Source organism: Pseudomonas sp. D(2018) (assembly GCF_005502555.1).
Taxonomy (GTDB): domain Bacteria; phylum Pseudomonadota; class Gammaproteobacteria; order Pseudomonadales; family Pseudomonadaceae; genus Metapseudomonas; species Metapseudomonas resinovorans.
Genome location: NZ_SCOK01000012.1, coordinates 1 through 111,605, shown reverse-complemented (window position 1 = coordinate 111,605; position 111,605 = coordinate 1). Strand labels below are relative to the sequence as shown.

Here is a 111,605-nt window from a genome sequence, read left to right as displayed (position 1 = left end):
AGATTGCGCTCGCGGGCGAGAAAATCGCCCGTTTCGCAGATCGGACCGACCAGGTCGTAGGTGCGCTCGATGCCGGCATGGGGCTGCACCGGTACCACGTCCATCCAGGCCTCGTAGAGCGCCGGGCGGATCAGGTCGTTCATGGCCGCGTCGATCACGGCGAAATCCTTGTGTTCAGTGTGCTTGAGGTATTCGACCTGGGTCAGCAGCACGCCGGCGTTGGCGACGATGGAGCGACCGGGTTCGAACAGCAGTTCCAGGTTGCGGCCCTGCAGGCGCTGGCGCACGGCCTGGATGTAGTCGCCGGGCTGCGGCGGCTGCTCATCGCGGTAGCGCACGCCGAGGCCGCCGCCGAGGTCCAGGTGACGAATGTTGATGCCACGCGCGCTGAGGCGGTCGATCAGTGTCAGCAGGCGGTCGAGGGCGTCGAGGAAGGGTTCCAGGCTGGTGAGCTGGGAGCCGATATGGCAGTCGACGCCGATCACATCGAGGTTCGGCAGGCTGGCGGCCTGGGTATAGACGGCTTCGGCTTCTTCGATGGAAATGCCGAACTTGTTTTCCTTCAGGCCCGTGGCGATGTACGGGTGGGTGCCGGCGTCCACGTCGGGGTTGACCCGCAGCGATACCGGAGCCTTCACCTCCATGGTGGCGGCCACGTTCTGCAGGCGTTCCAGCTCGTTGCGCGACTCGACGTTGAAGCAGTACACGCCGGCCTCCAGGGCGCGGCGCATGTCGTCACGGCTCTTGCCTACGCCGGAGAAGACAATGCGTCCAGGTGCGCCGCCGGCGGCCAGAACACGCTCCAACTCACCGCTGGAAACGATGTCGAAGCCCGCGCCGAGGCGCGCCAGCAGGTTCAACACGCCGAGGTTGGAGTTGGCCTTGACTGCATAGCACACCATGCCCGGCGTCCCGGCCAGCGCATCGGCATAGGCCATATAGCCGGCTTCGATGGCGGCGCGGGAATAGACATAGGTGGGCGTGCCGAAGCGAGCGGCGATGTCGGACAGCGCTACGCCTTCCGCGAACAGCTCGCCGTCGCGGTACGTGAAAGCGTCCATGACTGCTCCCCCGATCAGCGGATGTACACGTCTTTCTGGTGTTCTTTCGCTGCTTTTTCGTCGTCAGGCATGTAGAGCGGGCCTTTCTGGCCGCAGCCAGCCAGCAGGCAGGCAGCAGCGAGCAGGGCGACGAAGGGGGCGTGGAGTCGCTTCATGACGGAATCCTTGCAGAAAACGTGAATTGTTCCGGAGTATACCGACCCCCCGACGCCTTGCCTATTCGCCGGAAAACCCGTCCGGCGTGGCCTGCGGGCCTGTGCAGGGCTAGCATTGGCGGCTGGAAAAAGGAGATCCCATGGATAACGCCGCATCCCTTGCCGGCTCTGTCTCGGTTGCCTATTTACAGGGCCTGATGGCGCGGCTCGAGCCGCTCGGCGTGGCCCCTGTCGACCTGCTTGGCCATGTCCAGCTGACGCCCGCGATCCTCGCCCAACGTGACCAGCGCATTGCCGCCAGCGCCTACCTCGAGCTGCTCGGACATGCGGCACGGCTGTCCGGCGATCCGCACCTTGGGCTGCATCTGGGCGAGGCTGTGCGCCCCGGCCACTACGGTGTACTGGGCTTCCTGCTGATGAGTTGCGCCACGCTGGCCGACGCCCTGCACCGCCAGGCGCGCTACGCCGCCCTGGTGGGCAACCTGGGGCGGGTCGAGCTGGCCGACGAGCCACCCCGTGAGGGCCTGGAGCCCCAGGTGGCGCACAGTTGGGAGTCCATCCTGCCGCAGCAGCGTGCGCTGCTGGCCGAAGAGACCCTTGCCGGCTGGGTGACCTTCGGGCGCTGGATCACCGGACTGGATATCCCACCCACCGAGGTGCGCTTCCAGCATCAGGCGCCGGTGGACATCTCGGAGCACCAGCGGATCTTCCGCTGCCCGATACGCTTCGGTCAGACGGACAATGCCCTGGTCTTTCCCAAGCGCCTGCTGGCCACGCCGCTTGGCCAGGCCGACGCCGAGGTGCGCCGACTATTCGATGGCTATGCCGAGCGCCTTCTCGGTGAACTGCGCCAGGGCCATAGCGTGCTGGACCGCGCCCGCGAGATGCTGGCCGCCCAGCTGTCTGCCGCCGGGCCGGATCTGGAACGCCTGGCTGACGCGCTGACGCTGAGTCCGCGTACCCTGCAGCGCCGCCTGCGCGAGGCCGGGTTATCCTTTAGCCAACTGGTGGACGAGACGCGCCAGCAGCTGGTGCTGCACTATCTGCGCGATCCGACGCTGGAGCTGGCCGACATTGCCTTTCTGGTCGGTTTCAGTGAACCCGGCTCCCTGGGGCGCGCCTTCCGCCGCTGGACCGGGCAGAGTCTCGGCGAGTACCGTCGCCCTTCATCCCCTATGCCCTGAGGTAATCCCTGATGAGTTTGAGCGAAGCCCAATTCCACGACCTGGTCGATGAAGCCCAGGAGCGCGTGGAAGACGCATTCGATGACAGCGACCTGGACCTGGACCTGGAAAACAGCGCGGGTGTGCTCACCGTGCGCTTCGAGAACGGCAGCCAGGTGATCCTCAGCCGCCAGGAGCCTCTACGCCAACTCTGGGTGGCAGCACGTTCGGGGGGCTTCCACTTTGACTACGACCAGGCCAGCGGTCGCTGGATCTGCGACAGCAGCGACGAACCGCTGGGCGAGCTGCTCAGCCGCGTAACCCGCGAACAGGCGGGTGAAGACCTTGAGTTCGACGAACTCTGACCGCGCGCCCCTGGCTCGCCATCCGTCGCCGTGCATCCGACGCTGCTGTCTGGACGATACGGACGTCTGTGTAGGCTGCGGCCGAACCCTTGCGGAAATCTGCGAGTGGAACCAGGCCGGCGACCCGCGTCGCCGCGAAATCTGTGCCGCCGCCGAACTGAGACGGCGACCGATGCGCGGCTGACCGGCCGGTCTTGCCAATCGCGGGTGCCCTGACGTACTGTCGGGCTTCCGGGCAAGTCGTCCGGTTAGACAGAATCTGAAACCCCGCCTTCGGGCGGGGTTTCGCTTTTTTCGCTACCTGCATAAGGAGTCGCGCGTTCGCCATGAACACCCACCCGCCCATCACCATTACCCGTCTCGACCTGCAACGCCTGGAGCGCCTGCTCGACAGCCTGGAGGAGTTCGGCCCCGCCGCCGAGGCGCTGGAGCGCGAGTTGGCTCGCGCTCAGGTGGTTGGCCATGAGGAAGTTCCGCCGGGCGTCGTCACCATGAACTCCCGCGTGCATTGCCGCGAGGAAAGCAGTGGCAAGGACTATCACCTGACGCTGGTCTACCCGGAAGACGTGGGTGGCGAAGGCAAGGTCTCCATCCTCGCCCCGGTGGGCAGTGCGCTGCTCGGCTTGTCCGTCGGTCAGCACATCGATTGGCCGGTGCCCGGCGGCAAGACCCTCAAGCTGACCTTGCTGGAAGTCGAGTACCAGCCCGAAGCGGCCGGCGAGTACAGCCGCTGATCCTTCCAGCCGTAGGGGCGATTTCAATCGCCAGGCGGACCGACGGTTCGCTTCTTTTGATTCGATTGGGGCGGCTTTGCCGCCCTTGGCGAATGAATTCGCCCTTAGAGAGAAGGGGCCGCGATTCAACCGTCGCGCAGCGCCCGGTTCAACCGTTCTTCCAACTCCACCTTGTAGCGCAGGTAGTGGACGGTCTGCGCCTGACCCTTGCCAGGCACCCGCGACAGGTCGAGGTCGGTGATGTAGCACGGGTAGCGCTCAGGCGTACGGCGCTGGGCGAGGATGTGTCGGGCTACGGCGGCGAAAAGGCCGGTGCCGTACTCCAGTTCTGAGAATTCGCGGTGGTTGCAGTACAGGGTCACATGCACCAGGCCCTGTTCAGCCGGCTCGACGATGGCCTGCACGTCGTAGAAGGGGTGGCTGACCGCCGCTGAGGGCACCGGGCGTCGTTCCAGGTGGCGGCCTTGGCGAACCACTTCGTAATAAAGGATTTCCGGCACCAGCGCAGCGTGCGGACTGTCCAGTGGCAACAAGGCATTGCGTCGGTAGAGCAGCGACTGCAGGAAGCGGTGCAGTGGCGTCAGCAGGCTCTGCTCGTCACGGAAGGGCAGGCGTTGGCGCCAGAGAGCGTTGTGCTCGTCCAGCAGGCTGATCTCGGCACTGTCGCCCTCCCGGCGGTAGAACACCTGGATGCATTCCGGTCGGCCGATGGGCAGGATCACCGCGAGATCCTGATCTTCCAGGGCGTGGCGATCCAGTTGCAGAGGGCTGAAGCCCGGAAGGTCGCGCCCCAGGTGCTCCACCAGCCCCGGCAGGTCGACCAGGCTGGCGTGACTCACCTGGCCTGGCTCCAGTTGCAGTACGTGGAAGCGCTGCTGGATTTGCAGCAGGAAGCGCGGCACTCCGGCTGCGCCGAGCAACGCCTGGGCGTCGTCGAACAGTTCTTGTACCCGCTGGCCGATGGCCTGGGCCCGGTTGCGGCAGAAACAGCGTACCCGCAGGCCGGGGCGTGCGCTGCTGCTGGGCAGACTGTTGAGGTAGTCGCGCAGGCAAGCGAGCAGGGCGTCTGGACCCTCGAAGCGGTTGACCAGCATCTCGTTCCAGCTGTTCAAGGTCACTTGATCGATGGTCAACACCAGGTTTTCGCGCGCCCCGGAATAGCCCAGGGCATCAGTGCGCTCGGTGGTCAGGTGGAGGTTCTTCTGGCTGTGCTGTTTCAGGGGGTCGACGCCGATATTCACCAGCAACAGCACCTCGGTCGGCGCGCCGGCCCGTAACAAGGCGCTGTCGTCCACCTGTCCCAGAGGCTGGGGGAACGCCTGCTGCAGACTGGTCAGCAGGTTGGACAGTTCGTACTCGGTCAGATCGCTGCTCCCCGGGTGCAGGGAAACGCGGGTACTGGTGTCGATCACACCGTTGCGATGACACCAGGCGAGGAGCGGCATCAGTTCGCGGCTGCGTTTCAGCGGCGCGAAGTCCTGCCATTCCAGGGCATTCAGGCTGCCGGAAAATAGCGCCCACTGGGTTTCGCCCTCGGCATCCGGGCTGGTGCACTGCACCAGGGTGAGGGTGTCTTCGGCGATGTCCGGGGCGATCCCGGGGTTGATGAATTCCACCTTGCCCGCCTTGCGCTCGAAGGCAGCGTAGAGTCGCCGACCGAGTACCCCCAGGTCGCGACTGCTGAGCGTGCCACTGGCCTGTTCGCTGCGGGCGAACTGGGAGAGGAAGCGGTAGCTGTAGGTCAGCTCATTGACCAGGGCGCGGCGCTCGGCCAGCACCTGGCGTACTTTCCACTGGCTGCGGCTGTCGAGCATCGCCAACTGGCGTTGCTGCCAGTGCCATTCGGCGGTCAGGCGCTCCAGCAGCAGGCGCTGCCAGCTCTTGTTGCGGTTGCGTGGTGGCCGGCTGAGTTTTTTGTTCACCTTCAGGTAAAGGCAGCGGCGGATCAGCTCGAGGCGCTCGGTTTCGTTGCGCCCGCGCAGGTACTCCTCCAGGCGGCGGTAGACCACCATGTAGGGGTCCAGCTCGTCCAGGTCCAGGCGGTTGGCATAGACCGCTTCCTTGAAACGCAGGGACAGGCAGGCCACCTGCGGATGCTCGCTGGCGTAGACCTCGGTGAGCAGCAACTTGAGCACCGACTTGTAGGGTGATTCGATGCCCTTGAACAGCTGCCACATGCTGGCGCCGATGAACTCGCCGGGCGGAATGTGCGCCAGGTGCCCAAGGTCGAGAACTTCTTCGGCGCGGATGAAACGCTTGGACAGCAGGGTCTCGGTGTACTCGGTGTAGCGAGCCTCTTCGTACACCGGCACCAGCCACCAGAGCGGGGTGCGCCCGGCGAGCCAGATGGCGGTGCGATAGAACTCGTCGAGCAGCAAGTAGTGCTGGGTGGTGCCGCAGTCGTCGGAGGTCAGTCGTGCCTCGCGATCGCCCTGGGTGAAGCGGGCCGGGTCGATGAGAAAGAAGTGGGCTTCGGCACCCTGGCTGGCCGCCCATTCCTCCAGGGCGCTGCACTTGCGTTGCAGTTCGGCGGTGGCGGCGGCATCCATGTCCGGCGCGTGGCAGACCCAGATGTCCATGTCGCTCTGTTCGGCCTGGGCGATGGTCCCCAGGCTGCCCATCAGGAACAGGCCGTGGATCGGCGTTGGCTGCGGGGCGCGGCGCGGCTTGTAGGCGAAGGAGCGGGTGAGCCGCTGGACTTCGGCCAGCAGGTCGTCATCGGGCTCGTAGGCGGCGACCCCGGCCGGCGTGGTGCCGGAGACGTAGCCGGGCAGCAGCGGGTGGTTGACGTGGAACAGCAGTGGCAACAGCTTCAGGACCAGTTGCTGGCGCGTGGACAGCGCCTGCATGGCGCGATCCAGGCGGCCATTGTTGACCTTGAGGAAGCGGGCGCGCAGTTGCGCGAGGACCTTGCGGTCGATGCCGTCGTCGATGTCCGGGCGGATTTCCTGGGTGCGCGTCATGCTCTGCTCATGTCCCGATGCTGGCAGCCTGCCGTCAGCCTTCACTGCCGGCAGGCGTCCGCATTGTATCGCCCGTTATGTTGCCGACTTGAGCGGCAGCGGCTTCAGGCGGGCTGGGGCTGGAGAATGGTGCGCAGGGACTGGACGTGTTCGGCAGCATCCAGGCCGAGGCTGGTCAGGTAGCCGCCGTCGGGCTGGGTGATCAGGCCCTTCTGGTGCAATCGCATCACTGCGGCCTGGGCCTTGGGGTTGGCATTGTTGTGGACTTTCAGGCCTTCCTGGGTGTTATCCAGGTTGAACAGGGCCAGCAGTTCGAATTCGGCAATGAGTTCGGGGGTGAAGACCATGATCGCTCCTAGTTCTTGTTGTACCGCGGAGGCCGGCAATGGCCGGCCGGAATCTGGAGTCTATGGAGTGTAGAGAGGTCAGGCCTGATCTTCAGGCAGGTCCGGCAGTGCCCGCAAGGCCTTTTCGTACCATTCGGTGTCGAAGGCGCGGTCGGCCGCGAGCATGGCATCGATCTCGTGGGCCAGGACCAGCGCCATCAACTGGAGAATCTCCTCGCGCTCGTAGCCCACCAGGCTGAGCTTGTTGAAGGTGGCGCGGGCGGCGGGCGGTTCGCCGGCCTCGATCTGGTTCTCGATGGCCTGGGTCAGCGTGGCTTCGGCGAAGGCTTCTTCGCCGTCATCAATGTCGTCGGTCATTGCGATTTCCTGTCATCGAGACAACCGGGCGGCGCATGGGGCGCCACCCGGCAAGAGGGTCAGCGGGCGGCGAGCAGGGCTTTGCCGCGCACAACGGCGGCGCGTACCTGGTTCGGTGCAGTGCCGCCGATGTGGTCACGGGCGTTGACCGAGCCTTCCAGGGTCAGCACGGCGAAGACGTCGTCGCCGATCTGGTCGCTGAACCTGCGCAGCTCTTCGAGGCTCATCTCGGCCAGGTCCTTGCCGCTGTCCACGCCGTACTTCACCGCGTGGCCGACGATTTCGTGGCAGTCGCGGAAGGGCAGGCCCTTGCGCACCAGGTAGTCGGCGAGGTCTGTGGCGGTGGAGAAGCCGCGGCGGGCCGCTTCACGCATGATCTCGCGCTTGGGCTTGATCGCCGGAACCATGTCGGCGAAGGCGCGCAGGCTGTCGCGCAGCGTGTCGGCGGCATCGAACAGCGGTTCCTTGTCTTCCTGGTTGTCCTTGTTGTAGGCCAGCGGCTGGCCTTTCATCAGGGTCAGCAGGCCGGTGAGGGCGCCGAATACCCGGCCGGATTTACCACGCACCAGCTCCGGCACGTCGGGGTTCTTCTTCTGCGGCATGATCGAGGAGCCGGTGCAGAAGCGGTCGGGCAGGTCGATGAACTGGAACTGGGCGCTGGTCCAGAGCACCAGCTCTTCGGAGAAGCGCGACAGGTGCATCATCGCCAGGGACGCCGCGGCGCAGAATTCGATGGCGAAGTCGCGGTCGGACACGCCGTCCAGGGAGTTGCCGCCAACGGCGTCGAAGCCGAGCAACTGGCAGGTGATTTCGCGCTGGATCGGGTAGGTGGTACCGGCCAGGGCGGCGGAACCGAGCGGCATGCGGTTGACCCGCTTGCGGCAGTCCACCAGGCGCTCATGGTCGCGGCTGAGCATCTCGAACCAGGCCAGCAGGTGGTGGCCGAAGGTCACCGGCTGGGCGGTCTGCAGATGGGTGAAGCCCGGCATGATGGTGTCGGCTTCCGCTTCGGCCAGACCGAGCAGGCCCTGCTGCAGGCGGGTGATTTCGCCGAGGATGATGTCGATCTCGTCGCGCAGCCACAGGCGGATGTCGGTGGCGACCTGGTCGTTGCGCGAACGGCCGGTGTGCAACTTCTTGCCGGTGATGCCGATGCGGTCGGTCAGGCGCGCTTCGATGTTCATGTGCACGTCTTCCAGGTCCACGCGCCAGTCGAAGCTGCCGGCTTCGATTTCGCCCTGGATCTGCTTCAGGCCGTCGATGATGGTGTCGCGCTCTGTCTCGCTGAGTACGCCGACCTGTGCCAGCATGGTGGCATGGGCGATGGAACCCATGATGTCGTGGCGGTACAGGCGCTTGTCGAAGTCTACGGACGCGGTGAAACGGGCGACGAAGGCGTCGACGGGCTCGCTGAAGCGGCCACCCCAGGACTGGTTGGTCTTGTCGGTGCTCATGGGTTCACTCGGTGAGGATGGTGAAAGAAAGCCGATGGGCCGGAAAATACCGTCGATAATAACAGTGTTGCCGAAAAAACCGGCGCGGCCTGTCCGGTCGGGGACTGGGCAGTTTGCCGGAGCCTTTCACGGACGTGCCGTGGATTTGATGGTTCAGTACAGGCTTTTGCCCGGCGACCCCGATTTGTCGCCTGCCGGGCCATTGGGGATATGTCCGGGATGCCGAAGCGCCTGAAAAAGAAAGCGCGTTCCAGAACCGCCAACGACGATTTCTTTCTGCCGGAGCTGTGCCTGCCCGAAGCATTGCTCGGGCTGGTACTGCTGGCGGAACTTCTGGTGCTGGTGCTGGTGCTGGCCGAGCCCATGCTGCCCAGCTTCAACTGGGTGCGCCTGGCCCTGACCTCGCTCTTCGTGCAATGGATCGTCCTGCTCTCCGCGGCGCTGCTGTGCCAGCTGCGGCCGCTGCTGGCGCGTTTGCGCGCGGCGCTGGCCGGTGGCCTCTGTTGCGCCTTGGTGGTGGGCCTGACCCTGGCCGGCACCGCGGTGGCCGACTACTTCGATCTCGGCGGGCCGCTGCCGCGCGATGGCGAGGTCAACCTCTACCTGCGTCACGGGCTGATCAGCCTGATCATGTCGGCGTTGCTGCTGCGCTATTTCTACCTTCAGAGCCAGTGGCGCAAGCAGCAACAGGCGGAACTCAAGGCGCGTATCGAGTCCCTGCAGGCCCGCATCCGGCCGCACTTCCTGTTCAACAGCCTGAACAGCATCGCCAGCCTGGTGGTGATCGACCCGGACAAGGCCGAGCAGGCTGTGCTCGACCTCTCCGACATATTCCGTGCCAGTCTGGCCAAGCCCGGCACCCTGGTTGATTGGGGCGAGGAGCTGGAGTTGGCGAAACGATATCTCTCGATCGAGCAATATCGTCTCGGAGAACGGCTACAGTTGGATTGGCAGGTGAATGAAGTACCGGACGATCTACCCATCCCTCAGTTGACGCTGCAGCCCTTGCTGGAGAACGCCCTGATTCATGGCATCCAGCCGCGCATCGAAGGGGGGCTGGTACGGATCGAAGCGGATTATCGCGACGGTATGTTCCGCCTCTGCGTGAGCAACCCTTACGAAGAGGTCCAGGGGCAGTTGCCATCGCGTGGTACCCAGCAGGCTCTGCGCAATATCGACGCCCGCCTGACGGCACTTTTCGGGCCGCGGGCAAGTCTCAGCGTGGAGCGCCGTGACGGCCGCCACTTCACCTGTCTACGCTATCCTTGTGCGAGACTCACGCAGGAAGCCCGTGCGATATGAATGTCCTGATCGTCGACGATGAACCCCTTGCCCGCGAGCGCCTCAGCCGTCTGGTCGGCGACCTCGAGGGGTACCGTGTACTGGAGCCTGCCGCCAGCAATGGCGAGGAGGCACTTACCTTGATCGACAGCCTCAAGCCGGATGTCGTTCTGCTCGACATTCGCATGCCCGGCCTGGACGGGTTGCAAGTGGCCGCCAGGCTCTGTGAGAAGGAGGCACCGCCAGCGGTGATCTTCTGCACGGCACATGACGAGTTCGCCCTGGAGGCTTTCCAGGTCAGCGCCGTGGGCTACCTGGTCAAACCCGTGCGCTCCGAGTCGCTGGCCGAGGCGTTGAAAAAGGCCGAGCGACCAAACCGTGTGCAACTCGCTGCGCTGACCCGTCCTGCTGCGGTCAGCGGGAGCGGTCCCCGAAGTCACATTAGCGCCCGTACCCGGAAAGGAATCGAATTGATCCCGCTGGATCAGGTGATCTTCTTCATCGCCGACCACAAGTACGTGACCCTCCGTCACGAACACGGTGAAGTGCTGCTCGACGAGCCATTGAAGGCGCTGGAGGACGAATTCGGTGATCGCTTCGTGCGCATTCACCGCAACGCCCTGGTGGCGCGCGAGCGCATCGAGCGCTTGCAGCGCACCCCTCTGGGGCATTTCCAGCTCTATCTCAAGGGGATGAACGGGGAGGCCCTGACCGTCAGCCGCCGCCATGTCGCCGGTGTGCGGAAACTGATGAACAACCTCTGACCGGTTGCCGTCGAACAGATTGACGGCCGTCCGGCGTTCGCCCGCTGCGTTTCTTCGACAACCCGTGTCGCTGCGCGACAACCGCCCGCGCCCAGGCTGTTCGCGGGCCTGTTATGATTCCGGGTATCACCGTTTCCGGAAGTGAAAATGTCTCGCGAGATCCGCATTGCCACCCGCAAGAGTGCCTTGGCCCTGTGGCAGGCCGAATACGTCAAAGCCCGTCTCGAGGAGGCGCACCCTGGCCTCAAGGTCAGTCTGGTGCCCATGGTCAGCAAGGGTGACAAGCTGCTCGACGCGCCGTTGGCGAAAATCGGTGGCAAGGGCCTGTTCGTGAAGGAACTGGAAACCGCCCTGCTGGAGAACGAGGCCGACATCGCCGTGCACTCCATGAAGGACGTCCCCATGGATTTCCCCGAAGGTCTCGGCCTCTATTGCATCTGCGAGCGTGAAGATCCGCGCGACGCCTTCGTCTCCAACCGCTTCGACAGCCTCGACGTCCTGCCTACCGGCAGTGTGGTCGGCACCTCCAGCTTGCGTCGCCAGGCTCAACTGCTGGCCCGCCGGCCGGACCTGAAGATCCAGTTCCTGCGCGGCAACGTGAACACCCGCCTGGCCAAGCTGGATGCCGGCGAGTACGACGCCATCATCCTCGCTGCTGCCGGCCTGATCCGTCTCGGCTTCGAGGATCGCATCCGTTCCTCGATCAGTGTCGAAGACAGCCTGCCAGCCGGCGGCCAAGGTGCCGTTGGCATCGAGTGCCGGACCGCCGACAGCGAGATCCATGCGCTGCTGGCGCCGCTGCACCACCAGGACACCGCCCTGCGTGTCACCGCCGAGCGCGCCCTGAACAAACGCCTGAACGGCGGCTGCCAGGTGCCTATTGCCTGCTACGCCGTACTTGAAGGCGACCAGCTCTGGCTACGCGGACTGGTCGGCCAGCCCGATGGCGGCCAGCTGCTGCGCGCCGAAGCCCGCGCTGGTGCCGCCGATGCCGAGGCCCTGGGTGTGAAGGTCGCCGATGAACTGCTGGAACTGGGCGCCGAGGCTATCCTCAAGGCCGTCTACGGCGAGGCCGGTCACCCGTGACGGGCTGGCGGTTGCTGCTGACGCGCCCCCTTGAGGAGTGCGAAGCCCTGGCCGCGACTCTGGCGGAGCAGCAGGTCTTCAGCAGCAGCCTGCCGCTGCTGGCCATCGAACCTCTCGCGGAAACGCCCGAACAGCGCAGCGTCATCCTCGAACTCGACCGTTATTGCGCCGTGGTGGTGGTCAGCAAGCCTGCGGCACGTCTCGGCCTCGAGCGGCTCGACCGCTATTGGCCGCAACCGCCGGCGGACCAACACTGGTTCAGCGTCGGCGCAGCCACCGGCGCCTTGCTCCAGGACTACGGCCTGCCTACGGCCTGGCCGGAGGCAGGTGACGACAGCGAGGCCTTGCTGACGCTGCCGCAACTGGCCGAAGCGCTGTCCGTGCACGACCCCAGGGTGCTGATCATGCGCGGCGAAGGTGGCCGAGAATTCCTTGCCGAGCGCTTGCGCGGCCAAGGCGTCGCGGTCGACTATCTGGAACTCTACCGGCGCTGCCTGCCGGATTACCCGGCCGGCACCCTGGCGTCTCGTGTCGAGTCGGAACGCCTGAACGGCCTGGTGGTCAGCAGTGGCCAGGGGCTGGAGAACCTCCAGCGTCTGGCCGGGGACGCCTGGCCAGAGCTGGCCCGCCTGACCTTGTTCGTACCCAGCCCGCGGGTGGCTGAACAGGCTGCCGAGGCGGGCGCGAAGAATGTTGTGGACTGCCGTGGCGCCAGTGCCGAGGCCTTGTTGGCCGCGCTCAGGCAGTATCCGGCGCCGGCCCACTGATGCGAAGGATGGATACGTGAGCGAAGCAGAAGCCCCGAAACAAGAGCAACACACCGCAGCCGCCGAACCCGTCACCCCCAGCAGTGCTGCGCCTGCCCCTCGAGGCAATGGCCTGGCCCTGTTCGCCCTGCTGGTTGGCGCCGCCGGCATCGCCACAGGCGGCTGGGGCATCTGGCAGGTTCGAAATCTGGAAGCCCGCGACCAACAGCAGCTCAGCATGGTCGAAGACGCGCGTGGCCAGACCCGCGCCCTGGCCGAGCGCGATCAGCAACTCACCCAGCGCCTGGAAGAGCTGCCCAGCGCCGCCGAGCTGGATGAGCGTCGCCGCCTGCTGGTGGACCTGCAGGGCGACCAGCAGCAACTGCGCCAGCGCCTGGAAACCATCCTTGGCGCCAGCCGCAAGGACTGGCGCCTGGCCGAGGCCGAGCACCTGCTGCGCCTGGCCAGCCTGCGCCTGTCTGCATTGCAGGACATCTACAGCGCCACCGCACTGGTGCAGGCGGCCGACGACATCCTTCGCGAGCAGGATGACCCCGGAGCCTATGCTGCCCGCGAGCAGCTGGCGAAAAGCCTGGTCGCCCTGCGCAGTACCGCGCAGCCGGACCGCACCGGCCTGTTCCTGCAACTGGGTGCCCTGCGTGAACAGGCAGCCCAGCTCAATCCGCTGGTACCTGCTTTCGAGGACAAGGGTGGTGTGCTGCTGGACATGGCCGCCGAGGGCGATGGCCGCAGCCGCTGGTCCGAGTGGCTGGAAAAGCTCTCTCACTACTTCCGCATCCAGCTGAATGCCAGCCAGGACATCAAGCCGCTGCTCGCAGGTCAGAGTCTGTCGCAGGTCCGGCTTGCCCTGTCGCTGGCTCTGGAACAGGCGCAATGGGGCGCGCTGCACGGCCAGACCCAGGTCTACCAGCAGTCGTTGCGCCAAGCCCGTGAAGTGCTCAGCGGCCACTTCAACGAAGAGAACCCGGACAGTCGCGCCCTGCTGGCCCGACTCGACGAACTCGCAGGCAAGCCTGTGGAAGTGCAGGCGCCTGATCTCGCGCCGGCGCTGAGTGCGTTGCAGTCCTATCTGCAGCGTGTTCCTGGCGCTACTTCCGCCGAAACCGAGGAGCCGGGTGCTGCCGAGCCGGCCAAGGAGGCCGGCCAATGAAGCGCCTGTTCAAGGTCCTGCTGATCCTCCTGGTGATTGGTGCTGCCGCTACGCTCATTGGCATGGCGGTGGCCCAGCACAAAGGCTACGTGCTGGTGGCCTACAAGGGCTTCCGCTACGAATCCACCCTCTGGGCCACCCTGGCGCTGCTGGCGGTGCTCTGGTTGCTGTTCGCTGGCCTGCGATACCTGCTGCGGCTGGTGGCAGTGTCTGGTGGTGTGGTCAATCCCTGGTCGCGCCGCAATGCTCGGCGCCGGGCGCGTCTGGCTTCCGAGCAGGGCCTGCTGGATCTCGCCGAAGGCCGTTGGGCGCGCGCACTACGTCATCTCAAGCGTGCCGCCGAAGGCGATTCGCAGCCGCTGATCTATTACCTGGGCGCCGCTCGCGCCGCGCAGAAGATCGGCCAGACCGAAGAAGCCGAGCAACTGCTGGAGCGTGCCCTGGAGCGCCAGCCCCAGGCCGAGCTGGCCATCGCCCTGGCCCATGCCGAGTTGCAGCTGGACCGTGGTGACTCCGTTGCCGCACTGGAAACCCTCAAGGCCGTTTACGAGCGTCATCCGCGTCATCACCAGGTGCTGCGCCAACTGCTGCATCTGCATGAGGTGCGCGGCGACTGGTCCTCCCTTGTTGGCCTGCTGCCGACCTTGCGCAAAGAGAAGGCGCTGCCGGAAAGCCAACTGGCAGAGCTCGAGCTGCGTGCCTGGAGCGCGCGCCTGCACCAGGCTGGCGAGGAGGGGCAGAACGAAGGCGAAACCGCCCTGCAGCCCCTCACCCGGGCCTGGCAGCAGCTGACGTCCTCCCAACGCAATGAACCCCGCCTGGTGCTTGCCTTCGCCGAGCAACTGCGTCGGCTGGGAGCGGAGGAAGAGGCCGAGGAATCCGTGCGCAGCGCCATCAAGCGCGGCTACGATGATGCCCTGGTGCGACTTTACGGCCTGCTGAGAGGTCGCGATCCGGCCCGTCAGTTGCAGACGGCTGAAGGCTGGTTGAAGGAGCACCCGAGTGACGGGACCTTGCTCCTCTCCCTGGGCCGGCTGTGCTTGCGCAACCGCCTTTGGGGCAAGGCCAGGGAGTACTTCGAGAGCAGCCTGAGTTTCCGTCGTGATCCGGAAACCTGCGCGGAGCTGGCTCGCCTGCTGGCGCAGATGGGCGAGGTGGAGCGCAGCAACCAGCTCTTCCAGGAAGGGCTCGGCCTGCTCGACCAGCGCCTGCCGGCCTTGCCCTTGCCGGCCGAAAAGACCGCCTGATGCGAAAGGGCCCGGGAACCCCCCGGGCCTTTTTCATCGCGCCTCGCTCGGTTCAATTCCCCACATAGTCGATGCGATAGATCGCCCCGGCGTGGTCGTCGCTAACCAGCAGGGCGCCGTCCGGGGTAACCAGCACGTCCGCCGGGCGGCCCCAGACTTCCCCATCCTCCAGCCAACCCTCGGCGAACACGCTCTGGCGTTTCAGGCTGCCGTCGGGGTTAAGCTCAACCCGCTTGATCCGGTAGCCAATTTTCTCGCTGCGGTTCCAGGAGCCGTGTTCGGCGATGAACAGATTGTTGCGGTACTCCGCCGGGAACTGGCTGCCGGTGTAAAAGCGCAGGCCGAGTGGCGCCACATGAGGACCGAGCTTGGCCACGGGGGAGACGAATTTGCTGCAGGGGCGCTGGGAGAATTCCGGGTCAGGCACCTCGCCGGCATGGCAGAAGGGAAAACCGAAATGCTGGCCAGCCTTTTCCAGGCGGTTCAGCTCGCAGTCCGGCACATCGTCACCCATCAGGTCGCGGCCGTTGTCGCTGAACCAGAGCTCACCGGTCTGCGGATGCCAGTCGAAGCCCACTGTGTTGCGCACGCCGCGCGCCACCAGCTCCATGTCACTGCCATCGGCGTTCATGCGGTGGATGGCGGCGTAGAGGTCCGGATTCTCGTTGCAGACATTGCACGGTGCGCCCACCGGCACGTAAAGCTTGCCGTCAGGGCCGAAGGCGATGAACTTCCAGCCGTGGTGGGTTTCTCGCGGCAGGTCCGCGTAGACCACCTCCGGCTTGGGTGGTGCGTCCAGTCGCGACTCTATGTCGCGCAGACGCAGGATTCGGCTGACCGCCGAGACGTAAAGGTCGCCCTCCTTGTAGGCTACGCCGACCGGCAGCTGTAGGCCGCTGGCGACGGTGCGAACCTTGCCGCTGGAGGGCTCCAGTGCGTAGACCTTGCCCGCCGCATTGCTGCCGACGAATAAAGTCCCGCGTTCGCCCCAGACCATCTCCCGGGCATTGGCAACCTGATCGCTCAACAGCGTGATGCGAAAGCCTTCGGGCAGCCTGATGCGATCCAGAGGCAGGGCAGCAATCGCCAGCCCAGGCAGCAGCAGAAAGGTAAGCATCAGAAGCCGACACATGGCAGAGTTCTCCGGATAGACGACCTCCACCAGCCTAGACGGTCGCCTTGAAAGCCCAAGGTGCTTTCCACTACCGTATCGCCCTTTCCGATAACCCAACGGAGCCGCCATGTCCCTGGCAAGCCCGCGTTCGCTTTTCCTGCTCGCCTTCCTTGGCTGTGTCGCCGTCATGGGCGGTGCGCTTTATCTCGAACACGTCCTCGGTCTCGAGCCTTGCCCGCTGTGTATCGTCCAGCGAGTGTTCATCATCGCCTTTGGCGTCATCTGCCTGATCGCTGCACTGCATGGTCCAGAGCGCACCGGGCAGCGCGTCTACGCCGTACTGGCGTTGCTGTTCTCCGCAGGCGGCGCTGCTGCTGCCGGGCGCCAGATCTGGCTGCAGAGCGTGCCGGCGGACCAATTGCCTGCCTGCCTGCCGAGCTTCGACTACATGATCGAGGCGTGGCCCTTCCTCGATATCCTCAAAACCATGCTCCACGGTACTGCCGATTGCGCGGAAGTGACCTGGACCCTGTTCGGCATGAGCATCCCCGAGTGGAGCCTGCTGGCCTTTGCCGGCTGCGTGCTGTTCTCGCTCTACCAACTGCTGCGCCGCGCCTGACCGAATTGGGCGCATGACCTGTCATGCGCCCTTCGCTTGCTAGTTCCCGCCTGTTCTCCTGCGTTCTTTCCCTGCGCCAATCCCTCGCGCAGCGCTCAAGGCTCCGGCCAGACAAGCCGCGGCCTGCCAATTAAACGCTCGTATGAATTTTTTCCCGCCAGCGCCTTGCTGGTACTGCCCCGCGGGCATAATCTGGCCCGCACGCGCCGCCGGAATATTGCCGTTTTGGCGGTGTCTTCCCAGGATCTTGCACCGGTCGACAAAAAACCGTCTCGGAGCGGACGTATAACGGCATTACCGAATTAGGGAAGTGAGGTCGTCACCATGCTCGAAAGTTGCCAGAACGCTCAGGAACGTTGGGGTGGCGTGCACCAGCTGATCGACCGCTGGTTACAGGAACGCCAAGAGTTGGTTCGCGTCTACAGCTCGCTGAGCGACAAGCCCCAGGCCCCCAGCGCCAATGCAGAAGGGCTGCAAAGGTTTTGTGAGGTCCTGCTGGACTATGTTTCCGCAGGGCACTTCGAGGTCTACGAGCAACTGCTCAATGAGGCGAAAGCGTTTGGCGACCAACGCGGCCTCGACCTCGCCAAGCAAATCTATCCTCGCATCGAAGCCATCACCGAAGTTGCGCTGGCCTTCAACGACCGCTGCGACAACGGCGACTGCCGTGACCTCAGCTTGACGACCGAGTTAACGAATCTCGGGCAGCTGCTTCACGAACGCTTCGAGCTGGAAGACTGCCTGATCGAAGTGTTGCACAACGCCCACCAGGGGCAGGCCTCGCAACCGGCCTGACTGCACCCTGCTGGCGCTGGAATAGGGCCGGGGTACGCCCCGCAGGCCTTATTCCAGAGCCCTCCGGGCGTTGCACAGCTGTCGGCGCGAACAGGGTTCCCCGGCCTTGCATTGCCAGGTTCGGATCGCTCCAGCGGAACCCTGTACCGACACCTAGTCGCAAGGCCTGTGCGGGCGGAATTGCTTGGCCTCTGGCGACTCGCGAAACAGGCGACTAGTATGGGCCAAATAACGCCCGCCAGGAGGCATACCATGTCGGCCAAGAAGAAGCCCGTAAGCACCCCGCTGCACCTGCTGCATCAGCTTTCCAACAGCCTGCTCGAACACCTCGAAAAAGCCTGCGCCCAAGCCTCGGTCGACGCTGAAAAGTTGCTGACCAAGTTGGAGAAACAGCGCGGCAAGGCCCAGGAAAAACTGCATACCGCGCACACCAAGCTGCAAGACGCGGCCAAGGCCGGCAAAGCCAAGGCGCAAGCCAAGGCCAAGGACAGCATTGGCGAACTCGAAGCCTTGCTGGAGACCCTGAAGAATCGCCAGGCCGAAACCCGGACCTATATCGCCCAGCTCAAGCGCGACTCCCAGGAAAGCCTGAAGCTCGCCCAGGGCGTCGGCAAAGTACGTGAGGCTGCCACCAAGGCCCTGACCTCCCGCGAAGCCAAGCCTGCTGCCGCCAAGGCGGTCGCGAAGCCGGCTGCCAGGCCAGCGGCCAAACCCGCTGCCAAGGCAGTTGCTGCCAAGCCCGCGGCGAAACCAGTTGCTAAGGCTGCTGCGAAGCCGGTTGCAAGAGCTGCTGCCAAGCCTGTTGCGAAGCCGGCTACCAAGGTTGCCGCTGCGAAACCTGCTGCCAAGCCCGCGGCCAAACCCGTTGCCAAGGTTGCAGCCAAGCCGGTTGCAAAGGCCGCCGCTGCCAAACCTGCCGCAGCTAAACCTGCTGCCAAGGCTGCAGCCAAGCCTGCTGCGAAGCCAGTTGCGAAGGCCGCTGCTGCCAAGCCTGCCGCAGCCAAACCTGCGCCTAAAGCTGCGGCTAAACCGGCCGCGAAACCAGCTGCTAGAACTGCAGCCAAGCCGGCCGCGAAGCCCGCCGTTGCGGCGAAACCCGCAGCCGCCAAGCCTGTCGCCAAACCAGCTGCGACTGCTGCCAAGCCTGCAGCCGCTGCCAAACCCGCGGCGAAGAAGCCAGCGGCTAAACCGGCCGTGAAGAAAGCCGCTCCGGCCAAGCCCGCAGCAGCCAACCCCGCCGTAGCGCCGGCTGTCAAACCGGCTGCCGCTGCACCGGTCGCTCCGACTGTGCCGGCTGCCGCGCCGGTTGCCAGCGTGGCGCCGACCAGCAGCAACGGTGCTTCCCCGACCTCGCCGTCGAACTAAAGCGCCAGGGCCGCGACGCGCAGTAGATCGAGCGCGTCGCGGTCTGCTCCATCCAGCCCTGGGCAAATGCCCATAAGCCAAGGCTGAACCTGCTCCAACCCTCCTTCTGCCCAGCCATCGGTGGCGCCTTCCAGGCGCGCCAGCAGTTTGCGCTCGGCGTCCATCTCAAGCGCCTTGATCTGCTCTCGTAACCCGGCCAACGCCTGATCGTCCTGCGCTTGCGTCCGCCAATTCTGGCGGAGTTCACGTAAGGGTTTCACCACTTGTTCCTGCCAGGGCTCGCACACCTTGTTCAGGGCGTCCAGGCGTGAGGCGTCGAACGTTGCGCCGCGCCGTCCCAGCCAGCAGGCTGTGAGCAACAGGCAGACGTCGGCGCCAGCCTCCTGAAGACGCAGGCAGGCCTGCTCGACACCGGGCTCGGTGTAGAGGCGAAGGGCGAAAGTCCACAGGTCTGAAGTCATGGCGCTCCTCGGGCGATGGGGCGACGAAGCTGATAAACTCCGCCGCCATCATGATCCGACTGCAAAATCTCACTCTACAGCGAGGTCCGCAGCGCCTGCTAGAAGGCGCTGAAATGACCCTGCATGCCGGCCAGAAGGTCGGTCTCATCGGTGCCAACGGTGCCGGCAAATCCAGCCTGTTCGCCTTGCTGCGCGGTGAGCTGGGGCCGGATGCTGGTGATTGCCTGCTGCCCGCTGATTGGCGTATCGCCCACATGCGCCAGGAAGTGGACAACCTGGAGCGCCTGGCCGTGGACTACGTGCTCGACGGCGACCAGCACCTGCGCAAGGTACAGCGTGACCTTGCTGCCGCTGAGGCTGGCCACGACGGCACTGCCATTGCCCGCCTGCACATCGAGCTGGACAGCGCCGACGGCTATACGGCGGACGCCCGCGCGCGCAAGCTGTTGGCCGGCCTTGGTTTCACCTCGGAGCAAATGGACCGCCGCGTCGGCGACTTCTCCGGCGGCTGGCGGATGCGCCTCAACCTTGCCCAAGCGCTGATGTGCCCGTCCGAACTGTTGCTGCTCGACGAGCCCACCAACCACCTTGATCTCGACGCCATCCTCTGGCTCGAAGAGTGGCTCAAGGGTTACCCGGGCACCTTGCTGCTGATCTCCCATGACCGGGACTTCCTCGACGCGGTCGTCGACAACGTCGCGCATCTGGAGCAGCAGAAGCTGACCCTCTATCGCGGTGGCTACTCGGCCTTCGAGCGCACCCGCGCCGAGCGACTGGCGCAGCAGCAACAGGCCTACGAAAAGCAGCAGGCCCAGCGTGCGCACATGGAGAAGTACATCGCCCGCTTCAAGGCGCAGGCGACCAAGGCTCGTCAGGCACAGAGCCGGATCAAGGCGCTGGAACGCCTCGAAGAGCTGGCGCCCGCCCATGTGGATTCACCCTTCGACTTCAGCTTCCGCGAGGCCGACAAGATCTCCAGCCCGCTGCTGGATCTGTCCGAAGGCCGCTTGGGCTATGGCGACAAGGCCGTGCTCCAGCAGGTCAAATTGCAGCTGGCGCCGGGCGCTCGCATCGGCCTGTTGGGCCCCAACGGTGCCGGCAAGTCGACCCTGATCAAGACGCTTTCCGGCGACATCGAGCCCCTCGGCGGGCGCCTGGCACGCGGTGAGAACCTGGCCATCGGCTACTTCGCCCAGCACCAGTTGGATGCGCTCGACGCCAAGGCCAGCCCGCTGCTGCACCTGCAGCGTATCGCACCGAGCGAACGCGAACAGACCCTGCGCGACTTTCTCGGCGGCTTCGACTTCCGCGGTGATCGCTGCGACGAAGCGGTCCTCAATTTCTCGGGCGGCGAGAAGGCGCGTCTGGCCCTGGCGCTGATCGCCTGGCAGAAGCCGAACCTGCTGCTGCTCGACGAACCGACCAACCACCTCGACCTGGAAATGCGCCTCGCCCTGACCATGGCATTGCAGGATTTCGCGGGTGCCGTCCTGGTCGTGTCTCACGATCGTCACCTGCTCAAGAGCACCACCGACGAGTTCCTGCTGGTGGCCGATGGTCGCGTGCAGAGCTTCGATGGCGACCTCGACGACTATGCCCGCTGGCTGGTGGATTACCGCGCGCGCCAGACTCCCGTGACCAGTACACCGGTGAACCCGGACAAGACCGACAAGCGCGCCCAGCGCCAGGCCGCGGCCGCCCTGCGCCAGCAACTGGCGCCGCACAAGAAGGAAGCCGACAAGCTGGAGAAGGACCTGGGCAAGGTGCACGAGCAGTTGGCGGGCATCGAGGGACGCTTGGGCGATTCCGCCCTTTACGAGGCGGCACGCAAGGACGAACTGCGTGACCTGCTGGCCGAGCAGGCGCGCTTGAAGGCCCGCGAGGCCGAACTGGAAGAAGCCTGGCTCCTGGCCCTGGAAACCCTGGAGGATCTGCAGCGGCAACTGGAGGCCGCGGACTGATGGATGACCTGCAACTCCTGACCGCCTGGAGCGAGCCCCTGATCCGCGCAGCGCAGGTATTGCTGATCGTGCTGCTGGCCTGGCTGGTGCAGCGCATCGTCACCCGCGGCATCACCCGTCTCGGGCAAAGTTATCCCCAGCTGCCTTCCGAGCTGATGCTTCCCCTGCGTGGGCTCCTGCGCTGGATGATCCTCGGCAGTGCTTTCATGCTGGTGCTGGAGCGCTTCGGCGTGTCGGCCGAAGTGCTGTGGACCGCCTTGACCGGTTTTGCAGCCGTGGCCGCCGTGGCTTTCTTCGCCATCTGGAGCGTGCTCTCCAACATGTTCTGCGCGGTGCTGATCTTCTCCCTGGGGCCGTTTCGCCTGGGGGACAAGGTGGAGGTGATAGAAAGCGCTGACAAGCCGGGCGTGAAGGGCAGGGTGATCGCCATCAATCTCTTCTACACCACCCTCGAAGATCTCAGCGAAGACAGCCACGGCGCGCTGGTGCAGGTGCCCAACAGTCTGTTCTTCCAGAAGGCGGTGCGCCGCTGGCGCTGACGGTACTGGGCAGCGGTTGGACGAAGGGGTAGGCTCTGCGGCCTGCCTTTTTTCGTTTCCGAGGTATCTGCCATGGCGCTTCAGACCTGGCTCGCTTTCCTGGTCGCCTGCTGGGTGATCAGTCTGTCACCGGGTGCCGGTGCCATCGCCTCCATGTCCTCCGGCCTGCAATACGGCTTCCTGCGTGGCTACTGGAACGCGCTTGGCCTGCAGATCGGCCTGGCCCTGCAGATTGCCATCGTTGCCGCCGGCGTCGGCGCCATCCTCGCCACCTCCGCCCTGGCCTTCAGCCTGATCAAGTGGTTCGGCGTGATCTACCTGGTCTACCTCGCGGTGAAGCAGTGGAAAGCGCTGCCCAGCGACCTCAGCAACGATTCCGCCGAACGCCCCATCGGACGCCCGCTCACCTTGGTGCTGCGCGGTTTCCTGGTGAACTTCAGCAACCCCAAGGCGATTGTCTTCATGCTCGCCGTGCTGCCACAGTTCATCGACCCCCACGCGCCGTTGGTGGAGCAGTACCTGGTAATGGGCGTGACCATGATCACTGTCGACCTGATCGTCATGGCCGGCTACACCGGCCTCGCCGCCCGCGTCCTGCGTCTGCTGCGCACGCCGGGTCAACAGCGGGTGATGAACCGCAGCTTCGCCGCACTGTTCGTCGGCGCCGCAGCATTGCTGGCGACCGTGCGCCGGGCGCCAGTCTGAGCTGCGCATCTCCCGGCGAGCGGGCGCTCGCCGGGCGTCTTCCTGTCGGAAGTCTCTTTCCGTCGATCTGTCCCAAGGATTTTTAACTCTGTTGCAGGCCAGGAATGGCGGGGCCTGCAGCCGAAACCTGCGACAAACCACCGCAGCGGGTCAAGCTATCCGGGGTTGAGCTGAATCGTTAGGAAGGTAACAATTCCGCTCCCCATTCTCATTTGAGATTGACTCATGTTCCCGATTCCGAGATTGCTCAGCTGGCTCCTGATGCCGCTGATGGCGCTCTGCAGTTTCAGCCTGATGGCCGACCCGGCCGACGGCGCAGCCCAGGCACTGCACCTGCTCAGTTACATTGGTGCCGACTACCCCGCCACCGTGGTCGATGGCGAGGTCATCGACTCCGGTGAATACCGCGAACAGATCGAATTCCTCGGTGTGCTGCAGGGCCTGATCGTTGCCCTGCCGGCTCGTGAGGGCCAGAAGGACCTGGAACAGGGCGTCGCCAGCCTGCACCAGGCCATCGAAAGCAAGCAGGATGGCGCCGCCGTGGCCCGTCAGGCGCGCCAGTTGGCCACCCGGCTGGCGGCGACCTACGAGGTCAGCCAGGCTCCTCTCATCACCCCTGACCCCGCTCGTGGTGCACCACTTTATGCCCAGCATTGCAGCGTCTGCCACGGCGACAGCGGTGCCGGTGATGGCCCGGCGGGCCTGGGGCTGGAGCCGCCACCGGCCAATCTGCGCGATCAGGCGCGGATGGACCGGATGAGCCTCTACGACCTCTACAACACGCTCGGCCTGGGCGTTGAAGGCACCGATATGCCGGCCTTCATCGACCAACTGGATGATCGTCAGCGCTGGGATCTGGCCAGCTACATCGCCGGCTTCAGCGCCGATCCTTCGGTGAACGGTCAGGCCATTTCCCTTGGGGAGTTGGCAGGCCGCACGCCGGAGGAAGTCGGCGTCAGCCAGGGCGCTGCGGCCCAGGCGCTGTTCCGCGCCCAGCGGGCCCAGCCGCCGAACCAGCAGCGCGGGCCCAAGGAGCTGATCGGCCATACCCGCGCGACCCTGGAGCAGAGTCTCAAGGCCTACCGTGATGGCGATGCCGACCAGGCCTACGACCTTTCGGTCGCTGCCTACCTCGAAGGCTTCGAGTTGGTGGAGAGCTCCCTCGACAACCTCGATGCGGTGCAGCGCAAAACCACCGAGCGTGCGCTGATGGCTTACCGGCAGGCCCTGCAGGATCGCCAGTCCGTGGGGCAGGCGGCGCAGTTGCTGGAGCAGGCCAAGGCTGAGCTGGACAAGTCCGCGAACCTGCTGGGTAGCGATGGGTTGAGCAGCTCGCTGAGTTTTATCTCCAGCCTGCTGATCCTGTTGCGTGAGGGCCTGGAGGCGATCCTGGTGCTGGCGGCGATCCTCGCCTTCCTGCGCAAGACCGGCCAGGAGCATGCGGTACGCGGTGTCCACGTTGGTTGGGGGCTGGCCGTCGTTGCCGGCTTCGCGACCTGGGCAGTGGCGGCCTTCCTGATCGATGTCGGTGGTGCCCAGCGCGAGCTGATGGAAGGCTTCACCGCGCTGTTCGCCTGCGTGATGGTGCTCTGGCTCGGTGTGTGGATGCACGACCGCCGCCATGCGGCTGCCTGGCAGAGCTATATCAAGGAACACCTGCTGAGCAGCAGCGGCCGCTTCGGCTTCGCGACCCTGGCGTTCTTCTCGGTGTACCGCGAGCTGTTCGAAGTGATCCTGTTCTACGAAACCCTCTGGCTGCAGGCCGGCCCGGCCGGACACAGCATGGTGATCGCCGGTGCGCTGACTGCGCTGGTGCTGCTGGTGGGGCTGGCCTGGGTCATCCTGCGCGGCTCGGCGAAGCTGCCGCTGGGAACCTTCTTCATGGCCAACGCCATCTTGCTTTGTGCCCTGTCGGTGGTGTTCGCCGGCCATGGTGTGGCGGCGCTGCAGGAAGCCGGGGTGCTGGGCACTCGTCCGGTAGCCTTCTTCGAGTTCGACTGGCTGGGCATCCATCCGGACGCCTACACCTTGTCGGCGCAGGGGCTGGCGCTGTTGGCCATCGCGGCGCTCTATGGTCGCAGCTGGCTGCGCGAGCGCGACGTGGCCCAGGCCTGAATCCGGGGCGAGGGGTGTAAACTCTTCGCCCTTTTTCATTTCGGAAGGTGAAGCCAATGCGCGTCTGGATCGATGCCGATGCCTGCCCCCGGGCGGCCAAGGACCAGGTGATCAAGTTCGCCCTGAAGCGAAAGTTCGAGGTGGTGCTGGTGGCCGGGCAGAGCCAGGTGAAACCGGCCTTCGCCTGCGTGCAGCTGGTGGTGGTACCCAGCGGACCGGATGCCGCCGATGACTACCTGGTGGAGAACGCCGTACCTGGTGAGCTGGTGATCTGCAGCGACGTCCCCCTGGCCGATCGCCTGGTGAAGAAAGGCGTGGTTGCTCTCGACCCGCGCGGTCGCGAGTTCGACGAGCGCAACATGGGCGAGCGCCTGGCAGTGCGTAACCTGCTTACCGACTTGCGCGACCAGGGCCAGATGGGCGGTGGCCAAGCCGCCTATGGTGAGAAAGAGCGGCAGGCCTTCGCCAACACCCTGGACCGCTTGCTGACGAAACTGAGCCGAGGCTGATGTGGAGGGCACGCCTGCGGCCTGCTTGGCGAATGAATTCGCTATGTCTGCGTTAGCTGTTGCTAGAGATTGACCCTTGGGCCAAGAGCCTTGTAGGAGCTGGCTTGCCAGCGAAACGGGGCCATTCGCTGGCAAGCCAGCTCCTACGGGCGATGCAGGTACTTGCAACACGTCATGCAGACATAGCCAATGAATTCACCGCTACAGGATGAGGCCGGTCACGATCTGCTCAGCCACAGAGATAGGTGCCGGTGCCCACCGCCACCAGCGTGCCGTCGTCGGCATGCAGTTCCGAGCGCACCACGGCCACCTTGTTGCCTGAGCGCAGCAGCACGGCGGTGGCGGTGAAGTGCTGGCCACGACCGGGGCGCAGGTAGTCGATACGCAGGTCGATGGTGCCGAGCTTGGATAGCCGCGCCATGCGTTCCGTTGTGGATAAGTGCTGGTGTCGTTCGAAGGCACCGATCAACGCCATGGCACCACCCACTACATCCAGCAGGCTGGAAATCACCCCGCCGTGGAGGATGCCGTGGACGAAGTTGCCGATCAGTTCGTCCTTCATCGGCAGGTGCATGACCACCTTCTCGGTGCTCATCTCGCCGAGCTGGATACCGAGCACACGGTTGAAGGGAATGCGTTCGAAGAAGCCAGCGACGGCCTGTTGCAGTTCAGGGGTGAGGGTGAAATCGGTCTGGCTCATGGCGCCTCCTGGATACATCGATGCTTCGACGCTGCCGCAGAAACGGCCGGGGTGCCAGAGGGGCGGCGGGAGAGGCGGGAGGATTGGCCGGATCGACACGGTGCGGGTGGCTGGCGCCACCCGCCCGGGGGACTTCAGTGGGCCAGTTCCAGCACCCGGTCCACCAGTTTGTAGATGCCGGCGGCGGCTTCGCTGATGGACTGCGCCAGCATGTAAGCCGGGGTGGTCACCAGCTTGCGCTTCTCGTCTTCGACGATTTCGCTGACCACGCAGTCCACGTGCTGGGCGCCCATTTCCGCCAGGGCAGCTGCAGTACCGGCGTCGTTGCCGATGGTGCAGCTCACGCCTTCGCCGTAGATCTTCGCCGCCAGTGCCGGAGCGATGCAGATCAGACCCACCGGTTTGCCCGCCTCGGCAAAACCTCGGGCGGCGGCCAGCACGTCGGGCTGGACGGTGCAGTTGGCGCCGCTGATGGCGAAGTCAGAAAGGTTTTTTGCTGCGCCGAAGCCACCGGGAACGATCAGGGCGTCGAAGTCGGCGGCATTCAGTTCACGCACGTCCTTGATCTCGCCACGGGCGATACGAGCCGATTCCACCAGCACGTTCCGGCTCTCCGGCATCTCGTCGCCGGTGGTGTGGTCGATCACATGGTGCTGTGCAATGTTCGGGGCGAAACACTGGACCTTGGCACCGCGCTGGTCCAGGCGCAGCAGGGTGACCACGCTCTCGTGGATCTCCGCACCGTCATAAACGCCACAGCCGGACAGGATCACGGCAACTTTCTTGGTCATGGACATCTCCAGGTCATTGGGCCGGCCCGAGGGTTTCGCGCAGGAACGCGAGCGCGCGTCGCTGGGCATCCTGGGCTGGGCCGGGTTGGTAGGTATTCAGGTCGCTGCGCTGGTCGAAGACGTGGTCGGCATCGCCGTACTGCACCAGTTCCAGACGTGCATCGTCCAGACTGTCGAGGGCCGAGAGGCACTGCTTGTGGTCGGTGATGTGGTCCTTGCCGCCGAGGAACATCAGCACCGGCGTGTTGTGTCCAAGGCCTGCACGCAGGTGGGCGGGGAAGCCGCAGTAGGGGTAGTAGGCGATCACGCCACGCACGCCGGCCAGCGCTCCTTTGCCTGTGGCAGGGAAGCCGTGGCCGGCACTGCCGTCATAGGAGAGGGCGTCGAGGATGGTCCAGCCGCCGTGGGAATAACCAAGCAGGGCCAGCTTGCTGCTGTCGATGGCCGGGTTTTTCCGTGCCAGTGCCAGGGCTGCGTATACGTCGATGGCGCGTTCGTTGCCCCACAGGCGCTTGCCGTCGCAAACCGGGCGCCAGTTCTCGATGCCGCGCGCGGCGTGACTGTCGACGAACATCACGGCGTAGCCGGCGGGCAGTAGCCAGGCGTTCACGTTGCGCACGAACAGGGGGCTCTGGCCACTGCAGCCGTGGAACACCAGCACGGTGGGAAAGGGGCCGCTGCCTTCCGGTGTGAACAGATCCAGGTGAGGTGCCAGGCGCTGTTCCGTCGCAGGCAGGTCGGCGGTTTGCGGCAGCAGGGCATCGCGATAGGGATAGAGTCCGAGCAGGGCCGCGCAGGCCAGGAGAAGCAGGACTATCAGGGCGGGTTTCAGGAGTTTGCGCATGCTGTCGTCATATGCCGCTTGGGTTGGCACGCCATGCCGAGGGGGCGGGGCGGCTGCGGGAGTAGCATCCCGGGTACTGAACGAAAGTTGCCTGTGCTTGGCGAGCTTTCGTCCAGACCCTGACGAGCAATCCTAGCAGGCCGGGGAATAGGGTCGCGAGCGCTGCGCCACTCCTCTTTGCCGCCTGTGGGTCACCGGACAAGAACGACGATAAGGCTGCCCCATGAATTACGTCCTCTATGCAGTGCCCTTCTTCTTCCTGCTGATCGGTATCGAACTGATCGCCGACCGCTGGCGCGGAATGAACAACTACCGTACCGCTGACGCCTTGAACAGCCTGAGCGCTGGCGTGTTGTCCACTACCAGCGGGCTGCTGACCAAGGTGGTGGGGGTGCTGACCTATTCGTTCGCCTGGGAGCACCTGGCGCTGTTCGAGCTGTCGGCGTCGAACCTCTGGGTATGGCTGCTGGCCTTCGTCTTCTACGACTTCTGCTACTACTGGAATCACCGTTTGGGTCATGAGCGCAACGTGCTCTGGGCGGCTCACTCAGTGCATCACCAGAGCGAGGAGTACAACCTCTCCACCGCCCTGCGCCAGACCAGCACGGGGTTTCTTTTCGGCTGGATCTTTTACCTGCCCATGGCCCTCGCCGGCGTGCCGCCCCTGGTGTTCCTCACCGTGGGCGCGATGAACCTGCTGTACCAGTTCTGGGTGCACACGCGCCACGTGCCCAAGCTGGGCGGGTTCGAGTGGATCTTCATCACGCCGTCCAACCACCGCGTCCATCATGCGCAGAACCCGGTCTACATGGATCGCAACTACGGCGGCGTGTTCATTCTCTGGGACCGGTTGTTCGGCACCTTCCAGGAGGAGCGTGACGAGGAACCGGTGATCTTCGGTGTGACTACGCCGCTGGCGAGCTGGAACCCGATCTGGGCCAACCTGCAGTTCTATGTGCAGCTCTGGCGCGACGCGGTGCGCACCGAATCCGGGTGGGACAAGCTGCGCATCTGGTTCATGCGCACCGGCTGGCGTCCGGCGGACGTCGCTGAACGTTATCCACAGGCCAAGCCCGACCTGTCACGCTTCACCAAGTTCGAGGTGCCCCTGGGCTTGGGGCAGAAGTGGTACGCCGGGCTGCAGTTCACCCTCTACGTCGTGGCCGGCACCTGGTTGCTGGGCACTGGTAGCGAGGTTTCGCTGGCCGGGCTCTGGCTGGCCTGGTCCTGGATGGCCTTTGGGCTTTATGTGATCGGCAGCTGGCTGGAGAATCGCCCTTGGGCGCGCTGGCTGGAGTTGGTGCGGCTGGCAGTCAACTGGCCGACCCTCTGGGCTGGCGCGACGCTGGGGCTGCTGCCGCTCGGGGCGATGGGGTGGGGAATGCTGGCGCTTTACAGTCTGATCAGTCTGGTCGCACTGTTCGGCCTGCCGCGCCGCGAGGCAGCGCTGGCGGTCTGAATCAGTTGTCCTTGCCGTTGTTGCGCAGGCGGCGTCTCAGCCAGAGCAGACCGCCAAGGGCGAGCAGGCCGCCGAGGACCATCAGCTCGTAGCGTTTGAGGTTGCCCAGCATGCCTTCGAGCACGGAACCGAAGTGGAAGGCGGCAAAACCCAGGGCCAGGGCCCAGACCAGCGCACCGATGCCATTTAGGATCAGGTAGCGCAGCGGCGGGTAGCCGGACAGGCCGATGGCCACTGGCATCACGGTGCGCAGTCCGTAGACGAAGCGGAAGCTCAGGACCCAGATATCCGGGTGGCGGCGGATATGTGCCAGGGCGCGGTCGCCCATGGCCTGCCAGCGCGGCTTGCGGGCAAGGATCTGACGGCCCTTGTGGCGGCCCATGTAGTACCAGAGTTGGTCGCCGGCATAGCTGCCGAAGAACGCCGTGGCTACCACGGCGTTGATGTCCATGTAGCCCCGGAAGGCCAGAAAGCCGGCCAGGACCAGGATCGTCTCACCCTCGAAGAAGGTGCCGAGGAAGAGGGCGAAGTAGCCGAAATCCTGGAGAAATTGTTGCAGCATGGTTGGGGTGCGCAGCGAAATGAACGCGCAGCCTAACCGGGTTGGCGCCCCGGGAAAAGCTCCGACCCGCGCCGAATGCCATCAGATTGACCCCGGACAATGGCTACGGTCGCGCCGCCCGGCGCATTGCGCCGGTCGACGCGACCGTGGGTCGCTGTCGCGCGTTGTTACCATTCGTTCATAATCGGCGCTTATATTTGTCACACTGCGTCCGTTCCGGGCCCTGGAGTCTGCTGTGAGCTTTACCCCTGCCAATCGCCTGTTCCCTGCAACCCGCCTGCGCCGCAATCGTCGTGACGATTTCTCCCGCCGCCTGGTACGCGAGAACGTCCTGACCGTAGACGACCTGATCCTCCCCGTATTCGTGCTGGACGGTGAAAATCGCCGCGAAGCCGTGCCTTCGATGCCGGGCGTTGAGCGCCTGTCCATCGACCTACTGCTCAAGGAAGCCGAGGCTTGGGTCAAGCTGGGTATCCCGGCGCTGGCGCTGTTCCCGGTAACGCCGCTGGAGAAGAAATCCCTCGACGGCGCCGAGGCCTGGAACCCGAATGGCATTGCCCAGCGCGCCATCCGTGCCTTGCGCGACCGCTTCCCGGAACTCGGCGTGATCAGCGACGTGGCCCTGGACCCCTTCACCACCCACGGTCAGGACGGCATCCTCGACGAGAACGGCTACGTGCAGAACGATGTGACCGTCGATGCGCTGGTCAAGCAGGCGCTGTCCCATGCCGAAGCCGGCGCCCAGGTAGTGGCCCCCTCGGACATGATGGACGGCCGCATCCAGGCCATCCGCGAGGCCCTGGAACTGGCCGACTTCCCCAATGTGCGCATCATGGCCTACTCGGCCAAGTACGCCAGTGCCTACTACGGCCCCTTCCGTGATGCGGTCGGCTCCGCCGCCAACCTCGGCAAGGGCAACAAGGCCAGCTACCAGATGGACCCGGCCAACACCGACGAAGCCCTGCACGAAGTGGCCGCGGACCTGGCCGAAGGCGCCGACATGGTGATGGTCAAGCCCGGTATGCCCTACCTCGACATCGTTTGTCGGGTGAAGGATGAATTCCGCGTGCCGACTTTTGTCTATCAGGTCAGCGGCGAGTACGCGATGCACATGGCGGCGATCCAGAACGGCTGGCTGAGCGAGGCGGTCATCCTCGAATCCCTGGTGGCCTTCAAACGCGCCGGCGCCGATGGCATCCTCACCTATTTCGCCGTACGCGCCGCAGAAATGCTCAAGACGGGAGCTTGATCTCCCCCCAGGAACTGCAGATGAACACCGAAGGACTCAATCCCAGCGCTTTGCTCGAACCCCTGAAAGAGGCCACAGAGATTCCGGTGGCCCCGGAGGAGCCGGTCGCCGAGGCGGCACCTGCCCCAGCCCCGGCGCCCGCTCCGGCGCCATTGGTGGTGCCGAGCCTGGATGACAGCAGCCTGTACATCCACCGTGAGCTGTCTCAGTTGCAGTTCAACATCCGCGTGCTGGAGCAGGCGCTGGATGAGTCCTATCCATTGCTCGAACGTCTGAAGTTCCTGCTGATCTTCTCCAGTAACCTGGACGAGTTCTTCGAAATCCGCGTTGCGGGCCTGAAGAAGCAGATCACCTTCGCCCGCGAACAGGCTGGCGCCGATGGCCTGCTGCCGCACCAGGCGATGGCGCGCATCAGCGAGCTGGTGCACGATCAGGTGACCCGTCAGTACAGCATCCTCAACGACATCCTCTTGCCGGAGCTGGCCAAGCACCAGGTCAACTTCATCCGTCGCCGCTACTGGACCGCCAAGCTGAAGGCCTGGGTGCGCCGCTACTTCCGCGACGAGATCGCGCCGATCATCACCCCCATCGGCCTGGACCCGACGCACCCCTTCCCGCTGCTGGTGAACAAGAGCCTGAACTTCATCGTCGAGCTGGAAGGTGTCGACGCCTTCGGCCGCGATTCCGGCCTGGCGATCATCCCGGCGCCCCGCCTGCTGCCGCGGGTGATCCGTGTGCCCGAAGATATCGGTGGGCCGGGGGACAACTTCGTCTTCCTGTCCTCGATGATCCACGCCCATGCCGATGACCTGTTCCCCGGCATGAAGGTCAAGGGCTGCTACCAGTTCCGCCTGACCCGAAACGCCGATCTCTCGGTGGACACCGAAGACGTCGACGACCTTGCCCGCGCCCTGCGTGGCGAGCTGTTCTCGCGCCGCTACGGCGACGCGGTACGGCTGGAAGTCGCCGACACCTGTCCGAAGAACCTCTCGGACTACCTGCTCAAACAGTTCGGCCTGGCTGAGAGCGAGCTGTATCAGGTCAACGGTCCGGTGAACCTGACGCGCCTGTTCAGCATCACCGGCCTGGAAAGCCATCCGGAACTGCAGCACTCGACGTTCACCCCGGTGATCCCCAAGCTGCTGCAGAAGGCCGAGAACCTGTTCAGCGTGGTGGGCAAGCAGGACATCCTGCTGCTGCATCCCTTCGAATCCTTTACCCCGGTGGTGGATTTCCTGCGCCAGGCCGCCAAGGACCCCAATGTCCTGGCGATCAAGCAGACCCTCTACCGCGCCGGTGCCAACTCCGAGATCGTCGACTCCCTGGTGGAGGCGGCACGCAACGGCAAGGAAGTCACCGTGGTGATCGAATTGCGCGCGCGTTTCGACGAGGAGTCCAACCTGCAGCTGGCGAGCCGTCTGCAGCAGGCGGGGGCCGTGGTGATCTATGGCGTCGTTGGCTTCAAGACCCACGCCAAGATGATGCTGATCCTGCGCCGAGAGAACGGCGAGCTGCGCCGCTACGCGCACCTGGGGACCGGCAACTACCACGCGGGTAACGCGCGCCTGTATACCGACTACAGCATGCTGACCGCCGACGATGCGCTTTGCGAAGACTTGCACAAGCTGTTCAACCAGCTGATTGGCATGGGCAAGACCCTGCGCATGAAGAAGCTGCTGCACGCGCCCTTCACCCTGAAGAAGACGCTGCTCGACATGATCGCCCGTGAGGCTCTGCATGCCAGTGAAGGCAAGCCGGCGCACATCATGGTCAAGGTCAACGCGCTGACCGATCCCAAGGTCATCCGCGCGCTCTACAAGGCCAGCCAGAGCGGCGTGCGCATCGATTTGGTGGTGCGCGGCATGTGCTGCCTGCGCCCCGGTATTCCCGGTGTGTCGCACAACATCCAGGTGCGTTCGATCATTGGTCGCTTCCTCGAGCACAGCCGGATCTACTACTTCCTCAACGGTGGCGACGAGAAGATGTACCTCTCCAGCGCCGACTGGATGGAGCGCAACCTCGACATGCGCGTCGAGACCTGCTTCCCGGTGGAAGGCAAGAAGCTGCTGACTCGCGTGAAGAAGGAGCTGGAGGCTTACATCAGCGATAACACCCAGAGCTGGGTGTTGCAGCCGGATGGTCGCTACCTGCGCAACAGCCCGAGCGGCAACCAGAACTCGCGCAACGCCCAGGCAACGCTGCTGGACAAGCTGACCAACCCGCCGATCAGCGCCCGCTGAGTGCGGACATGAAAACGGGGCCTTCGGGCCCCGTTGTCATTGTCGAGTCTTGCAGGGTGGGGGCGTCTTTCATTCCACCCCCTGCTTGTTACCTCAGCTCACCTTCAGCGCGAAATCGATGCGCTTCAGCCACTCGGCTTCCTGCTCGAAATCCGCTTGCGTCAGCGGGTTGGCTTCCAGCCAGTCTTTCGGGAATTGCACTTCAAGGCTGTTGTCGGCGGCCTTGAGTTTCACTTCAGGCATGGCCGAGGTGCCCCGGATGTGGTGGAACAGAATGGCGAAGCGCAGCAGCACACAGAGGCGAAGCAGCTTCACGCCCTCCTCGCCGAATTCGGCGAACCTGTCCTTGGGAATGTTACGGCGGTGGCCGCGCACCAGCAGGGCCAGCATCAACTGGTCCTGGCGGGAGAAGCCGGGCAGGTCCGAGTGCTCGATCAGGTAGGCGCCGTGCTTGTGGTAGTGGTAGTGGGCGATGTCCATGCCGATCTCGTGGACCCGTGCTGCCCACAGCAGCAGGTCGCGGTGCCAGTCATCGTCCAGCCCCCAGCTGTCCGCGACCTTTTCCAGGGCCGCCAGCGCCTTGGCCTCGACCCGCGCGGCCTGCTCCAGGTCCACATGGCAGCGTTCCATCAGGGCGCTCAGGGTGCGCTCGCGGACGTCCTCGTGGTGGTGGCGGCCCAGCAAGTCGTAAAGCACACCTTCGCGCAGGGCACCTTCGGAATGGGTCATGCGTTTGAGTTCGAGCGCTTCGAAGATGGCTTCGGCAATCGCCAGGCCGGCCGGGAAGATGGGGCGGCGATCCGGCTTGATGCCGTCCAGGTCGATCTTCTCGACGTCGCCCAGCTTGAACAGCTTGCGCTTGAGCCAGGCCAGGCCTTCCGGGTTGATCTCGCCATTGCCCAGGCCCGCGGCCTGGATCGCCAGGCCCACCGCGCGGATGGTGCCGGAGGCGCCTACGGCTTCCTGCCAGCCGAGGCGGCGCAGGCTGTACTCGATGCCCATCAGCTCCAGGCGCGCTGCCGTGTAGGCCTGCGCATAGCGAGCCGGGGTGATCTTGCCGTCGCGGAAGTAGCGCTGGGTGTAGCTCACACAGCCCATCTGCAGGCTCTCCCGCAGCTGTGATTCGAAGCGCTGGCCGATGATGAATTCGGTGCTGCCGCCGCCGATGTCCGCCACCAGGCGGCGACCGGGGGTGTCCGGCAGAGTGTGGGAGACACCCAGGTAGATGAGTCGCGCTTCCTCGCGGCCGGAGATGACTTCCACCGGGTGTCCGAGGACTTCCTCGGCGCGGCGGATGAACTCGGCGCGGTTGTGCGCCTCGCGAAGGGCGTTGGTGCCAACGATGCGCACCGCACCCTCCGGCAGGCCGGCAATCATCTGGGCGAAGCGGCGCAAGCAATCGAGGCCACGCTGCATGGACTCCTCGCTGAGGTTGCGCGCTTCGTCCAGGCCTGCCGCCAGCTGCACCTTGTCGCCGAGCCGTTCCAGGATACGGATCTCACCGTGGTCGACCTTGGCCACCACCATGTGGAAGCTGTTCGAGCCGAGGTCGATGGCGGCGATCAGGGACGGGATTTCGACGGGCTTTTGCGGCATGGTTTCGGGTCTCGATGCTGAACCGCGCAATCCTGCCACGGTTGCCCGGTCGCGCCAATGCGAATAGCGGTACGTTGGTACCAGTCTGGCGTGAGCCGGCAGCGGTCGGTTGGGTGCGGTCTTCTGGCGAATAGCTGGCTGTGCAAACTATAGGTGGGATATGACAGTCGCGCGTCATAGGGCCAGTGGTCTGCTCAGGCAGCCCCGGATCGGCTGCCAGATTGACGCCGGCTCGCACATCTATCAGTTTTTCCCCGTAACACCATAGCGAAGCTCAATCGCCTTCGGCTTTCGGTCCCGGAAAAGCCGGGCTATGATGGCTCCACTTTTTTGCTTCCGAACCACGGAGATTCTTCCATGAGCGAATTCATCACCAACGTCACCGATGCCAGCTTCGAGCAAGACGTGCTCAAAGCCGAAGGCGCGGTGCTGGTCGACTACTGGGCCGAGTGGTGCGGTCCGTGCAAGATGATTGCCCCGGTCCTCGACGAAATCTCCAAGGACTACCAGGGCAAACTGAAAGTCTGCAAGCTGAACATCGACGAGAACCAGGACACCCCGCCGAAGTACGGTGTGCGTGGCATCCCGACCCTGATGCTGTTCAAGAACGGCAACGTCGAAGCGACCAAGGTAGGTGCCCTGTCCAAGTCCCAGCTGGCTGCCTTCCTCGACGCCAACATCTGATTCGCGCGGCCACCAGCGCCGCCGAAGCCTCATCAGAAGCGTCCCGGAAAAGCCCCGCGCAAAGCGGGGCTTTTTCATTGGCCTGCACTAGACTCCCCGTTGCGCCGGTGTTACATTCGGACCGCTGCTCTTTCTCGCAGCCCTCCACGCCGTCGCCGACGCACTCCTATTCGAATAAGCACAGCGATCCTGTCGCCTTCTCAGCGGCGCGGCCTAAAAAGCTCAATGCTTTCCCTTCTCCATATCTATCTACGTCATTCCTATGAATCTGACCGAACTCAAGCAAAAGCCGATTGGCGAACTTCTGGAAATGTCCGACGCCATGGGCCTGGAGAACATGGCCCGTTCGCGCAAGCAGGACATCATTTTCGCCCTGCTGAAAAAGCACGCGAAGAGCGGCGAGGAGATCTCTGGTGACGGTGTGCTGGAGATACTCCAGGACGGCTTCGGCTTCCTGCGCTCCGCTGACTCTTCCTACCTGGCCGGCCCTGACGACATCTACGTCTCCCCGAGCCAGATCCGCCGCTTCAACCTGCGGACCGGCGACACCATAGTTGGCAAGATTCGTCCTCCGAAGGAAGGCGAGCGTTACTTCGCGTTGCTCAAGGTCGACTCGATCAACTACGACCGCCCCGAGAACGCCAAGAACAAAATCCTGTTCGAGAACCTCACGCCCCTGTTCCCCAATGAGCGCCTGAAGATGGAAGCCGGCAACGGCTCCACCGAGGACCTCACCGGCCGCGTGATCGATCTCTGCGCACCGATCGGCAAGGGCCAGCGTGGCCTGATCGTGGCGCCGCCGAAGGCGGGCAAGACCATCATGCTGCAGAACATCGCAGCCAACATTACCCGCAATAACCCCGAGTGCCACCTGATCGTCCTGCTGATCGACGAGCGCCCGGAAGAAGTGACCGAGATGCAGCGCACCGTGCGCGGCGAAGTGGTCGCCTCCACCTTCGACGAGCCGCCGACCCGCCACGTGCAGGTCGCCGAGATGGTGATCGAGAAGGCCAAGCGCCTGGTCGAGCACAAGAAGGACGTGGTCATCCTGCTGGACTCCATCACCCGTCTGGCACGTGCCTACAACACCGTGATTCCGAGCTCCGGCAAGGTACTCACCGGTGGTGTCGACGCCCATGCCCTGGAGAAGCCCAAGCGCTTCTTCGGTGCCGCACGCAACATCGAGGAGGGCGGCTCGCTGACCATCCTCGCCACTGCGCTGGTCGAAACCGGCTCGAAGATGGATGAAGTCATCTACGAAGAGTTCAAGGGCACCGGTAACATGGAACTGCCGTTGGACCGTCGCATCGCTGAGAAGCGTGTGTTCCCGGCCATCAACATCAACAAGTCCGGTACCCGCCGTGAAGAGTTGCTGACCGCCGATGACGAGCTGCAGCGCATGTGGATCCTGCGCAAGCTGCTGCACCCGATGGATGAGATCGCCGCCATCGAGTTCCTGCTCGACAAGCTGAAAGACACCAAGACCAACGACGAATTCTTCCTGTCGATGAAGCGCAAGTAAGTCTTGGATGTGCCGCAAGAGCCGGGGAAACCCGGCTTTTGCGTTTCTGTGCTGGCCCTTTGTCCTTCTGAATAACCCAGTTCGGCGCTAAACTTTGCGCCCCGACCTGCACGCCCCAAGAGGCTCAAGCATGCAGTATCGCGATCTGCGCGACTTTATTAGCGGCCTGGAACGGCGCGGCGAGCTCAAGCGCATCGTCACCCCGGTTTCGCCCGTGCTGGAAATGACCGAAATCTGCGACCGCACCCTGCGCAAGCAAGGTCCGGCGCTGCTCTTCGAGAAACCCACCGGCTTCGACATCCCGGTGCTCGGCAACCTCTTCGGCACCCCCGGACGCGTGGCATTGGGGATGGGTGCCGAGGACGTCGGCGAGCTGCGGGAGATCGGCAAGCTGCTGGCCTTCCTCAAGGAGCCCGAGCCGCCCAAGGGCCTGAAGGACGCCTGGTCCAAGCTACCGATCTTCAAGAAGGTCATTGCCATGGCGCCCAAGGTGCTGAAGGACGGCCCCTGCCAGGAAGTGGTGGAGGAGGGCGATGATGTCGACCTCACCCGGCTGCCGGTGCAGACTTGCTGGCCTGGCGATGTCGCTCCGCTGATCACCTGGGGCCTGACCGTCACCCGTGGCCCGAACAAGGAGCGGCAGAACCTCGGCATCTATCGCCAGCAGGTAATCGGCCGCAACAAGGTCATCATGCGCTGGCTGAGCCATCGTGGCGGTGCCTTGGATTACCGCGAGTGGTGCGCCAAGCATCCAGGCCAGCCGTTCCCGGTGGCCGTCGCCCTGGGCGCTGATCCGGCGACCATCCTCGGTGCCGTTACCCCGGTGCCGGATTCTCTCTCCGAATACGCTTTCGCCGGCCTGCTGCGGGACAATCGCACCGAGCTGGTGAAGTGCCGTGGCAATGACCTGCAGGTGCCGGCCAGCGCCGAAATTGTTCTCGAAGGGGTGATCCATCCCGGCGAGATGGCCGATGAAGGTCCCTATGGTGACCACACCGGCTACTACAACGAAGTGGACAGCTTCCCGGTATTCACGGTGGAGCGCATCACTCGCCGCCAGAAACCGATTTACCACAGCACCTACACCGGACGGCCGCCGGATGAGCCGGCCATCCTTGGCGTGGCGCTGAACGAAGTCTTCGTGCCGATCCTGCAGAAGCAGTTCCCCGAGATCGTCGACTTCTACCTGCCGCCGGAGGGCTGCTCCTACCGCATGGCGGTGGTGACCATGAAGAAGCAGTACCCAGGCCACGCCAAGCGCGTAATGCTGGGTGTCTGGTCGTTCCTGCGACAGTTCATGTACACCAAGTTCGTCATAGTCACCGACGACGACGTCAATGCGCGCGACTGGAACGACGTGATCTGGGCCATCACCACGCGCATGGATCCCAAACGCGACACGGTGATGATCGACAACACGCCGATCGACTACCTGGACTTCGCTTCGCCCATCTCCGGCCTCGGCTCGAAGATGGGCCTGGACGCCACCCACAAGTGGCCCGGCGAGACCAACCGCGAATGGGGTCGGGTTATCGTCCAGGACGAAGCGGTGAAGCGCCGCGTCGATGAGCTTTGGTCTTCTCTGGGAATCGATTGATGCGTGTCACCCTGCAACCTTCTGGCGCGGTCATCCAGACGGCTCCCAACGAGCGGATTCTGGATGCGGCGCGCCGTCTCGGCTACGAGTGCCCGCAAAGCTGCCGCAACGGCAACTGCCACGTGTGCGCGGCCCTGCTGGTGGAAGGGCGGGTGCGCCAGAACGGTGCCGAACTGAGTCAGGGCGAGCTCTTCACCTGTCTGGCTGAACCGATGGAAGACTGCGTGCTGCATTGGGACGGTGTGTTGGCCCCGGGCGAACTGCCGGTGCGCGCATTGAGCTGCCAGCTCAGCGAGTGTGTGGAAGTGGGCGGCGATGTCTGGCGCGTGCGCCTGCGTGCCCCGGCCGGAAAGCCGCCGCGTTACCACGCCGGGCAGTACTTGCTGATCGAGCGTGACGACGGTGAGTCATCGGCCTTTTCCATGGCCTCGGCGCCCAGCGCCGGGCGGGAGATCGAGCTGCATATCCTTGCGCGCGAGAGCAGCGCCAAGGCACTGCTCGCGCAACTGCAGCGTACCCGCATGGCCAAGGTCCGCATGCCCTTCGGCGATACCCACCTGGCGGAACTGCCTGACGGCCCTCTGGTGCTGATCGCTGCTGGCACCGGCATGGGCCAGATGCACAGCCTGATCGAACACTGCCGATCTGCAGGCTTCAGGCACCCGGTGCACCTGTACTGGGGGGTGCGTCAGTCGGAGGACTTCTATCAGTTGGCCCACTGGGACGACTGGCAGCGCCTGGACAACCTCTTCCTGCACAAAGTAGTCAGCGAACCGGCTGACTGGCAGGGTCGCTGCGGCCTGTTGCATGAAGCGGTGTGTGAGGACTTTCCTGACCTCAAGTCCCTGCGGGTCTACGCCAGCGGCTCGCCCGCCATGGTCTATGCGACCCTCGATGCCCTGGTGGCAGCCGGGATGGATGCCCACCAGATGCGTGCTGACGTGTTCGCCTATGCGCCGCGCCCCTGAACTCCGGACATGAAAAGACCGCCCTCGGGCGGCCTTGTGCGTTCCATAGGATGGGTATCGCTTCGTGTTCGATCAACCTATCCTGCCGGTCCATGCCTCAGCGCACTTCCACTACCACCTTGCCCACGGCCTGGCGCGTGGCCAGGGCATTGATGGCGTCGCTTGCGCGCTCCAGCGGGAAGGTCTGGGACACCAGCGGTTTCAGTTTGCCCTCGGCATACCAGGCGAACAGCTGCTGGAAGTTGGCCAGATTGTCCTGGGGCTGGCGTTGGGCGAAAGAACCCCAGAACACGCCCACCACTGAGGCACCCTTGAGCAGCGCGAGGTTGACTGGCAGCTCGGGGATGCGACCGCTGGCGAAGCCGACGACCAGCAGGCGGCCATTCCAGTTGATCGAGCGCACGGCGGCGTCGAACAGGTCACCGCCCACCGGGTCATAGATCACGTCGGCGCCCTGGCCGCCGGTGAGCTCCTTGACGCGGTCCTTCAGGTTTTCCTCGCTGTAGTTGATCAGCGCGTCGGCACCGGCGGCCTTGGCCACTTCCAGCTTCTCCGCACTGCTGGCCGCAGCAATTACCCGCGCGCCCATGGCCTTGCCGATTTCCACCGCCGCCAGGCCGACGCCGCCGGAGGCGCCAAGTACCAGCAGGGTTTCGCCGGGTTGCAGGTTGGCGCGCTGCTTGAGGGCATGCATCGAGGTGCCGTAGGTCATGCCGAAGGCGGCGGCGGAGTTGAAGTCGATGCCTTTGGGAATCGGCATCACATTGTAGGACGGCACCGCCACCTGTTCGGCAAAGCTGCCCCAGCCGGTCAGCGCCATCACCCGGTCGCCGGGCTTGAGGTGGCTGACCTTCTCGCCAACCGCCGCGACCACACCAGCTGCTTCGCCGCCCGGGGAGAAGGGGAAAGGTGGCTTGAACTGGTACTTGCCTTCGATGATCAGGGTGTCGGGGAAGTTGACCGCCGCGGCGTGTACGTCGATCAGGATCTCGTTCTTCTTGGGTTCGGGGCTGGCGACTTCCTCCAGCACCAGGGTGTCGGCGGGACCGAAGGCTTTGCACAAGACGGCTTTCATCGCGGAGCTCCTTGGCTTGGGGCGCTGGCCCCGGGCATGTGGCCTTGCAGTGTAGGTGGGGTGCCTGGAGGGTCAATCAGCATGGCTGCGCCTGATGGGCCTGCATAAACGAAGGTCTTGGGGCTGGCCGCACCTGTGGCTATGCTAGGCGCCATTCGTGCTGAGGATAATCCAGGTGAAAAGACTGACTGCAATGTTGCTGGCCCTGACCCTTCCGCTGCTGGCGGTCGCCAGTGAGGACGAGCCCAAGGAAGGAGAGACGCCCAAGGTTGCCTATGTTGATCTGGTGCCCTCCCTGGTCGGCAACTATGGTTCCGGGCCGCGCCTGAAGTATTACAAGGCGGATATTTCCCTGCGGGTCACCGGTCCTGAAGCCCAGGAAAAGGTCACTCGTCATGAGCCTCTGATTCGCAACCAACTGGTGATGCTTTTCTCCCAGCAGACCGACGAGACCCTGAACGCGTCCGACTCCAAGGAGAAGTTGCGCCAGGAAGCCCTCAAGCAGGTGCAGCAGGTGTTGCACAGCGAGGAAGGTCTGCCCTTGGTGGACGACCTGCTGTTCAACAACCTGATCATTCAGCCCTGACCCTTCTCCCACAAGCAGGTGCGGTTGCGTCCCTCGTGCTTGGCCCGGTAGAGCGCGGCGTCGCTGCGTGATACCAGGCTGTCGGGCTGGTCCTCGCGGGCTGGGTCGGAAATCGCGATACCGATACTCAACGTCAGGTACCCCTCCGGGCTGGCCGGGTGTTCGATGGCCAGTGCGGCCACTTGCGCCATTACCCGTTCTGCCACATGTCGCGCACCGTCTTCGGCGGTATTGGCGAGGATGATGGCGAACTCCTCGCCACCGTATCGGCAAGCCGCGTCGCCTTCGCGTTGCAGGCTCTGTTGCAGCGCCTGGGCCACTTGGCGCAGCGCGTCGTCGCCAGCCTGATGGCCGAGTCGGTCGTTGTATGCCTTGAAGTGATCCACATCCAGCATCAGCAAGGCCAGCGGTGCGCCAAGGCGACGCAGGCGGCGCCACTCGCCATTGAGCTGACGATCGAAGTATCGCCGGTTGAAGAGTCCGGTGAGGCCGTCCTGCTGGGATAGTCGCTGCAGACGCGCCTCCAGCTCGAGACGTTCGCGGTTGTCGCGGGACACGCCGATCAGATAGTCACGGCCATTCAGACTGACCATTTGTGCGCTGATCTCGGCTGCCTGGAGGCTGTCGTCGGCGCGGCGCATCTGCCGCTGGAAGATGCCGGAGTCGCCATCCCTGCGTGCCTGGCGCACCAGCTCCAGCCAGGTATGGAAGCCGGGCAGCAGTTGTTCCGGATCTTCCTTCAGCAGTTGTCGGAATGCCTCGGCGCTGTAGCCCAGGCCGGCATGGGTGGCCCGGTTCATGTGCAGGACCTCACGGTTGGCGAGGTCGAAAATGAACAGTCCATCCTCGCTGGAATCGGTCAGGTCGAGTACCAGTTGCAGGCGCTCGCGGCTTTCACGCAGATCCTGTTCGACGTGCTCACGCTGGCTGACCTCTTCATTCAGGCGCCGGTAACCGGCCTGCAGGGCGCTGGCGCGGCGGGCGTTTTCCAGCGCCAGGACCAGGGCGGCGACCAGCAGCAGGCTCGTGAGCAGGCTGGCGCCGAGAACCACCTGCGGGAGTGGCGACCTGAGTTGCTCCACCAACTTGGGGGTCGGAGAGAGTTGCAGGGAGAAGTTGCTGTTATTGAGCAGGTGCAGCGGCACGCGTTGGCTGAGGGACGGCAGGATTTCGGGCTGCTCCTGGTGATAGATGGAGCGGCCGGATTCCAATAGCAGGACGCTGAAGTCCTGGTTGTCGAGGTCGGCGAGGAGCTCATCCATCAAGGTCTCGACCCGAAATACGCCCTGGAGGAAACCGTCGAAGCTCCGATCACTCTGTTCGTCGCGGATGTAGAGCGGGGTATAGAGGACGAAGCCGCGCCCGCCCTGGACCAGGGCGAAGCTGTTGGACATCTGCGCCTCGCCACTGGCCTTGGCCTGCATGGCGAGGTTGAAGTTGGGATGGTTGCGGGTCAGGCGGAAGCCGATTGCGGCTTCATTGCCCTGCTCGGGGAGTACCCAGCGCATGCGCAGATCGGCCCCCATCCACTGGATCGACTGGTAGCCGGGGAAGTGCTCCAGGGCGAAGTTGGCTTCCAGGGTCCACTCGTCCCGCGGGATACGGCCTCGATGGTTCCACAAAAGGGCCATGCGACGCAGGCCCTCGACCTCATCGATCAGGTTGTTTTCCAGCTCGGTCGCGAGCGTTCGCGCCTGATAGCCCACGCGGTCACGGATGCGCTCCTGCTGGGCGTCTTCCAGTTGCTTCCAGAGCAACAGGCTGGTGCCGCACATCGCCAGGAAGAGCAGGGCGAGTGTCGTTCGGACCAGCCAGGCAGGATGAGAATGCGGCATGGATGCGCCCCGGAGGATTCCCCTCCCTCATAGCACAGGGCCATTCCTGACTCAACGCAGGGCCAGTACCCCGGACCATTCTTCCTCGGTCACCGGCATTACCGACAGACGGCTGCCCTTCTGCACCAGGGGCATGCCGGCGAGCACGGCCTGCTCACGCAGGGCGGCGAGTGGAATGACGTGGGGGAAGGCCTCGACGAATTCCACGTCCAGGGCGCTCCAGGGATTCTTCTCCGCGTTGGCCTTGGGGTCGTGATAGTGGCTTTGCGGGTCCAGGGCTGTGGGGTCCGGGTAGGTCTCGCCAGCAATCCGTGCAATACCGGCTATGCCTGGCTCGGGGCAACTGGAGTGATAGAAGAAGAACAGTTCGCCCGGGCGCATGGCGCGCATGAAGTTGCGTGCCTGGTAGTTGCGCACGCCATCCCAGCGTGCCTTGCCCAGGCGCTGCAGGTCGTGGATGGAGAGTTCGTCGGGTTCGGATTTCATCAGCCAGAAAGGCATGAACTTTGCTCCTGTACGTTCGTCCTTAATTGGGGTACTCAAGCTTGGGGTCTGGCCGACAGCCGGTTGGCGTCATAAATTGCGTGTTCGCTCACGTTGCCGGAGAATGCCGCGCTTTAAGCTGCTACCGCCGTTCGGTCCAATCAAAACAACAACTCGCCATCGGTCATCGCGCGAAGTTTGCCTGCAAGGGGGAGGCAATCGATGAAACGCAAGCCAGACATTCTCTGGGTATTGGTCATCATTTTTGGCCTGGGTGTGGTTACTACCGGTTACACCCAAAGCCTGTGGGAGCGCCAGAGCAGCGCACCCATCAATTTGACCCAGCAGCCCTGATTTCACGCTGATCGGCACCGCAAGGATCGTGGTGCCGTCGTCAGGTCCGTCAGTACCAGCCTCTATCCGTTACGGTTGCCTGCAGGGCCACGTCCCAGCGGGCCAGTTCCAACCTGTCCACCTTCTGACATTCGTGCGCCAGGCCCAGCAGGGCTGGTTTGCGCCATTGGCGTCGACGTGCCAGATAGGCCAGGCTGCGGTCGTAGAAACCGCCGCCCATTCCCAGACGCCCACCGTATTCATCGAAACCCACCAGGGGCAACATGACCAGATCCAGTGCCCAGACCTTGCGCTGCTGCGCCGGATTGGCACGTGGCTCGAGGATGCGGAAGCGGTTCTTCTGCAGCCTTTCTCCCGGCCGTAGACGCTGGAACACCATCTTTTCCCGTGGCCAGGCATTCAGTACCGGCAGGTAGGCCTGTTTGCCCCGGCGTTGGGCTTCGCGCAGCAACGGACGTGGGTCGATCTCGCCATTGGTGGGCAGATAGAGGGCGACATGTCGGGCGCGGCGGAACAGCGGGTTCTGCGCGAGCTGGCGATAGAGGGACTTTGCGGCGTGTTTTTGCTGGAGGGGGGTGAGTGCGCGGCGGGCCTGGCGAAGCAGGCGGCGCAGGCTCTGGCGGGAATGTGAACCGGCGCAGATCATGAAAAAAATAGACTCCCCGGTTGTGCCGCTGTCGGGTTAGCCCTTGAACCCGAAAGTTCAAGGTGGAGGCTGCAGGAGGCGTTAAGGCTTTCCGTCAGGCGGACATGCACACCGGCCTCAACTTGCAACCCCCGTGGTTGCATTTATCGGCTCAGGGACATCACCGACTGGCCAACACACCAGGGAGCTGGCGGCGAGTATACCCCAAGAACCGTTCAGGAAACTGCTGCGCGTCGGTCCGGCCGCGTCAAAAAACGCCAGAGAGCGTCAGTTTGTCGCGGCCGGGGGCTCAGGCCTGCTGGGTGTCCGGGTCAGCCGCCAGGGCGTGGTCGACACGCTCCAGCAGGTCGCGGACCCGCTCGCGGGTGGACGAGGCTTCCTGGTCCAGGCGCTGCTGCTTGTGCAGCAAGTCATGGGTGATGTTCAGGGCGGCCATCACGGCGACACGGTCGGCACCGATGACTTTCCCGCTGGAACGGATCTCGCGCATCTTGCCGTCCAGGTAGCGCGCGGCGCTTTCCAGGTTGGCGCGCTCGTCCGCAGGGCAGGCGATGCAGTATTCCTTATCGAGGATTTGGACGGTAACGGTGTTGGACTGGGTCATGAATCCTGCTCCAGGGCTTTCAGGCGCGAAATCATCGCTTCGACCTTTAGCCGGGCCATTTCGTTCTTTTCGATCAGATGAGCGCGTTCTTCGCGCCAGGCCTTCTCGCTGGCAAGCAGGAGCCGGTTCTGGGCCTTGAGCTGCTCGACACGCTGGATCAGCAGTTCCAGCTTGGCTGTCAGTGCATGCAGTTCGGCATCTTCCATGGGCTGTCTACTTGGTGGGGAGTGACCGGGACTATATAGGACCGACTCCGGGAAGGGTCAAACCCGCAAGCGCCGGCGCGATTGGTTGCACGCCTGCGGTCAGGGCCTGAGGACCGCAAGGCCAATGCTGCCTTCACGGCGCCAGGCTGCTAGGATACGAGGCCGTCATTCTAGTGATTGCGCCCTCTGGCGCCTAGCCACCCTTATGTCCAGTTCGAATTCTCCCTACAACGCTTTCGCCGCGCTCCTCGCCTCCACCGGTCAGCCGGTTTCCCCCGCCGAACTGCACGGCGTGTTGCTCGGTCGCAGCTGCGCCGGCGCCGGCTTCGACCCCGAGCCCTGGCTGGAGGATGCTGCCGAGCTGCTCGGTGGCGCCCCGCAGGACAACCTGCGCCAGGCCCTGATCGGCCTGCAGGAAATGGTCAAGAGCGAGCTGACCGGCACCGAAATGGCCGTGGTGCTTCTGCTGCCCAGCGACGATGCGCCGCTGGCCGAACGTGCTGCCGCCCTTGGCCAGTGGTGCCAGGGCTTCCTCGGCGGCTTCGGCCTGACCGCCCGTGAAGGCGCGTTGTCCGGCGAAGCCGTCGAAGTGCTCCAGGACCTCGCCTCGATCGCCCAGGTGCAGAGTGCCCTGGAAGACTCCGACGACGGCGAGAGCGACTATATGGAAGTGATGGAGTACCTGCGCGTCGCGCCCCTGCTGCTCTTCGCAGAATGCGCCAAGCCTGCCGCGCCGGCCGCCAAACCCTCGTTGCATTGACTCGAGCGGCGGGCCGTCTGCCCGCCCTGAAGGAGCGCGCATGACCCGTATCCCCAAGGCAGAATATGCCCGCCGCCGCAAGGCGCTGATGGCGCAGATGGAAGCCAACAGCATTGCCATCCTGCCCGCCGCGCCCGTGCATATTCGCAACCGCGATGTCGAGCACGTCTACCGTCAGGACAGCGACTTCCAGTACCTCAGCGGGTTTCCCGAGCCGGAAGCCGTGCTGGTGCTGATTCCCGGCCGCGAACATGGCGAGTACGTGCTGTTCTGCCGCGAGCGCGATCCGGAACGTGAACTCTGGGACGGCCTGCGCGCCGGCCAGGATGGCGCCATCCGGGACTTCGGCGCCGATGATGCCTTCCCCATCGGTGACATCGACGACATCCTTCCCGGCCTGATCGAAGGGCGCAGCCGCGTCTACTACTCCATCGGCACCAATACCGAGTTCGACCAGCACCTGATGGAGTGGGTCAACACCATCCGCTCCAAGGCCCGCCAGGGCGCACAACCGCCCAAGGAATTCGTCGCCCTCGACCATCTGCTGCACGACATGCGCCTGTACAAGTCGGCGGCTGAAGTGAAGGTCATGCGCGAGGCCGCCGAGGTCTCCGCGCGCGCGCACGTGCGCGCGATGCAGGCCGCCCGGGCCGGGCTCTACGAGTACCATCTGGAAGCCGAACTGGAATACGAGTTCCGCAGGGGCGGAGCGAAGATGCCGGCCTACGGCTCCATCGTCGCCGCTGGCAAGAACGCCTGCATCCTGCATTACCGCGAGAACGACGCACCGCTGAAGGATGGCGACCTGGTACTGATCGACGCCGCCTGCGAGCTGGACTGCTACGCCAGCGACATCACCCGCACCTTCCCGGTCAGTGGCCGCTTCAGCCCCGAGCAGAAGGCCATCTATGAGCTGGTGTTGAAATCCCAGGAAGCCGCCTTCCTCGAAATCGCCCCCGGCAAACACTGGAACGAAGCCCACGAGGCGACCGTGCGGGTCATCACCGCCGGTCTGGTTGAGCTCGGCCTGCTCAAGGGCGATGTCGACGAACTGATCGCCTCCGAAGCCTACAAGGCCTTCTACATGCACCGTGCCGGCCACTGGCTGGGCATGGACGTGCATGACGTCGGCGAATACAAGGTCGGCGGTGAGTGGCGCGTGCTGGAGCCGGGCATGGCGATGACCGTCGAGCCCGGCATCTACATCGGCGCCGACAATCAGGACGTGCCGAAGAAGTGGCGCGGCATCGGCGTGCGGATCGAGGATGACGTGGTCGTCACCAAGCAGGGTTGCGAGATCCTTACGGGTGGCGTGCCCAAGACGGTCGACGAAATCGAGGCGCTGATGGCTGCTGCGCGCACCCAGGCCGCCTGATATGCATCACTGCCAAGTCGCGATCATCGGCGGTGGCCTGGTTGGCGCCAGCCTCGCCCTGGCGCTGCAGGAAGGTGCCCGCGCACGGGGCTGGAAAATCGTCCTGATCGAACCTTTCGCCCCCGGTAACAGCTTCCAGCCCAGCTACGATGCTCGGTCGTCCGCACTGTCTTTCGGCAGCCGGCAGGTCTACGAGCGCCTCGGCCTCTGGCAGGCCATCGCCCAGCGCGCCGAGCCCATCCTGCAAATCCACGTGTCCGATCGCGGACGTTTCGGTGCCGCGCGCCTGGCTGCCCTTGAAGAAGGCGTGCCGGCCCTGGGCTACGTGGTGGAGAACGCCTGGCTCGGCCAGTGCCTCTGGCAGGCCCTGGACGAGGAGGTGGTGACCTGGCACTGCCCGGCCGAAGTGGTCGGCATGCAGGCGCTGGAGGGTGGCTACCGCCTGACCTTGAACGACGAAACCCAGCTCGACTGTGACCTTGCGGTGCTGGCCGACGGTGGTCGCTCCGGGCTGCGCGAACAGTTGGGCATCGGCGTGCGGCGTATTCCCTACCGGCAAACGGCGTTGATCGCCAACGTCAGCCCGCTGGAAGCCCATCGCGGCCAGGCCTTCGAGCGCTTCACCGATGATGGCCCGATGGCCTTGTTGCCGCTGCCGGAAAACCGCTGCGCGCTGATCTGGAGCCGTCCGGGGGATGGCGCTGAGCGCCTCGCCCGGCTGGACGAGCGGCGTTTCCTCGACGAGCTGCAAGAGACCTTCGGCTACCGTTTGGGGGCTTTCCAGCAGGTGGGCGCGCGGCACCTCTACCCGCTCGAACTGGTGGAAGCCGAGGAACAAGTGCGCTCCAGCCTGGTGGTACTGGGCAATGCTGCCCACAGCCTGCACCCCATCGCCGGGCAGGGTTACAACCTGTCCCTGCGCGACGCCCAAGCCCTGGCCGAGGCGCTGCTGACCAGCGAACAGCCGCTGGGTGATATCGCCACCCTGCAGGGTTACCTGCAGCGCCAGCGCCTCGACCAGAACCTCACGGTAGGCTTCTCCGACCAGGTGACGCGCCTCTTCTCCAATGCCGAGCCGCTACTGGCCGCCGGACGCAACCTGGGCCTGCTCGGCCTCGACCTGCTGCCGCCGGCCAAGCGCTGGTTCGCCCGCCAGGCCATGGGCCTGGGCACCCGCCCGGACTGATCGGGCGTGCCTCATTCGTACACACAGGGAGCCTCAAGGCCTGATATGGAACTGCGCGCGGATCTGATCATTGTTGGCGCCGGCATGGTCGGCAGTGCCCTGGCCCTGGCGCTGAAAGACAGCGGCCTGGACATCCTGCTGATCGACGGCAGCCCGCTCAGCGTCAAACCCTTCGACGCGAGTTCGGCTTTCGAGCCGCGGGTCAGCGCGCTGTCCGCCGCCAGTCAGCGCATCCTCCTGCGTTTGGGCGCCTGGCCGGGCGTCATGGCGCGGCGCAGCAGCCCTTATTCCGAAATGCATGTCTGGGATGGTTCCGGCACTGGGCAGATCCACTTCTCGGCCGCCAGCGTGCATGCCGAGGTGCTTGGCCACATCGTCGAAAACCGCGTGGTCCAGGATGCCCTGATGGAGCCGCTGCACGACAGCGGCATCGGCCTGATGCCCGGTGCGCGCCTGGAGCGCCTGCGACGTTCCGGCGACGACTGGCTGCTGACCCTGGTGGATGGCCGCGAACTGCGCGCCCCGCTGGTGGTGGCCGCCGATGGTGCCAACTCCGCGGTACGCCGCCTGGCCGGCTGCGCAACGCGCGAGTGGGATTACCTGCATCACGCCATCGTCACCAGCGTGCGTTGTGCCGAACCGCACCAGCGCACCGCCTGGCAGCGCTTCACCGACGACGGCCCGCTGGCGTTCCTGCCGCTGGAGCGGGAAGGCGAGCACTGGTGCTCCATTGTCTGGTCGGTGACCCCCGCCGAGGCTGAGCGCCTGATGGCACTGGACGATGCCGGTTTCTGTCGCGAACTCGGCCGTGCCTTCGAATGGCGCCTGGGCGAGGTGCTCGGCGCCGACCCGCGCCTGTGCATCCCGCTGCGCCAGCGCCACGCCAAGCGCTATGTGGAAGAGGGGCTGGTGCTGATCGGTGACGCTGCCCACACCATCCACCCGCTGGCGGGGCAGGGGGTCAACCTCGGTTTCCTCGACGCGGCGGTGCTGGCGGAAGTCCTGCTGCACGCCAACGGCCGTGGCGAGCGTCTGGCTGATGAGCGCGTGCTGGGCCGCTACGAGCGTCGACGCATGCCCCACAACCTGGCGATGATGGCGGCGATGGAAGGCTTCGAGCGGCTGTTCCAGGCCGATCCGCTGCCGCTTCGCTGGCTGCGCAACAGCGGCCTGAAATGGGTGGACGGCATGCCTGAGGCCAAGGCGCTTTTCGTCCGCCAGGCCCTTGGCCTGTCCGGTGACCTGCCGGACCTGGCACGGGCTTGAACCTGGGGTGGGCACTTTCCCACCCCGGGCTTCTCTGATTCCTCAGGCAAAAGATACACACCCGGACATAAATCACCCTTCAGCTTGCAACTGAGGTTGACTATCATTCAGCCTTTGTCGCCATCAAGAGGTTCCAGCAATGTGGGCACGTAAGTCTCTTTTCGCGCTCCTCGCGCTCTCCGCCGCCGCCAGTTCGGCCCAGGCCGCCGAAGAAGTGGTGGTCTATTCCTCGCGGATCGATGAGCTGATCAAGCCGGTATTCGATGCCTACACCGCCAAGACCGGTGTGGAGATCAAGTTCATCACCGACAAGGAAGCCCCGCTGATGCAGCGCATCAAGGCCGAGGGCGAGAACGGCGTGGCCGACCTGCTGCTTACCGTCGACGCCGGCAACCTCTGGCAAGCCGAGCAGATGGGTATCCTGCAGCCCTTCACCTCGCCTCTGATCGACGCCAACATTCCTCCCCAGTACCGCTCCGGCAGCCATGCCTGGACCGGCCTGTCGCTGCGCGCACGGACCATCATCTACTCCACCGAGCGGGTGAAGCCGGAAGAGCTGTCCACCTACGAGGCGCTGGCTGACAAGAACTGGGAAGGCCGCCTCTGCCTGCGTACCGCGAAGAAGGTCTACAACCAGTCGCTGACCGCCACCCTGATCGAGACCCATGGCGCGGCCAAGACCGAGGAAATCCTCAAGGGCTGGGTGAACAACCTGGCCACCGACGTCTTCGCCGACGACAACGCCGTGATTCAGGCCGTGGATGCCGGCCAGTGCGACGTCGGTATCGTCAACACCTACTATTACGGCCGCCTGCACAAGGAAAACCCGAACCTGCGGGTGAAGATTTTCTGGCCAAACCAGGCTGATCGCGGCGTACACGTGAACCTGTCCGGCATCGGCCTGACCAAGCACGCCCCGCATCCCGAAGCCGCCAAGGCGTTGGTGGAGTGGATGACCACCGATGAGGCGCAGGGCCTGTTCGCCGGCATCAATCAGGAATTCCCGGCCAATCCGAAGGTCAAGCCGTCGGCAGAGGTGGCTGCTTGGGGCAGTTTCAAAGCCGACAGCATCCCAGTGGAAGTGGCTGGCAAGCGCCAGGCCGAAGCCATCAAGATGATGGACCGCGTCGGCTGGAACTGATCCGCCGCTGTGCCGCTATACTCGACGCCCCGGCCTGCCCGGGGCGTCCTGTTTTGATCCCCGAGAGGTTTGCGTGGCCCATCCCGCCCAGCGTCGCTGGTATCCCATCAGCTTTGCCGTCGCCGTCCTGGTTCTTCTGCCCCTGAGCGTATTGCTGCTGTCCTGGGGCGAGGTGGATGGGGAGATCTGGTCCCACCTCTGGGAAACCCAGATGCCGCGCCTGCTGGGCAACACCTTGATGTTGGTTGCCGGTGTATCGGTGGGGGTGACCGTGATCGGCGTTAGCCTGGCCTGGCTCACCAGCCTCTGCGAATTCCCCGGCCGACGCTGGCTGGACTGGGCGCTGATGTTGCCCTTCGCCGTTCCGGCCTATGTGCTGGCCTTCGTCTTCATCGGCCTGTTCGACTTCTCCGGCCCGGTACAGACCCTGCTCCGCGAGTGGTTCGGTAGCGGCCTGCGGCTGCCGCGCGTGCGCTCCACCGGTGGGGTGATCCTGGTGCTGGTGCTGGTCTTCTATCCCTACGTCTACTTGTTGGCTCGCGCGGCCTTCCTCGCCCAGGGCAAGGGCCTTATGGAAGCCGCGCGGGTGCTCGGACTGTCGCCTTGGCAGGCCTACTGGCGCGTCGCCTTGCCCATGGCGCGGCCCGCCATTGGAGCTGGCCTGGCCCTGGCCGTGATGGAGACGCTGGCTGACTTCGGTGCCGTGGCGGTGTTCAACTTCGATACCTTCACCACGGCCATCTACAAGACCTGGTACGGCTTCTTCAGCCTCTCCAGTGCGGCGCAACTGGCCAGCCTGCTGCTGCTGGGTGTCTGCCTGGTGCTCTACGGCGAGCGCCGTGCCCGTGGTGCCAGCCGCCCGGCGAGCGAACGACCGCGGGGCAAGGCGCTTTACCATCTGCACGGCATCAAGGCCCTGGCGGCCACCTCATGGTGCGCCCTGGTGTTCGCCTGCGCCTTCGTCATCCCCATGCTGCAGTTGCTGGTCTGGTTCTGGCAGCGAGGACGTTTCGACCTCGATGAGCGTTATGCCGGGCTGATCCTGCACACCCTCTACCTCGGCGGCATGGCTGCGCTGCTCACGGTCTGTGTGGCGCTGCTGCTGGCCTTCGCCCGGCGCTTGGCGCCGACGCGGCCGGTACGTGCTGCGGTGGGGCTGGCCAATCTCGGCTATGCGCTGCCGGGTTCGGTGCTGGCCGTGTCGATCATGCTGGCCTTCAGCTACCTCGACAGCCATCTGGTGATCCCGCTGTCCGGTTGGCTGGGTGGTGCCGGCAAGCCGCTGCTGCTGGGTAGTCTCGGCGCGCTGTTGCTGGCCTACCTGGTGCGCTTCATGGCGGTAGCCTACGGGCCGCTGGAAAACGGCCTGGCGCGCATCCGCCCGTCCCTGCCGGAAGCCTCTCGCAGCCTGGGTGTCGGCGGCCCGGCGCTGTTCTTCCGGGTCTACCTGCCCCTGTTGTTGCCCGGCACCCTCAGTGCTGCCCTGCTGGTGTTCGTCGATGTGCTCAAGGAGATGCCCGCCACCCTGCTGATGCGCCCATTCGGCTGGGACACCCTGGCTGTGCGCATCTTCGAGATGACCAGCGAAGGCGAGTGGGCCCGGGCCGCGTTGCCTGCCTTGACCCTGGTGCTGGTCGGCCTGCTGCCGGTGATCGGCCTGATCCGCCGTTCGGCACGGCGGATCGGCCACTGACGACGGGCGCAAAGGCGTCCGCAAGCTAGACCTGAACAGGGTCCCTTGCCGATTTTCCGACTCACGGCGGTACCGTTCGCTCACCGCTGGCTGGAGTGTCCAGTGCCTCACCTTGCGGCTACAATGCGCGCCATTCGTTGCGGCGTACCCTGCTGCGGCAGCGGAATTTTCCGCGCCCAGGGCCTGCCGCATCCTCGCCAAGCCCGGAAGGAGAAACCCATGGGACAGCGCACTCCATTGCACGACCAGCACCTGGCGCTGGGAGCCAAGATGGTCGATTTCGGCGGCTGGGACATGCCGCTGCACTACGGTTCCCAGGTCGAAGAGCACCACCAGGTGCGGCGCGACTGCGGTGTCTTCGACGTCTCCCACATGACCGTGGTGGATGTCTCCGGTGCCCAGGCCAAGGCCTGGCTCCAGCACCTGCTGGCCAACGATGTCGAGCGCCTGCAGGCGCCCGGCAAGGCCCTGTACAGTGCCATGCTCAATGAGCAGGGCGGGGTGATCGACGACTTGATCGTCTACCTCACCCAATTCGGCTACCGCCTGGTCGTCAATGCCGCTACCCGCGACAAGGACCTGGCCTGGATGCAGGCCCGCTGCCAGGGTTTCGATGTCCAACTGACCGAGCGCGCTGACCTGGCCATACTCGCCATCCAGGGTCCCAGTGCCCGTGCCAAGGTCGCCGAACTGTTGAGCACCGAACGTGCCGCGCTGATCCACGAGCTCAAGCCCTTCCAGGGCCTGCCCGACGGTGACTGGTTCATCGCCCGCACCGGCTACACCGGCGAAGACGGCCTGGAAATCATGCTCCCTGCCGACCAGACCGCCGGGTTCTTCAACGAGCTGGTGGGAGCCGGTATCGCGCCCATCGGCCTTGGCGCCCGCGACACCCTGCGCCTGGAAGCCGGCATGAACCTCTACGGCCAGGACATGACCGAAGAGGCGTCCCCGCTGGTGTCCAACATGGCCTGGACCATTGCCTGGGAACCGGAATCCCGTGACTTCATCGGCCGCCAGGCCCTGGAAGCCGAACGCGCTGCCGGAGTGGCCAGCAAGCTGGTCGGCCTGGTACTGGAGGAGCGCGGCGTGCTGCGTGCCCATCAGGTGGTGCGGGTGGAAGGCGTGGGCGAGGGCGAGATCACCAGCGGCAGCTTCTCCCCGACCTTGAACAAATCCATCGCCATGGCGCGCGTGCCGATGGCCACCGGCGATCGCGCCGAGGTGGAAATCCGCGGCAAATGGTTCCCGGTCCGCGTTGTGCGGCCGAACTTCGTGCGCAATGGCAAAGCCTTGATCTAAATTTGCAGGCGGGCCATCCGCCACAGTCTCTGAGGAACTCGACATGAGCAACATCCCCGCTGATCTGCGTTACGCCCCCAGCCACGAGTGGGCCCGTCTGGAAGCCGATGGCACCGTTACCGTGGGTATCTCCGACCACGCCCAGGAGGCCCTGGGTGACGTGGTCTTCGTCGAACTGCCGGAAGTCGGCAAGACCGTTGCCGCTGGTCAGGAAGCTGGCGTGGTGGAGTCGGTGAAGGCCGCCTCCGATATCTATGCGCCGATCGGCGGTGAAGTGATCGCGGTGAACGAGGCGGTCAGCGACGCCCCCGAAAGCGTCAACAGCGATCCGTACGGTTCCTGGTTCTTCAAGCTCAAGCCGAGCGACGTGGCTGAGCTGGACAAGCTGCTCGATGCAGCTGCCTACAAGGCCGCCGCCGACGCCGATAGCTGATTCTCCCGCTATCCTTCAAAAAGCCTCGCTAGTCGAGGCTTTTTGTTTTTCTGAAGAGGCCAAACGAGGTTCTGCCCCATGTCCCAGATGCCCTCGCTGTCCCAGCTCCAACAGCCCGACGCCTTCCTCCGCCGCCACCTGGGCCCGGACGAGGCGGAACAGCAGGCCATGCTCGAGGCCCTGGGCCTCGCCAGCCGCGACGAGCTGATCGTGCAGACGGTGCCGCCGGCGATTCGCCTGAACCGGCCCCTGGACCTGCCGCCGGCGTTGGATGAACAGCAGGCCCTGGCCAAGTTGCGCGGCTACGCGGAGCAGAACCAGTTGTGGACCAGCCTGATGGGCATGGGCTACTACGGCACGGTCACGCCCACCGTGATCGTGCGCAATGTGTTGGAAAATCCCGGCTGGTACACCGCCTACACCCCCTACCAACCGGAAATCGCCCAAGGGCGGCTGGAGGCGTTGCTGAACTTCCAGCAACTGACCATCGACCTCACCGGCCTCGATCTCGCCAGCGCGTCCTTGCTGGACGAGGCCACCGCCGCCGCCGAAGCCATGGCCCTGGCCAAGCGCGTAGCGAAATCGAAAAGCAACCTGTTCTTCGTCGACGAAGACTGTCACCCGCAGACCATCTCGGTGGTGCAGACCCGGGCCCAGGCCTTTGGCTTCGACCTGGTGGTGGCCCCTGTGGATAACCTGGCGCAACACCAGGTATTCGGCGCATTGCTGCAGTACCCGGACACCCATGGCGAAATCCGCGACCTGCGGCCTCTGATCGAACACCTGCACGGCCAGCAGGCGCTTGCCTGCGTCGGCGCCGACCTGCTCAGCCTGCTGCTGCTTACCCCGCCCGGAGAGCTGGGCGCCGACGTGGTATTCGGCTCGGCCCAGCGCTTCGGCGTGCCCATGGGCTACGGCGGACCCCATGCGGCGTTCTTTGCCACCCGCGACGACTTCAAACGGGCCATGCCGGGACGGATCATCGGCGTTTCCAAGGATGCCCGAGGCAATGTCGCGCTGCGCATGGCGCTGCAGACCCGCGAGCAGCACATTCGCCGTGAGAAGGCCAACTCCAACATCTGCACGGCCCAGGTGCTGCTGGCCAATATCGCCAGCTGCTACGCCGTCTATCACGGCCCCGAGGGGCTGAAGCGCATCGCCCAGCGGGTCCACCGGCTTACCTCCATCCTCGCCGAAGGGCTGGCGCGCCGGGGCATCCAGCGCGACAACCAGTACTACTTCGATACGCTCACCCTGGATGTGGGCGGCAGCCAGACCGCCATCATCGAATCGGCCAAGGCGGCGCGCATCAATCTGCGCATCCTCGGCCGCGGCAAGCTGGGCGTCAGTCTCGACGAGACCTGCACGGCCGACACCCTTGAAAAGCTGTTCTGCATCTTCCTCGGCGCCGACCACGGCCTCTCTATTCCCGAGCTGGACGCGTCGGTGCTGGTCCCGGGCATTCCAGCGGAGCTGCAGCGCAGCACGGGCTATCTCAGCCACCCGGTGTTCAACGCCCACCACAGCGAAACCGAGATGCTGCGCTACCTCAAGCAGTTGGAGAACAAGGACCTGGCGTTGAACCAGGCGATGATCCCGCTGGGCTCCTGCACCATGAAGCTCAATGCCACCAGCGAGATGATCCCCATCACCTGGCCGGAGTTCGCCAACCTGCACCCTTTCGCCCCCCGCGAACAGGCCCTGGGCTACAAGCTGATGATCGACGAGCTGGAAGACTGGCTTTGCGCGATTACCGGTTTCGACGCCATCTGCATGCAGCCCAACTCCGGCGCCCAGGGTGAGTACGCCGGGCTGCTCGCCATTCGTCGTTACCACGAGAGCCGCGGCGAGGGGCACCGCAATATCTGCTTGATCCCGGCTTCCGCCCATGGCACCAACCCGGCGTCGGCACAGATGGCGAGCATGCGCGTGGTGATCGTCGAGTGCGACCAGGACGGCAACGTCGACCTGGAAGACCTCAAGCGCAAGGCCGGTGAAGCCGGTGGCCAGCTGTCCTGCCTGATGGCCACCTACCCGTCGACCCACGGCGTCTACGAGGAAGGCATCCGCGAGATCTGCGAGGTTATCCACAGCCATGGCGGCCAGGTCTACATGGATGGCGCCAACCTCAATGCCCAGGTGGGCCTGGCGCGACCGGCAGATATCGGTGCCGACGTTTCCCACATGAATCTGCACAAGACCTTCTGCATTCCCCACGGTGGCGGCGGGCCGGGCATGGGGCCGATCGGCGTGCGGGCGCACCTGGCGCCCTTCGTCGCCAACCACCCGGTGATCGAGCTGAAGGGGCCGAATCCAGAGAATGGTGCGGTCAGTGCAGCGCCCTGGGGCAGTGCGAGCATCCTGCCGATCAGCTGGATGTACATCGCCATGATGGGGCCGGAACTGGCCGATGCCACCGAAGTGGCCATCCTCAGCGCCAACTACCTGGCCAAGCAGCTCGGCGATGCTTACCCGGTGCTCTACAGCGGGCGCAATGGACGGGTCGCCCACGAATGCATCCTTGACCTGCGGCCGCTCAAGGCGGAAACCGGCATTTCCGAAGAGGACGTTGCCAAGCGCCTGATGGACTACGGCTTCCATGCCCCGACCATGAGTTTCCCGGTGCCGGGCACGTTGATGGTCGAGCCCACCGAGAGCGAAAACAAGCATGAGCTGGACCGCTTCATCGAGGCGATGCTGAGCATCCGGGCCGAGATCACCAAGGTGCAGGCGGGCGACTGGCCGGCCGAGGACAACCCGCTCAAGCGCGCACCGCACACCCTGGCCGACGTGATCGGTCACTGGGAGCGTCCCTACAGCATCGAAGAAGCCGTCGCCCCCAGCGCCCATACCCGTGCCCACAAGTACTGGCCGACCGTAAACCGGGTGGACAACGTCTACGGCGACCGCAACCTGTTCTGCGCCTGTGTGCCGGTGGATGACTATCGCGAGTAGGCAAGTTCCCGGGCTGTGTCGGCTTTTTCTGAAGTCTCGCCCATGGCGTTGACCTGACCCGGGACGGGCGTCAAGGTGTGCCCCGCACTCCGCCCATGTGGACTCTCGTCGGCGTGGGACGTGTTCATCATGTGCTACCGGTGTGGGTAGCAACCCCTGAGCCCCGCTGCATGGCGGGGCTCTTTTTTTGTCCGGAGAAAACGCCCGCCGCGCATGGCTGGGCGATACGCGACGGCGTTGGGGCTCACTCTTCGGCGGCCAGAATCGCGCTGGCCAGCTCGCCGTCACTGGCTTTCAGGTCCGGGTGCTCGCTGCGGATGCGCTGCAGCGCGGCCTCCAGGTACGGGCCACGAATCTCGCCGCCGCTGGCGACGAAGCTGCTGGCGTCGTCGCGGGCCGCGACTATCAGTTTGTCGTCCTTGAAGGTCAGGTAGGTGGAGGCGGTGGTGGCGCCGGACGAAATGACGTCGCGCCAGAAGTCACTGTCGGCTATGGCCGACCCCACGGGCAGGGCGATCAGGGCGAGAGCGGCGGCATACAGGCGAGTGCGCATGGCGGTTACTCCGATTGCGGGTGGACCTGAACCATCAGATTCGGCCGCCTTTTGCGGAGTTCAACCTGGCTGCCAGTCGGTCATGGTGTCTCGCCAGGCCGGATCATTCCCGACGCAGTGCGGGGTCGTCGGGGTTCTGCTGTTCCAGTTCCGCCAGCAGCGCCTGGACTTTCTGGATCTGCCCGGCTTCGCGCCAGTAATTGATCAGCGCCAGGCGTGCCTCGCGGTTGGCGGGGTCGCGCTCCAGCAGCTCCTCCAGGCGGTGGCCGGCGGCTTCCAATTGGCCGCTGTCGTGCAGGGCTACCGCGTAGGCGTAGTCGTACGCAACGCTCTTCGGCTCCAGCCGGACCGCCTCGGCGAAGGCTTTGAGGGCGGCGGGCAGATCGCCTTTGCGAAGCAGCAACAGGCCGTTGGCGTGCTGCAGCAGTGCCGATTGCGGATGCTCCCGGATGGCCTGCTCGAGCAGGGCGCGGCCTTCTTCCCAGCGGAAGTTGCCGTCCAGCCATTGCACCAGGACTACCAGGGCCGGCAGGTAGGCCGGGTCGCGCTGCAGCGCGGTGCGCAGGCGCGACTCCACCTGGTCGGCGCGGCCGTCGGCCTGGTACAGCAGCGCCAGGTTCAGATTCGCCTCAGCGCGATCCTGCAGGCTGAGCTGTGCCGCTTCGTACTCGGCAATGGCCTTGCTCCAGCTCTTCTCGTAATTGCCCAGGCCCGTTGCGCGCATGCCCAGCAGCTCGCGGGCGGCGGCGATGCGCACCGCGCGCACCGGGTCATTCAGCAGGGGGGCCAGCAGGTTGCGGCGCTGCTCCGGCGGCACCAGGGCGCCCACTGCCCTGACTGCGGCCTCGCGCACCTGTGGTGCCGGATGGGGCAGGTCACGGGCGGCAGCCTTGAGGGCGCGTTCGCTGGGGTAGCTGGGCAGCTCGGCGAGCAGGGTGGCGCGGCGAATGGCCGGCAGTTCGCGGGATTCCAGTTGCTGGTAAAGCGCCCGCGAGGCACCTGGTCGGCCATTGCGGATCAGCCACAGGCTCTCGTCGTAGCGCGTCGCGTTGACCTTGCCTTCGCCGTACCAGAGGCGGAACTGCTCGGCGACCGTGTCGCCCGGCTGGTCGCGGTGGCAACCCAGGCAGGCATCCGTGGTGCCCAGACGCAGGGCGCGGGCCGGGTTGGGCAGGGTGAAGCCGTGGTCGTGGCGGTAGTCGTTGCCCAGGAACAGCTTGCCCGGCATGTGGCAATCCACGCACTGCGAGCCCGCCTCGCCCTGGGTGTGGTGGTGATGCTCGGGGCTGTCGTAGTTCTTCGCCTTCAGGCCCTTGCCGTCGATGCCCTCGATCCCGGCCTTGCCCGACGGGTTGTGGCATTGCAGGCAGAGGCCGTTGCCCGGCACCTTGAGCGCTGTGCTGTGGGGATCATGGCAGGTGCTGCAACGCAATCCTTTGGCGAACATCCGGCTCTGGGCGAAGGCGGCGTATTCGTACACCTCATCCTTGATCTTGCCGTCCAGCTCGAAGAGTTCACGGGTCAGCGCGCTGGGCAGATAGTCGTCCATCAAGCGCTTGTCGTGGTGATAGCCGTCATCCAGGGGCACGCGACGGGAATGGCAGCGTGCGCAGGTTTCCACCGACTTGATCCGGTCCGCCCGGGTCAGGTCGACATCGAATCCGGCGTTGGCCGCCTTGAGCGTCTTCGTTGCCCAGTCGAGGTGCCGGGACGCCGGGCCGTGGCAGGCCTGGCAGCCAACGCCGAGGCTGCTCCAGCGGCTGTCGTAGCGGTCGCTGGCCGGGTCGTAATTGCGCTGGTAGCCGGTGGTGTGACATTCCACGCAGAGGACGTTGGCGTTCTGCTGCGGACGGCTCCAGTGCTGCGGATTCCTTGCCTCCACGCCCTGGCCCGGCTGCAGCTTGAACCAGGTGCGCTGTTCCACGTCCCAGGCCACGTCCAGGGCTTGCAGGCGACCGCCGGGGGCGTCGACCAGGTACTGCTGCAGCGGCGCAACGCCGAAGGTATAGGCGACGCGGAAATCCGCCGGCTTGCCATCCGCGCCGGGGGAATTGACCCAGAAGCCACCGTCCTTGCGGAAGAACCGGGTGGTTTCCTGATCGCTCTGGAAGGTCGAATCGTTGAAGTCGCCTTGCACGCTGGCGTCGTTGGCTGCCTGCATCGCCAGCCGATGGTGGCTGCCTTGCCAGTCACGGGCCTGCTGGGTGTGGCAGCCGGCGCATTGCGCTTCGTCGACCATGCTGGCCGGCTGGCCGCTGGCCTGGGACGGCGCCTTGCCCGGCAGGGCGTCGCTTCCTCCTTTGACGAACAACCAGACAGCCAGGCCGATCAATAGCAGCAGGCCCGCGAGGACCGGGTAGACGGGGCGCCGGACAGGCCGGCGCGGGGGAATCTGGTGGTGCTTCGACATGCAGACGTCCGCTGTACTGGCAAGCGTGCTTCACGGTGGCGTGCAGATTCCGTGAATGCCCCGGAGGCCGTCAAGGCTGTCTGATGATGCGCCCGTGGATGCTTACCTCACCCCTACCCAAACCAGGCGGTCTGCCCGCTGGGCGTCAGGCCGGCTCAACCTTGAGCAGCACGCCGTCCTGGCCGATGACCCGCACCTGGCTACCGGCGGGCAGGTCGGGGCCGACCACCAGCCAGACGGAATCGCCGGCGCGGATCTTGCCCCGTCCACCGCTGATGGCTTCATGCAGGGCGAACTCGCGGCCAATGAACTCCTGTCCGCGCTGGTTCAGGCCGGGCTGTGCGGAGGGTTTGGCGGCGCTGCGCTGGCGCTGCCACCAGTACACCGCGGTGACGATCGAAAGCACGCCGAAGAGCAGAAACTGGATGGCCCAGTGCAGCTCCGGGACGATGAAGGTGAGCACGCCGACGCTGGCCGCAGCCACGCCTACCCAGAGCAGGTAGCCGCCGGCGCCGAAGACTTCGAGGATCAGGAGCAGGGTGCCCAGGGCCAGCCAGTCCCAGTAGGTCAGGTGCTGGAGGTAGTTCCACATCGGCTCAGCCCTTCTTGCTGTCGAAGGTGGCGCGGACGATCTCGCCAATACCGCCCACGGCGCCGATCACTTGGCTGGCTTCCAACGGCATCAGCACCACCTTGCTGTTGTTGGCACTGGCCAGGTTGCCCAGCGCCTCGATGTATTTCTGCGCGACGAAGTAGTTCACCGCCTGCACGCTGCCCTGGGCAATGGCGTCGGACACCATGCGCGTCGCTTCGGCTTCAGCCTGGGCGCCCCGTTCACGGGCCTCGGCTTCGAGGAAGGCGGCTGCGCGCTGGCCTTCGGCCTTGAGAATCTGCGCCTGCTTTTCGCCTTCGGCGGTGAGGATTTCCGCCTGGCGACGGCCTTCGGCTTCGAGGATCTGCGCGCGCTTGAGGCGCTCGGCCTTCATCTGGCTGGCCATGGCTTCCACCAGGTCCGCCGGCGGGGTGATGTCCTTGATCTCGATGCGGGTGACCTTGATGCCCCAGGGCGCGGTGGCTTCATCCACGGTGCGCAGCAGGCGCTCGTTGATCGAGTCGCGCTGGCTGAGCATGGCATCCAGCTCCATGGAGCCGAGCACGGTGCGGATGTTGGTCATCACCAGGTTGCGGATGGCGTGCTCCAGGTCGTTGACCTCGTAGGCGGCCTGGGCGGCGTTGACCACCTGGAAGAAGCACACGGCGTCGATGGTGACGATGGCGTTGTCGGCGCTGATGGCTTCCTGCGGCGGGATGTCCAGCACGCTTTCCATCACGCTGAGCTTGCGGCCGATGCGATCCATCACCGGCACGATGATGTTGAGGCCCGGTTTCAGGGTATTGGTGTAGCGGCCAAAGCGCTCCACGGTCCACTCGAAGCCTTGTGGCACGACCTTGAAACCCATGAACACGATTGCGATCGCAAGGACGACGAAGAGAATGACGACACTGCCGATTTCCATGGGGAAAGCTCCGTTTGCTGGCTGTGATTCTTGTTGGTCGGGGCCCCTCCGCCCCAAGCCGACAAGGATTTCATTTCTGCTCGCTTTGTGGCGTGACCCGCAGCACTTCTTCGATGGTCGTCAGGCCTGAGGCGACCTTCTGCGCGCCAGACAGGCGCAGGCTGCGCATGCCTTCCTTGAACGCGGCACGGCGCAGGGCGATGAGGTCAGTGTCGGCGGTGATCAGCGGCTTGACGGCATCGGACAGCAGCATGATTTCGTATACCCCGGCGCGGCCACGGTAGCCGGTATCGCGGCATTCCAGGCAACCGACAGCGCGATGGGCGCCGGTGGGCAGGGGTGCGCTCCAGGGTTTGGTCAGGTTGTTCCAGTCGTCCTCGGCGAGCGCCATCGGCGCCTTGCAATGCGGGCAGAGGGTACGTACCAGGCGCTGGGCCATGACCCCGAGCAGGGTGGCGCGCAGCAGGTAGTAGGGCACACCCAGCTCCAGCAGGCGGGTGATGGCGCTGGGTGCGTCGTTGGTGTGCAGGGTGGAAAGCACCAGGTGGCCGGTCAGCGCCGCTTGGATGGCCATCTCGGCGGTTTCCAGATCACGGATCTCGCCGACCATGATGATGTCGGGGTCCTGCCGCATCAGCGCTCGTACGCCACTGGCGAAGGTCAGGTCGATGTTGTGCTGCACCTGCATCTGGTTGAAGGCGCCCTCGATCATCTCGATGGGATCTTCGATGGTGCAGACGTTCACCTCGCTGGTGGCCAGTTGCTTGAGCGTGGTGTAGAGCGTTGTGGTCTTGCCCGAGCCGGTGGGGCCGGTGACCAGGATGATGCCGTTGGGCTGGTTGGTCATGCTCTGCCAGCGGCGCAGGTCGTCCTGGGAGAAACCGAGCTGATCGAAGCTCTTCAGCAGCACCTCGGGGTCGAAGATCCGCATCACCATCTTTTCGCCGAAAGCGGTGGGCAGCGTAGACAGGCGCAGCTCCACTTCGCCGCCGTCCGGGGTCTTGGTCTTGACCCGGCCGTCCTGGGGTTTGCGCTTCTCCGCCACGTTCATCCGCCCGAGGCTCTTCAGGCGGCTGACTACCGCCATGGTGACCTGGGGCGGGAACTGGTAGACGGTATGCAGCACGCCGTCGATGCGGAAACGCACCGTGCCCTGTTCGCGGCGCGGCTCGATGTGGATGTCGCTGGCGCGTTGCTGGTAGGCGTACTGGAACAGCCAGTCGACGATGTTGACGATGTGCGCGTCGTTGGCGTCCGGCTCCTGGTCGCTGGCGCCGATCTTCAATAGCTGCTCGAAGTTGCCGACGCCGCTGGTCTTCTGGTCCACGGCGCTGGCGCCGCTGACCGACTTGGCCAGGCGGTAGAACTCCAGGGTGAATTTCTGGATGTCGATCGGGTTGGCCACCACCCGCTTGATCGGACGCTTGAGCACGTGGGTGAGGTTGCTTTCCCAGCTCTGTACGAAGGGCTGCGCGCTGGCGATGGTCACCGCTTCACTGTCGACGGCCACAGCGAGGATCTTGTGGCGCTGGGCGAAGGCGTAGGACATCAGCGGGGTGATGGCGGCGACGTCGATCTTCAGCGGGTCGATGCGCAGGTAGGGCTGGCCGGCGTGCTCGGCCAGCCAGTGGCTGAGGGTCTCCAGGTCGAGCTTCTTGCCGGGGCGCTTGAGGTCGTCCACCTGCTGCGCGGCGAGAAACTCCAGGGGGTGCTGTTGGTTGTTCACCGCGCTACGGCGAATAGCCAGGCAGTGCTCGGCCTGGTCCTGGCTCAGGCGGCCCTGGGCCACCAATTCGCGCATCAGGTCGTTGAGGTCCAGCCAACGGTCCTGGGCGGGTGAGGCAAAGGCGGACATGCAAGCTCCTCGGTCACGCTGCTCAGTCTGGAAGAGTAGTCAATCGCTCTTCTCGCGGGACGGCAAGCATGCCCGATTCGCCAGCATTCGGCTAAGCGCTGGATCAAGGAACGGAAGCCTGTTCCAGCTCAACCGAGAACACGCTGACCAGCGAACGCATTTTCTGCGCGATGACTTCCGCCCGGTGCGGCGTCAGCCCTGGTTGGCGCAGTTGCACCAGCAGGTTGTCGCCCAACTGATTGGCCTCCAGCCAGCGCGGCACCAGCTGCAGCTGGGCGAAGAAGGCGAGCAGGCGACCGAGGATGTCGGCTTCCGCCTCGGCGAGGATGGCGAACTGCATCTCGCCAGCGTGGAGCTGGGCGGTGCGCGGGTGCCAGTGGTCTTCGCGGAGGGCGGGGGCGGTCTGCAGGCTGAGCATGGAAGATTCCTCGGTGGGGATGCCGATAGTTTTCCAGCCTGAATGGGGATTTTTCTGCCTGAATTGCGTTGCTAGGTAGAATATTTGGATAAACTTTCCGGGTAACTCGAAAAGCGGGGAAATTTTATGTCCGTCACCCTGGATGTCTACGACAAACGCATTCTCGACCTGCTGCAGGAGGATGCCAGCCTGTCCACCGCCGAGATCGCCGAGCGGGTGGGGCTGTCCCAATCGCCCTGCTGGCGGCGCATCCAGCGCCTGAAGGATGAGGGCGTGATCCGTTGCCAGGTCACCCTGCTGGACCGCCGCAAGGTCGGCCTCAACGCGCAGATCTTCGCCCAGGTGAAGCTCAACGCCCACGGCCGCTCCAACCTCACCGAGTTCGCCGAGGCCATGCGCCAGTTTCCCGAGGTGCTGGAGTGCCATGTGCTGATGGGCGCGGTGGATTTCATGCTGCGCATCGTCACCAGGGACATCGAGGCCTACGAGCGCTTCTTTTTCGAGAAGCTGTCGCTGGTGCCGGGGATCCAGGAGGTGAACTCCATCGTGGCGCTGTCGGAGATCAAGTCGACCACCAGCTTGCCGGTTGGGCAGGGGCTGTAGGGGCGATTTCAATCGCCAGGGGCGGCGCGGCTGACCTATCAGGCTCTACCTGATTGGCGAACCTTCGGCTCGCTTGGCGAATGATTTCGCCCCTACAAAAGCGTTCTCAGGGGGCCTTGTCGCCGTCCGTTAGCACCGCCTGCTCCTTCGCAAGCTTCCCCGCCTGGTGCGGCGGGGAGAGCCCCATGGACAGGTAGATGCCCGTCAGTCCGTCGACACCCATGTCCGCCGGGCGCACCCATTCCACCGGGACGTAGATCAGCCCGCCGCCCACCGGGATAGGCGCGGTGGGCACGAGCACGGCGCAGTACTGGCGGCCTTCCAGTTCGAAGGATTCCGAGCTTGGGCGCAGCGCCAGCACGGCTGCACCGTCACCGCCGAAGAAGCACCAGACCGGGCTCATGGCAGCGATATCGGCGTTCTTGCTGCGATCCAGCAGGCCGACGAAACGGTCGGCCAGGCTGTACAGGCTGCCCACCAGCGGCGCCCGGCGCAGGGTCATGTCCAGCAGCCAGGCCAGTGGCCGGCGCAGGCCGAGCTGCACCGCCAGGCCCAGGGGATAGAGGCTGCCCAGCAGCACCAGGGTGCCGACCAGATACGCCAGCACCGGATTGCTGGCGAAAGGCTGGCCGAGAGCACCGAGGAGCTGGCCGATCACCGTGGACGGCCCCACCAGCTTGTTCAGCAGGCTCACCAGCCAGGCCAGCAGCGCCAGGGTCAGCACCAGCGGCAGCAGGGCCAGCAGGCCGGTCAGCCAGGTGGTGACCGCGGAGCGGAAGCTTTGCCTGAGCATGGTGGCGTTTCCGTTTTACTTGGCCAGCGCCTTCCAGCTGCGCAGGCTGATCAGGGTCTGCGCCTGCTCGCCGCGTGCGGCCAGTACTTCGCCGTCCAGCGGCAGGGCCGCCAGCTCAGCGAACTTGGACAGTTCGCCATAGGCGCGGTCGACCTCCGGCACGTCCAGCACCTGGCGCGCCAGGCGCAACCAGACCAGCAAGCGCTCGATGCGCGGCAGTTGCTCGGCCAGGTCCTCGGGCTGGCGCTTGTAGCGCTCCAGCTTCAGGGCCTCGGCTTCCTCGCTCAGCAGGCGCGGCAGCCAGTTGCCCAGCGGCGCCTTGCCTTGGCGGTTGCCGCGCTCATTGCGCTCGACGGTCCAGGCGCGGGTCAGCAGCCAGCGGGAGGTATTCAGGGAGAACAGGCCCCAACGGGTGCCCTGCAGTTCTTCGGCGAACTGCTGCGGCGCGCCGTGGCGCACGGCCTCGTCCAGCTCACCGGCCTGGAGACGCGGGCGCCAGTCCTTGAGCAGGGCATCCAGGGTTTCGCGCAGCTCGTGGCTGCTGGTGCGCGGGGCGGCCTGGCCGAGGCTGCCGATCAGGGCGCGCAGGTCGATCAGTTGCTGCAGCCAGTCCACCAGCAGCTTCCAGTGGCCGTTGAAGCGGTACTGCTCGGCCAGGCGCTGGCTGCTGCCCAGCAGGTGCCAGGCGAGCGCGGCGAAGGCATCGTCCAGCGACAGTTCCGCCGACAGTGCGGGCGCCGGCAGGCTGAGGTGATAGCTGTTGGCGTCATGGAGGCGGTAACCGCGCTCGGCCTTGCTGATATCGCAGGGCATCAGCGGCAGGTCGGCGGCCAGTTCGGCGGCCAGTTCCAGCAGGGCCTCGGGTTCGCCCTGGCGCAGCTCCAGCTCCAGCTCGCAAATCTCTTCCTGTTGCTTGCCAGCGATCACCTTGCCCAGGTCCAGGGCGGCTTCGATCACCACCTTGGCCTTGCCGCGACCCCAGGCGATCTCGGCGCGGTCGCGATTGAAGTCGGTGGTGAAGATCGGCTTGAGCTGCTCCTTGTCCAGTTCGGCCAGGCTGGCGGGCCAGCAGTCGTCGGTGAGTTTCTTCGGGTCCAGCTTGGCCTTGTCCAGGTACCAGTCCCACTCGTTGCGCTCGGACAGCCCGGCGACGCTCTGGCCACGGGTCTTGAGGGTCTGGATAAACTGTTCGCCGTCACGGCGCAGGCGCAGGGCCACGCGGGCCTGGGCCAGGTCGCGCTCGGGCGTGTCGAAGTACTGGTTGAAGAGTTCGCGGCGTTCCCAGCCGGACTTGTTGCGCTTCTTCAGCAGCGGGTGGTCGCGCAGGGCTTCCAGGGTCTCGCGGCTGGCGCGAAGCTTGATTTCGGTCTCTTTGTTCATCGCCGGGGTCTTTAGACGCAGCCAGGGGGTGGCTACCAAGGCGGTGAAGTTTACAGGACAGGTCCGCACCTTGCCGCAGCGGTTTCGCCCGGCGCGGGCTTGGGCCTATGATGATCGCTTGTCCGTGGAGGTCCCCGATGCCCGTTCCAGACCTGAAATCGCAGTTCGCCGCGTTGATCGCCACGCCTTCGGTGAGCTGTACCCAGCCCAGTTGGGACCAGTCGAACCAGGCGGTGATCGAGCTGCTGGCCGGCTGGCTCGGCGATCTCGGTTTCCGCTGCGAGATCCAGCAGGTGGCGCCTGGCAAGGCCAACCTGCTGGCCACCTACGGCTCGGGCCCCGGTGGCCTGGTGCTGGCCGGCCACAGCGACACGGTGCCCTTCGATGCCGCCCTGTGGAAAACCGACCCGCTGAAACTCAGCGAGGTGGGCGACCGCTGGTTCGGCCTGGGCAGTTGCGACATGAAGGGATTCTTCCCGCTGGCCATCGAGGCCGCACGCGGCCTGCTGGACCAGCCGTTCCGCCAGCCGCTGATCATCCTCGCGACCTGCGATGAGGAAAGCTCCATGGCCGGCGCCCGCGCCCTGGCCCAGGCGGGGCAGCCGCTGGGCCGCGCGGCGGTGATCGGCGAGCCGACGGGTTTGAAGCCCATCCGCCTGCACAAGGGCGTGATGATGGAACGCATCGACATCCTCGGGCAGAGCGGCCACTCCTCCGACCCCAGCCTCGGCCACAGTGCCCTGGAAGCCATGCATGCGGTCATGAGCGATCTGATCGAATTGCGCGGCGAATGGCAGCAGGAGTTCCGCAACCCGCAATTCACCGTGCCGCAGCCCACCCTCAACCTCGGCTGCATCCACGGCGGCGACAACCCCAACCGCATTTGCGGCCAGTGCAGCCTGGAGTTCGACCTGCGCCCGTTGCCGGGCATGAATCCGGACACCCTGCGTGCGGTGATCCGCCAGCGCCTGCGGCCGGTTGCCGAGCATTACCAGGTGAAGATCGACTTCAAGCCGCTGTTCCCGGCGGTACCGCCGTTCGAGCAGTCGCCGGAAAGTGATCTGGTACGCGTGGCCGAACGTCTTACCGGGCATACCGCGCAGGCGGTGGCCTTTGGCACCGAAGCGCCGTATCTTCAGCAGCTCGGTTGCGAGACCCTGGTACTCGGCCCCGGCGATATCGCCTGCGCCCACCAGCCGGACGAGCACCTGGAACTGTCACGGATCGAGCCTACCGTTGCGCTACTGCGCCAGCTCATCCAGCATTACTGCCTTTAATCCGCCACCACGTACTGATCGAGAGGGTTTCCGTTGATGCTCATGCGACGACGATAACGCGCCGCCTTACTCTCATTCCCAGAACCGCTGGGAGTCGCACTCGTCATTTCGCTTAACCAAAGGCTCACGGAACCATGCCTGACTACGTCAACTGGCTGCGCCACGCTACCCCCTACATCAATGCCCACCGGGACTGCACCTTCGTTGTGATGCTGCCCGGCGAGGGCGTCGCTCACCCGAACTTCGGCAACATCGTCCATGACCTGGTGTTGCTGCACAGCATGGGCGTGCGCCTGGTGCTGGTGCACGGCTCGCGCCCGCAGATCGAGGCGCGCCTGGCAGCCCGCGGCCTGACCCCGCATTTCCATCGCGATCTGCGGATCACCGACGGCCCGACCCTGGAATGCGTGATCGATGCCGTGGGCCAACTGCGCATCGCCATCGAGGCGCGCCTGTCCATGGATATCGCCGCGTCACCCATGCAGGGCTCGCGGTTGCGGGTGAGCACCGGCAACTTCGTCACCGCGCGGCCCATAGGCGTGGTCGACGGCATCGACTACCACCACACCGGCGAAGTGCGCCGGGTGGACCGCAAGGGTGTCGGCCGCCTGCTCGACGAGCGCACCATTGTGCTGCTGTCGCCACTCGGCTACTCGCCCACCGGGGAAATCTTCAACCTCGCCTGCGAGGACGTGGCCACCCGCGTGGCCATCGACCTGGGGGCGGACAAGCTGATCCTGTTCGGCGCCGAGCGTGGCCTGATCGACGAGTCCGGCAAGCTGGTGCGCGAATTGCGCCCGCAACAGGTGCCGCCGCATCTGGCTCGGCTTGGCAACAACTACCAGGCCGAGCTGCTCGATGCGGCCGCCCAAGCCTGCCGCGCCGGGGTCAAGCGCAGTCACATGGTCAGCTACGCCGAGGATGGCTCGCTGCTCACCGAGCTGTTCACTCGCGACGGTGGCGGCACCCTGGTGGACCAGGAACAGTTCGAGTCCCTGCGCGAGGCCACCATCGACGACGTCGGCGGCCTGATCGACCTGATCACCCCGCTGGAGGACCAGGGCATCCTGGTACGCCGCTCGCGGGAAGTGCTGGAACGGGAGATCGAGCAGTTCACCATCGTCGAGCGCGACGGGCTGATCATCGCCTGTGCGGCGCTCTATCCCATCGCCGACTCCGACACCGCTGAGCTGGCCTGCCTGGCGGTCAATCCGGAGTATCGCCACGGCGGCCGCGGCGATGAACTGCTGGAGCGTATCGAGGAACGCGCCCGTGCCATGGGGATGAAGACCCTGTTCGTCCTCACCACCCGCACCGCGCACTGGTTCCGCGAGCGCGGCTTCCAGCCCAGTGGCGTCGAACGCCTGCCGGCTGCGCGGGCGTCGCTGTACAACTTCCAGCGCAATTCTCAGGTGTTCGAGAAGACGCTGTGAACCACGTGGACCAAGCTGGCAAGGCCTTACCCTGTGGGGGCGAATTTATTCGCTAAGGGCAGCGCAGCTGCCCCGCGAGATCGAAGGGCAGACCTGCGGTCTGCTTGGCGATTGAAATCGCCCCCACAGGAACAGTGAAGGGCGATTCGGCGATCAGTTGCTGATCAACCCCAGAATGCTCGCCTGGTAGGCGGCGACGAAGGTGTCGAAGTCCACTTCCGGTTCGGCTTCCAGCCGTGCCTGTTCGTCCAGGGACGCGCGGGCCATGGCTTCGAAGCGGGCCTGGTCTTCGGCGCTCAGCGGCTGGCTGCGGAAGTACTCGGCATGCTGGCGGCTGTGACGCAAGGCGAACTGGCTGAAGCTTTCGTTGCGTTCGCGCAGTTCGGCCAGCACCTGGGCCGACGGGGTCAGCGCCGGGTCGGCGACCTTGGCACGTTGAGCGGCCAGGGCCTGCGAGTGAGCTTCGCCACCCAGGGCGGTGTCCAGCAACTCGGCGGTGCGGCCGATGCGGTCGAGCAGCTCGGCGGCCCACTCGGTCAGGCCGACGGCTTGGCCGTGGCGCTGCAGTTGCAGGCCTGGGCGCCGGCCTTCCTTCACCACCCGCTGGAAGTTGTCGGTGGCGCAACCGCATTCCTCGCCGGCCATCGGCGGGCTGTCCTGCAGGGCACAGAACAGCAGGAATGCATCGAGGAAGCGCGCTTCGGTCAGGTCGATACCCAGCGGCAGGAAGGGGTTGATGTCCAGGCAGCGCACTTCCACGTACTGCACGCCACGGGCCATCAATGCATGAATCGGGCGCTCGCCGGTGTGGGTGACGCGCTTGGGACGGATCGACGAGTAGTACTCGTTTTCGATCTGGATCACGTTGGTGTTCAGTTGCACCCACTCGCCGTCCACCTTGGTGCCGATCTCGACGTAGGGCGGGTAGGGCGTGGACACGGCCTGACGCAGGCTCGCGAGGTAACTGTCGAGGCTGTTGTAGCAGGGCGTCAGGCCAGCCTGGGCGTTGTTCTGGTAGCCCAGGTCGCTCATCCGCAGGCTGGTGGCGTAGGGCAGGTAGAGGGTGTCGGCATCCAGGCTGTCGAGGTCGTGCGGGTGCCCGCGCAGGAAGCTCTTGTCCAGGGCCGGAGCAGCGCCGAACAGGTACATCAGCAGCCAGCTGTAGCGGCGGAAGTTGCGGATCATCGCAATGTAGCGCGCTGACTGATAGTCGCGGTCGCTCTGCGGATCGCCTTCGGCCTGCTTGAGCAGCGGCCAGAGCGCTTCGGGCAGGGAGTAGTTGTAGTGGATGCCGGCGATGCACTGCATGGTCTTGCCGTAACGCACGGCCAGGCCCTTGCGGTAAACGTACTTCAGGCGGCCAATGGGCGAGGTGCCGTAGCGGGCGATCGGGATGTCTTCCTCCGCCGGCAGCCGGCAGGGCATCGACGGGCTCCAGAGCAGTTCGTCACCGAGCTTGTTCACCGTAAAGCGGTGGACCTTTTCCAGGTCCGCCAGGGTCTGCGCCGGATCGGTCTCGGCCGGAGTGATGAACTCCAGCAGGGATTCGGAATAGTCCGTGGTGATCTGCGCATGGGTCAGGGCCGAACCCAGGGCGGGGGAGTGTGGCGTCAGTGCCAGTTGGCCATTGCCATCGACCCGCAGGCATTCACGCTCGATGCCATGCAGGCAGCGGGTGAGCAGGGGCAGGTTGGCGCGCTCGCCGAGCAAGGCCAGGCGGCGGGAAAGAAGATCGCTCAATTTGGAATCCTTCACGCGTCGGTCGCCCCAATATGGGGGTGGACCAAGCTGTCTACAAGAGGCGGACTTTGCCGCCGGCCGAAATACTTTTCCCGCCGGCGGCTCGCGTTGTCGCTTCGTCCAGAATAGAGCGTTGTCACTGTCCCGCTGTTACAGCTGAGCGAAGGTGCCTTGTCCCTTGGCGACCAGCTTGTCGCCTTGCAGCACATCCGCTTCCACCACCAGGGTGCGCTTGCCGGCGTGCAGCACGCGCGCCTTGCAGATCACTTCACCCTCCGCAACCGGGCGGATGTAGTTGATCTTGCACTCCAGGGTGGCGCTGCGCCGGTCGAAGCCATGGGTACTGGTGCAGGCCAGCCCCATGGTGATGTCCAGCAGCGAGAAGATGGCCCCGCCATGCATCACCTGCCCGCGATTGCGCAGGTGCTCGTCCATGGGCAGGCGCGCCTCGGCGACGCCGTCGCCAAGGCTCAGCGGCTCGATGCCCAACAGCTTGCTGTAGGCACTGGTGGTTTGCTGGTCGGTGAAGTCCATGGTCACTTCTTCTTGATCTGCTTGGCGTTGGCGAACAGCGAAGCCATGGCACCGGAGGCCGGCGGTGCGCTCTGGCGCGGGGCGCTTTGCTGCTGGCGCGGCTGGCCGCCCTGGCGACCACCGCCACGCGGGCCGTCGACCTTCTCGCCGGGGGTGTCGCCCATGCGCATGGACAGGCCCACGCGGTTACGCGGGATGTCCACTTCCATGACTTTCACGCGGACGATGTCGCCGGCCTTGACCACTTCGTACGGGTCCTTGACGAATTTTTCCGACAGCGCGGAGATGTGCACCAGGCCATCCTGGTGGACGCCGATGTCGACGAAGGCACCGAAGTTGGTGACGTTGGTCACCACGCCTTCCAGGACCATGCCGGGTGTGAGGTCCTTGAGGCTTTCCACGCCTTCCTGGAACTCGGCGGTCTTGAACTCGGGGCGCGGGTCGCGGCCGGGTTTGTCCAGTTCCTTGAGGATGTCGGTGACGGTGGGCAGGCCGAAGGTTTCGTCGGTGAACTTGGCCGGGTCCAGGCGCTTGAGGAAGCCGGAGTCGCCGATCAGCGAGCGGATGTCGCGGCCGGTATCGGCGGCGATGCGCTGCACCAGCGGGTAGGTTTCCGGGTGCACGGCGGAAGCGTCCAGCGGGTTGTCGCCGCTCATCACGCGGAGGAATCCTGCGGCCTGCTCGAAGGTCTTCTCGCCCAGGCGGCTGACCTTCTTCAGCTCGTCGCGGGTCTTGAAGGCGCCGTTGGCGTCGCGGTAGCTGACGATGTTCTGCGCCAGGGTGGCGTTGAGGCCGGAGATGCGCGCCAGCAGGGCGGCGGAAGCGGTGTTCACGTCCACGCCCACGGCGTTCACGCAGTCCTCGACCACGGCATCCAGGCTGCGCGCCAGTTGCAGCTGGGACACGTCGTGCTGGTACTGGCCGACGCCGATGGATTTCGGGTCGATTTTCACCAGCTCGGCCAGCGGGTCCTGCAGGCGGCGGGCAATGGACACGGCACCACGCAGGGAAACGTCCAGGTCAGGGAATTCCTTGGCGGCCAGCTCGGACGCGGAGTACACCGAAGCGCCGGCCTCGCTGACCATGATCTTGGTCATCTTCAGGGCCGGGTACTTCTTGATCAGCTCGATGGCGAGTTTGTCGGTCTCGCGGCTGGCGGTGCCATTGCCGATGGCGATCAGGTCAACGCTGTGCTTGGCGCAAAGCTTGCCGAGGATGGCCAGGGTCTCGTCCCATTTGTTGTGAGGCACATGCGGGTAGACGGTGGCGGTGTCCAGCACCTTGCCGGTGGCGTCGACCACGGCCACCTTGCAGCCGGTACGCAGGCCCGGGTCGAGACCCAGGGTGGCGCGCGGACCGGCCGGGGCCGCCAGCAACAGGTCGTGCAGGTTGCGGGCGAAGACGTTGATCGCTTCGCTTTCGGCCGCTTCACGCAGCTCGCCCATCAGGTCGGTTTCCAGGTGGGTGTAGAGCTTTACCTTCCAGGTCCAGCGCACCACTTCTGCCAGCCATTTATCGGCCGCCCGGCCCTGGTTGGAGACGCCGAAGCGCTCGCCGATCATCAGCTCGCACGGGTGCATGGTGCCGGGCTGCTCTTCGCCAACCTTGAGGGCGATGCTCAGCACGCCTTCGTTGCGGCCACGGAAGATCGCCAGGGCACGGTGCGACGGCACGCCCTTGAAGTTCTCGTCATGCTCGAAGTAGTCGCTGAACTTGGCGCCTTCCTGCTCCTTGCCGGCCACCAGGCGGGCACTGAGGGTGGCGTTGTCCTTGAGGAAGCCGCGCAGGTTGGCGAGCAGGGTGGCGTCTTCGGCGAAGCGCTCCATGAGGATGTACTTGGCGCCTTCCAGCACCGCCTTGACGTCGGCGAAGCCTTTTTCGGCGTCGATGAAACGCTCGGCTTCGGTTTCCGGGGTCAGGCTCGGGTCGTTGAACAGCGCGTCGGCCAGCTCACCTAGGCCGGCTTCCAGGGCAATCTGGCCCTTGGTGCGACGTTTCTGCTTGTAGGGGAGGTAGAGGTCTTCGAGGCGGGTCTTGGTATCGGCGAGCTTGATCTCGCGCTCCAGTTCCGGGGTCAGCTTGCCCTGCTCGGTGATGCTGGAGAGGATCGCGGTGCGGCGGTCCTCCATCTCGCGCAGATAGCGCAGGCGCTCTTCCAGGTTGCGCAGCTGGGTGTCGTCGAGGCTGCCGGTGACTTCTTTCCGGTAACGGGCGATGAAAGGCACGGTGGAGCCTTCGTCCAGCAGTTCCACGGCGGCGGCGACCTGTTGCGGGCGCACGCCCAGTTCTTCAGCGATGCGGTTGTTGATGCTGTCCATTGAAAACACCTGCATGGGCGGCAGCCCGGGCCGGGCCACGGAGGCTACCGCGGAATAACAGACCGGCGAGCCAGGGGCTCGCCGGTGATGAAAGGCGCCGCATTATAAACACCGAGTTTCAAAGGGTAGGGAACCGTTCGGGGAAAAATCTGCTAACAATGGGCAAGCCGCCGCGCGCCCGTTGCAAGCGATAATGCGCGGCTTGCCGAACAGGAGAAAACATGAGCAGCAACCCGACCGCTGAAGGTGAAAAGATCCTCATCGTCGACGACGACGCCCGTCTACGGCGCCTCCTCGAGCGTTTTTTCGACGAGCAGGGCTTCCGTGTGCGTGCCGTGGAGAACGTCGAGCAGATGGATCGCCTGCTGGCTCGCGAACTCTTCAACCTGGTGGTGCTGGACCTGATGCTGCCTGGCGAGGACGGCCTGTCGGCCTGCCGCCGGCTGCGCGCGTCCAACAACCAGGTGCCGATCATCATGCTCACCGCCAAGGGCGACGAGACCAGCCGCATCCAGGGCCTGGAACTGGGCGCCGACGATTATCTGGCCAAGCCGTTCAACCCCCGCGAGTTGCTGGCGCGGATCAAGGCGGTACTGCGTCGCCAGGCGCCGCAAGTGCCGGGTGCCCCGGCCAGCGAGGACGAAAGTGTCAGCTTCGGCGAGTACGAACTGTCCCTCGCCACCCGCGAACTGAAAAAGGGCGACGACGTGCAGATGCTCACCACCGGTGAGTTCGCCGTACTCAAGGCATTGGTCCAGCACGCCCGCGAGCCGCTGACCCGCGACAAATTGATGAACCTGGCCCGTGGCCGCGAATGGGACGCCCTGGAGCGCTCCATCGACGTGCAGATTTCCCGCCTGCGCCGACTGATCGAGCCGGACCCTTCCAAGCCGCGCTACATCCAGACCGTCTGGGGCGTCGGCTACGTGTTCGTACCTGATGGCAACAAGTGAACGCGCGGCGGGAGTTCCCGCCGCCGGGCAACCCAGGGTGGTGATGCGCACCCCCTACTGGTTCCCGCAGAGCTTCTTCTCCCGCACCCTCTGGCTGGTGCTCATCGTCGTGCTGTTTTCCAAGGCGCTGACCCTGGTCTACCTGATGATGAACGAGGACGTGCTGGTGGACCGCCAGTACAGCCACGGCGCGGCGCTGACCCTGCGCGCCTACTGGGCGGCGAGCGAAGAAGAGCGTCACGACCTGGCCAAGGCCGCCGGCCTCAAGCGGGTCACCCGCGATGCCGTGCCGGCTAGCGAGCAGCACTGGCCCTATAGCGAAATCTTCCAGCGCCAGATGCAGGCCGAGCTCGGTCCTGGCACTGAAGTGCGCCTGCGCGCCCAGAGCCCGCCGGCGCTCTGGGTCCACGCCCCGGAACTGGGGCCGGACTGGGTGCGCATCCCGCTTTATCCACACCCCTTGCGTGGTCAGCGCATCTGGAGCGTGCTCGGCTGGTTCCTCGGTATTGGCCTGCTGTCCACCGCCGCTGCCTGGATCTTCGTGCGTCAGCTCAACGCCCCGCTCAAGCGTCTCGTCTTCGCTGCCCGCCAGGTCGGTCAGGGTCGCAGCGTGCGCCTGCCGGTGAGCGACACGCCGAGCGAGATGGCCGAGGTATACCGTGCCTTCAACCAGATGGCCGAGGACGTCGAACGCGGCGCCCGCGAGCGCGAGCTGATGCTGGCCGGTGTCTCCCATGACTTGCGCACGCCGCTGACGCGCCTGCGCCTGTCCCTGGAGCTGATGAGCAATGACTCCGAGCTGACGGAGGACATGGTCCGCGACATCGAGGACATGGATGCCATCCTCGACCAGTTCCTCGCCTTCATCCGCGATGGCCGCGACGAGCGCGTGGAAGAGCTGGACCTGGGCGAGCTGGTGCGTGAAGTGGTGGCGCCCTACAACCAGCAGGAGGAGCAGGTTCGCCTGTGCCTGGAACCGCTGCCGCCGTTTCCGCTGCGGCGCGTGTCGATCAAGCGTCTGCTGGTAAACCTGATCGAGAACGCGCTGCGATACGGCGGTAACGGCGTCGAAGTGGCGGCCTTCCTGGCTGGCGATAACGCCGCACCCTACGTGGTGCTGAGTGTGCTGGACCGGGGACAGGGCATCGATCCTTCGGAGCTTCTGGACATCTTCAACCCCTTCATCCGCGGCGACCGCGCCCGTGGCGGCAAGGGCACCGGCCTGGGCCTGGCCATCGTCAAGCGCATCGCCGCCCAACACGGCGGCAGCGTCGAGCTGCGCAACCGCTCGGGCGGTGGGCTGGAAGCGCGGGTGTGCCTGCCGCTGGGGCTCATGCTCCCCCGCGACGCGGTGTAGGTTCTTACGAAACGGGATACCGCAAGCGCCCCTGCTGGGGCGCTTCTGCTCCTGAAATCCCTTCGGTCCAGGATTCCGGCCTGCCATCGGCGGTGATGCCACTGGGCCATTTTTTCGGGGTACGCTAGGCCGGCGCTGGGCTATCCTCAGCTTGCGCACCGACATGAGGTCAGTATGCCAGCTGCTCCCTTCCGACTGCCCCAATGGACCTGGTGGTTGCCTTTGCCGTTGCTGCATCTGGCGACCTGGATGTCCCTGGCGACACAGGCGACCAGCGGACTCGCAGTCTGGTACTTGCCCTTCGCCCTCGGCCTTGTGTTCTGCCTCTGGTGGGGCGCCCGGGTGCTGCCCGCCATCTACTTCAATGCCTTGCTCAGCGCCCCCTTGTTGGACCTGAACTGGTACTGGGCGCCGTTCCATGCACTACCGGAAACCCTCAGCGTCGCTGCGGGCTGGTGGGCACTCAAGCGGGCAGGCTGCCACGCCGATCTGCGGGACTTCCCCGAACTGCTGCGCTTCATGCTCTATGGCGTGCTGCTGCCGGTCAGCCTGCTGGTCTACGGCGAGCAGACGGCCTTGATGTTGGCCGGCAGTCCCGTGCGGGACAGTTGGGGCAATGCCGCCCTGCTGGTCTGGCCCGGAGCCTGCCTGACCACCCTGGCCGTGAGCCTGCCGCTGCTGACCTACCTGACCCCAATGTTCAGTCGCCGTGGCTGGGTACCGGAGCCGGTGGAGGCATTGCCGGAAACCCTGCACCGCCTGCCGCCCTGGCAGCTGCTGCTGGCCCTGGCATTGCTCATCCCCTGGCTGCTGACGGTGGTGCCGCTGATCCTCACTTTGCCACCCATTGGCCTGATGATGCTCGGCCTGGCACTGGTCTGGGGGTTCCCCGGTGCCCTTTGCGGCGCCGGCCTCACCGCACTGACCGTGCTCGCCCTGCCGGCACTGCGTCAACTGGGTGGCGCGGCGCACATGGCCGAGCCGCAGTGGGGCGTCGAGCTCTACTTCAGCGTGCTGTTGCTGATGATGTCGGCACTGCTGGTGGGACGCAGCCTGAGCGACCTGCGCCTGGCCCTGGGTCGTCGTGACGAGATGCAGAAGGAGCTGGCCCTGACCAACCTGGCGCTGCAGGCCAGCCCCCTGGGGGTGACCATCGTGGATGCGCGCCAGGCCGATCAGCCGCTGATCTACTGCAACCCGGCTTTCGAGCAGATGAGCGGTTATCCGCGACAGGAGGCCCTGGGCAACCACTGGCGCTTCCTTCTCCACCACGACCGCAACCAGTCCGAGTTGCCGCGCCTGCAAGATGCCCTGCAACGCGGCGAACAGTGCCACCTGGTGCTGCGCAACTACCGCAAGGATGGCAGCCTGTTCTGGAACGAGATCACCGTGGCGCCCATGCGCGACGCCCACGGCATCAGCCACTTCGTCGCCCTGCAGCACGATGTCAGCAGCCGCGAGATGCTCTCCGAGGAACTGGATACCCGCCGTGACGAGTTGCTGCGCCAGACCCACCTGTTGAACCAGACAGAAGCCATCGCCGACATCGGCAGCTGGGTGTTGGAGATTGCCACCCTGAAGATGGCCTGGAGCGAGGGTAGCTTCCGCATCTATGAGCTGGACCCTGGCGCCGGTGCGCCCAGCCTTGGCCAGATGCTCAGCTTCTTCGATCCGGCCAGTCGCGCCATTCTGGAAGACACCCTGGAGCAGTGCCTGCGCAGCACCGAGCCCTTCGAGGTGGAGCTGCGCATGCAGGGCGCCCGGGGCAGCACGCGCTGGCTGCGGATCAAGGGCCTGGCCGAACACGATGGCGACCAGGTGATCCGTATCTACGGCGCCATGCTCGACCTGACCAGCCAGAAGCGCGCAGAACGCTTGCAGCACGAACGCGACAAGCACCTGCACCTGTTCTTCGAAGCGCCGTTGATCGGCATGGCCCTGTGCACCCCGGACCAGCGCTGGGAGGAGGTCAACTACAAGCTCTGCAGCATCCTCGGCCGCTCCCGCGAGCAACTGCGGGGTGTCGACTGGATGAGCATGACGGTGGTCGAGGACCGTGCCGCCGAGGAAGCCTTGCTGGAAGAGGTGCGCAAGGGCGAGCGCGACGGCTACGAGCTGGACAAGCGCTTCATGAAGGGCACCGGCGGTACCGTGCATACGCGGGTCAACGTGCGCGGTGTGCGTGACCTTGATGGCCAGCTCTATGCGTTGCTGGCGCTGGTGGAAGATATCAGTGCCCGTCGCGAGGCTGAGGCGCGCTACCGCACCCTCGTGGAGCACGCGCCGGAAGCCATCCTGGTATTCGACCCGCAGCGCGGCATCGTCGAGGCCAACGAGAATGCTGCGCGCCTGTTCGGCCTTTCTCGCGAACAGCTGCACGGCCACATGCCCACCGACTTCAGCCCACCGCTGCAGGCCGATGGCCGCTCTTCGCGGGAGCTGGGCAACGCCCACACCCGTGCGGCGCTCAAGGGGGAGACCCCGACGTTCGATTGGCTGATGCGTGACGTTAACGGCCGTGTACGCCCGTGCGAGGTACGCCTGGTGCGCCTGCCTGGAGAGGGAAGGCCGCTGATCCGCCTGAGCATTACCGATATCTCCGAGCGTCAGCGCTACCAGCGCGAGATCGAGCGCCTGGCCTATAGTGACGAACTTACCGGCCTGCCCAATCGCCGCCTGCTGCTCGACCGCCTGCAGCACGCCATGGCCCGCGAACAGCGCGAAGAGCGTTTCGGTGCGCTGCTGTTCATCGACCTGGATCACTTCAAGACGGTCAACGACAGCCTCGGTCACCCGGTGGGCGACGCCCTGCTGCGGGAAGTTACCGCGCGGCTTGCTGGTTGCCTGCGCAATGAAGACACCCTGGCGCGTCTCGGTGGCGACGAGTTCGTGGTACTGCTCGAGGCCATGGCCGATACCCCGGAGCAGGCCGGCAAGCTGGCCGCCGAGGTCGGGGACAAACTGCTGCAGAGCCTTCATGGCAGCTACATCATCGGCGAGCACGAGCTGGTGGTCAGCGCCAGCATTGGCATCGCCCTGCATCCTTTCGCAGAGCAGGTTGCCGCTGACGTACTCAAACAGGCGGACACCGCCATGTACCGGGCCAAGCAGTCCGGACGCAATGCGCTGCATTTCTTCGCCCCGGAAATGCAAGCGGCCATCGACCAGCGCCTGCAACTGCAGAACGAGTTGCGCCAGGCCATCGATCGCGGCCAGCTGGGGCTCGAATTCCAGCCCCAGCTGGCCCTGGCGGATGGCCGGGTACTGGGTGCGGAGGCCCTGATGCGCTGGCGCCACCCCACCCGCGGCGAGGTGCCGCCGGCGCAGTTCATTCCGCTGGCGGAAGAAACCGGCCTGATCATCGAACTGTCGGACTGGATGTTGGAGCGCGCCTGTACGTGCCTGGCCAACTGGCAGGCCGATCTGCCCTGGCTGGTGCTGGCCATCAACGTCAGCCCCCGCGAACTGCGCAAGCCTGGTTTCGTCGAGCGCATCAGCAGCGCGCTGCAACGCCACGGCGTGCCGGCGGGGCGGCTGGAGCTGGAAATTACCGAGGGCAGCCTGCTGGAAGAAGTCGAGCAGTGCATCGCCGCCATGCAGGCGCTCAAGGCCCTGGGCGTGCGTTTCGCCATCGACGATTTCGGCACCGGTTATTCATCCCTGGCTTACCTCAAGCGCCTGCCGCTGGACCGACTGAAGATCGACCGCAGTTTCGTCGATGGCCTGGCCGTCGACGCGAGCGATCTGGCCCTGGTGGAGACCATCCTGGCCATCGGCCGCAACCTGGGCCTGGAGTGCATCGCTGAAGGCATCGAGAGCGAAGAACAGCTGTCCATGCTGCGCCAGCGGGGTTGCGAGCTGGGCCAGGGCTACTACTTCAGCCGGCCCCTGGACGAGGCCGGCTTCCGTGCCTGGATACGTGAGCGCGAGGGGCGGCAGGTGGTTGAGCGCAGTTTGTAGGGCGCCGCTGCCTTTTTGTGGGGGGTACCGGGTCACCCCTTGCCTTTCGTCCTGGTCGAGTTGGGGCAGGCGTTCTTTTCCAGGTACTGGATGATGATGCCGGCGACATCATGCCCGGTGGTGGTTTCGATGCCTTCCAGGCCGGGCGAGGAGTTCACCTCCATCACCAGCGGCCCGTGGTTGGAGCGCAGGATGTCCACGCCCGCCACCGACAGCCCCATCACCTTGGCGGCGCGAATGGCGGTCATGCGCTCTTCCGGCGTGATCTTGATCAGGCTGGCGCTGCCGCCACGGTGCAGGTTGGAGCGGAATTCGCCGGGCTTGGCCTGGCGCTTCATCGCTGCGATCACTTTGTCGCCCACCACGAAGCAGCGGATGTCGGCGCCACCGGCTTCACGGATGTACTCCTGCACCATGATGTTCTGCTTCAGGCCCATGAAGGCCTCGATCACGGATTCGGCGGCCTTCTCCGTCTCGCACAGCACCACACCGATGCCCTGGGTGCCTTCCAGCACCTTGATCACCAGCGGCGCGCCGTTGACCATGCGGATCAGGTCGGGGATGTCGTCGGGGGAGTGGGCGAAACCGGTCACCGGCAGGCCGATACCCTTGCGCGACAGCAGTTGCAGCGAGCGCAGCTTGTCCCGCGAGCGGGTGATCGCTACGGACTCGTTGAGCGGGAACACGCCCATCATTTCGAACTGGCGCAGCACGGCGCAGCCATAGAAAGTGACCGAGGCGCCAATACGCGGGATCACCGCATCGAAGCCTTCCAGTGCCTGGCCGCGATAGTGGATCTGCGGCTTGTGACTGGCGATGTTCATATAGGCGCGCAGGGTGTCTATGACCACCATTTCATGGCCGCGCTGCTGGCCAGCCTCTACCAGGCGGCGAGTCGAATACAGGCGCGGATTGCGCGATAACACGGCGATTTTCATTGGGCACCCGGAAGGGAAAGTGTCGGTTTTTCCTGGACGTAGGTGAGGGCCGGGTTGACCACCAGTTGCGCCTGCACCAGGGCCTTGGAGCCCAGCAGTACGCGGTAACGCATGGTCTTGCGGCAGGCCAGGGTGAACTCGATGGGCCAGACCCGGTCACCCAGGGCGAGCAGGGTGCGGATGACGTAGCGGGTCTGTGCCTGGCCGTTGGAGCTTTTTATGGTCTTTACCGTTACGACCTGCGCCTCGCAGCGGTGACGCCGTTGCACCAGGGTGCCGAGGTGCGCGGTGAACCTGACCCAGCGCTCGCCGCTCTTCTCGAAGGGGACGATGTCGCTGGCATGCAGGGTGGAGGTGCTGGCCCCGGTATCGATCTTCGCGCGCAGGCCAACCATGCCAAGTTCTGGCAGGGCGATCCATTCGCGGAGTCCGATTACGGAGAGATGGTCGAAAGTCTTCAATGCAGGCTTTCCGGTAAAGTTGGCGCATTCTAGTGGGCCGATGTGACAACTGCATCAGGCCCTGGCTGAGCTTAGACCGGGCTGGCGAATGGGGCAGCCCTGGCGGGATGGAAACGAGTGATGCGTGAGAAAGACGAAAAAGACGACAAGGTTCGCCTCGACAAGTGGCTCTGGGCTGCGCGCTTCTACAAGACCCGTGCCCTGGCAAAAGAAGCCATCGAGGGCGGCAAGGTCCACCACCATGGCGAGCGCTGCAAGCCGTCGAAGGAGCCGAGGGTCGGTGACGAATACGTGATCCGCGCGGGCTTCGATGAGCGCACCGTGGTCGTTCGCGCGCTCTCCGCAGTGCGTCGCGGGGCCCCCGAAGCGCAGGCCCTCTACGAGGAAACCGCCGAGAGCCTGACCAAGCGCGAAGCGGCCGCCGCCATGCGCAAGGCCGGCGCCCTGGGCATCCAGACCGACGGCCGGCCGACCAAGAAACAGAGGCGGCAGATCCATTTCCTGCGCGGCGGTCACGATTAGGACAGCGACGCAAAGGGGCGGCGCTCGGCATCGATAGAAAACACCCGCGCCGGCGATAGACAACCGGCCCTTGGTCAGCCAACGGATTTGCGCATAAAATCGCCAGCCTTTCGGCCAAATTGGCCCAAATGCAGCGAGTCCGGCATGACCGATTTCACCCAACGTTTTCTGTTCGACGACACCGATGTGCGAGGCGAACTGGCCTCCCTCGGCGAGAGCTACGCTCACGTCCTGGCCAAGCACCCCTACCCGGAGCCGGTTGCCCAACTGCTCGGTGAAATGCTCGCCGCCGCTTCCCTGCTGGTCGGCACCCTGAAGTTCGACGGTCTGCTGGTGCTGCAGGCGCGCTCCAGCGGCGCAGTTCCTCTGCTGATGGTGGAATGCTCCAGCGATCGTGAAGTGCGCGGCATCGCCCGATACCATGCGAGCCAGGTCACCCCCGGTGCCGGCCTGCACGAGCTGATGCCCGAGGGCTCGCTGACCCTGACCGTGGACCCGAAGCAGGGCCAGCGCTACCAGGGCATCGTCGCCCTCGAAGGCGCCAGCCTGGCCGAATCCCTCTCCGGCTACTTCGACAACTCCCAGCAACTGCCCACTCGGTTCTGGCTTTACGCCGATGGTCGCAATGCCCGTGGCATGTTGCTCCAGGCCCTGCCGGCCGACCGACTGAAGGATCCAGAGGCGCGCGAGGCCAACTGGCAGCACCTCACCACCCTGGCCGACACGCTGACCGCTGAGGAGCTGCTCGGCCTGGACAACGAAACCGTGCTGCATCGCCTCTATCATGAAGAAGCGGTGCGCCTGTTCGATCCGCAGGTCATCCATTTCCGCTGCAGCTGTTCGCGCCAGCGTTCGGCCAATGCATTGGTCAGCCTGGGTAAGGACGACGCGCAAGCCCTGCTGCAAGAGAGCGGCGGCAACGTGGTGATCGACTGCCAGTTCTGCAACCAGCGCTACAGTTTCGACGCGGCGGATATCGCCCAGCTGTTCTCCGGTGGCGGCAGTGCGGCGCCTTCGGAAACGCGCCACTGAATATGTAGCGTGCCCGCAAGGTCGCCGCGTGACCGGAGTGCGATTATCGGTCAGGAATATGCCCGGCTGACAGGAGGTTTCTACCCAAAGCGGGCTTTTCTGGCATAATCGCGCGCACTTTTTTCGCTGTAGGGGGTCGCAGTACCCACTACAAATCGTTTGGAGGACTCGGCTTTTCGCCGACGGGGAACCACATGACGCAAGCCAATACCGCCGTGTACACCGATATCAGCGCCGCGCAACTGGTCGAAGAGGCCATCCGCCGTGGCGAGGGTGAACTGGCCGCCAACGGTTCGTTGGTCGTCCAGACCGGCCACCGCACCGGTCGTTCTCCGGCAGATCGTTTCATCGTTCAAGAGCCGAGCACCGAAGCCAAGATCGCCTGGGGCAACATCAACCGCCCCTTCCCGGCGGACAAATTCGATGCGCTGTGGGCTCGCGTTGAAGCTTATGTGACCGAACGTGAGAGTTTCGTTTCGCATGTGCACGTTGGTGCTGATCCTGAGCACTACCTGGCCGTCAAGATGACCACCGAGACCGCCTGGCACAACCTGTTCGGCCGTTGCCTGTTCATCAACCCGGAACAGTACAACCCGCAGTCCCGCCAGGAATGGCAGATCATCAACGCGCCGAACTTCGTCTGCGAGCCGGAGCGTGATGGCACCAACTCCGATGGTTGCGTGATCCTCAACTTCGCCGCCAAGAAAGTCCTGATCGCCGGCATGCGCTACGCCGGTGAAATGAAGAAGGCCATGTTCTCCGTGCAGAACTTCCTGCTGCCGGAAAAAGACGTGCTGCCGATGCACTGCGCCGCCAACGTGGGCGAAGAAGGCGACACCACCCTGTTCTTCGGCCTGTCCGGCACCGGCAAGACCACCCTGTCCGCTGACGAAAGCCGTTACCTGATCGGTGACGACGAGCACGGCTGGGGCGTGGGCACCGTGTTCAACATCGAAGGCGGCTGCTACGCCAAGTGCATCGACCTGTCCGCGAAAAACGAGCCGGTGATCTGGAAAGCCATCCAGTTCGGCGCCGTGCTGGAAAACGTGGTGCTGAACCCGGAAACCCGCCTGCCCGACTACAGCGATGACAGCCTGACCCAGAACACCCGTGCCGCCTACCCGCTGCAGCTGGTCGAGAAGCGCGTCGAGGCCAACCGCGCCGGCGAGCCGAACGCAGTGATCTTCCTGACCTGCGACCTGACCGGCGTGCTGCCGCCTGTTTCGATCCTGAACAACGAGCAGGCTGCCTACCACTTCCTGTCCGGCTACACCGCGCTGGTTGGTTCCACCGAAATGGGTTCCGGCGGTGGCATCAAGTCCACCTTCTCCACCTGCTTCGGCGCGCCGTTCTTCCCGCGTCCGGCTGGCGAGTACGCTGAGCTGCTGATCAAGCGCATCCAGGGCTTCGGCTCCAAGGTGTACCTGGTCAACACTGGCTGGACCGGCGGTGGCTACGGCGTTGGCAAGCGCTTCAACATCCCGACCACCCGTGGCGTGATCGCTGCCATCCAGAGCGGTGCCCTGATCGGTGCCGAGACCGAGCACCTGGACACCATCAACCTGGACGTGCCGAAGGCCGTTCCGGGCGTCGAAACCAACCTGCTCAACCCGCGCAACACCTGGGCTGACAAGGCTGCCTACGACGAAGCTGCCAAGGCCCTGGCCAAGCAGTTCGTCGAGAACTTCAAGAAGTTCGACGTCTCCGACGCCATCAAGAACGCCGGCCCGCAGCTCTAAGCTGCACCGCGTCGAGAAAGCCGCCTCCGGGCGGCTTTTTCATTCCCGGCGAGCCCCGGCCCCTCCCGTAGGATGGGTAGAGCGGAGCGAAACCCATCAAAGCGGATGATGGGATTCAAAGGCGAAACGTCGTACCCGGTTTCAGGCCCCTGCCGCGTTCATCGCGGTCCATGATCAATGCCCCATCAAAGGAGTGATCCCCATGCCCGCAACCAGCCTTGCCCGCGTCTTCGGCTACGACCATTTCCGCCCCGGCCAGGAAGCCGCCATCTCTGCCGTGCTGGCTGGCCGTTCGGCCGCCGCCATCTTCCCCACCGGCTCCGGCAAGTCGCTGTGCTACCAGTTGCCGGCCTTGCACTTGCCGCACCTGACCCTGGTGGTGTCGCCGCTGCTGGCGCTGATGCAGGACCAACTGGCCTTCCTTCACCGCCACGGCATCGCCGCCGCCAGTATCGACTCGGCGCAGAGCCGCGAGGAGGCCGCCGAGGTCATGGCCAGGGCGCGCTCCGGGGAGCTGAAAATCCTGATGATCTCGGTGGAGCGATTGAAGAACGAGCGCTTCCGCAGCTTCATCCAGCAGGTGCCGATTTCCCTGCTGGTGGTGGACGAGGCCCACTGCATTTCCGAGTGGGGCCACAACTTCCGCCCCGACTACCTCAAGCTGCCCGAGTACCAGCGCCAGTTCGGCATTCCCCAGGTGCTGTTGCTGACCGCCACCGCGACGCCGACGGTGATCGTCGACATGCAGCGCAAGTTCGCTATCGCTGACGCCGATGTCATCACCACCGGCTTCTATCGCCCCAATCTCAACCTGCTGGTGGAGCCGGTGGCCGGCGCAGGCAAACTGCAGCGGCTGGTGGATTGGCTAGGCTCCCGCGTCGGGCAGCCGGCCATCGTCTACGTGACCCTGCAGAAGACCGCTGAAGAGGTTGCCAGGCAGCTCAGCGAGCGCGGCGTCGCTGCCAGCGCTTACCACGCCGGAATGCCCATGGAAGCGCGCGAAGTGCTGCAGCGCCGGTTCATGGCCGGAGAGGTCAATGTGATGGTCGCCACCATCGCCTTCGGCATGGGCATCGACAAGAGCGACATCCGCCAGGTGGTGCACTACGACCTGCCCAAATCGGTGGAGAACTACAGCCAGGAAATCGGCCGCGCCGGGCGTGACGGCCAGCCTTCGGATTGCCTGGTGCTGGCGAACCGCGACAGCCTCAACGTGCTGGAAAACTTTGTCTATGGCGACACCCCGGAGTCGTCCGGCATCCGCCAGGTGCTGGCGGAGCTCAAGGCGGCGGGGCAGGCCGGCGACCGCTGGGAGCTGATGCTCGGCGCGCTCTCCGACCAGAGCAATATTCGCCAGTTGCCGCTCAAGACGCTGCTGGTGCAACTGGAGCTTCGCGGCATCATCGCGCCGCTGTTCGCCTACTTTGCCGAGTACCGCTTCAAGTACCTGATCGAGCCTGAAGCGCTGGTGGCGAAATTCGAAGGCGAGCGCCGCCAGTTCGTCGAAGCGCTGGTGCGCACCTCAACCCGCGCGCGCACCTGGTGCACGGTGGATTTCGACAGTCTCTACCGCCAGCACAGCGCCGAGCGCAGCCGCGTGGTGAAGGCCCTGGATTACTTCCAGGAGCGCGGCTGGATCGAGCTGGAGAGCAAGCAGATGACCGAGGTCTACGCCGTGCTGAAGCCCGACTTCGATACGCACGCGCTGGCCGCCGAGCTGCACAGCTACTTCCGCCAGCAGGAAGACAGCGAGATCGCCCGGATCCAGGCGATGCTGGCACTGTTCGCCAGCGAGACCTGCCTCAGCGCGCGACTGGCGCATTACTTTGGCGACCGCGACGTGCCGGAGCGTTGCGGCCACTGCTCGGTCTGTGAGGGCCGCGTAGCACGCCTGCCCGCGCCGCCGGCACTGGCTCCGCTTGCGGAGCGTAGCTTCAGTGCCCTGTGCAACGGTTTCATCCAGCGCTTCGCGGAGCTGAAGGGCGAATCCCCCAGTGCCGAGTGCCTGACCCGTCTGCTCTGTGGCATCAGCGCGCCGCTCTTCACCCGGCTCAAGGCGCGCAACCTGCCGGGCTTCGCCGCGCTGGAGGCTTATCCCTACGCTGAAGTGCGCGACTGGGTGAGTCAGCAAGCAGGTTGAGACTCACACAGGCATTCTGATTTTTTGATGGGTTACATCATTAATCAGCGTTGGTAGCGGGCGTGTCGGCTGCTTAGGATGGCGCACTTTCAATTTCGCCACTCCAAGGAGCACTCCATGCATATCGATGAAGCCATCCGCAGCCGCCGCGCCATCAAGGGCTACGACACCAATCACAGCATCAGCCGTGAAGAGAAGGACGAGCTGCTGCAGCTGGCCCTGCTCGCGCCTACCGCTTTCAACCTGCAGCACGTGCGCCTGGTGGAAGTCAGCGATCCGGCGCTGCGTCAGCGCATTCGCGACGTGGCCTGGGACCAGGCCCAGGTGACCGAGGCCTCGATGCTGGTGATCGTCTGCGCGCGCCTCGATGCCTGGGAAAAGGACGCCGCCCGCGTCTGGGCCGGAGCCCCGCAGCCGGTGCAGGACTTCATGGCCGGCGCCATCGACAACTACTACCGTGATAAGCCCCGCGTGCAGCGTGATGAAGTGATGCGCAGCTGTGGCCTGGTCGCCCAGACCCTGATGCTCGCCGCTCGTGGCAAGGGGCTGGATACCTGCCCCATGGACGGCTTCGACTTCGACGCCGTAGCCGACCTGATCCGCCTGCCGGAAAACCACGCCATCGGCCTGATGGTGGCCGTGGGCAAGCAGACCGCCCCCGCCCACCCGCGCATCGGCAAGCTGGCCTTCGACGAGGCGGTGATCCGCAACCAGTTCTGATGCCGTGATGCTGCACGCTCCGTAGGATGCGGTGGAGCGCAGCGAAACCCATCGTCCAGTGGTGATGGGTTTCGCTTCGCTCGCGGAACGCCGCCCGACCCATCCTACAGACGCCCAATGGCCATCAAGCGTTCGATCAGCCATTGCAGCGCTTCGTCCTCCTCACGCTGGGCCACGCTCACCAGGTCGAGATGGAAGGGGCCGAGGGCGAAGGGCAGGGGCTGCACCCGCAAGGGCAACAGGCTGGCGAAGTGCTGGGCCAGCCGCGCCGGCAGCACCACGGTAAGGTCGGTACCGGCCACGATATGCGCTGCCTGCAGGTAGTTCGGCGTGGTGTAGACGATGTCCCGCGCCAGGCCCTGCTCCCCCAGCCACTGATCGACCATGCCTTTGGTCTGGCCACCGTGTACCCAGAGGTGACGTAGCCTGAGGAAGCTGGACAGGTCGGGCGCCTCCTGCAATTGCGGGTGGTCGTGGCGGGCCACCAGGCGCAGCGTCTCGCTCATCCAGCGGCGGCTGGCGAAGCGTGACGGAATGCTTTCGAAGCGGCCCAGCACCAGGTCCAGCTCACCCTGGTCCAGCGCCGCAGAGGGCAGGCTGGGGGACAAATGGCGGATGGCGATCTTCACCCCCGGCGCTTCTTCGGCCAGTTGCTGCAGCAAGCGTGGCATGCAGATCAGCTCCACGTAGTCGGTCAGCGCAATGGTGAAGCGCTGGCGACTGCGCGCCGGGTCGAAGCCTTCGCCGACCACCAGGCTCTGTTCGATCTGTTTGAGCGCAGCGCGAATGGGCGTTTCCAGGGCCAGCGCCCGCGGCGTGGGCTGCATCGCCCGGCCCACGCGTACCAGAAGCGGGTCGCCGAGCAGTTCGCGCAGGCGGTTGAGTGCATTGCTCACCGCCGGCTGGCTGAGGGACAGGCGCTCCGCCGCGCGGGAGACGTTGCGCTCGCGCAGCAGGGCGTCCAGCACCCGCAGGAGGTTGAGATCGAAGTTGGAGATATTCACCGGGGGAATGCCACGTATCACAAGACTAAATTTCAAAAATAGTACCGGCTTCCTTAAGGTGATTGGCGATTTTGTCTCCCCATCAGAACAACAAGAGGGCCACCCATGACCCAGAGCGTATTCAACATCCAGCGGGCCGCCGTGATCGGCGCCGGCACCATGGGCCGCGGTATCGTCATGAGCCTGGCCAGCGCCGGCCTTGAGGTCCGCTGGCTGGACAACAACCCGCAGATGCTCGAGCAAGCCCTGGGGGCGGTTGCCGACACCTACGCCCACAGCGTGCGCCAGGGGCGCGTCAGCGAGGCCCAGGCTGCCGAGCGCGTGGCGCGCATCCAGGCGGTGGGCAGCTACGACGACCTGGCGGAGGTCGACCTGGTGATCGAGGCGGTGTTTGAAAACCTCGAACTCAAGCAAGCCATCTTCCGTGAACTGGATGCCCGCCTGAAGCCGGACGCCATCCTCGCCAGCAATACCTCAGCCCTGGACATCGACGCCATTGCCGCCATCACCCAGCGCCCGGAGCAGGTCCTCGGCCTGCACTTCTTCAGCCCGGCGCACATCATGAAGCTGCTGGAAATCGTCCGCGGCGCCCGCACCGCCCCAGCCGTTCTCGCCGCCACCCTGGAACTGGGCCAGCGCATGGGCAAGGTCAGTGTGGTGGCGGGGAACTGCAAGGGTTTCATCGGTAACCGCATGCTTCACACCTACGTGCGCGAGGCGCGGATGATGCTGCTGGAGGGCGCCTTCCCGCACCAGGTGGATAGCGCCCTGCAAGGCTTCGGTTTCGCCATGGGCCCGTTCCGCATGTACGACGTGGTGGGCATCGACCTGGAGTGGCGCGCCCGCGAATTGGCCGGCAAAGGCCAGGACGACCCGGCGGTCCAGGTGGACAACCGCCTCTGCGGCCTCGGTCGCTTCGGCCAGAAGGCGCGCATGGGCTACTACCGCTACGCCGAAGGCAGCCGTAAGGCCGAACACGACCCGGAAGTGGATGCCCTGGTGCTGCAGGTTTCCGAGCAACTCGGCTTCCGCCGTCGCGATATCGGCCCGGAGGAAATCCTCGAGCGTTGCCTGCTGGCCCTGGTCAACGAAGGGGCGAAGATTCTCGAAGAAGGCATCGCCACTTCCAGCGCTGATATCGACACCGTTTACCTCAATGGCTACGGCTTCCCGGCGGACAAGGGCGGCCCCATGACCTGGGCCGACAGCCAGGGGCTGCCTGCCATTCGCGGGCGCCTGGATGCCTTGGCCGAGCGCTTCGGCACCCACTGGCAACCGGCGGAGTTGATTCGCCGGCTGGCTAAATCCGATGGCCGTTTTGCCGATTTCCAACAGGAGTCCTGAACATGGCTTACAAGGCACCCCTGCGCGACATGCGCTTTGTGCTTCACGAACTCTTCGACGTTTCCAGCCACTGCGAGCTGCTGGCCAACGGCCTGGACCGCGAGCTGATCGACGGCGTGCTGGAAGAAGGCGCGCGCTATGCCGGCGAAGTGGTTTCACCGCTCAACCGTAACAGCGACGAGGAAGGCGTGACCCTGGTGCAGGGCGCGGTGACCACGCCCCAGGGCTTCCGCGAGGCGTATCGGCAGTATTGCGACAACGGCTGGGCGAGCATGACCGGGCCGCAGGAGTTTGGTGGCCAGGGCTTCCCGCAGATGGTGGCCTGCAACTTCCACGAGATGCTGATGGGTGCCAGCCTGTCTTTCCGCGTCTACTCCGGCCTCACCGAAGGCGCCGTGGTGGCGCTGCACAAGCACGGCAGCGACGCACTCAAGCAGGCCTACCTGGAAAAGCTGGTGAGTGGCCAATGGGCCGGCACCATGTGCCTGACCGAGCCCCAGGCCGGCACCGACCTGGCCCTGCTGCGCACCCGCGCCGAGCCACAGGCCGATGGCAGCTACAAGGTCAGCGGCAGCAAGATTTTCATCAGCGGCGGTGAGCAGGACCTTTCCGAGAACATCGTCCACCTGGTGCTGGCGCGCCTGCCGGATGCCCCTGCCGGGGTGAAGGGCATCAGCCTGCTGCTGGTGCCCAAGTTCATTGCCAACCCCGACGGCACGCCGGGGACTAAGAACGCCCTGGGTTGCGGCGCCATCGAGCACAAGATGGGCATCAAGGGCGCGGCCACCTGCGTGATGAACTTCGACGGCGCCACCGGCTGGCTGATCGGCGAAGCCAACCAGGGCCTGGCCTGCATGTTCACCATGATGAACGACGCGCGCTTCCAGGTCGGCCTGCAAGGGCTCGGCATTGGCGAACAGGCCTTCCAGGGGGCCCTGGCCTATGCCCGTGAACGCCTGCAGTCGCGCGCCCTCAGTGGCCCGGCGGCCCCGGACAAGCCCGCTGACCCGATCATCCACCACCCCGACGTGCGGCGCATGCTGCTGACCCAGAAGACCCTGGTGGAAGGCAGCCGCATGCTGGCCGCCTATTGCGCACGCCAACTGGACCTGGAGCACGGGCACCCGGACGTCGCGCAGCGCAAGGCGGCCGGTCGCCGCGCGGCACTGCTGATCCCCATCGTCAAAGCCTTCCTCACCGACATGGGGCAGGAGGTGGCCAGCCTGGGTGTGCAGATCTATGGAGGTCACGGCTTCATCCGCGAGTGGGGCATGGAACAGCTGATGCGCGACAGCCGCATCACGCAGATCTACGAAGGCACCAATGGCATCCAGGCGCTCGACCTGATCCGCCGCAAACTGATGGGTGACGGCGGCACCGAGCTGGCCGCGTTGCAGGATGAGTTCGCTGCCTTGGCCGATGCCCAGGCCAGCCGTGGGGAACTGGCCGAGCTGGCCGGCGCGGTATTGGCACGCCTGCAGGAATGGCGTGCCCTGACCGTCACCTTGCTGGATCGGGTACGGGAGGACCCGGAGGAAATCGGCGCCGCCTCGGTGGACTTCCTCCAATACTCGGCCTATGTGCTATTGGCAGGGTTCTGGTTGCTGGCTGCGGCCCGTGCCCAGGACGCATTGGACGCGGGCACGTCCGACGTGGATTTCTACCAGGCCAAACTGCACAGCGCGCGCTTCTACATGCGCCGTGTGCTGCCGCGTGCCAGCGGTCACCGTGAAGCCCTGTTGGGTGGCGCGGATTGCCTGATGGCGTTGCCTGAGGCGCATTTCGCGTTCTGAGCCTGCCACTCTGCGCGCCGCGCCATCGCGGCGCACACACAACAAAGGAGGACGCCAAGATGCAGCCCTTCAGTTTTGCCACCACCGCGCAGATTCTCTGCGAATCCGGTTCGGCCGTGCGCCTGGCCGAGCTGTGCCGCGAGCGCGGCGCCCAGCGTGTGCTGCTGATCACCGACCCGGGGATTACGCATTTCGGCCTGCTCGATGAGGTCCTTCCCGGTTTCGCCGCCGCCGGCCTGACCGTTGCCGTCTACGACCGCGTCCAGGCCGATCCACCGGAAGCCATCGTGCTGGAGGCGGTGGCGCTGGCGCGGACCCTCGATGCGGAACTGGTGGTGGGCTTCGGCGGTGGCAGCTCCATGGATGTGGCCAAGCTGGTGGCCCTGCTGGCGCACCCGGAATGTCGCCAGGGGCTGGCGGATATCTATGGCGTGGGCAACGCGCGGGGTCGGCGCCTGCCGTTGCTGCAGGTGCCGACCACTGCCGGAACCGGCTCCGAGGTAACCCCCATTGCCATCGTCACCACCGGCGAGACCACCAAGATGGGCGTGGTGTCGCCGCTGCTGTTGCCGGACCTGGCATTGCTGGACGCGGACCTGACGCTTGGCCTGCCGGCGGCGGTAACTGCGGCCACCGGAATCGACGCGATGGTCCATGCCATCGAGGCCTACACCAGCAAGTTGAAGAAGAACCCGCTGTCCGACCTGCTGGCCCGCGAGGCCTTGCGCCTGCTGGCCGGTAATCTGGATACGGTGGTACACAACGGCCGCAACCGTGAGGCCCGCCAGGCCATGTTGCTGGGCGCCTGTCTTGCCGGCCAGGCATTCGCCAACGCCCCGGTGGCGGCTGTGCATGCCCTGGCGTATCCCCTGGGCGGGCACTTCCATATTCCCCACGGGCTGTCCAACGCGCTGGTGCTGCCCCATGTGCTGGGTTTCAACGCCGAGGTGGCCGCGCCGCTCTATGCGGAGCTGGCGCCCCTGGTGCTCGGGAGCAAGCTCAAACCCGGTAGCGACGCCCAACTCACCGAACAGTTGATCCTCGAACTGGCCGATTTCAGCGCCCGCAGTGGCCTGCCGACACGCTTGCGAGAAGCCGGCGTGCCGCAGGACATGCTGGGCAAGCTGGCCAGCGACGCCATGTTGCAACAGCGGCTGCTGGTGAATAATCCGCGCGAGGTCAGTGAGGCCCAGGCCCTGGCCATTTACCAGGCGGCCTACTGAGCCTCCTGTAGGAGCCTGTTTGTTGGCGAATGCATCCGTTCGCGAGCAAGCTCGCTCCTACAGGAATCGACCCAACCGAACCCAGGGAACCCCATGAGCCAACCCCAGCACCTGCGTGTCGACTACCGCCACTTCCAGCCCATCACCACGCGCTGGCACGACAACGACATCTATGGCCATGTGAACAACGTGGTGTATTACGGCTACTTCGACAGCGCGGTGAACACCTACCTGATCGAGCAGGGCGGCCTGGATATCCATGACGGCAACGTGGTGGGCTTCGTGGTCAGTTCCTCTTGCGACTACTTCGCCTCCATCGCTTTTCCTGACCGCATCGAAGTGGGTCTGCGTGTGGGCAAGCTCGGCAACAGCTCGGTGCAATATGAACTGGCGATCTTCAAGCAGGGCGAAGACGAAGCCTGTGCGGCCGGGCGATTCGTGCACGTGTTCGTCGACCGCGAGAGCAATCGGCCGGTGCCGATCCCCGAGCAACTGCGCGCGGCGCTGGCGGAGCTGGTGGTGGAGGGCTGATCCCGGTCACCACGGGGGAAAGCAACTGCCCTCGAGAGATTCAGGGGCAGACCTGCGGTCTGCATGGCGAATGAATTCCCCCCTACAGCCAACTTTCACCCAGTCGACCCGAAACGGCTGAAATAGCGACATCCAGCGGCCCGACCGTCTGTCCGCTCTACCCATCCGCAGTGCGAATCCGCACAATGCGCGCCAAACTCGAAACGACCCGTCCGGCTGCGAGGTGATTCACCACGCGGCGCGGCGCTTTCTTTTTCGCTGATCTGCGGCAGTGAAGGCGAGGTGTCATCGGGGTTCAATGTCCACTCTGGGCCAGCCAGTGCACGGCCCGACGTTCAGCGGTACCTGCCATGACTCACGCAAACGGCTCCATCCTGCAACGCTTGAAACGCACCAGCCTGGTGACCCGGATCGTCATCGGTCTGATCGCCGGCATCGCCCTCGCCCTGACTTCGCCCGAGTACGCCAGCGCCGTTGGCCTGCTCGGCACGCTCTTCGTCACTGCGCTGAAAGCGGTTGCACCGATCCTGGTTTTCATCCTGGTGACAGCGGCCATCGCCAACCACAAACCGGGTGAGCGCACCCAGATCCGCCCGATTCTCGTCCTCTACCTGATCGGCACCTTCTCCGCTGCCGTGGTGGCGGTAATGGCGAGCAGCCTGTTCCCGTCCACCTTGACGCTGACCACAGCAGCCACTGACGTGGCACCGCCGGCAGGTATCTCCGAGGTGCTGTTGAGTCTGCTGTCCAGTGCTGTGGCCAACCCGGTCAAGGCACTGATGGAGGCCAACTTCATCGGCATCCTGGTTTGGGCCGTGGGCCTGGGCATTGCCATTCGCCAGGGCAGCGAAACCACCCGCAACGTGTTCAGCGACCTGTCCCACGGTGTGTCGTTGATCGTCCGTGTGGTGATCAGCTTCGCGCCGCTGGGTATCTTCGGTCTGGTGGCTTCGACCCTGGCGGAGAACGGTGTTGGCGTGCTAGCCGACTATGCCCACCTGCTGGCGGTGCTGCTGGGCTGCATGCTGTTCGTGGCCTTCGTGGTGAACCCGCTGATCGTGCTCTGGAAGATTCGTCGCAACCCCTACCCGCTGGTGCTGACCTGCCTGCGTGAAAGCGGCATCACCGCCTTCTTCACCCGCAGCTCGGCAGCCAACATTCCGGTCAACCTGCAGTTGTGCGAAAAGCTGGGCCTGCACGAGGACACCTACTCGGTATCCATCCCGCTGGGCGCCACGATCAACATGGCCGGTGCCGCTATCACCATTACCGTGCTGACCCTGGCAGCGGTGACCACGCTCGGTATCCAGGTGGACATCCCCACCGCCATCCTGCTCAGCGTTGTGGCTTCCATCTGCGCCTGCGGCGCTTCCGGCGTGGCTGGCGGCTCGCTGTTGCTGATTCCGCTCGCGTGCAGCCTGTTCGGCATCCCCAGCGAAGTGGCGATGCAAGTGGTGGCCGTTGGCTTCATCATCGGCATCCTCCAGGACGCTGCCGAAACGGCACTGAACTCCTCCACTGACGCACTCTTCACCGCGGCCGCCTGCATGGCCAGCGGTGATGTGAGCGAGGCGCGCGCCGAGCAGATCGGTTGATCCCCGCCTGAAACGAAAAAGCCCGGCACGCGTGCCGGGCTTTTTCATGGGCGCATCGATCAGTGGCGATGCTTGCGGTGCTTGCGGTGACCGTCGTGATCGTCCTTGGTCAGTTCGGTGGCGATGGCACCACCTGCCGCGCCGCCGAGGCCCGCGCCGATAGCGGAACCGGTGGAGCCGCCCAGTGCGCGACCGGCTACCGAGCCGCCCGCTGCGCCCAGGCCGCCGCCGATGGCGGCTTCGGTCTTCTTGCCGCTCTTGGCGGTCATGGCGCTACCGGCTGCACCACCCAGGCCGGCGCCAATTGCCGCGCCGGTGCTGCCGCCGACGGCATTGCCGACAACGTTGCCCAGGGCGCCGCCGAGGCCGCCGCCGATGGCGTTGTTGGTGGTCTCGCCGGCTACAACGACCTGGGTTGCCAGTAGGCTGAGGGCGAGGGCGGTTACTGCTTTGCGCATCGTGCTGATTCTCCGTTTCGAAGGGGGATGTCCATGGTCCCGCGGCAACGCCAAGGGCCCCATGACACAGGTCAGATTATGGATTCGGAAGGGGACCGGTCGTCGCTCGACCAGGCCTCAGGTCTGTGGAAAAAGCCCGCTGGAAGCGGGCTTTTTCTAGTTGTCGCGGTGATCAATCATCCCAGTCGTGGTGGCGATGACGATGCTTGTGCTTGCGATGGCCCCAGCCATTGCCGTGACGGTGCTTGTGGCGGGACTCGCGATAGTGGCGGCGATCGTCGTAGTCGTCGTCGTAGCTCTTGTCGCCGTAGTAGTTGCCCAGAGCGCCGCCAGCGCCGCCGCCCAGGGCTGCGCCGATCAGGCCGCCGGTGGTTCCGCCCATCTGCCGGCCGACGACTTGACCGCCGGCGGCGCCGAGGCCACCGCCGATGGCGGCTTCAGTACGGTTGCGGCGCGGGGCAGCGACTGCACCACCCGCGGCACCACCTACGCCAGCGCCGATGGCTGCGCCGGTGCTGCCGCCCACGGCATTGCCGACCACGGAACCCAGGACCCCGCCCAGCGCACCACCAATACCGGCATCGGTATTGCCGCCTGCGAAGACGCTGCCGCTGGCCAGGCCAAGAGACAGGAGAAGGATCGAGGTGTACTTCATGGTGAGGATCGCCTCAGTGGTTTTTGGTGAGGCGATATTTGCTGTGGGAATTAACTTACGCAAGTGTCGGACGACGAAAAGCACTAACTTTTCTTATTTTTTTAATTGCTTGATTTGCCGGCAGAACTTTTTCCGAGTCGGGCTGTCTGAGACCTATTCCCGCCCGCGTCATTCCTGCTCTTTACGCCACCCGCAATGCTGGCAAAGTGCCCAATCAAATAAAGTTCCGTCGGAACTTTATATAGGCATTAATTCCCTATTTCAAATTGTTTCTGCCGGAAACAAGTTAGATAAACAAACTTCCCTTACTGCAGTTAAAGACTGGCTTGCGCCTCACTGTTGCGCGGCGGCAGGGTAGCGTGCGCGCGGAAATTTCGAGTGGATACCTTGGTGAGTATCGTGCGCCGGCCAGCGGCTCCGGACCCGGCAGGTGCCGGTCCGGAGCCGCATCCTCAGAGGATGCGGCCGTTGTCGCGGGAGGCTTCGAGGCGGATGGCCACGAACTTGGAGGTGGGGGTGTAGCTGCCCTCGCCGTAGCTTTCCAGCGGCACTAGCGGGTTGGTTTCCGGGTAGTAGGCGGCGGCTTGCCCGGTTGGAATGTCGAAGGCCAACAGGCTGAAACCGGATACCCGGCGCTCCACGCCGTCGTCCCACAAGGTCACCATGTCCACCTTCTGCCCCGGCTCGAAGCCCAGGCGGCGGATGTCTGCCTCGTTGGCGAAGACCACTTCGCGTTGGCCACGTACGCCGCGGTAGCGGTCGTCCAGGCCGTAGATGGTGGTGTTGTACTGGTCGTGCGAGCGCAGAGTCTGGAGGATCAGGTGCGGCTTCTCGCCGGTACTGCGTACCTTTTCGTGGAGCAGGTCAGCCGGCAGTGGAGCGGCCATGAAGTTGGCGCGGCCGCTCTGCGTGCTCCATTGCCGCGCATTGGCGGTATTGCCCAGGTAGAAGCCGCCCGGGTGCTGCACGCGGTGGTTGAAGTCCTCGAAGCCGGGAATCGTGTCGGCGATCAGCTCGCGGATGCGGTCGTAGTGGGCGACCAGGGCGTCCCAGTCCACCGGGTGGTTGCCCAGGGTGGCCTTGGCGATGCCGGCGATGATGGCCGGCTCGGAGCGCATCTCGCGGGAGGAGGGCTCCAGTTGACCGTAGGACGCATGGATCATGCTGAAGGAGTCTTCCACCGTCACTGCTTGCGGGCCTTCGGCCTGCCGGTCGATATCGGTGCGGCCGAGGCAGGGGAGGATCAGCGCTTCCTGGCCGACGGTCAGGTGGCTGCGGTTGAGCTTGGTGCTGATCTGTACCGTCAAATCGCAACGCTGTAGCGCGGCATGGGTGCGCGGGCTGTCCGGTGTGGCCTGGGCGAAGTTGCCGCCCAGGCCGATGAACACCTTCGCGTGGCCATCGAGCATGGCGTTGATCGCTTCCACCGTGTTGTGGCCATTGTCCCGAGGGACCCGGAAGCCGAAGCGCTTCTCCAGGGCATCGAGCAGCGCTGCCGGCGGCCGGTCGTTGATGCCCATGGTGCGGTCGCCCTGCACGTTGCTGTGGCCGCGCACCGGGCAGAGGCCGGCGCCGGGGCGGCCGACATTGCCGCGCAGCAGTTGCAGGTTGACGATTTCCTGGATGGTCGCCACCGAGTGGCGATGCTGGGTGATGCCCATGGCCCAGCAGATGATCACGCTGCCGGCGTTGCGGTAGATACGCGCGGCAATCTCGATCTCATCCAGGGTCAGGCCGGATTGTTGTTCGATCTGCGTCCAGGGCGTGGCGTCCAGTTCGCTCAGGTAGGCGTCGACACCGTCTGTGTGCTCGGTGATGAACGCGTGGTCGAACACCGGCGCCTCGCCGTTCGCCTGGGCCTCGCGTTCCCATTGCAGCAGGAACTTGGCGATACCGCGGATGGCGGCCATGTCGCCACCCAGTGCCGGACGGAAGAAGGCGGTGTTCAGCGGCCGTGAGCCGTTGCTGAGCATTTCCAGGGCGTGCTGCGGATGCTGGAAGCGCTCCAGACCGCGCTCCTTGAGCGGGTTGAAGCAGACCACCTGGGCGCCGCGCTTCACCGCTTCGCGCAGCGGTTCGAGCATGCGCGGGTGGTTGGTGCCCGGGTTTTGGCCAAGCACGAAGATGGCATCGGCATGTTCGAAGTCGTGGAAGGTCACGCTGCCCTTGCCCACGCCAACGCTCTGGCCCAGGGCTACGCCACTGGCCTCGTGGCACATGTTCGAGCAGTCGGGGAAGTTGTTGGTGCCGAAGGCGCGGACGAACAGCTGGTAGAGGTAGGCTGCCTCGTTGCTGGCGCGGCCGGAGGTATAGAACTCGGCCTGGTGCGGGCTTTCCAGGTTGCGGAGGTACCGGGCGACGAGGGCGAAGGCGTGCTCCCAGCTGACCGGCACATAGTGGTCGGTCTGGCGGTCGTAGCGCATGGGCTGGGTCAGGCGGCCCTGGTACTCGAGCCAGTAGTCGCTCTGCTCGCGCAACTGGCTGACGCTGTAGCGCGCAAAGAAGGCGGCATCCACCCGGCGCTTGGTGGCTTCCCAGTTGACGGCCTTGGCACCGTTCTCACAGAACTTGATGCGACCGTCCTCGGGGGAGTCGCCCCAGGCGCAGCCGGGGCAGTCGAAGCCGCCGCTCTGGTTGGTCTTGAGCAAGGCGCGCAGGTTTTTGAACGGCTGTTTGCTGTCCAGCCAGAAGCGGGTGACGCTCTTCAGCGCACCCCAGCCGGCCGCGGCGCCCTTGTAGGGTTTGTAGCGGGGTTGTACGGGTTGCAGGCTCATTCTTTCGGGGCTTTCGCTTCTGGCGCCGGGCTGTAGACCCGTGGGGCGCTATGGTGGGGCAGGTGGATGAGGTTGAGGTGGTGCCGGCGTGCCCATTCCACGGTCAGGCTGGTGGGCGCGGAGAGGCTGACCAGGGTGGACAGGCCGGCGCGCACCGCCTTGTGGATAAGTTCCAGGCTGCAGCGGCTGGTGACCACGGCGAAACCCGCGCGTGGGTCCAGGCCTTGGCGCAGCAGGGCGCCGATGAGTTTGTCGAGGGCGTTGTGGCGGCCGATGTCTTCACGGCACAGGCGCAGTTCCCCGCGGGCATCGACGAACAGCGCGGCGTGCAGGGCGCCACTGCGCCGGGCCAATTCCTGCGCCTGGTTGATGCGCTGGCGCAGGTCGCGGAAGTGTTCGGCTGGCGGCAGGGGGGCCGGGTCCAGCGAGCGCAGCTCAGGCAGCGCCTGTTCCAGCGCTTCCACGCCGCAGAGGCCACAGCCGGTGGTGCCGGCCAGGTTGCGGCGCTGTTCCTTGAGCGACCAGAAGGCGCGATTGCCAATGTCCACTTCGGCGTGCAGGGCGATACCTTCGCCTTCGATCTGGATGTCATAGATGTCGTCGATGGACTGCACCACCGCGCTGCTCAGGCTGAAGCCCGCGACGAAGTCTTCCAAGGCACTCGGGGAAACCATCATGACGGCGTAGCTGATGCCGTTGTAGGAAATCGCCAGGGCGCATTCTTCCGCCAGGTCGGCATCCTCTACGCGTGCGGCGGCGTCCAACTCGGCATATTGGTAGCCAGTGGGTGCGGGTGGGTTATCCACAGCGGTGAGATGGCGCTTGGCGTCTGGGTTTGGCATCGAATTGCCCCCTGCGACGGATTGACTCAGCCATCCTAGGCCCCTCTGGCAAGGGCGTCTAATCGCTATTCCCGATTCAGTGATCGAGCGCGTTTATCATGAGGCGGAATCGAGCCCCAACAAGGTCCGCGCTTCGGAGAAGCAGGCATCCGCCAGGGCCGAGCGGGGCGCGCCACGGCGCAGGATCAGGCCCAGCGGGGCGAGGGTACGGGCGTCTTCGATGGGGGTCAGCGCCAGGTGTTCAGTGAAGTCGTCGAGGCCGCTGTCCAGCGGCATGATGGCGCAGCACAGGCCGGCACTGACGGCTTGCAGCAGCTGGTGGACGGCGTCGGTCTCCAGTCTGGGCTGAGGCGAGAGGCCACGGCTGCGAAAGCCATGGTCGATGGACTGGCGAAAGTGCATGCCGCCGAAGAGCAGCCCCAGGGGCAGGTCCACCAGGCTTTCCCAGGGCAATGCGGGGATGTCGAAACTGAAGTGGCGGCGGTCGTGCAGCAGGCCCATGCGGGTCTGGGCCAGTTCCAGGCTTTCGAAGTGCTCGCGGTCCAGGCGGTCGAGGTAGGAAAGGCCCAGGTCCAGCTGGTTGCGCGCCAGGCCTTCGAGAATCTGTTCGGAGCTCAGGGAGAACAGCTGGAAGCGCAGGCTCGGGTGCGGGCCGGAGAAGGCTTGCACCAGGCGCATGGGGTCGAAGCCGGCCAGCGGCACCATGCCCAGGCGCAGGGTGCCGACCAGTTGGCCGCGGCAGGCTGCCGCCTCGGCATAGAGGCCATCGTGGGCCGCCAGCAGCGTGCGCGCCCAGGCCAGCACGCGCAGGCCGGCGTCGGTGAAGCCCTCGAAGCGCTGACTACGGACAACCAGTTCCAGCCCCAGTTCTTCTTCGAGGCTGCGCAGGCGCATCGACAGTGTCGGTTGGGTGACGTGGCAGCGCGCGGCGGCCTGGCCGAAGTGGCGGGTCTCTTCCAGGGCGATGAGGAACTTCAGTTGCTTGATGTCCATGCCGGCTCCTTGATCAGGGCATGGATTCTAGCCTGTCGTCGCCGCGGGGAGGTCGAACTGGAACGGCCGTCTAGACTTGCACTTCCCAGGCGCCGGGCGCGCCATCCCTATGGAACGAGAGGATCTGTCATGGGCATCTTCGACTTTGTCAAAGAAGCGGGTGTGAAACTGTGGGAAACCCTGGTAGGGCAGGAGGCGCAGGCCGCCGAGACGTTGAAGGAGCACGTGGCCAAGGTGGGGCTGGGCAATCCGGCCATCGAGCTGACGGTGGAGGGTGACAAGGTGATCGCCCGTGGTGAAGTGGCGACCCAGGAAGAGAAGGAGAAGATCCTCCTGGCCTTGGGCAACGTCGAAGGTGTGGCCCAGGTCGAGGATCAGATCAGCGTCAGTGCACCCGCCGTGGCGCCGGCCCGCTTCGTCACGGTGAAGAAGGGGGACACCCTGAGCGCCATTGCCAAGACTGAGTACGGCAACGCCAATGCCTATATGAAGATCTTCGAGGCCAACAAACCGATGCTTTCGCATCCGGACAAGATCTATCCGGGGCAGGTACTGCGTATTCCTGAATAGGGTCCCTACAAATCCTCGACGAGGGTCCGGTAGCTGTCCACTGCCGCGAATTCCTCGGTGTCCTTCGGGCCCTTGCGGCTGTCCGGCTCGCGTACCGCCAGCAGTTGGGCGATGCCGTACTGTCGCGCACTGCGCAGGACCGGCAGGCTGTCGTCGATGAACAGGCTGCGCGCTGCATCGAAGCCGAAGTCCTGTTGCAGGGCGTGCCAGAACTGCTGGTCTTCCTTGGGAAAGCCGTAGTCGTGGGAGCTGATCAGGCGGTCGAACCAGGGGGCGAGCTGGACTCGCTCCATCTTCAGCGACAGGGAGTCGCGGTGGGCGTTGGTGATCAGTGCCACGCGCTTGCCCGAGCGTCGCAGGGCGGCGAGGAAGAGGTCGGCATCCGGGCGCAGGGCGATCAGGTGCGCCACCTCGCGCTTGAGTTCGCGGATCGACAGGCGCAGCTCGCGACTCCAGAAGTCCGTGCAGTACCAGTTCAGTTGCCCGGCGTTGTCGCGAAACAGCGGCAGCAGCTCGGCGTCGGCCAGCTCGCGGCTGATGCCGTGGTGCTCGGCATAGCGCTGCGGCAGGTACTCCATCCAGAAGTGGTTATCGAAGTGCAGGTCGAGCAGGGTGCCGTCCATGTCGAGCAGGACGGTGTCGATGTCGTTCCAGGGCAGTGATGGCATGGGTGCTGTCGGTCGTTCCGGTGGGCTGTCGCCGTTACGTCGCTGGCCGTCGCTGGCACGCAATCTCCAGCGGGGACATTGGGCAAAGGCGGGGTATGATAACCCGCCGGTCATGCCAAGGAGTCCGTTATGCGTCAGAAGCCCACGGTGCTCGCTCGCGAGATAGTCGCCAGCAGCCGCCTGTTCCGTGTCGAGGAGCTGCAATTGCGCTTCGCCAATGGCGTCGAACGCACATACGAACGCTTGGTTGGCAAAGGCGCCGGCTACGGCGCCGTGATGGTGGTGGCCATGGCTGATGCCGAACACGTACTGCTGGTGGAGGAGTACTGCGCCGGCACCGACGACTACCAGTTGTCCCTGCCCAAGGGCTTGATCGAGCCAGGCGAGGAGGTGCTCGCCGCCGCCAACCGTGAACTCAAGGAAGAGGCCGGGTTTGGCGCGCGCCAGTTGGAGCACCTCACCGAACTGTCCCTCTCCCCTGGCTACATGAGCCAGAAGATCCAGGTGGTCCTGGCTCGCGATCTTTTCGAGGAGAGCCTGCCGGGCGACGAGCCCGAACCGCTGCGGGTCGACCGCATCAGCCTGCGCGAACTGTCCAGCCTCGCCCAGCACCAACAATTCAGCGAAGGCCGCGCCCTGGCCGCGCTCTACCTGACCCGAGACATCCTGACCCAACGTGGGGAGTACCAACCTTGAACCATCCCTTGCTTCCCGCCGTGATCGAACTGGTGCGCCAGGCGGGTGACGCCATCCTGCCTTTCTGGCGCGGCGAACTGGACGTTACCGAGAAGGACGACGCCTCTCCTGTTACCGCTGCTGATCTCGCGGCTCACAAAGTGCTGGACGCCGGCCTCGCAGCACTGGATCCGAGCATTCCGGTGCTTTCCGAAGAGGCGGCGAATATCCCCCTGGCCGAGCGTGCCAGCTGGCAGCGTTGGTGGCTGGTGGACCCACTGGATGGCACCAAGGAATTCATCGCGGGCAGCGAAGAGTTCACCGTCAACGTGGCGCTGATCGAAGGCGGCCGGGTGGTGTTCGGTGTGGTCGGCATGCCGGTCACCGGACGCTGCTACTACGGCGGTGCCGGCCTTGGCGCCTGGAGTCAGGATGAGGAGTTCGAAGCCGACGAAATCACCGTACGCATCGCGCCGGACGAAGCCTTCACCGTGGTCGCCAGCAAGCGTCATTCGAGCCCGGCCCAGGAGCGTCTGTTGGCGTGGCTGTGTGAGCGCTTCGGTGATCTGCAACTGGCCAGTATCGGCAGCTCGCTGAAGTTCTGCCTGCTGGCCGAGGGCTCTGCGGATTGCTACCCGCGCCTGGCCCCCACTTCCCAGTGGGACACAGCCGCCGCTCAGGGCGTGCTCGAAGGCGCTGGCGGCGAGGTGCTGGATCTTTCCGGCAAGGCGCTTACCTATGAAGCCCGCGAGGGTTTCCTCAATCCGTCCTTCCTGGCGTTGCCGGCAGCCGCCGAATGGCGGGCGGAGCTGATTCAGCTGGCGCGTGCGCTGGACTGAAAACACCGGAAACGAGAAAGGGCCCCGAGGGGCCCTTTTTCATGGCTGTCGCTTCATACAAGATTCGTAGGATGGCGTAGAGCGAAGCGAAACCCATCACCGCAATCGACGGGTTTCGCAGGCTCGCGGCGCCGAGTAGCGGTTTCAGTCGAGCATGTCGGCGAAACGCTCGTCCTTCCGGTAGCGCAGCGTCTGGGCGAAGCCGGGCACCTGGATGCCCTCAGGGCTCAGTTCGATTTGCTGCTCGTCGATCAGGTCGTTGCCGAAGTTGTAGATGATGTCGAACTCGCCCAGGCGGGCGCGGCGGTCGTATTCCTCGGCGTTGGCGCGGGTCTGCTCGCGTTTGGCCACGTAGGCGGCAAAGGCGGTTTCGCCGTAGCGTTTCTTCAGCATCTTCTCGGCCAGGCGCGGGGAGATGACCACACCGGTGGCGTTGTTGCCGCCGAAGCCCTTGGAGTTGATGAAGCAGACGTCCAGCTGGCGCTCGCCCAGGACACGGTCACGGGTTTCGATGGACAGGTGCTGGCGGTGCACGTCGTCGGCCACCCGGTCGATGGTCTTGATGCCCGGGAGGATGCCGTACTTGAACGTGCCCAGGGCGGCGATCACCTGGTCGCCGCTGGCGGTGGCCAGGGAGTGGCCGAGGTAGGCCTTCACGGCGGCGACCGGCCATTCATCGATGCCAAAGGCGCCGGCAACGCGGTCCAGCAGCTCGGATTCGGTCACGCGGTTGGCCGGGGTGCTGGAGCCGTGGGCGTGGACGAAGCTGCGTTCGCGCACACCGTCCGGGCCAATCAGCTGGGTGGCGGCGGCCACGGCCTTGGCCAGGGTCAGGTAGTTGCCCGGGCCGGGGGCGGAAATGGATTTCTTGAAGCCGTCGGCGTTGATGAAGACATCGGTCACTGCGCCGTGGATATCGGCGCCCAGTTCCAGCGCCAGTTCGTCATCCATCAGCACTACGTACTGGCTGGACTCTGCCAGGGTGAAGCCACAGTTCTCGCCGAACGGACGGCTGGCGCGGCGGAAGTCGACGTCCTCGCGGCCGCCCACCTGGCGCAGGCCTTCTTCGGTGGCCAGGGCGCCCATGGCGCCGTAACCGTCGATGCATTCCTGGTTGATCGGTGCCTCGGCGTTACCCACCAGGACCACGCGGGAGCGGCCGGAGGTGATGAGCTCGATGCCCTTCTGCAGGTTGTAGAGGAAGGTGGCGCAGGCGCCGGTGACGCTGCCAGTGGTACCGACGCTACCCAGCACGTAGGCATTGATGAAGTCGGCGGGCATGGTGTTCAGGCCCAGCGGCAGCTGCTTGGCGCTGACGCGGCTGCCCTTGAGGCGCGATTGCATCAGGCCACCGAAGCCGTTCTCGTCCAGCTGGCTCATGATGCTGCCGGAGAACACGGCGATCTCGTCCGGTTGCACGCGGTCGACGATGCTCTTCCACGGCAGGCCGATGGAACGGATGGCGTCGGTTGCGGCGACCACGGACATTTGCAAGCCGCGCGGGTGGAAGCGCGAGTTGTACAGCTCGCCCGGCTCGAAGCCGGTGGGCAGCTGCCCGGCGGACTTCACCGGCAGTTCGCGGTAGCTGTCCACCTTGAAGTCGCAGGTGCCCTGGAGAGTCACCCGGACTTCACCGTTATCCAGGGCTTCCACGTCCCAATTGGCGGGCAGCGGTTCGGGCAGTTGCTTGCGCGATGTGGTGAAGCTGAGGGCCTGGTTGTCACCGACCTGGGCCGTGAGGCTCTTGTGCCAGTGGGCGGCGTCCACGTCCAGGTGTTGCTTGCCGATGCGGCGTACCAGGGTGGAGTCGAGGATTTCGGTGGTGTAGCGGGTCTCGATCTCGGCCAGGGTCAGGGCCTTGCCGTCGGCATCCAGGTACTGGCCGTCGGTCACGGAAACCAGCTTCATCATCACGGCGAGGCCAGCCAGGGTCTCCTGACGGGCCTGTGTGTCCAGCGTCTCGATCACGATGCGACGGAAACCGTGGTGAAACGAGCTTCGTCCGGCCGCGTTGTAGCCGCCAAAACCCACAATCACTGGAAGTCGGGACATCTCTCGGAAACTCCTCAAAAAGACCATCTCATGCCGGCCGGCAGGCTTGGCCGCGGGGCGCCGCGCTCAGGTGGCGGCAGTTTGCGGCATCAAGCATCACGGGCCAGGTGGCATGAGCCAGGTGGCAGCTCGAATGAATGGGATGTCTACCTGACGCGGGGTGTGACTATCAAGTCACTCCGATGGTCATTCGGCGGATGGAGAAAAGGAGGGGCCGGTGGGCGGGGAATGCCGTAGGGGCGAATGAATTCGCCCCTACGGGGGAGGGTGGTTCGCGATCAGCGGTATTCGATACCAGCCTTCCTGGTGGTAACGCGGGTACCGGATTTGCCTTCGGTGATGGCCACGATGTTTTCCAGGGAGCCGATCACCGCGTCCTTGCCGGTGTTGCGAGCGAATTCCATCGCCGCCTGGACCTTCGGCCCCATGGAGCCAGCGGCGAAGCCGAGGCGCTCCAGCTCGTCCGGGTGGGCCTGGGCGATGGCTTTCTGGGTCGGCTTGCCCCAGTCGATATAGGCGGCATCGACGTCGGTGGCGATGATCAGGACGTCGGCGTCCAGTTCCTCGGCCAGCAGCGAGGAGCAGAGGTCTTTATCGATCACCGCTTCGACGCCGGAGAGCTTCTTGCCGGATTCGTCATACATGGTCGGGATGCCGCCACCACCGGCGCAGATGACGATGGTGCCTTTCTCCAGCAGCCACTTGACCGGGCGAATCTCGAAGATGCGCTTGGGACGCGGGCTGGCGACCACGCGGCGGAACTTGTCGCCGTCGGGCGCGATGCTCCAGCCTTTCTCCTTGGCCAGGGCCTCGGCTTCTTCCTTGGAGTAGACCGGGCCGATCGGCTTGGTCGGGTTCTGGAAGGCCGGGTCCTTGGCGTCGACTTCGACCTGGGTGAGGAGGGTGGCGAATGGCACTTCGAACGGCAGCAGGTTGCCCATTTCCTGTTCGATCATGTAGCCGATCATGCCTTCGGTCTCGGCGCCGAGAACGTCCAGCGGGTAGGGCGTGACCTTGTCATAGGACGCGCCCTGCAGGGCCAGCAGGCCGACTTGGGGGCCGTTGCCGTGGGCGATCACCAGTTCGTTGCCGGGCGCGACCTTGGCGATCTGCTCGGCGGCAATCTTCACGTTGGCGCGCTGGTTGTCGGCAGTCATGGGTTCGCCACGACGCAGCAGGGCGTTACCGCCCAATGCGACGACGATACGCATAGTGATTTCCTCCTGAGGGTGAAAATGCGTCCCGGACCGGCGAGCGCGTCGCGGTCCGGGGCGTATCGGGACTTACATGTCGGCGAGGGTCGAAACGAGGATCGCCTTGATGGTGTGCATGCGGTTTTCCGCCTGCTCGAAGGCGATGTTGTACGGGGACTCGAAGACGTCTTCGGTGACTTCAATGCCGTTCTTCAGGTTCGGGTACTTGGCAGCGATTTCCTTGCCGACCTTGGTTTCGCTGTTGTGGAACGCCGGCAGGCAGTGCATGAACTTCACGCGCGGATTGCCGGCCGCTTTCATCATGTCCATGTTGACCTGGTAGGGCAGCAGCTCCTGGATGCGTTCGCCCCAGGCTTCCACCGGCTCACCCATGGACACCCAGACGTCGGTGTGGATGAAGTCCACGCCCTTGACCGCTACTTTCGGGTCTTCGGTGATGGTGAGGCGGGCGCCGCTTTCCTCGGCGAATTTCTTGCAGGCGGCGACGTGCTCGTCGGTCGGCCACAGTTCCTTCGGCGCGGCGATGCGTACATCCATGCCGAGCTTGGCGCCGATCAGCAGCAGGGAGTTGCCCATGTTGTTGCGGGCGTCGCCCAGGTAGGCATAGGAGATCTCGTGCAAGGGCTTGTCGCTGTGCTCGCGCATGGTCAGCACGTCGGCGAGCATCTGGGTCGGGTGGTATTCGTCGGTCAGGCCATTGAACACCGGCACGCCCGCGTAGGTGGCCAGTTCTTCGACGATCTCCTGCTTGAAGCCACGGTACTCGATGGCGTCGTACATGCGGCCGAGCACGCGGGCGGTGTCCTTCATGCTTTCTTTGTGGCCGATCTGCGAAGAGTTCGGGTCGATGTAGGTGACGTTGGCGCCCTGGTCATAGGCGGCCACTTCAAAGGCGCAGCGGGTACGGGTGGAGGTCTTCTCGAAGATCAGCGCGATGTTGTTGCCTTTGAGGTGCTGTTGCTCGGTACCGGTGTACTTGGCGCGCTTCAGGTCGCGAGACAGGTCCAGCAGGTAACGCAGCTCGCGAGTGCTGTGGTGCATCAGGCTGAGCAGGTTACGGTTGTGCATGTTGAAAGCCATGGTTCTTTCTCCTTGTGGGCAGCTTGAAACCTGGCCCCGTCAGAACAGCTCGTGGCTGGCGAGGCGGGCGGCTCCGGGTTGAGAGCCGCCGTGGAATATCAACTCAGTAGTCGATCGGGTCGCGCAGGATCGGGCAGGTCATGCAGTGACCGCCGCCACGGCCGCGGCCGAGTTCGCTGGCGCTGATGGTGACCACTTCGACACCGGCCTTGCGCAGCAGGGTGTTGGTGTAGGTGTTGCGGTCGTAGCCGACCACCACGCCGGGCTCCAGGCAGACCACGTTGTTGCCGTCGTCCCACTGCTCGCGCTCGGCTTCGAAGGCGTCGCCGCCGGTCTGCACCACGCGCAGCTTCTTGAGGTTGAGGGATTCGGCCACCACCGAGATGAAGTCCTTGTCCTCGCGGCGGATGTCGATGCCGTACGGGCGGCTTTCATCCGGGCGCAGGACGAAGGGCACGATTTCCTTGACCACTTCCGGGAAGACCGTGACCAGGTCGCGGTCGCAAAAGGTGAAGACGGTGTCCAGGTGCATGGCGGCGCGCGATTTGGGCAGGCCGGCGACGACGACTTTCTGCGCGGCGCCTTTGGCGAACAGCGATTGAGCCAACTGGCCGATGGCCTGGCGCGAGGTCCGCTCGCCCATCCCGACCAGCACTACGCCGTTGCCGATGGGCATTACGTCGCCACCTTCAAGGGTGGACATGCCATGGTCCTTGTCAGGGTCGCCGTACCAGACTTCGAACTCGGCCTCGGTGAAGGTCGGGTGGAACTTGTAGATGGCGGTGGTCAGCAGGGTCTCCTGGCGACGGGCCGGCCAGTACATCGGGTTGAGGGTCACGCCACCGTAGATCCAGCAGGTGGTGTCGCGGGTGAACTGGGTGTTGGGTAGCGGCGGCAGGATGAAGCTGGAGTGGCCCAGGTAGTCGCGGTACATCTTGATGGCGCTGACGCCTTCGCTTTCCGGCAGGTCGGAGCCGGCGACGCCGCCGATGAGGAATTCGGCGATCTTGCGCGGCTCCAGGCCTTCGATCCAGGAGCGCACTTCGTTGGTGAGGCCGACACCCACCTGGTCAGCGGTGATCTTGCGATCGAGGATCCACTTCAGGGCTTCCTTGTTCTGCACGATGTCGGTGAGCAGGTTGTGCATTTCCAGGACGTCGATGCCGCGCTCACGCATCTTGGTGACGAAGTCGAAGTGGTCGCGCTTGGCCTGGTTCACCCAGATCACGTCATCGAACAGCAGCTCGTCGCAATTGTTGGGGGTCAGGCGCATATGTGCGAGCCCCGGCGAGCAGACCATTACCTTATGCAGCTTGCCGGCTTCCGAATGAACGCCGAGTTTGACTTTGGACATGGCAGGGTCTCCTTACGGGTTACAGGGTCAGGAAGCCGTCGTAGAGCCCGTAGGCCGCCACGAGCGCGCCGATTACCACGGCGGCGAAGATCAGCTTCTCGACATTGGTGAATACCGGTTGGCCAACTTCCCGTTTGGCCTTGGCGAAGAGAATCACGCCTGGTGCGTAAAGCAGGGCGGAGAGCAGCAGGTACTTCACACCACCGGCGTACAGCAGCCAGACGGCGTAGATCAGCGCGATGGCCGCGATGACCAGGTCCTTGTTCCGGTCCGAGGCATCCTGTTCGTAGCCTTCGCCACGCAGGGGCAGTAGAAACGCGTAGGCGGCGGACCAGAGGTAGGGCACCAGGATCATGGAGGTGGCGAGGTAGATCAGCGACAGGTAGGTGCTGGCGCTGAACAGCGTGATGATCAGGAAGATCTGCACCATCGCGTTGGTCAGCCACAGGGCGTTGGCCGGGACCTGGTTGGCGTTCTCCTTGCGGATGAAGGCCGGCATGGTGTGGTCCTTGGCCGCGGCGAAGAGGATCTCGGCGCAGAGCAGCACCCAGGAGAGCAGGGCTCCGACCAGGGAGATGACCAGGCCGACGCTGATCAGCACCGCACCCCAGTCGCCGACCACGTGCTTGAGCACAGCCGCCATCGAGGGGTTCTGCAGCTTGGCCAGTTCCGGCTGCGTCATGATGCCGAGGGACAGCACGTTCACCAGCACCAGCAGCAACAGCACGATGATGAAGCCCAGCACGGTGGCCTTGCCCACATCGCTGCGCTTCTCGGCGCGGGCGGAGAAGATGCTCGCGCCCTCGATGCCGATGAACACCCAGACGGTGACCAGCATCATGTTGCGCACCTGGTTCATCACGCTGCCCAGCTCGATGTTCTTCGAACCCCAGATGTCAGCGGTGAAGATATCCAGCTTGAAGGCGAACAGGCAGATGAGGATGAACAGGAACAGCGGCACCACCTTGGCGATGGTGGTCACCAGGTTGATGAAGGCCGCTTCCTTGATCCCGCGCAGCACCAGGAAATGCACGGCCCAGAGGACGATGGAGGCGCCGATGATGGCCGCCAGCGTGTTGCCCTCGCCGAAGATCGGGAAGAAGTACCCCAGGGTACTGAACAACAGCACGAAGTAACCGACGTTGCCCAGCCAGGCACTGATCCAGTAGCCCCAGGCCGAGGAGAAACCCATGTAGTCGCCGAACCCGGCCTTGGCGTAGGCGTACACCCCGCCGTCGAGGTCCGGTTTGCGGTTGGCCAGGGTCTGGAAGACGAATGCCAGGGTGAGCATGCCCACCGCGGTAATGGCCCAACCGATAAGAATGGCGCCGACATCGGCACTGGCAGCCATGTTCTGCGGCAGCGAGAAAATACCCCCGCCCACCATTGAGCCGACAACCAGGGCCACTAAAGCGCCTAGTTTAAGTTTGTCGGACGATTCTGACATTTTGCACCTCCATCCCAAGTAGGAACTGTGCTTATTGAGCGCGCAGTCTTTTGACTGCGTTCTGATCCAGATCAATAGCTGGCTAATGTGTCATTCTGACAATTTCCTTGCTGTCGTGGAGGGAAGGGGGCTACTGCGGATTGCGGCTCAGGACTAGCAATCTAGAGGGTTTGGCAAGCCATCCCAGGCGGCGCCTAATACAAACTAGTCGGTTTTGCAGGGCCTTCAAGTTGCAACTTGCATGGCATTGATTTCTACGGGAAAGCACTATTTTTCTTGTAGGAAATTGACGAATTAATCCCGTTTATTTCGCTATAAGTGGGGTTTTTTTAATTAGGAAAGCCGTGAAATTTCAACAAGAGAAATCATGTTCGCGCGTAGGCACATTGACATCAGATGAGCGTCTTTTGGATCAGGTCCGACTTCTGAAATGGCGTTGAATTACGAACTTGAGAAGCGAGAAAAGCGCCCGTTCGGGGCGTTCTGCTCCGGTACATCGCCCCGCGTCTCGCGCGCATGAAAAAGCCCGGCGCAGGGCCGTAATGCTGTTCACTTAAGCGGAGCAGCATTGCGGTCCACCGGGTAGCGGGTCTTGCAGATCTTCACCGTCCTCGGCCTTGAGGGCCTTGGGCGGTGATCCAGAAACAGCCCG

99 protein-coding genes and 1 other RNA gene (1 of these 100 running past the window's edge) are annotated in these 111,605 nt (G+C 64.9%); 55 read left to right on the top strand and 45 right to left on the bottom strand.

The window, feature by feature from the left end; all coding sequences use genetic code 11:
* Both lysA and FFS60_RS10680 read right to left on the bottom strand, forming a co-directional pair.
* Positions 1–1,061, bottom strand: partial view of a diaminopimelate decarboxylase gene (gene lysA, locus FFS60_RS10685; RefSeq protein ID WP_028626860.1) — the 5' portion only. The gene continues 187 nt to the left of window position 1, outside the view; only the first 1,061 of its 1,248 coding nucleotides appear in the window; it begins with the start codon at positions 1,059–1,061; the stop codon falls past the left edge of the window.
* Between the two features lie 14 nt (positions 1,062–1,075).
* Positions 1,076–1,216 carry a lipoprotein gene (locus tag FFS60_RS10680; protein WP_028626859.1) on the bottom strand — a complete coding sequence of 47 codons (141 nt, stop codon included), beginning with the start codon at positions 1,214–1,216 and terminating at the stop codon, positions 1,076–1,078.
* Positions 1,217–1,356: 140 nt separating this feature from the next.
* On the opposite strand from FFS60_RS10680, the gene FFS60_RS10675 reads away from it, so the two are divergent.
* The 4 genes from FFS60_RS10675 to rnk all read left to right on the top strand — a co-directional run bounded on the left by FFS60_RS10675 (position 1,357) and on the right by rnk (position 3,478).
* Positions 1,357–2,400, top strand: a complete 1,044-nt coding sequence (locus FFS60_RS10675) for an AraC family transcriptional regulator (RefSeq protein ID WP_137821958.1) — start codon at positions 1,357–1,359, stop codon at positions 2,398–2,400.
* 11 nt (positions 2,401–2,411) lie between these two features.
* Positions 2,412–2,744: an iron donor protein CyaY gene (gene cyaY / locus FFS60_RS10670; protein WP_028626857.1), complete on the top strand. Its 333-nt coding sequence runs from the start codon at positions 2,412–2,414 to the stop codon at positions 2,742–2,744.
* Entirely contained in the window at positions 2,725–2,928 is a 204-nt protein-coding gene (locus FFS60_RS10665) for a DUF1289 domain-containing protein (RefSeq protein WP_081667900.1), read from the top strand. The genes cyaY and FFS60_RS10665 overlap by 20 nt, the downstream gene beginning before the upstream one ends.
* Before the next feature lie 142 nt (positions 2,929–3,070).
* Positions 3,071–3,478 (top strand): nucleoside diphosphate kinase regulator, encoded by a 408-nt coding sequence (rnk, locus tag FFS60_RS10660; protein ID WP_028626856.1) that lies wholly within the window; start codon positions 3,071–3,073, stop codon positions 3,476–3,478.
* A gap of 125 nt (positions 3,479–3,603) precedes the next feature.
* Here the strand turns inward: rnk and FFS60_RS10655 are convergent, their stop codons facing one another.
* From FFS60_RS10655 to argH, 4 genes are all read right to left on the bottom strand, one after another.
* Positions 3,604–6,441 (bottom strand): class I adenylate cyclase, encoded by a 2,838-nt coding sequence (locus FFS60_RS10655; protein ID WP_137821957.1) that lies wholly within the window; start codon positions 6,439–6,441, stop codon positions 3,604–3,606.
* A gap of 104 nt (positions 6,442–6,545) precedes the next feature.
* Complete coding sequence (locus FFS60_RS10650; protein ID WP_028626854.1) at positions 6,546–6,788, bottom strand: TIGR02647 family protein; 243 nt, start codon at positions 6,786–6,788, stop codon at positions 6,546–6,548.
* Between the two features lie 78 nt (positions 6,789–6,866).
* Entirely contained in the window at positions 6,867–7,145 is a 279-nt protein-coding gene (locus FFS60_RS10645; protein WP_036996820.1) for a hypothetical protein, read from the bottom strand.
* Between the two features lie 59 nt (positions 7,146–7,204).
* Positions 7,205–8,599, bottom strand: coding sequence for an argininosuccinate lyase (argH, locus tag FFS60_RS10640; protein ID WP_028626852.1), 1,395 nt, complete (start codon positions 8,597–8,599; stop codon positions 7,205–7,207).
* A 219-nt stretch (positions 8,600–8,818) separates the two neighbouring features.
* Between argH and FFS60_RS10635 the strand changes: the two genes are divergently transcribed.
* From FFS60_RS10635 to FFS60_RS10610, 6 genes are all read left to right on the top strand, one after another.
* The gene (locus FFS60_RS10635; RefSeq protein WP_028626851.1) at positions 8,819–9,901 is read left to right on the top strand and encodes a sensor histidine kinase; all 1,083 of its coding nucleotides are present in this window, start codon (positions 8,819–8,821) and stop codon (positions 9,899–9,901) included.
* Positions 9,898–10,644: a LytTR family DNA-binding domain-containing protein gene (locus FFS60_RS10630; protein WP_016495333.1), complete on the top strand. Its 747-nt coding sequence runs from the start codon at positions 9,898–9,900 to the stop codon at positions 10,642–10,644. The genes FFS60_RS10635 and FFS60_RS10630 overlap by 4 nt, the downstream gene beginning before the upstream one ends.
* A gap of 147 nt (positions 10,645–10,791) precedes the next feature.
* Positions 10,792–11,730, top strand: coding sequence for a hydroxymethylbilane synthase (gene hemC / locus FFS60_RS10625; RefSeq protein WP_137821956.1), 939 nt, complete (start codon positions 10,792–10,794; stop codon positions 11,728–11,730).
* A complete protein-coding gene (locus FFS60_RS10620; RefSeq protein ID WP_137821955.1) occupies positions 11,727–12,497 on the top strand; it encodes a uroporphyrinogen-III synthase in 771 nt (256 codons plus the stop codon). The genes hemC and FFS60_RS10620 overlap by 4 nt, the downstream gene beginning before the upstream one ends.
* Positions 12,498–12,513: 16 nt before the next feature.
* Positions 12,514–13,647: a uroporphyrinogen-III C-methyltransferase gene (locus tag FFS60_RS10615; RefSeq protein ID WP_028626848.1), complete on the top strand. Its 1,134-nt coding sequence runs from the start codon at positions 12,514–12,516 to the stop codon at positions 13,645–13,647.
* Positions 13,644–14,894, top strand: coding sequence for a heme biosynthesis HemY N-terminal domain-containing protein (locus FFS60_RS10610; protein ID WP_137821954.1), 1,251 nt, complete (start codon positions 13,644–13,646; stop codon positions 14,892–14,894). Before FFS60_RS10615 ends, FFS60_RS10610 begins: the two co-directional genes overlap by 4 nt.
* 52 nt (positions 14,895–14,946) lie before the next feature.
* On the opposite strand, the gene FFS60_RS10605 is transcribed toward FFS60_RS10610, so the two are convergent.
* Positions 14,947–16,026, bottom strand: coding sequence for a sorbosone dehydrogenase family protein (locus tag FFS60_RS10605; RefSeq protein WP_137821953.1), 1,080 nt, complete (start codon positions 16,024–16,026; stop codon positions 14,947–14,949).
* 109 nt (positions 16,027–16,135) lie between these two features.
* Here FFS60_RS10605 and FFS60_RS10600 point away from each other — a divergent pair, with 109 nt between their 5' ends.
* The 3 genes from FFS60_RS10600 to FFS60_RS10590 all read left to right on the top strand — a co-directional run bounded on the left by FFS60_RS10600 (position 16,136) and on the right by FFS60_RS10590 (position 18,787).
* Positions 16,136–16,627: a disulfide bond formation protein B gene (locus FFS60_RS10600; RefSeq protein ID WP_028626845.1), complete on the top strand. Its 492-nt coding sequence runs from the start codon at positions 16,136–16,138 to the stop codon at positions 16,625–16,627.
* Between the two features lie 324 nt (positions 16,628–16,951).
* Positions 16,952–17,422, top strand: coding sequence for an Rsd/AlgQ family anti-sigma factor (locus FFS60_RS10595; protein ID WP_028626844.1), 471 nt, complete (start codon positions 16,952–16,954; stop codon positions 17,420–17,422).
* Between the two features lie 252 nt (positions 17,423–17,674).
* Positions 17,675–18,787, top strand: coding sequence for an AlgP family protein (locus FFS60_RS10590; protein WP_137821952.1), 1,113 nt, complete (start codon positions 17,675–17,677; stop codon positions 18,785–18,787).
* Here FFS60_RS10590 and FFS60_RS10585 read toward each other — a convergent pair.
* Positions 18,784–19,248, bottom strand: a complete 465-nt coding sequence (locus tag FFS60_RS10585) for a TIGR02444 family protein (protein ID WP_137821951.1) — start codon at positions 19,246–19,248, stop codon at positions 18,784–18,786. The genes FFS60_RS10590 and FFS60_RS10585 overlap by 4 nt on opposite strands.
* Positions 19,249–19,298: 50 nt before the next feature.
* Between FFS60_RS10585 and FFS60_RS10580 the strand changes: the two genes are divergently transcribed.
* From FFS60_RS10580 to FFS60_RS10560, 5 genes are all read left to right on the top strand, one after another.
* The gene (locus tag FFS60_RS10580; protein ID WP_137821950.1) at positions 19,299–21,209 is read left to right on the top strand and encodes an ATP-binding cassette domain-containing protein; all 1,911 of its coding nucleotides are present in this window, start codon (positions 19,299–19,301) and stop codon (positions 21,207–21,209) included.
* The gene (locus FFS60_RS10575; protein ID WP_028626840.1) at positions 21,209–21,748 is read left to right on the top strand and encodes a mechanosensitive ion channel family protein; all 540 of its coding nucleotides are present in this window, start codon (positions 21,209–21,211) and stop codon (positions 21,746–21,748) included. The genes FFS60_RS10580 and FFS60_RS10575 overlap by 1 nt, the downstream gene beginning before the upstream one ends.
* 72 nt (positions 21,749–21,820) lie before the next feature.
* Positions 21,821–22,453, top strand: a complete 633-nt coding sequence (gene rhtB / locus FFS60_RS10570; protein WP_028626839.1) for a homoserine/homoserine lactone efflux protein — start codon at positions 21,821–21,823, stop codon at positions 22,451–22,453.
* A gap of 225 nt (positions 22,454–22,678) precedes the next feature.
* A complete protein-coding gene (locus tag FFS60_RS10565) occupies positions 22,679–24,568 on the top strand; it encodes a cytochrome c/FTR1 family iron permease (RefSeq protein ID WP_137821949.1) in 1,890 nt (629 codons plus the stop codon).
* Positions 24,569–24,624: 56 nt separating this feature from the next.
* The gene (locus tag FFS60_RS10560; protein WP_028626837.1) at positions 24,625–25,077 is read left to right on the top strand and encodes a YaiI/YqxD family protein; all 453 of its coding nucleotides are present in this window, start codon (positions 24,625–24,627) and stop codon (positions 25,075–25,077) included.
* Between the two features lie 229 nt (positions 25,078–25,306).
* On the opposite strand, the gene FFS60_RS10555 is transcribed toward FFS60_RS10560, so the two are convergent.
* From FFS60_RS10555 to FFS60_RS10545, 3 genes are all read right to left on the bottom strand, one after another.
* Positions 25,307–25,777 carry a thioesterase family protein gene (locus FFS60_RS10555; protein WP_028626836.1) on the bottom strand — a complete coding sequence of 157 codons (471 nt, stop codon included), beginning with the start codon at positions 25,775–25,777 and terminating at the stop codon, positions 25,307–25,309.
* Between the two features lie 134 nt (positions 25,778–25,911).
* A complete protein-coding gene (gene elbB, locus FFS60_RS10550) occupies positions 25,912–26,568 on the bottom strand; it encodes an isoprenoid biosynthesis glyoxalase ElbB (RefSeq protein ID WP_028626835.1) in 657 nt (218 codons plus the stop codon).
* A gap of 13 nt (positions 26,569–26,581) precedes the next feature.
* Positions 26,582–27,412, bottom strand: coding sequence for a dienelactone hydrolase family protein (locus tag FFS60_RS10545; protein ID WP_028626834.1), 831 nt, complete (start codon positions 27,410–27,412; stop codon positions 26,582–26,584).
* 223 nt (positions 27,413–27,635) lie between these two features.
* Here FFS60_RS10545 and FFS60_RS10540 point away from each other — a divergent pair, with 223 nt between their 5' ends.
* Entirely contained in the window at positions 27,636–28,871 is a 1,236-nt protein-coding gene (locus FFS60_RS10540; RefSeq protein ID WP_137821948.1) for a sterol desaturase family protein, read from the top strand.
* Position 28,872: 1 nt separating this feature from the next.
* Here FFS60_RS10540 and FFS60_RS10535 read toward each other — a convergent pair whose 3' ends face one another.
* The gene (locus FFS60_RS10535) at positions 28,873–29,433 is read right to left on the bottom strand and encodes a DedA family protein (RefSeq protein ID WP_137821947.1); all 561 of its coding nucleotides are present in this window, start codon (positions 29,431–29,433) and stop codon (positions 28,873–28,875) included.
* A 235-nt stretch (positions 29,434–29,668) separates the two neighbouring features.
* On the opposite strand from FFS60_RS10535, the gene hemB reads away from it, so the two are divergent.
* Positions 29,669–30,682, top strand: a complete 1,014-nt coding sequence (gene hemB / locus FFS60_RS10530; RefSeq protein WP_137821946.1) for a porphobilinogen synthase — start codon at positions 29,669–29,671, stop codon at positions 30,680–30,682.
* Positions 30,683–30,702: 20 nt separating this feature from the next.
* Positions 30,703–32,922, top strand: coding sequence for a polyphosphate kinase 1 (gene ppk1, locus FFS60_RS10525; protein WP_137821945.1), 2,220 nt, complete (start codon positions 30,703–30,705; stop codon positions 32,920–32,922).
* Between the two features lie 93 nt (positions 32,923–33,015).
* On the opposite strand, the gene ppx is transcribed toward ppk1, so the two are convergent.
* Positions 33,016–34,518 (bottom strand): exopolyphosphatase, encoded by a 1,503-nt coding sequence (gene ppx / locus FFS60_RS10520; protein ID WP_028626829.1) that lies wholly within the window; start codon positions 34,516–34,518, stop codon positions 33,016–33,018.
* A 357-nt stretch (positions 34,519–34,875) separates the two neighbouring features.
* On the opposite strand from ppx, the gene trxA reads away from it, so the two are divergent.
* From trxA to FFS60_RS10500, 4 genes are all read left to right on the top strand, one after another.
* Entirely contained in the window at positions 34,876–35,202 is a 327-nt protein-coding gene (gene trxA / locus FFS60_RS10515; protein ID WP_028626828.1) for a thioredoxin TrxA, read from the top strand.
* Between the two features lie 262 nt (positions 35,203–35,464).
* Positions 35,465–36,724 (top strand): transcription termination factor Rho, encoded by a 1,260-nt coding sequence (gene rho / locus FFS60_RS10510; protein ID WP_016495310.1) that lies wholly within the window; start codon positions 35,465–35,467, stop codon positions 36,722–36,724.
* 130 nt (positions 36,725–36,854) lie between these two features.
* The gene (ubiD, locus tag FFS60_RS10505) at positions 36,855–38,321 is read left to right on the top strand and encodes a 4-hydroxy-3-polyprenylbenzoate decarboxylase (protein WP_028626827.1); all 1,467 of its coding nucleotides are present in this window, start codon (positions 36,855–36,857) and stop codon (positions 38,319–38,321) included.
* Complete coding sequence (locus FFS60_RS10500) at positions 38,321–39,289, top strand: CDP-6-deoxy-delta-3,4-glucoseen reductase (RefSeq protein ID WP_028626826.1); 969 nt, start codon at positions 38,321–38,323, stop codon at positions 39,287–39,289. Before ubiD ends, FFS60_RS10500 begins: the two co-directional genes overlap by 1 nt.
* A 97-nt stretch (positions 39,290–39,386) precedes the next feature.
* Here FFS60_RS10500 and FFS60_RS10495 read toward each other — a convergent pair whose 3' ends face one another.
* Positions 39,387–40,364, bottom strand: coding sequence for an NADPH:quinone oxidoreductase family protein (locus FFS60_RS10495; RefSeq protein WP_137821944.1), 978 nt, complete (start codon positions 40,362–40,364; stop codon positions 39,387–39,389).
* Between the two features lie 175 nt (positions 40,365–40,539).
* Here FFS60_RS10495 and FFS60_RS10490 point away from each other — a divergent pair, with 175 nt between their 5' ends.
* Positions 40,540–40,950: a flagellar basal body-associated FliL family protein gene (locus FFS60_RS10490; protein ID WP_028626824.1), complete on the top strand. Its 411-nt coding sequence runs from the start codon at positions 40,540–40,542 to the stop codon at positions 40,948–40,950.
* Here FFS60_RS10490 and FFS60_RS10485 read toward each other — a convergent pair.
* Both FFS60_RS10485 and FFS60_RS10480 read right to left on the bottom strand, forming a co-directional pair.
* Positions 40,941–42,785, bottom strand: a complete 1,845-nt coding sequence (locus FFS60_RS10485; protein WP_028626823.1) for a diguanylate cyclase domain-containing protein — start codon at positions 42,783–42,785, stop codon at positions 40,941–40,943. The two genes, FFS60_RS10490 and FFS60_RS10485, sit on opposite strands and share 10 nt — an antisense overlap.
* Before the next feature lie 51 nt (positions 42,786–42,836).
* Complete coding sequence (locus tag FFS60_RS10480; RefSeq protein WP_137821943.1) at positions 42,837–43,286, bottom strand: EVE domain-containing protein; 450 nt, start codon at positions 43,284–43,286, stop codon at positions 42,837–42,839.
* A 204-nt stretch (positions 43,287–43,490) separates the two neighbouring features.
* Between FFS60_RS10480 and FFS60_RS29015 the strand changes: the two genes are divergently transcribed.
* Positions 43,491–43,622, top strand: a complete 132-nt coding sequence (locus tag FFS60_RS29015) for a hypothetical protein (protein WP_256658067.1) — start codon at positions 43,491–43,493, stop codon at positions 43,620–43,622.
* Between the two features lie 49 nt (positions 43,623–43,671).
* Here the strand turns inward: FFS60_RS29015 and FFS60_RS10475 are convergent, their stop codons facing one another.
* The 4 genes from FFS60_RS10475 to FFS60_RS10460 form a co-directional block, all read right to left on the bottom strand.
* The gene (locus FFS60_RS10475; RefSeq protein WP_137821942.1) at positions 43,672–44,268 is read right to left on the bottom strand and encodes a 5-formyltetrahydrofolate cyclo-ligase; all 597 of its coding nucleotides are present in this window, start codon (positions 44,266–44,268) and stop codon (positions 43,672–43,674) included.
* Positions 44,269–44,277: 9 nt separating this feature from the next.
* Positions 44,278–44,457: non-coding RNA, 6S RNA (gene ssrS / locus FFS60_RS10470), on the bottom strand.
* A gap of 100 nt (positions 44,458–44,557) precedes the next feature.
* On the bottom strand, positions 44,558–44,872 hold the full coding sequence (locus FFS60_RS10465) for a cell division protein ZapA (RefSeq protein WP_028626820.1): 315 nt from the start codon (positions 44,870–44,872) through the stop codon (positions 44,558–44,560).
* Complete coding sequence (locus FFS60_RS10460; protein ID WP_028626819.1) at positions 44,869–45,078, bottom strand: TIGR02449 family protein; 210 nt, start codon at positions 45,076–45,078, stop codon at positions 44,869–44,871. Before FFS60_RS10460 ends, FFS60_RS10465 begins: the two co-directional genes overlap by 4 nt.
* 205 nt (positions 45,079–45,283) lie before the next feature.
* Here FFS60_RS10460 and FFS60_RS10455 point away from each other — a divergent pair, with 205 nt between their 5' ends.
* From FFS60_RS10455 to gcvP, 9 genes are all read left to right on the top strand, one after another.
* Complete coding sequence (locus tag FFS60_RS10455; RefSeq protein ID WP_028626818.1) at positions 45,284–45,838, top strand: YecA family protein; 555 nt, start codon at positions 45,284–45,286, stop codon at positions 45,836–45,838.
* 40 nt (positions 45,839–45,878) lie between these two features.
* A complete protein-coding gene (gene pepP / locus FFS60_RS10450; protein ID WP_137821941.1) occupies positions 45,879–47,213 on the top strand; it encodes a Xaa-Pro aminopeptidase in 1,335 nt (444 codons plus the stop codon).
* Between the two features lies 1 nt (position 47,214).
* Complete coding sequence (gene ubiH / locus FFS60_RS10445; protein ID WP_028626816.1) at positions 47,215–48,399, top strand: 2-octaprenyl-6-methoxyphenyl hydroxylase; 1,185 nt, start codon at positions 47,215–47,217, stop codon at positions 48,397–48,399.
* Between the two features lie 51 nt (positions 48,400–48,450).
* Positions 48,451–49,665 carry a 2-octaprenyl-3-methyl-6-methoxy-1,4-benzoquinol hydroxylase gene (locus FFS60_RS10440; protein ID WP_162144801.1) on the top strand — a complete coding sequence of 405 codons (1,215 nt, stop codon included), beginning with the start codon at positions 48,451–48,453 and terminating at the stop codon, positions 49,663–49,665.
* A 139-nt stretch (positions 49,666–49,804) separates the two neighbouring features.
* A complete protein-coding gene (locus FFS60_RS10435; protein WP_137821940.1) occupies positions 49,805–50,806 on the top strand; it encodes an extracellular solute-binding protein in 1,002 nt (333 codons plus the stop codon).
* Positions 50,807–50,879: 73 nt separating this feature from the next.
* On the top strand, positions 50,880–52,499 hold the full coding sequence (locus FFS60_RS10430) for an iron ABC transporter permease (RefSeq protein ID WP_028626813.1): 1,620 nt from the start codon (positions 50,880–50,882) through the stop codon (positions 52,497–52,499).
* Positions 52,500–52,718: 219 nt separating this feature from the next.
* On the top strand, positions 52,719–53,801 hold the full coding sequence (gene gcvT / locus FFS60_RS10425; RefSeq protein WP_137821939.1) for a glycine cleavage system aminomethyltransferase GcvT: 1,083 nt from the start codon (positions 52,719–52,721) through the stop codon (positions 53,799–53,801).
* Positions 53,802–53,844: 43 nt separating this feature from the next.
* Entirely contained in the window at positions 53,845–54,234 is a 390-nt protein-coding gene (gene gcvH, locus FFS60_RS10420) for a glycine cleavage system protein GcvH (protein WP_137821938.1), read from the top strand.
* A 78-nt stretch (positions 54,235–54,312) separates the two neighbouring features.
* Positions 54,313–57,189: an aminomethyl-transferring glycine dehydrogenase gene (gene gcvP, locus FFS60_RS10415; protein ID WP_137821937.1), complete on the top strand. Its 2,877-nt coding sequence runs from the start codon at positions 54,313–54,315 to the stop codon at positions 57,187–57,189.
* Positions 57,190–57,433: 244 nt separating this feature from the next.
* Here gcvP and FFS60_RS10410 read toward each other — a convergent pair whose 3' ends face one another.
* The 6 genes from FFS60_RS10410 to FFS60_RS10385 form a co-directional block, all read right to left on the bottom strand.
* A complete protein-coding gene (locus FFS60_RS10410) occupies positions 57,434–57,742 on the bottom strand; it encodes a DUF2388 domain-containing protein (protein ID WP_137821936.1) in 309 nt (102 codons plus the stop codon).
* Positions 57,743–57,845: 103 nt separating this feature from the next.
* Positions 57,846–60,152, bottom strand: coding sequence for a tetratricopeptide repeat protein (locus FFS60_RS10405; RefSeq protein ID WP_137821935.1), 2,307 nt, complete (start codon positions 60,150–60,152; stop codon positions 57,846–57,848).
* Between the two features lie 145 nt (positions 60,153–60,297).
* Complete coding sequence (locus tag FFS60_RS10400; RefSeq protein ID WP_028626807.1) at positions 60,298–60,744, bottom strand: NfeD family protein; 447 nt, start codon at positions 60,742–60,744, stop codon at positions 60,298–60,300.
* A gap of 4 nt (positions 60,745–60,748) precedes the next feature.
* Complete coding sequence (locus tag FFS60_RS10395) at positions 60,749–61,669, bottom strand: SPFH domain-containing protein (protein ID WP_028626806.1); 921 nt, start codon at positions 61,667–61,669, stop codon at positions 60,749–60,751.
* Between the two features lie 70 nt (positions 61,670–61,739).
* The gene (locus tag FFS60_RS10390; protein WP_028626805.1) at positions 61,740–63,524 is read right to left on the bottom strand and encodes a GspE/PulE family protein; all 1,785 of its coding nucleotides are present in this window, start codon (positions 63,522–63,524) and stop codon (positions 61,740–61,742) included.
* 103 nt (positions 63,525–63,627) lie between these two features.
* Positions 63,628–63,942, bottom strand: coding sequence for a hypothetical protein (locus tag FFS60_RS10385; RefSeq protein WP_028626804.1), 315 nt, complete (start codon positions 63,940–63,942; stop codon positions 63,628–63,630).
* Positions 63,943–64,068: 126 nt separating this feature from the next.
* On the opposite strand from FFS60_RS10385, the gene FFS60_RS10380 reads away from it, so the two are divergent.
* On the top strand, positions 64,069–64,545 hold the full coding sequence (locus FFS60_RS10380; RefSeq protein WP_028626803.1) for an Lrp/AsnC family transcriptional regulator: 477 nt from the start codon (positions 64,069–64,071) through the stop codon (positions 64,543–64,545).
* A gap of 106 nt (positions 64,546–64,651) precedes the next feature.
* Here FFS60_RS10380 and FFS60_RS10375 read toward each other — a convergent pair whose 3' ends face one another.
* The gene (locus FFS60_RS10375; RefSeq protein ID WP_137821934.1) at positions 64,652–65,338 is read right to left on the bottom strand and encodes a DUF502 domain-containing protein; all 687 of its coding nucleotides are present in this window, start codon (positions 65,336–65,338) and stop codon (positions 64,652–64,654) included.
* Between the two features lie 15 nt (positions 65,339–65,353).
* Positions 65,354–66,718 (bottom strand): inorganic triphosphatase, encoded by a 1,365-nt coding sequence (locus FFS60_RS10370; RefSeq protein ID WP_137821933.1) that lies wholly within the window; start codon positions 66,716–66,718, stop codon positions 65,354–65,356.
* Between the two features lie 137 nt (positions 66,719–66,855).
* Between FFS60_RS10370 and argE the strand changes: the two genes are divergently transcribed.
* Positions 66,856–67,995, top strand: coding sequence for an acetylornithine deacetylase (gene argE / locus FFS60_RS10365; RefSeq protein WP_028626800.1), 1,140 nt, complete (start codon positions 66,856–66,858; stop codon positions 67,993–67,995).
* A gap of 134 nt (positions 67,996–68,129) precedes the next feature.
* On the top strand, positions 68,130–69,428 hold the full coding sequence (argA, locus tag FFS60_RS10360; protein ID WP_028626799.1) for an amino-acid N-acetyltransferase: 1,299 nt from the start codon (positions 68,130–68,132) through the stop codon (positions 69,426–69,428).
* A gap of 153 nt (positions 69,429–69,581) precedes the next feature.
* On the opposite strand, the gene gshA is transcribed toward argA, so the two are convergent.
* The 3 genes from gshA to FFS60_RS10345 all read right to left on the bottom strand — a co-directional run bounded on the left by gshA (position 69,582) and on the right by FFS60_RS10345 (position 74,020).
* Positions 69,582–71,168, bottom strand: coding sequence for a glutamate--cysteine ligase (gshA, locus tag FFS60_RS10355; protein WP_137821932.1), 1,587 nt, complete (start codon positions 71,166–71,168; stop codon positions 69,582–69,584).
* Between the two features lie 150 nt (positions 71,169–71,318).
* Entirely contained in the window at positions 71,319–71,702 is a 384-nt protein-coding gene (locus FFS60_RS10350; protein ID WP_028626797.1) for a PaaI family thioesterase, read from the bottom strand.
* 2 nt (positions 71,703–71,704) lie between these two features.
* Positions 71,705–74,020: a Tex family protein gene (locus FFS60_RS10345; RefSeq protein WP_028626796.1), complete on the bottom strand. Its 2,316-nt coding sequence runs from the start codon at positions 74,018–74,020 to the stop codon at positions 71,705–71,707.
* A 221-nt stretch (positions 74,021–74,241) separates the two neighbouring features.
* Between FFS60_RS10345 and ompR the strand changes: the two genes are divergently transcribed.
* The 3 genes from ompR (at position 74,242) to FFS60_RS10330 (ending at position 80,290) form a co-directional block, all read left to right on the top strand.
* The gene (gene ompR, locus FFS60_RS10340) at positions 74,242–74,973 is read left to right on the top strand and encodes a two-component system response regulator OmpR (protein WP_028626795.1); all 732 of its coding nucleotides are present in this window, start codon (positions 74,242–74,244) and stop codon (positions 74,971–74,973) included.
* Between the two features lie 43 nt (positions 74,974–75,016).
* Positions 75,017–76,330: an ATP-binding protein gene (locus FFS60_RS10335; protein ID WP_028626794.1), complete on the top strand. Its 1,314-nt coding sequence runs from the start codon at positions 75,017–75,019 to the stop codon at positions 76,328–76,330.
* A gap of 174 nt (positions 76,331–76,504) precedes the next feature.
* Positions 76,505–80,290, top strand: a complete 3,786-nt coding sequence (locus tag FFS60_RS10330; RefSeq protein WP_137821931.1) for an EAL domain-containing protein — start codon at positions 76,505–76,507, stop codon at positions 80,288–80,290.
* 32 nt (positions 80,291–80,322) lie between these two features.
* On the opposite strand, the gene rimK is transcribed toward FFS60_RS10330, so the two are convergent.
* Entirely contained in the window at positions 80,323–81,228 is a 906-nt protein-coding gene (gene rimK, locus FFS60_RS10325; protein ID WP_028626792.1) for a 30S ribosomal protein S6--L-glutamate ligase, read from the bottom strand.
* A complete protein-coding gene (locus FFS60_RS10320) occupies positions 81,225–81,662 on the bottom strand; it encodes an ATP-dependent zinc protease (protein ID WP_256658068.1) in 438 nt (145 codons plus the stop codon). The genes rimK and FFS60_RS10320 overlap by 4 nt, the downstream gene beginning before the upstream one ends.
* Before the next feature lie 147 nt (positions 81,663–81,809).
* On the opposite strand from FFS60_RS10320, the gene FFS60_RS10315 reads away from it, so the two are divergent.
* The 5 genes from FFS60_RS10315 to FFS60_RS10295 all read left to right on the top strand — a co-directional run bounded on the left by FFS60_RS10315 (position 81,810) and on the right by FFS60_RS10295 (position 87,842).
* Entirely contained in the window at positions 81,810–82,211 is a 402-nt protein-coding gene (locus FFS60_RS10315) for an RNA-binding S4 domain-containing protein (RefSeq protein ID WP_137821930.1), read from the top strand.
* A 144-nt stretch (positions 82,212–82,355) separates the two neighbouring features.
* Positions 82,356–83,243 (top strand): Hsp33 family molecular chaperone HslO, encoded by an 888-nt coding sequence (hslO, locus tag FFS60_RS10310; RefSeq protein ID WP_137821929.1) that lies wholly within the window; start codon positions 82,356–82,358, stop codon positions 83,241–83,243.
* A 194-nt stretch (positions 83,244–83,437) separates the two neighbouring features.
* Positions 83,438–84,982, top strand: coding sequence for a phosphoenolpyruvate carboxykinase (locus FFS60_RS10305; RefSeq protein WP_137821928.1), 1,545 nt, complete (start codon positions 83,438–83,440; stop codon positions 84,980–84,982).
* Between the two features lie 202 nt (positions 84,983–85,184).
* Positions 85,185–87,122 carry an ATP-dependent DNA helicase RecQ gene (locus tag FFS60_RS10300; protein ID WP_137821927.1) on the top strand — a complete coding sequence of 646 codons (1,938 nt, stop codon included), beginning with the start codon at positions 85,185–85,187 and terminating at the stop codon, positions 87,120–87,122.
* Positions 87,123–87,239: 117 nt separating this feature from the next.
* The gene (locus tag FFS60_RS10295) at positions 87,240–87,842 is read left to right on the top strand and encodes a nitroreductase family protein (RefSeq protein WP_137821926.1); all 603 of its coding nucleotides are present in this window, start codon (positions 87,240–87,242) and stop codon (positions 87,840–87,842) included.
* Positions 87,843–87,946: 104 nt separating this feature from the next.
* Here FFS60_RS10295 and FFS60_RS10290 read toward each other — a convergent pair whose 3' ends face one another.
* Positions 87,947–88,846, bottom strand: coding sequence for a LysR family transcriptional regulator (locus FFS60_RS10290; RefSeq protein ID WP_028626785.1), 900 nt, complete (start codon positions 88,844–88,846; stop codon positions 87,947–87,949).
* Between the two features lie 105 nt (positions 88,847–88,951).
* On the opposite strand from FFS60_RS10290, the gene FFS60_RS10285 reads away from it, so the two are divergent.
* The 5 genes from FFS60_RS10285 to sstT all read left to right on the top strand — a co-directional run bounded on the left by FFS60_RS10285 (position 88,952) and on the right by sstT (position 95,332).
* Complete coding sequence (locus tag FFS60_RS10285) at positions 88,952–90,190, top strand: 3-hydroxyacyl-CoA dehydrogenase (protein ID WP_137821925.1); 1,239 nt, start codon at positions 88,952–88,954, stop codon at positions 90,188–90,190.
* Positions 90,191–90,192: 2 nt separating this feature from the next.
* On the top strand, positions 90,193–91,983 hold the full coding sequence (locus tag FFS60_RS10280; RefSeq protein WP_137821924.1) for an acyl-CoA dehydrogenase C-terminal domain-containing protein: 1,791 nt from the start codon (positions 90,193–90,195) through the stop codon (positions 91,981–91,983).
* Between the two features lie 59 nt (positions 91,984–92,042).
* On the top strand, positions 92,043–93,206 hold the full coding sequence (locus FFS60_RS10275; protein ID WP_137821923.1) for an iron-containing alcohol dehydrogenase: 1,164 nt from the start codon (positions 92,043–92,045) through the stop codon (positions 93,204–93,206).
* A gap of 93 nt (positions 93,207–93,299) precedes the next feature.
* Complete coding sequence (locus tag FFS60_RS10270) at positions 93,300–93,737, top strand: thioesterase family protein (RefSeq protein WP_028626781.1); 438 nt, start codon at positions 93,300–93,302, stop codon at positions 93,735–93,737.
* Positions 93,738–94,087: 350 nt separating this feature from the next.
* Positions 94,088–95,332 (top strand): serine/threonine transporter SstT, encoded by a 1,245-nt coding sequence (gene sstT / locus FFS60_RS10265; RefSeq protein WP_028626780.1) that lies wholly within the window; start codon positions 94,088–94,090, stop codon positions 95,330–95,332.
* Positions 95,333–95,391: 59 nt separating this feature from the next.
* Here sstT and FFS60_RS10260 read toward each other — a convergent pair whose 3' ends face one another.
* The 5 genes from FFS60_RS10260 to FFS60_RS10240 form a co-directional block, all read right to left on the bottom strand.
* Positions 95,392–95,790, bottom strand: coding sequence for a glycine zipper domain-containing protein (locus FFS60_RS10260; RefSeq protein WP_028626779.1), 399 nt, complete (start codon positions 95,788–95,790; stop codon positions 95,392–95,394).
* 172 nt (positions 95,791–95,962) lie between these two features.
* On the bottom strand, positions 95,963–96,445 hold the full coding sequence (locus FFS60_RS10255; protein ID WP_137821922.1) for a hypothetical protein: 483 nt from the start codon (positions 96,443–96,445) through the stop codon (positions 95,963–95,965).
* A gap of 452 nt (positions 96,446–96,897) precedes the next feature.
* The gene (locus FFS60_RS10250) at positions 96,898–99,219 is read right to left on the bottom strand and encodes an FdhF/YdeP family oxidoreductase (protein ID WP_137821921.1); all 2,322 of its coding nucleotides are present in this window, start codon (positions 99,217–99,219) and stop codon (positions 96,898–96,900) included.
* A complete protein-coding gene (gene fdhD / locus FFS60_RS10245; protein ID WP_137821920.1) occupies positions 99,216–100,061 on the bottom strand; it encodes a formate dehydrogenase accessory sulfurtransferase FdhD in 846 nt (281 codons plus the stop codon). Before fdhD ends, FFS60_RS10250 begins: the two co-directional genes overlap by 4 nt.
* Before the next feature lie 96 nt (positions 100,062–100,157).
* Positions 100,158–101,054, bottom strand: coding sequence for a LysR family transcriptional regulator (locus FFS60_RS10240; protein WP_028626775.1), 897 nt, complete (start codon positions 101,052–101,054; stop codon positions 100,158–100,160).
* A 129-nt stretch (positions 101,055–101,183) separates the two neighbouring features.
* On the opposite strand from FFS60_RS10240, the gene lysM reads away from it, so the two are divergent.
* Complete coding sequence (lysM, locus tag FFS60_RS10235; RefSeq protein ID WP_028626774.1) at positions 101,184–101,624, top strand: peptidoglycan-binding protein LysM; 441 nt, start codon at positions 101,184–101,186, stop codon at positions 101,622–101,624.
* 5 nt (positions 101,625–101,629) lie between these two features.
* Here the strand turns inward: lysM and yrfG are convergent, their stop codons facing one another.
* The gene (gene yrfG, locus FFS60_RS10230) at positions 101,630–102,292 is read right to left on the bottom strand and encodes a GMP/IMP nucleotidase (protein ID WP_137821919.1); all 663 of its coding nucleotides are present in this window, start codon (positions 102,290–102,292) and stop codon (positions 101,630–101,632) included.
* Positions 102,293–102,421: 129 nt separating this feature from the next.
* Here yrfG and nudE point away from each other — a divergent pair, with 129 nt between their 5' ends.
* Positions 102,422–102,988 carry an ADP compounds hydrolase NudE gene (gene nudE / locus FFS60_RS10225; protein ID WP_028626772.1) on the top strand — a complete coding sequence of 189 codons (567 nt, stop codon included), beginning with the start codon at positions 102,422–102,424 and terminating at the stop codon, positions 102,986–102,988.
* Positions 102,985–103,806 carry a 3'(2'),5'-bisphosphate nucleotidase CysQ gene (gene cysQ / locus FFS60_RS10220; protein WP_028626771.1) on the top strand — a complete coding sequence of 274 codons (822 nt, stop codon included), beginning with the start codon at positions 102,985–102,987 and terminating at the stop codon, positions 103,804–103,806. Before nudE ends, cysQ begins: the two co-directional genes overlap by 4 nt.
* Positions 103,807–103,950: 144 nt before the next feature.
* Here the strand turns inward: cysQ and FFS60_RS10215 are convergent, their stop codons facing one another.
* The 5 genes from FFS60_RS10215 to arcD form a co-directional block, all read right to left on the bottom strand.
* Entirely contained in the window at positions 103,951–105,858 is a 1,908-nt protein-coding gene (locus FFS60_RS10215; protein WP_137821918.1) for a beta-ketoacyl synthase, read from the bottom strand.
* A gap of 278 nt (positions 105,859–106,136) precedes the next feature.
* Entirely contained in the window at positions 106,137–107,069 is a 933-nt protein-coding gene (gene arcC / locus FFS60_RS10210) for a carbamate kinase (RefSeq protein ID WP_028626769.1), read from the bottom strand.
* A gap of 72 nt (positions 107,070–107,141) precedes the next feature.
* Positions 107,142–108,152 (bottom strand): ornithine carbamoyltransferase, encoded by a 1,011-nt coding sequence (locus FFS60_RS10205; RefSeq protein ID WP_028626768.1) that lies wholly within the window; start codon positions 108,150–108,152, stop codon positions 107,142–107,144.
* A 103-nt stretch (positions 108,153–108,255) separates the two neighbouring features.
* Positions 108,256–109,506 (bottom strand): arginine deiminase, encoded by a 1,251-nt coding sequence (gene arcA, locus FFS60_RS10200; protein WP_028626767.1) that lies wholly within the window; start codon positions 109,504–109,506, stop codon positions 108,256–108,258.
* Positions 109,507–109,525: 19 nt separating this feature from the next.
* Entirely contained in the window at positions 109,526–110,953 is a 1,428-nt protein-coding gene (gene arcD, locus FFS60_RS10195; protein ID WP_028626766.1) for an arginine-ornithine antiporter, read from the bottom strand.
* Positions 110,954–111,605: the final 652 nt, after the last annotated feature.

Excerpts from the sequence above, each read along its gene's own strand:
- FFS60_RS10650 (WP_028626854.1), bottom strand. The coding sequence starts at position 6,788 with ATGGTCTTCACCCCCGAACTCATTGCCGAATTCGAACTGCTGGCCCTG.
- FFS60_RS10405 (WP_137821935.1), bottom strand. The coding sequence starts at position 60,152 with ATGTCGAAGCACCACCAGATTCCCCCGCGCCGGCCTGTCCGGCGCCCC.
- argE (WP_028626800.1), top strand. The coding sequence starts at position 66,856 with ATGCCCGTTCCAGACCTGAAATCGCAGTTCGCCGCGTTGATCGCCACG.
- ubiH (WP_028626816.1), top strand. The coding sequence starts at position 47,215 with ATGCATCACTGCCAAGTCGCGATCATCGGCGGTGGCCTGGTTGGCGCC.
- FFS60_RS10500 (WP_028626826.1), top strand. The coding sequence starts at position 38,321 with ATGCGTGTCACCCTGCAACCTTCTGGCGCGGTCATCCAGACGGCTCCC.
- FFS60_RS10485 (WP_028626823.1), bottom strand. The coding sequence starts at position 42,785 with ATGCCGCATTCTCATCCTGCCTGGCTGGTCCGAACGACACTCGCCCTG.
- sstT (WP_028626780.1), top strand. The coding sequence starts at position 94,088 with ATGACTCACGCAAACGGCTCCATCCTGCAACGCTTGAAACGCACCAGC.
- FFS60_RS10680 (WP_028626859.1), bottom strand. The coding sequence starts at position 1,216 with ATGAAGCGACTCCACGCCCCCTTCGTCGCCCTGCTCGCTGCTGCCTGC.
- FFS60_RS10380 (WP_028626803.1), top strand. The coding sequence starts at position 64,069 with ATGTCCGTCACCCTGGATGTCTACGACAAACGCATTCTCGACCTGCTG.
- FFS60_RS10345 (WP_028626796.1), bottom strand. The coding sequence starts at position 74,020 with ATGGACAGCATCAACAACCGCATCGCTGAAGAACTGGGCGTGCGCCCG.
- cyaY (WP_028626857.1), top strand. The coding sequence starts at position 2,412 with ATGAGTTTGAGCGAAGCCCAATTCCACGACCTGGTCGATGAAGCCCAG.
- gcvH (WP_137821938.1), top strand. The coding sequence starts at position 53,845 with ATGAGCAACATCCCCGCTGATCTGCGTTACGCCCCCAGCCACGAGTGG.
- FFS60_RS10600 (WP_028626845.1), top strand. The coding sequence starts at position 16,136 with ATGTCCCTGGCAAGCCCGCGTTCGCTTTTCCTGCTCGCCTTCCTTGGC.
- argA (WP_028626799.1), top strand. The coding sequence starts at position 68,130 with ATGCCTGACTACGTCAACTGGCTGCGCCACGCTACCCCCTACATCAAT.
- ompR (WP_028626795.1), top strand. The coding sequence starts at position 74,242 with ATGAGCAGCAACCCGACCGCTGAAGGTGAAAAGATCCTCATCGTCGAC.
- FFS60_RS10545 (WP_028626834.1), bottom strand. The coding sequence starts at position 27,412 with ATGCGCAAACTCCTGAAACCCGCCCTGATAGTCCTGCTTCTCCTGGCC.
- FFS60_RS10535 (WP_137821947.1), bottom strand. The coding sequence starts at position 29,433 with ATGCTGCAACAATTTCTCCAGGATTTCGGCTACTTCGCCCTCTTCCTC.
- FFS60_RS10270 (WP_028626781.1), top strand. The coding sequence starts at position 93,300 with ATGAGCCAACCCCAGCACCTGCGTGTCGACTACCGCCACTTCCAGCCC.
- ubiD (WP_028626827.1), top strand. The coding sequence starts at position 36,855 with ATGCAGTATCGCGATCTGCGCGACTTTATTAGCGGCCTGGAACGGCGC.
- FFS60_RS10395 (WP_028626806.1), bottom strand. The coding sequence starts at position 61,669 with ATGGAAATCGGCAGTGTCGTCATTCTCTTCGTCGTCCTTGCGATCGCA.
- lysM (WP_028626774.1), top strand. The coding sequence starts at position 101,184 with ATGGGCATCTTCGACTTTGTCAAAGAAGCGGGTGTGAAACTGTGGGAA.
- FFS60_RS10610 (WP_137821954.1), top strand. The coding sequence starts at position 13,644 with ATGAAGCGCCTGTTCAAGGTCCTGCTGATCCTCCTGGTGATTGGTGCT.
- FFS60_RS10335 (WP_028626794.1), top strand. The coding sequence starts at position 75,017 with ATGCGCACCCCCTACTGGTTCCCGCAGAGCTTCTTCTCCCGCACCCTC.
- FFS60_RS10495 (WP_137821944.1), bottom strand. The coding sequence starts at position 40,364 with ATGAAAGCCGTCTTGTGCAAAGCCTTCGGTCCCGCCGACACCCTGGTG.
- FFS60_RS10375 (WP_137821934.1), bottom strand. The coding sequence starts at position 65,338 with ATGCTCAGGCAAAGCTTCCGCTCCGCGGTCACCACCTGGCTGACCGGC.
- FFS60_RS10385 (WP_028626804.1), bottom strand. The coding sequence starts at position 63,942 with ATGCTCAGCCTGCAGACCGCCCCCGCCCTCCGCGAAGACCACTGGCAC.
- FFS60_RS10410 (WP_137821936.1), bottom strand. The coding sequence starts at position 57,742 with ATGCGCACTCGCCTGTATGCCGCCGCTCTCGCCCTGATCGCCCTGCCC.
- fdhD (WP_137821920.1), bottom strand. The coding sequence starts at position 100,061 with ATGCCAAACCCAGACGCCAAGCGCCATCTCACCGCTGTGGATAACCCA.
- FFS60_RS10295 (WP_137821926.1), top strand. The coding sequence starts at position 87,240 with ATGCATATCGATGAAGCCATCCGCAGCCGCCGCGCCATCAAGGGCTAC.
- arcC (WP_028626769.1), bottom strand. The coding sequence starts at position 107,069 with ATGCGTATCGTCGTCGCATTGGGCGGTAACGCCCTGCTGCGTCGTGGC.
- ppk1 (WP_137821945.1), top strand. The coding sequence starts at position 30,703 with ATGAACACCGAAGGACTCAATCCCAGCGCTTTGCTCGAACCCCTGAAA.
- FFS60_RS10435 (WP_137821940.1), top strand. The coding sequence starts at position 49,805 with ATGTGGGCACGTAAGTCTCTTTTCGCGCTCCTCGCGCTCTCCGCCGCC.
- FFS60_RS10330 (WP_137821931.1), top strand. The coding sequence starts at position 76,505 with ATGCCAGCTGCTCCCTTCCGACTGCCCCAATGGACCTGGTGGTTGCCT.
- rho (WP_016495310.1), top strand. The coding sequence starts at position 35,465 with ATGAATCTGACCGAACTCAAGCAAAAGCCGATTGGCGAACTTCTGGAA.
- FFS60_RS10590 (WP_137821952.1), top strand. The coding sequence starts at position 17,675 with ATGTCGGCCAAGAAGAAGCCCGTAAGCACCCCGCTGCACCTGCTGCAT.
- rnk (WP_028626856.1), top strand. The coding sequence starts at position 3,071 with ATGAACACCCACCCGCCCATCACCATTACCCGTCTCGACCTGCAACGC.
- FFS60_RS10630 (WP_016495333.1), top strand. The coding sequence starts at position 9,898 with ATGAATGTCCTGATCGTCGACGATGAACCCCTTGCCCGCGAGCGCCTC.
- FFS60_RS10565 (WP_137821949.1), top strand. The coding sequence starts at position 22,679 with ATGTTCCCGATTCCGAGATTGCTCAGCTGGCTCCTGATGCCGCTGATG.
- FFS60_RS10240 (WP_028626775.1), bottom strand. The coding sequence starts at position 101,054 with ATGGACATCAAGCAACTGAAGTTCCTCATCGCCCTGGAAGAGACCCGC.
- nudE (WP_028626772.1), top strand. The coding sequence starts at position 102,422 with ATGCGTCAGAAGCCCACGGTGCTCGCTCGCGAGATAGTCGCCAGCAGC.
- FFS60_RS10635 (WP_028626851.1), top strand. The coding sequence starts at position 8,819 with ATGCCGAAGCGCCTGAAAAAGAAAGCGCGTTCCAGAACCGCCAACGAC.
- FFS60_RS10460 (WP_028626819.1), bottom strand. The coding sequence starts at position 45,078 with ATGGAAGATGCCGAACTGCATGCACTGACAGCCAAGCTGGAACTGCTG.
- FFS60_RS10390 (WP_028626805.1), bottom strand. The coding sequence starts at position 63,524 with ATGTCCGCCTTTGCCTCACCCGCCCAGGACCGTTGGCTGGACCTCAAC.
- FFS60_RS10605 (WP_137821953.1), bottom strand. The coding sequence starts at position 16,026 with ATGTGTCGGCTTCTGATGCTTACCTTTCTGCTGCTGCCTGGGCTGGCG.
- FFS60_RS10305 (WP_137821928.1), top strand. The coding sequence starts at position 83,438 with ATGACGCAAGCCAATACCGCCGTGTACACCGATATCAGCGCCGCGCAA.
- FFS60_RS10280 (WP_137821924.1), top strand. The coding sequence starts at position 90,193 with ATGGCTTACAAGGCACCCCTGCGCGACATGCGCTTTGTGCTTCACGAA.
- trxA (WP_028626828.1), top strand. The coding sequence starts at position 34,876 with ATGAGCGAATTCATCACCAACGTCACCGATGCCAGCTTCGAGCAAGAC.
- FFS60_RS10285 (WP_137821925.1), top strand. The coding sequence starts at position 88,952 with ATGACCCAGAGCGTATTCAACATCCAGCGGGCCGCCGTGATCGGCGCC.
- FFS60_RS29015 (WP_256658067.1), top strand. The coding sequence starts at position 43,491 with ATGAAACGCAAGCCAGACATTCTCTGGGTATTGGTCATCATTTTTGGC.
- rimK (WP_028626792.1), bottom strand. The coding sequence starts at position 81,228 with ATGAAAATCGCCGTGTTATCGCGCAATCCGCGCCTGTATTCGACTCGC.
- elbB (WP_028626835.1), bottom strand. The coding sequence starts at position 26,568 with ATGACCAAGAAAGTTGCCGTGATCCTGTCCGGCTGTGGCGTTTATGAC.
- arcA (WP_028626767.1), bottom strand. The coding sequence starts at position 109,506 with ATGTCCAAAGTCAAACTCGGCGTTCATTCGGAAGCCGGCAAGCTGCAT.
- FFS60_RS10205 (WP_028626768.1), bottom strand. The coding sequence starts at position 108,152 with ATGGCTTTCAACATGCACAACCGTAACCTGCTCAGCCTGATGCACCAC.
- hslO (WP_137821929.1), top strand. The coding sequence starts at position 82,356 with ATGACCGATTTCACCCAACGTTTTCTGTTCGACGACACCGATGTGCGA.
- ppx (WP_028626829.1), bottom strand. The coding sequence starts at position 34,518 with ATGCCGCAAAAGCCCGTCGAAATCCCGTCCCTGATCGCCGCCATCGAC.
- FFS60_RS10215 (WP_137821918.1), bottom strand. The coding sequence starts at position 105,858 with ATGTCCCGACTTCCAGTGATTGTGGGTTTTGGCGGCTACAACGCGGCC.
- FFS60_RS10400 (WP_028626807.1), bottom strand. The coding sequence starts at position 60,744 with ATGTGGAACTACCTCCAGCACCTGACCTACTGGGACTGGCTGGCCCTG.
- rhtB (WP_028626839.1), top strand. The coding sequence starts at position 21,821 with ATGGCGCTTCAGACCTGGCTCGCTTTCCTGGTCGCCTGCTGGGTGATC.
- gcvT (WP_137821939.1), top strand. The coding sequence starts at position 52,719 with ATGGGACAGCGCACTCCATTGCACGACCAGCACCTGGCGCTGGGAGCC.
- FFS60_RS10595 (WP_028626844.1), top strand. The coding sequence starts at position 16,952 with ATGCTCGAAAGTTGCCAGAACGCTCAGGAACGTTGGGGTGGCGTGCAC.
- FFS60_RS10655 (WP_137821957.1), bottom strand. The coding sequence starts at position 6,441 with ATGACGCGCACCCAGGAAATCCGCCCGGACATCGACGACGGCATCGAC.
- hemC (WP_137821956.1), top strand. The coding sequence starts at position 10,792 with ATGTCTCGCGAGATCCGCATTGCCACCCGCAAGAGTGCCTTGGCCCTG.
- FFS60_RS10475 (WP_137821942.1), bottom strand. The coding sequence starts at position 44,268 with ATGATCTGCGCCGGTTCACATTCCCGCCAGAGCCTGCGCCGCCTGCTT.
- FFS60_RS10275 (WP_137821923.1), top strand. The coding sequence starts at position 92,043 with ATGCAGCCCTTCAGTTTTGCCACCACCGCGCAGATTCTCTGCGAATCC.
- FFS60_RS10555 (WP_028626836.1), bottom strand. The coding sequence starts at position 25,777 with ATGAGCCAGACCGATTTCACCCTCACCCCTGAACTGCAACAGGCCGTC.
- arcD (WP_028626766.1), bottom strand. The coding sequence starts at position 110,953 with ATGTCAGAATCGTCCGACAAACTTAAACTAGGCGCTTTAGTGGCCCTG.
- FFS60_RS10575 (WP_028626840.1), top strand. The coding sequence starts at position 21,209 with ATGGATGACCTGCAACTCCTGACCGCCTGGAGCGAGCCCCTGATCCGC.
- FFS60_RS10455 (WP_028626818.1), top strand. The coding sequence starts at position 45,284 with ATGTCCAGTTCGAATTCTCCCTACAACGCTTTCGCCGCGCTCCTCGCC.
- pepP (WP_137821941.1), top strand. The coding sequence starts at position 45,879 with ATGACCCGTATCCCCAAGGCAGAATATGCCCGCCGCCGCAAGGCGCTG.
- FFS60_RS10255 (WP_137821922.1), bottom strand. The coding sequence starts at position 96,445 with ATGAAGTACACCTCGATCCTTCTCCTGTCTCTTGGCCTGGCCAGCGGC.
- FFS60_RS10315 (WP_137821930.1), top strand. The coding sequence starts at position 81,810 with ATGCGTGAGAAAGACGAAAAAGACGACAAGGTTCGCCTCGACAAGTGG.
- FFS60_RS10250 (WP_137821921.1), bottom strand. The coding sequence starts at position 99,219 with ATGAGCCTGCAACCCGTACAACCCCGCTACAAACCCTACAAGGGCGCC.
- gcvP (WP_137821937.1), top strand. The coding sequence starts at position 54,313 with ATGTCCCAGATGCCCTCGCTGTCCCAGCTCCAACAGCCCGACGCCTTC.
- FFS60_RS10560 (WP_028626837.1), top strand. The coding sequence starts at position 24,625 with ATGCGCGTCTGGATCGATGCCGATGCCTGCCCCCGGGCGGCCAAGGAC.
- FFS60_RS10300 (WP_137821927.1), top strand. The coding sequence starts at position 85,185 with ATGCCCGCAACCAGCCTTGCCCGCGTCTTCGGCTACGACCATTTCCGC.
- FFS60_RS10260 (WP_028626779.1), bottom strand. The coding sequence starts at position 95,790 with ATGCGCAAAGCAGTAACCGCCCTCGCCCTCAGCCTACTGGCAACCCAG.
- FFS60_RS10370 (WP_137821933.1), bottom strand. The coding sequence starts at position 66,718 with ATGAACAAAGAGACCGAAATCAAGCTTCGCGCCAGCCGCGAGACCCTG.
- argH (WP_028626852.1), bottom strand. The coding sequence starts at position 8,599 with ATGAGCACCGACAAGACCAACCAGTCCTGGGGTGGCCGCTTCAGCGAG.
- FFS60_RS10580 (WP_137821950.1), top strand. The coding sequence starts at position 19,299 with ATGATCCGACTGCAAAATCTCACTCTACAGCGAGGTCCGCAGCGCCTG.
- FFS60_RS10645 (WP_036996820.1), bottom strand. The coding sequence starts at position 7,145 with ATGACCGACGACATTGATGACGGCGAAGAAGCCTTCGCCGAAGCCACG.
- FFS60_RS10540 (WP_137821948.1), top strand. The coding sequence starts at position 27,636 with ATGAATTACGTCCTCTATGCAGTGCCCTTCTTCTTCCTGCTGATCGGT.
- FFS60_RS10585 (WP_137821951.1), bottom strand. The coding sequence starts at position 19,248 with ATGACTTCAGACCTGTGGACTTTCGCCCTTCGCCTCTACACCGAGCCC.
- FFS60_RS10480 (WP_137821943.1), bottom strand. The coding sequence starts at position 43,286 with ATGCCTTTCTGGCTGATGAAATCCGAACCCGACGAACTCTCCATCCAC.
- yrfG (WP_137821919.1), bottom strand. The coding sequence starts at position 102,292 with ATGCCATCACTGCCCTGGAACGACATCGACACCGTCCTGCTCGACATG.
- FFS60_RS10675 (WP_137821958.1), top strand. The coding sequence starts at position 1,357 with ATGGATAACGCCGCATCCCTTGCCGGCTCTGTCTCGGTTGCCTATTTA.
- FFS60_RS10465 (WP_028626820.1), bottom strand. The coding sequence starts at position 44,872 with ATGACCCAGTCCAACACCGTTACCGTCCAAATCCTCGATAAGGAATAC.
- FFS60_RS10350 (WP_028626797.1), bottom strand. The coding sequence starts at position 71,702 with ATGGACTTCACCGACCAGCAAACCACCAGTGCCTACAGCAAGCTGTTG.